The organism is Aeromonas sp. MR16 (assembly GCF_022549315.1).
GTDB classification, from domain to species: domain Bacteria; phylum Pseudomonadota; class Gammaproteobacteria; order Enterobacterales; family Aeromonadaceae; genus Aeromonas; species Aeromonas aquatica.
On sequence record NZ_JAKZFK010000012.1, the window covers coordinates 1 to 113,813 of the forward strand.

Here is a 113,813-nt window from a genome sequence, read left to right on the forward strand (position 1 = left end):
TTGATGGCCTTGTCCCGCTCGTCCTTGTAGTTCATGCCGACGATGGGAATGCCCTGCCCCGCCAGCTGCTTGAGGTAGGTGTGCTCGCCGTAGCAGGTCGGGCACCAGGTGGCCCAGACGTTGAGCAACATGGGACGCCCCTTGAGGATGCTCCTGTCGTGCTGTTTGTTCAGGTCATGGAGGTCCTGCAGGGTGAACACCGGCACCTCCTTGCCCACCATCACGGATTCGAGCTTGGTCGGGTCGGAGTAGAGCCCCTTGAACAGGAACACGGCGCCCCCCAGAAACACCATCAACGGCAGCAGAAATAACCAGGTTTTACGGCTCATGCGTTGGATCCCTCTGCACGGCAACCATGAAGGCAGCGCTTGTCATCAAAAAAGGTCAGAAACAAACACGTTTTACGATGATTCATGGCTTGGATTCCTCTTCACGACGGCCGAAGCGATAGCGTTTGTCCAGCATCGCCAGCACGCCGCCGATGGCCATGAAGACGCCGCCGAACCAGATCCAGCGAATGAACGGCTTGTAGTAGATCCGCACCGCCCAGGCGCCGTTGTCGAGCTGTTCGCCGAGGGCCGCGTAGAGATCCCGGGTGATACCGGCATCGATGGCGGCTTCCGTCATCGGCATACGGCTCACCTTGTACATCCGCTTCTCGGGCTTGAGCAGGGCGACCTGTTGGCCGTTCTTGTGCACCTCCAGCACGCCCTTGAAGCCGTCGTAGTTGGGGCCGTTCTTCTCCTTGATGCCGGCGAAGACGAACTCGTAGTCGGCGAACTGCGCCCGATCGCCGACCTGCATGCGCAGGTCCTTCTCGATGCTGTAGTTCTGGGTGCAGGCGATACCGATGATGCTGACCGCCAGTCCCACATGACCCAGGATCATGGCCCAGTGGCTGTTGCCGAGGCGGCGCACTCCGGTCGCGAAGCCGTGCTTGTGGGTGGCGCGCACCCAGGTCTCCTGCACGCTGGTGACGATGATCCAGGCGCCGAGGCCGATGCCGAGCGCGGCCCAGGGCTTGAACTCCCCGGCAAACAGCTGCGGCAGCCCGAAGGCGGCGACCAGGCTCAGCCACAGCGCCAGCACCACCTTGCCCTTGAGCTCACCGAGCTCCTGACGGCGCCAGCGGAACAGGGGCCCCAGCCCCAGCAGCAAGGCGAACGGAATGATGAGCCAGCTGTAGATGTGGTTGAAGAAGGGAGTACCGATGGAGATGCTACCGAGCCCCAGCTCCTTGTGTACCAGGGGCAGCAGGGTGCCGAGCAGTACGGTCAGCAGACCCGCCACCAGCAGGATATTGTTGCCAAGCAGCAGGGTTTCCCGGCTCCACAGCTCGTGCTTGCCGTGGCTCTTGACCTGGGAGCCTTTGACTGCAAACAGCAGCAGGGAGCTGCCGATCACCGCCAGCAGGAAGCCCAGGATGAACAGGCCGCGGGTCGGGTCGGAGGCGAACGCATGGACCGACACCAAAATACCGGAGCGCACCAGGAAGGTGCCGAGCAGGCTCAGAGAGAAGGCGGAGAGCGCCAGCAGCACAGTCCAGGCCTTGAAGCTGGCGCGCTTCTCGCTCACCGCCAGCGAATGCAGCAGGGCCGTGCCCGCCAGCCAGGGCATGAAGGAGGCGTTTTCCACCGGATCCCAGAACCACCAACCGCCCCAGCCAAGCTCGTAATAGGCCCACCAGGAGCCGAGCACTATGCCGAGCGTCAGGAAGACCCAGGCCGCCATGGTCCAGGGACGGGACCAGCGCGCCCAGGTGGCGTCGAGCCGCCCGGTCATCAGGGAGGCGATGGCGAAGGCGAAGGCCACCGAGAAGCCCACGTAGCCCATGTAGAGCATGGGTGGATGGAAGATGAGGCCGGGATCCTGCAGCAGCGGGTTGAGGTCACGCCCATCCACCGGGAAGTACGGCAGGGTGCGAGTGAAGGGATCCGAGGTGAACAGCACGAAGGCGGTGATGCCGATCGAGATGAGGCCGAGCACCCCCAGCACCCGCGCCACCGCATCGAGCGGCAGGCGGCGGCTGAACAGCGCCACGGCGGCGGTCCAGCCGCCGAGCGTCAACGCCCACAGCAGCAAGGATCCCTCATGGGCACCCCACACCGCCGAGATGCGATAGGCGAGCGGCAACAGGCTGTTGGAGTTGGTGGCCACATACTGCACTGTGAAGTCGTTGTCGACGAAGGCCCAGGTCAGGCAGAGGAACGACAGCAGCAGCAGCAGGAACTGGGTATAGGCCAGCGGCCTGGCCGCCGACATCATGCCGAGGCGACCCAGTTTGGCACCGAGCAGCGGGTAACTTCCCAGCAGCAAGGCGGTGGCGAAGGCCAGGATCAGTGCAAATTGCCCCAGTTCAGGGATCATGGCTGACTTCCTTTCAATTGCGCCGCGACCAGAACCGGTGCACAGGCATGAGACGGTGAGCATTGCGCCAACACATCAGGGATCATGAACGACTTCCTTTTGATGGCGCGGCAAGGCTGGATAAACAGGACGGCAGGACGAACGACCTCATTGCTGAACGCTCTTCAACTGCGCCTCTGTGTATTGCGGCTTGAAGTGCAGGCCGTTGGTGGCATCGGCCACTTCCGGCGGCATGTAGTTCTCGTCGTGCTTGGCCAACACCTCGAAGGCGGCCACCGTGGTGGCATCCTTGAGGGCGCCCTGGGCGACGATGCCCTGCCCCTCGCGGAACAGATCCGGCAAGATGCCGTCATATTCAACCGCAACCATTTTGCCGCCGTTGTCGATCAGCTTGAAAGTCACCCTGAGGCTCTGGGGATCCCGTACCACTGTGCCGGGCACCACCAGGCCACCGATCCGCAGACGCTGCCCCGCCTCGGGTTTGATCTTGTCCGGCCCCTTGCCCTCCACCAATTCGCTCGGGGTATAGAAGAGATCGATGTTCTGGCTGAGGGCATAGAGCACCAGACCGGTCACGCTGGCGAGGCCGAGGCTGATGGCCAGGATGATGGTGAGCCGTTTCTTGCGTCTCGGGTTCATAGGGTGTTCTCCATCTGCTGGGCCGCCTGGCGGCGGGTCTCGCGCGCCTGCTTGCTGCGCAACTCATTGAGCAGGCTGCGGGTCTTCAACCGGGTGGTAATAATGACGCCGATGAGGCCGAGCGCGACGAAGCCATAGGAGAGCCAGACGTAGAAGGCGTAACCGCCCATGGCCATGAAGTCACTGAATGAGGCAAAGTGCATGCTTACTTCTCCAGCCTGGCGATGTCGGCGACCCAGGGGCGATGCCACTCCCGCATCAGCAGCTCATTCCTGAAACGCATCAGGGTCAGGGCGCCGAGGAAGGTCGCGAACGCCAGCATCATGATGAGCAGCGGCCACAGCATCTCGGGGGACATAGAGGGTTTATCCAGCTTGCTGATGGTGGCGCCCTGGTGCAGGGTGTTCCACCACTCCACCGAGTAGTGAATGATGGGCAGGTTGATCACCCCCACCAGCGCCAGTATGCCGGCGGCGCGTCCCGCCACTACCTTGTCGCTGAAGGTGTTGTAGAGCGCGATGACGCCGAGATAGAGGAACAGCAGGATGAGCTCGGAGGTGAGGCGGGCATCCCAGACCCACCAGGTACCCCACATGGGCTTGCCCCAGGCAGAGCCTGTCAACAGGGCCAGGGCGGTGAACAGGGCCCCCACCGGCGCCATGGCGGCCACCGTCATGTCGGCCATGCGCAGTTGCCACACCAACCCGATGAAGGCCGCCACCGCCATGGTCGCGTAAGCCCCCATGGAGAGCGCGGCGGCAGGCACATGGATATAGATGATCCGAAAGGAATCCCCTTGCTGGTAGTCAGGGGGCGCGAAGGCCAGACCCCAGACGGTGCCGACGACGAAGGCAAGCAGGCTGGTCACGGCAAACCAGGGCAGCAGGGTCCCGGCCAGCCGGTAGGCTCGCTCGGGTTTGGCATAGGGGTGCAACCATTTCCACATAGCTCACAGAACCTTTCAGTTATTAATTATTAGTGGCGGGCCTACCATACCCACTGCCGGAAAACATCACATCCTCTGCGAACGATAATCCACCATCCCCTTGATCTATCTCAACAAAGCGCCCTGAAACCAGCTTCATAAGGGCCTTGTTGTGTCAGTCGCCTCTTGATGCAGATCCGTAGCGCAAGCGGACCAACCCCCTGCGGACTGGCGGAAGCAGCGAGGATGATAGTGCGAGCTGAACAGTGGATATCAGGGTCCGGCTAACCAACCGATGGCCGCTGGTTCATCCGGTGATTGATGTCATAGGACTCAAGCGCCCTGGCGAAGGGGAATGGAAGCGGTGCAGACACGGCAAGCAGAGGTGGGGCTGGGAGGGGCGATCGATGAGAGCCCAGATATGGGCAGCGAGCCCCAGATCGCAGTCTATGGCAAGCGGGGGCGCGTTGATCCAGAGGAGAATACGGGCAGAGCAGGGCAAGCCAGAGCTACACAATGCCTTCGCAAGAGGAAGGGGGGCCTAATCGTTGCCGCGTTGATTGTTGCTTGGACACATGATGGAGCCACCCGGCGGATCCAGGGAGAAATCACGCAAAGACTATAAACAAACGAAAAAACCCAATGAAGTTCATTGGGTTTTTTCACTTTCAATTTGGCGGTGAGGGAGGGATTCGAACCCTCGATACGTTGCCGTATACACACTTTCCAGGCGTGCTCCTTCAGCCACTCGGACACCTCACCAAATTTTCGACTGCGCTTTAACGTGTCCAATCACCACGTCGTTCTCGTCGCTGTTGCGCTGGAACGGGGCGTAAGATAAGGGATAGGTGCAGACCGGTCAATCTCATTTTTACTTTTTGCAATCAATTGCTCAATTACCGAACCAACTGACCAAAAAGATGCCATTCCCTATCCCTTTCAGTCAATTTTCAGCCACTTCGTGCAAGTGTTCTCCTCTGATGGCCTCCTCCAGCGAGCCGTAGAACTCCAACTCACCCGGGACGGGACGCACCCTGGCGCGGGCCAGGGTCTTGAGGGGCTGGAACTGCAACTCGGCCACCTTCAGCGGCACGCCCGCCTTGGCCATCCGCCTCGCAAACTGCTGGAAGGCAGACAAGCCGCCCGCATCGAGAATGGAGACAGCCTCCATCTGCAGGATCAGCGCCTTGTGATCCTTGACCTGGGCCAGCAACTCGTCGAACACCCGCTCCGCCGCCGCAAAGAACAGGGGGCCGTTGATCTTGTAGATCAGCGTCTGTGCCGGCACCTCGCTGGCGTAACGCTTGTGCTCGGCCAGGTTGTGCAGTCGGGTCATCTTGGCGATCTCGCGCACAAACAGCAGGGATGCCAGGATCACCCCGAAGGTGATGGCGATGACCATGTCGAAGATGACGGTCAGGGAGAGGCAGACCAGCAGCACCAGCACGTCCGAGCGCGGCGCCCGGCGGATCAGATCCACCACCTTGTGGGCTTCACTCATGTTCCAGGCCACCAACAGCAGCAGCGCGGCCATGGCGGAGAGCGGCAACCAGGAGAGCCAGGGGGCCAGCACCAGGATGGCGGCCAGCACCACCAGCGCGTGCACTATGCCGGAGATGGGAGAGGTTGCACCGGCGCGCACGTTGGCGGCGGAGCGCGCAATGGCGGCCGTCGCCGTGATGCCACCGAAGAAAGGGGCCAGTATGTTGCCAAGCCCCTGCCCCACCAGCTCACCGTTGGAGCTGTGCTTGCGCCCCGTCATGCCATCCAGCACCACGGCGCAGAGCAGGGATTCGATGGCGCCCAGCATGGCCATGGAGAAGGCGGCAGGCAGCAGCCGCTGGATGGCCGCCAGATCCCAGACCACGGGCGCACCGTCCGGCCCGGGCAGGGACCAGGGCATCATCAGGGTCGGCGCTATGGGCGGGATCCCCATGCCCTGGGTGCCATCGGCCAGGGTGTAGCTGAACTTGCTGCCGATGGTGGCCACGTCCACACCCACACTGTGCAGGCCTACCCCGAGCCCGACCCCTACCAGCACGGCCGGCAGATGGCCCGGCACCGGCAGCCGCAATCTGGGCCAGAGCAGCAGCACGGCCAGGGTAGCCACCCCCACCAGGGTATCCCCCCACTGCCAGCTTGGCAGGGCCAGGGCCAGCGCCTCGACTTTGCCGACATAGGTTTCCGGCATCTCGGCCACGGTGAGGCCGAAGAAGTCCTTGATCTGCAAGGTGGCGATCACGATGGCGATGCCGCCGGTGAAGCCCAGGGTGACCGAGGGCGGGATGTATTCGATCAGGCGGCCGAGCCGGGCCATACCCATGGCCACCAGGAAGAAGCCGGAGAGCAAGGTCGCCATCAAGAGGCCACCGACCCCGAACTGCTGGGCCACCGGATAGAGGATCACCACGAAGGCGGCGGTCGGCCCCGAGATGGAGAAGCGCGATCCCCCCGTCACGGAGATGACAATGCCGGCGATGATGGCGGTGTAGAGGCCATGCTGGGGCGGCACGCCGCTGGCGATGGCCAGCGCCATGGCCAGCGGAATGGCAATGATGCCGACCGTGATGCCGGCGATGAGATCGCGGCCGAAGCGCGCAACGCTATAGGGTTCGTCGAAACAGGATTGGCGCAATGCGATAGCCAGCTTCACGCCTTGTAAGGAAGCTTGATTGTGCATGTCTAGGGTAATACCAGAAGAGGGAGACAAAGGCCGGAGTGAACCGGCACCCGATCATCATCAAGGGCCGGCAGAGCTGTCGACGCGGCGATGGTATCGAGGGCAACCATACCCGAGCCGGCAAGATAATTCGATGGGCAGGATCAAGAAATGGCCATTACCCCACAGTATTGCCGTGGATGAGCGGTATATCGCCGATGTTTATCGTCATTTGAGTTATCCGCGATCATCTAACGACTCGGGGCTGCGCAAGCTGGCTGCCGCTGCCCGGCCCTCAGGCAGCGGCGCCTTGAGCGGCTAGATGTAGCCTGTACCTGCCCATCAACGCCGCAGCGGATGCCTCTCCCCCGCACCTTTGAGCCGCGCTCGCCCAGCCAAGCCCTACCAGACAAGACAGAGCCGCCTGACCGGTGCCAGATAGCTATCCCAAGCTGCTGATTGTGCTGAAAATAGTCCACAACGACCAAGTTTTGGGCAAACGGACCGAAAAGCCATTTTTTGCGCAAGGTTACGGGTTGACACTCGTCCGGGGGATCATTAATATCCGCACCGTCTCGACGAGACAGGCAATTCCTCCTTAGTTCAGTCGGTAGAACGGCGGACTGTTAATCCGTATGTCACTGGTTCAAGTCCAGTAGGAGGAGCCAATTCCCTCGTAGTTCAGTCGGTAGAACGGCGGACTGTTAATCCGTATGTCACAGGTTCAAGTCCTGTCGAGGGAGCCATCTTCGAAAGCCCGCTTAGGAAACTGAGCGGGCTTTTTTGTTATTCTGCCCCCCCCAGATAGGCTCTGCGCACCTCCTGGTTACCCAGCAACTCCTCACCAGTGCCGCTTAACCGGATCTTCCCGTTGACCATCACATAGCCACGATCGGACAGCTTCAGCGCGTGATGGGCGTTTTGCTCGACCAGGAAGATCGTCATGCCGCTTTGCGCCAGCTCCCGCAGCGTATGCAGGATCTGTTTCACTACGATGGGGGCAAGCCCGAGGCTGGGTTCATCCAGCAACAACAACTTGGGGCGACTCATCAGCGCACGGGCGATGGCCAGCATCTGCTGCTCCCCCCCTGACATCGTCATCGCCCGTTGCTTGCGGCGCTCTTTCAAACGCGGAAACAGATCGAACATGGTCTGCATATCCTGCGTCGCATGGCGATCGCCTATCGGGATGGTGCCCATCAGCAGATTCTCTTCGACCGTCATGTCGGGGAAGATCCGCCGTCCCTCCGGGGCCTGGGCAATGCCCGCCGAGGCGACGAAGTGTGTCGAGCGATGGCTGATCTCTTCGCCGCAAAACAGGATCTGACCGCTGCGGATCCGTGGCTGACCAAAGATCGACATCAACAACGTGGATTTCCCGGCCCCATTGGCGCCGATCAACGCCACTGTTTCCCCTTGATGCACCTGCAGGCTGACCTGTTGCAGCGCCTGAATGGCGCCATAGAACACATCGACGTCACGAAACTCCAGCATAGCCTCGCTCATGCGCAGACCTCGTCTTCGTCGGTGCCAAGATAGGCGGCAATCACCTTATCATCATGTTGAATTTGTTCAGGTTTACCCTCTGCAATCACATCGCCGTGATCCAGCACTATGATGTGGTCCGAGATCTCCATCACCATGCCCATGTCGTGCTCAATCAACAGCACTGTGATGCCGTGATGATCGCGCAGAAACCGGATGATCTTGCTGAGGGTGCGCGTCTCCACCGGGTTGAGTCCGGCGGCGGGTTCATCGAGGCAAATCAGCTCCGGGGCCGTGCACATGGCGCGGGCAATCTCCAGCCGTCGTTGCTGGCCATAGGACATCTCCCCCGCCAACCGGTTGGCACAGTCCACCAGATCCACCACCTCGAGCCAGTAAAACGCGCGATCCAGCGCGCGGCTCTCGGCCCGCCGGTACGCCGGGGTGTTGAGCACACCGGCCAGCAAGTTGCGGTTGACCTGCATGTGCTGGGCGACCAGCAGATTTTCCACTACCGACATCTCCCTAAACAGGCGGATATTCTGGAAAGTACGCGCAAGCCCGGCACGGTTCACCAGGTGGGTGCCACCAAACATCTTGTAGAAGATGCGCTGCCCCAGCTGCGCCGGGTTGACCCAGTCACCCGGCTGGAATTTCTGACCGAGGACCTGGATCACATTGGTCGTTTCATTGCGTGCGTTGAAAAAAATATTGCCGCCGGTCGCCCGGTAGAAACCGGTCAGGCAGTTGAACACCGTGGTCTTCCCCGCGCCGTTGGGGCCTATGAGTGCGGTGATGGAGCCACGCCGCACCTCGAGACTCACGTCGTTGAGCGCCTTGATGCCGCCGAAGGAGATCATCAGATGCTCGACGCTCAGGATCATGTCGTTCAATGGATGAGTTGTCATGGTGCCACCCCTTTTCGCACCGCGAAGCCGCTGCGGTTAATGCGGATAAGGCCCCGCGGCCGCCAGATCATCATCGCCACCATCAACATACCAAACAGCAACACCCGGTACTCGGCGAAGCCGCGCAGCAGCTCCGGCGTGACCGTCAGCACAAAGGCCGCCAGCACGACACCAATGGTCGAGCCCATGCCGCCCAGCACTACTATGGCGAGGATCAGGGCCGATTCGAAGAAGGTGAATGAGGTCGGGTTGACGAATCCTTGATAGGTGGCAAAAAACACCCCGGCAATCCCTGCGGTGGATGCCCCGAGCGTGAAGGCGGAGAGTTTGACCAAGACGTGGTTCAGCCCCATGGAGCGGCAGGCGACTTCATCTTCCCGCAGCGCCTCCCAGGCGCGCCCGATCGGCATGCGGGTCAGGCGATGTTTGACATAGAGCACCCACACCACCACCAGCACCAGAATGGTATAGATGAAGATGAATTTAAGATTGGGGTTATAGGTGAGCTCAAAGAATTCATGAAAGGGCACACCGCCCTGCTCTTTCGCCCGTCGCCCAAACTCCAGACCAAAGAGCGTGGGTGGCGGGGCAGAAATCCCGTTTGGACCGCCGGTAAAGGTCAGCCAGTTATTCAAGATCAGGCGAATGATCTCCCCGAAACCGAGCGTCACAATCGCCAGGTAATCCCCATGCATGCGCAACACCGGAAACCCCAGCAAGGCCCCGGCCGCCGCCGAGATCAGCGCCGCCAGCGGCAACATGGACCAGAACCCAAGGCCGAGATATTGATAGCCAAGCGCAAGGCCATAGGCACCAATGGCATAGAAGGCGACGTACCCCAGATCCAGCAAACCGGCCAGGCCCACCACAATGTTCAATCCCAAGCCGAGCAGCACATAAATCAGGCCGAGGATCGCCACCGTCAGCACATATTTGGTGGCAACGAAGGGGAAACAGATGGCCAGCGCGAGCACCAGCGGAATAATCCAGCGCAGGGGATTCTTGTAGTCGGGAGCCCGCACATAGACGCCCGAGTTGTCCGTTTCAAAAAAAGCGAGCAGGCGGGTCCCCACGGCCGTGGTCAAGAAGGCGCTCATCAGAAAACGCCCAGCCATGACGGCCAGGATGATCCACAGCAATCGTTGTCCTGCGAAATTAAAGCTGTAGCCATCCAGCACCACGCCGACGATGGGGCCAAAAATAATCAGCGCCACCAAGCCGGCAAAAATCGCATCCAGCAGGCAGCGCTTGAGGGATAATCCGTCCTGTAACCTCGTTTGTGATGTCATGTCGGGGCCTCACACCTTGGTAATGACGGGGCGACCGAGCAGCCCCTGCGGACGGAAGATGAGGATCATCACCAACAACCCGAACGAAAACACATCCTTGTAATCGGAGTTCACCATCCCCGAGAATTGCGCCTCCGCAATGCCCAGGACCAGCCCCCCCAGCATGGCGCCTGGCAGGGAACCAATGCCCCCCAGCACGGCGGCGGTGAAGGCCTTGATGCCGATGATGAAGCCGACATAGAAATCGAAGGTGCCGTAGTTGAAGGTGATCAAGACGCCGGCCAGCCCCGCCATGGCGGCCCCAATCACAAACACCAGCGAGATGATGCGATCGGTATTGATGCCAATGATCGAGGCCATTTTTCGATCCTGCTGCACCGCCCGGCACATGCGCCCCAATTTGGTATTACTGATGATCCAGGTGAGCAATAACATGCCCGCAAAGGAGGCAATCAAAATAAACACCTTGGTGTAGGTTATCTGGACAAAACCGTCGTCGATATGAAAACGGAATACCCCGTCAAGCAAGGTAGGCACCCCTTGCTGGCGCGGCCCCTGGCTGATTTGTGCGTAATTTTGCAAAATTAATGACATGCCGATGGCGGAAATTAGCGGTGCCAGGCGAGTTGAGTTACGCAGCGGTTTATAAGCGATGCGCTCTATGGTCCAGCCATATACGCCCGTCACCACTATGGTGAATACCAGGGTGCCGAGTATCAGCAATGGAAAAGAGTGCAACCCGAAGAACGACAATAACGCCAGACCAATGGCGCTGAGATAAGCAGAGATCATATACACCTCGCCATGAGCGAAGTTGATCATGCCGATAATGCCGTAGACCATGGTGTAACCGATGGCAATCAAACCGTAGACGGAACCCAGCGTTAATCCATTGATCAACTGCTGCAGGAAAAATACATCCATCCTAGTACGCTCTCGTTATGGGTCGCGAAGACTTGGTGTTTATAGAGCGCCGACTCCCGTCGGCGCTGAGCGTTTTCCACTGTGCCGTTATTGGGCCGTTACTGGACTTCTTTATATTTCCCCTGGTCATCCCACTCATAAACCACGTAGTCGGAAACTTTCAGATCGCCTTTGCTGTCCCAGGACTTTTTACCCATTACCGTCTCAACCGTGTTCGCCTTCAGCCAGGCACTGGCCTTTGCGGAGTCCGTGCCACCGGCGGCCTTGAATGCCGCGGCAATGGTTTGCACCGAGGCGTAGGCATAGAGGGTGTAGCCTTCCGGCTCAAATTTATTGGCGCGGAATTTCTCGATGACCGCTTTGCCGTCCGGGATCAGACGCGGGTCCTGGCCGAAGGTCATATAGATACCCTTGGTGTATTGCGGGCCACCGGCTGCCGTGACCATCTCGGCGTTGACAATGCAATCCCCCGAGAAGAATTTGGCGGACACGCCCTGCTCACGCATCTGGCGAACCAGCGGGCCGCCTTCCGGGTGACAGCCACCGAAGAACACCACATCGGGTTTTTGCGCACCTATCTTGGTCACCAAGGCGTTGAAGTCTTTTTCGCCGCGCGACAAGCCCTCGTACATCACGTCTTTAACGCCGCGCTTGGCCAGCGCCGCCTTGGTCGCATCGGCAAGCCCCTGCCCGTAGGTATCTTTATCGTGAATGATCACCACCCGTTTAGCCTTGAGCTTGTCGATGATGAAGTCACTGGCAACCTGCCCTTGCTGGTCATCGCGTCCGCACATGCGGAACATGTCGCTCATGCCGCGCTCGGTGACCAGCGGGTTGGTCGACCCCGGGGTGATGGCGATGATCCCGGCGTCGTTGTACACCTCGGAGGCGGGCATGGTCGAAGATGAGCAGAAGTGGCCGACCACCGCATTCACTTTGTCCTGATCAACCAGGCGGTTGGCCACGGCGACTGCCTGTTTGGGTTCACAGGCGTCATCCCCCTGCACCAGCTTGATTTTTTCGCCATTGATCCCGCCTGCGGCGTTGATGTCATTCGCGGCCTGAGTCGCCCCGTGCCAATACTGATCGCCATAGGTAGCGTTCGGCCCGGTGAAGGGGCCTGCCACACCAATCACAATATCCGCCTGGGCGGAAAACGCCGTGACCAGACAACCCGTCAACACAAGGGAAATAGGACTTCTGATGAGCTTTATCGACATTATGCTGTTCCTTAGCAAAGAGGTTTATGTATGTGAAGTTGAACGTTTCGATGGCTCGACCAACCCAACAGCAAACACGAGAACTAAATGCACGAAGCGAACTTAATCCAGACATTATCCTGTGAAGTGGAGGTGGGGTTCTTACACTCGCTGCGAGCTGAAAAAAGCTAAGCAAATGATTGCCATAGTTGCAAATCGATAAGAAAAATTTTGACCTGCCACAGTATAGGGCGCCGTTTTGGGCGACCCGGCGCGACAAGGTGGAATTACGGCGGGGATCACATCCGCTTAAAAATAACGAAAATGAATCATACGGTGGCCAGAATATTTGCTACCTTGCGCCATCTGCCGTAATAGCTCATACAGCCATCTCATTTTATATCCGGCTCATGACCCCCCTCCCTATGCCAAGTTACCCGCGGCAGGGTATGGGCAAGGGGGTAGCCGTTGGCAAAGTGCAGTACTAAAGTAGACAGGTGAATATCCCGACAGCAGAAGCGAGCAGCATGATGCATAAAACCCTTATAACGGCGGTGGCCCTGACCCTGCTGACTCAATCCCCCACCCACGCCATCAGCGCCAAATATCGGCAGCAACTCGAACACTCCGGCTGCACCCAGGCTTCCGAGCTGCAAGGGTGCGATATCACCAAGAGCAAGGCCGAGAACGCCAAGGCCGGCTTTGGCAACACGACCACGCCTCCAAGTGCGGATGCCACGCCCTATGCAGGACAGTGGGTTGCCAAAAACGACGAAGGCACCACAGTCGCCACCATCCGGATCGATGACAAGGAACAGGTCTGGGTCAATGGCCAACCGGTCAAGGCGAAACGCTCTGATGGCGCCTTGGTGTTCAAGCAAGGCAGCATCTCCTTCACCCTTCAGGGTGATCGCCGTCTGCAGGGGGAAGATGTGTGGCTCGATAGCGATGCCGGCACTAAGGGCCTCATCAATCTCGAATAACACCCAGCGTGCCCGGCTCACGGCCGGGCCAGCTATCCCTATACCCCTTCCCCCGGGTCCATCGTCTTAACACATGCATTGGCCCCCTGATCCGGGTCATAATCAGCGCCAAACCCCCTGTACAGGATTTCCCATGCGTCGTTTCAACTTCATGCTCAATGGCAGCCGGTTGATGATGTTCCCCTTTTATGTCTGCATCCTGGTCTGCGTCGCCCTGCTGATGGTGAAGTTTGCCATGCAGCTCTATGTGTTGTGCCGCGACATCATCGAGATCCACTACATGGACCTCATCACCGGGGTACTGACTCTGGTGGACTTCGTGCTGGTGGCACAGATGCTGATCCTGGTGGCCATCTGCGGCTATGTGCAATTTATCCAGACCCAAGAGCAGCGCGAGGCGCTCGGCAACAACTGGCTCAGCAAGATCAACTTCGCCTCCCTGAAACTCATCGTCATCAACTCCCTGGTGACCATCGCCGGCATCGAGGTGCTCAAGGCCTTCCTGGATGACGGGGTCGGCAACGAGGTGGAGATGAAGTGGTCGGTGATCGTGTTCCTCGCCTTCTCGCTGGCGGCGCTCATCTATGCGATCACCGAACGGCTGGCGGATCACAAATAGCGCCCCCTTTTGTTCAGGGCCTATTCATCGGCAGCGGAATTGATAACTCTTTTCATTGCGGTTACCCCATTGTAAACTTGCTCCCCCGGACGGAATGCCCGGGCGTTGGAGCCTGTATGACAAGCCTTTCTCTCTCAGCACGACACTTCTGGCGATGGCTGGCCTACCACCATCAAGCCGCCGAAGGCAGCCTCTACCTGATGTTCTTCTCCGGTCTGCTGCTGTGGGAGCCGCTGACCCCGTTCTGGTCCCTGGCACGCTGGAACCTGTTCCTTCACGTCATGCTGTCGCTGTCCCTGTTCCCACTGCTGTTTGGCGCCTTCTGGCTCTCTCATCGCCGCCTGCTGCGCCACAGCCACAAGCCGTTCTTGCGCACCACGGGCCAGATCATCGAGGCCCTGTTGCTGGTCTGCCTCGGCAGCGGCCTAGTGCTCGTCCTGCACGGCACCCCCGGCGACAGGCTAGGCGCGCTGGCGAGCTGGGCACACTGGCTCAGCTCCTTGGCGCTCACCCCTCTGGTACTGCGCCATGCCTGGCGCTGGACCATTCTCAAATGGTCTTCCTGATCCCATGTTGAAGTTGCTCTTATCCTGCCTGCTCATCGCTCTCTCGCTGCTGGGATCGGCCCAGGCCCAGCAGATGAGCTCGGCCCTGATCCCCTATGAGGATGCCAAGGCTCCGCGTCTCGTCACCGCCAACCAGAGCGCAGGCTCGGTAACCCTGCTTGAGCGCGGCAGCGGCAAACGGCTCAAGGAGGTGGCCTTCGGCGGCGATCTGCGCCAGCTAGCCCGCAGCGACGATGGCACCCTGCTGGTGACCGACTACAGCAGCGATCGCCTGCTGCTGCTGGATGACGATCTCGATGTGAAGAAAGCCATTCCCACCGGCCACAGACCCTATGGCGTCATCTTTGATCCCAAGCGGGGCTGGTTCTGGGTCAGCCTGTTCGAAGCGGCGCGGCTGCAGGCCTATGACGTGGATGGTCGCCTCAAGCTGGATCTGCCCACCTGCGAGACCCCGCGCGGACTGGCCCTCACCGACGACGATCGCCTGCTGCTGACCCACGCCATGACGGGTCAGCTGGCCATCTACGACCTCGGCACACTCAAGGACACGGCAGATCAGGCGACCCTGGCCAACCCCAAGCTGATCACCCTGGCCGAGACTCACAGCGACACCCCGAGCGACTCCCAAGGACTGCCGCGCCAGCTCGATGGCATCAGCCTCTCCCCCGACGGCAGCGAGGCTTGGCTGCCTCATGTGCTCTGGAGCTTCGACCATCCCTTCCAGTTCCAGAGCACCGTCTTCCCGGCGGTCTCCATCATCGATCTCGACAGCGAGACGGAGCGGGTGGATGAGCGCAAGCAGCTGTTCTTGCAAATAAACCTGCCGAACGTCGGCAACCGCAGCCAGATCGTCTCCAACCCCTTCGCCGCCCGCTTCGCCGCCGACGGCAAACGGGTCTATCTGACCCTGGCGGGATCCGAAGATCTGCTGGTGTTCGACCTGTCCCGCAGCGGCAAACAGAACAACAACCGCCACAGGCGCAAGAAGTTCCAGGGCGGTGCCAAGGCGACTCAGTTGCTGCGTCACCTGCCGGGCCAGAACCCACGCGACCTGCTCATCGATGGCGACCACATACTGGTGCACAACGTCATGGGCCAGGATCTGACTCGCCTCGCCAGCGGCGGCTCCGGCCCCTTCGCCCGGGTGACTGTGGATGTCCCTCACTTCGCCAAGCTGGTGCAGGCCGATCCTCGTCCCGAGGCACTCAAGCGCGGTGAGCGGCTGTTCCATCTCGGCAATACCCTCGGCAACACCAGCGCCAATGGCCGCTTCCCCATGGCGGGGGACAACTGGATGAGCTGCAACTCCTGCCACCTTGACGGTTTCAACTTCACCAACCGCTTCCTGATGCAGGCTCATCGTCAGGCCAGCAAAGACAACGCCATCAATGGCCATGCCAACCTCACCAACATGGTGGCGGGGGATTTTGTCGGCGAATACCTGCGCATGACACAGCAGACCCAGGGCGGCATGGGCCATGACACCCGCGATGGCGCCGAGGCGGTTGACCCCGCCAAGCCCAAGCCCGAGGTCAAGGCTATGATGGAGGACTTGCACGCCTTCGTGACGGCCGATGGCAACCTGCCCTATCTCGCCAACTGGCTGCGGCTCGATGCCCCGCGCACGGATCCCGCCAAGGCCCCCACCAGCCATCCGAAGGAGTGGCTCAGCTCAGCCTCCTGCCAGAACTGCCACCAACAGGCCTTCAAGGACTGGAGCGACAGCAACCATCGGCTGATGGGCAACTCCCACCCCTACTACAAGGCGGTGCAGGCGCTGGCCAGACAGACCGAAGGGGAAGCCTTCGGCCAGTGGTGCCAGGGCTGCCACATGCCCCAGCAGGTGATGACGGGCCAGACCGACTTGCCCAAGGGCTCCCATATGCTGGAGCGGGGTGGCGCCTCCCTCATCAAAGCCCATCAGGCGGGTGAGCCCGTGGTCGAGGAAGGCACCAGCTGCCTGCTGTGCCATCGCATCACCCGGCTCGAAGACGCCGGCGGCAACAGCGCCTTCACCGTCAACCTCAAGGACAGGGAGAGCTACGTGTTCGAGGATGCCCCCGGCGGCAGCGCTCGCCACTGGCTGGCGGAGCGGCAGATCAACGCGCGCCCCGCCATGCACAAGGCCTCCTACCAGCAGGACTTCTATCAAGACGCGGCCCTGTGCAAGTCCTGCCACAACGAGTTTGCCCCAGGCACCGGCGCCAATATCGTCAACACCTGGGATGAGTGGCAGAACTCCAGTTTTGCCACGGCAGAGGATCCCGCCAAGCGCCGCGGCTGCATCGACTGCCATATGAACCCGGAGCCCGGCAACGGCGGCGCCCCGGTCGCGGGCCAGTCCACCGAGAACGGCCCCGTGAAGGAGCGCCTCTATCGCCACAATTTTACCGGCGCCCAGCACCAGCTGGTGGGGCTGCGCAACCCAGAACTCGAGCAAGAGAGTCTGGCGCTGCTGCGCTCCAGCGCCGCCCTGTCCGCCCGTATCAAAGAAAATGCGGGGCAACCGAACCTGGTGGTGCGCGTCACCAACGTCGGCGCCGGCCATGCCCTGCCCACCGGGGTCGCGGATTTTCGTGAGCTCTGGCTGGAGCTGGCACTCACCGATGCCGAGGGCAAAATAGTGCTGCGCAGCGGCCAGCCGGTGAATGGTGCCGTGCCGGAGGATGCCCGGCTGTTCCGCAAGGTGTTTGGCGATGCCGAGGGCAAGCCGCTGGGGCTCAAATTCTGGCGCTACGAGAAGCTCCTGGAAGACACCCGCATCCCGGCCGATGGCTGGCGTGACGAGGCCTGGCCGCTGCCCGCCGATGCCAAGGGGCCCTTTAGCGCCGACATCAAACTCAATTTCCGTACCTATCCCAAGTGGGTCAACGACATAGTGCGTGCCAGCGAGCCGCAACTGCCGGAGCCCCCCATAGTGCTACTCAACCGGCTACAGCTGTCCCTGCTGCAGCCGACCCCACCCGCCCCTGACACGGAGCATGAACGCTGATGTTTGCAAGTTTTCTCATTACCCTGCGCGAGGGGCTGGAAGCCTTTCTGCTGGTGGGCATCTGCCTCTCCTACCTCGCCAAGCTGGGGGCAAGCCGCTACAACAAGTTCATCTACCTGGGGGTGGGGCTGGGGCTGATTGCCTCCCTGGCGGTGGCCTTCCTGTTCCAGGTGGTGGTCAGCCAGTTCGAGAGCGAGCGCTACAACCACCTGCTGATGGCGGGGATCCTGATCTTCGCCACCCTGGTGCTCACCTACATGGCGGTCTGGATGCAGAAGCAGGCCAAGTCCCAGGTGGGGGCCATGACGGCGCGCATCGATGCGGCCATCGACGGGGGCAACCTCTTTGGTCTGGTGCTGCTCGCCTTCCTGGCGGTGATGCGCGAGGGCTTCGAGACGGTGCTGTTCTTCTCGGCCCTGGTCTACTCCGGGCAAGGGGTGGATCTGCACGAGGGGCTGATGGGGGCGCTGGCGGGGCTGCTGGTCTCTGTTGTGCTGGTGTGGGGGCTGCTGCGCTCCACCCGCAAGGTGGCGCTGGCCCCCTTCTTCCGCTGGACCGGCCTGCTGATCATCATCATAGCCGCCGGCCTGTTGTCGTCCGCCGTCAACATGCTGCAGGCGGCCGGGGTCATCACCCTCTGGACCACGCCGGTGTTCAACATCAGCCATATCCTCGACGACAGGGGCGTATTCGGCACCTTCCTGCGGGCGCTGTTCGGCTACAATGCCTCCCCGGCCGGCCTGCAACTCGCTACCTGGCTGGCCTACCTGGCGGTCTTCGTGACCATCTGGTATCGCAACTACAAGCCCAAGCAGGTCGAAGCCAACAAGGCGTGAGCCACCTTTTTCAGTAGCGGGGCCTGCGGGCCCCTTTTCTCCTTTTTCGTGAACAGCGGTGGATAGAGAGTGACAGGCGATAACAACAATAAAAAAATTGCGGTGCTTGGGGCCGGCCCCGCCGGTCTGATGGCGGCCTGGCGCCTGCGCCAGGCGGGCTTTGCGGTCACCCTGTTCGAGCAGGAGAGCGTGGTGGGGGGCATGTGCGCCACCCAGCGCTTCACGGGCAAGGATGGGGACTACCGCTTCGACTACGGTGGCCACCGCTTCATCACCAAGAACCCGGAGCTGCTCGCCTTCATCGATGAGCTGATGGGGGAGGATCTGCTGCACGCTGAGCGCAAGAGCGTCATTCGCTTCGCGGGGCGCACCTACGACTACCCCCTCAATCTGCCGAACCTGCTCAAGACGGCGCCGCTCTCCCTGATGGCGGGGGCACTCAAGGACTTGCTGCTGCTCCCCTTCGCGAGCAAGCCCACCGATTTCGCCAAGGCGAGCTTCGCCGAGTGGATCCAGAGCCACTTCGGCCGCACCCTCTATCGCCAGTTCTTCGAGGGCTACACCGGCAAGCTGTGGGGTATCAACCCGGACCGGCTCTCCGCCGACTGGGCGGGTCAGCGCATCAGCCTCATCGATCTCAAGGACGTGGCCCGTCGCCTGCTGCCAAGGCGCAAGGGCAACACCTCGGTGCGCACCTATGCCCGCAAGTATCGTTATCCAAAGTATGGCTTCGGCCAGATCTTCACCACGCTGGGGGAGCGGCTGGTGGCGGAAGGTGTCGAACTCAGAACAGGGGCCACCATCAGCCGGTTGACTCAAGCCGATGGCCGCATCGAGCGGGTCGAGTGGCAGCAAGAGGGCGTGGTGCAGAGTGAGGCCTTCGATCAGGTGATCTCCACCCTGCCCCTGCCGCTCACCTGCCAGCATCTGGGGCTGCCCTGCGACCTGTACTATCGCGCCCTGCGCTTTATCAACATGCCGCTCAATCAGGAGAACCTGTCGGACAACACCTGGCAGTACCTCTCGGATCCGCACATCCTCGCCACCCGGTTGCAGGAGCCGCGCCGCCGCAGCCCCTTTATGGCGCCTGAGGGGAAAACTTCGGTGATGCTGGAAGTCCCCTGCAATCCCGGGGATGAGACCTGGCAGGCGCCGCTGGCCACCCTGCGCGAGCGAGTCAGCCAGGATCTGGCGAGCCTGGGGGTCGATACCTGCAAGCTCGGGGAGGAAACCTTCGAGGCGCGCAGCGAGCATGCCTATCCGCTGATGGATCTCGGTTATCAAGGGCGACGGGACGCGGCTATCCAGCTGCTGATGCCCATTGACAACCTCATCATGAGCGGGCGTCAGGGCACCTTCCGTTACATCTTCACCGACACCGCCATGGAGATGGGGCTGATGGCCGCCGACATGGTGATCGACGGGGTAGACAGACGGCACGCCATCTATAACCATCGCAATGAAAACACCGTGATCGAAACCCAGAGCGTGGCCTGAGGGCCGCCTTATGGGCATAACAAGGAGAACAGGATGACCATACGCCACGGCTTGATCGCCCTCGCCCTGCTGACGGGCCCGCTGCTGACCCTCAGCGGACAGGCGCAGGCTTACTCCTACGCCGCTGCAGGCAAGGAGCCGTTGATCGACGCCCGCGAGGCGCTGCTCGGCGCCGCCAGCGAAGGCCAAGATGCCAGCGCCACCTTGAGCGAGATTGCGGACGAACTGACCTATCTGGAAGAGCACCACAAGGTGACACTGCAAGCGCCCCTGGCTGCCGCCATCAAGGGAAAAGATGCTGCCGCGACCGCGGCCCTGCTCAACCGCGCCTACAAGGCCGAGATCGAGCGCCGCCTCGAGGGGGCCGGGCAGAACCTCGGGGACTACCAAACCGCCAAGGTGCTGGTGGTCAAGAGCAAGCGCTTCCTCGATCTGATCCTCCCCTCCCTCGGCGAAGGGGATCGCAAGGCGGCCGAACAGGCGCTGGCCAAGGTGCTGGATGCTATCGGCAACCCCGGCGTGTTCGGGGTGGGTGCCAAGGTCGCCGACGAGCAGGCGTTCAAGGCCGCCGAGCAGGATCTGATGGCCGTGCTGGCCCCGCTCTGATCGCCTCAGCCGAGTGATGCCCCCCCTCATCCCCAGCCCTTCTCCCACCAGGGGAGAAGGGAGCTACTCTCGACAACCGGCTAGAGCCTGCCTGCCCATCTGGCTGCTGCTTCTGCTGCAAGGGGTCTGGATGGGCTGGCTCTTCGCCTTCCCCGTGGCACTCGATTCCGACGATGCCCTGAACTTCGCTCACGGGGTCGCGCGCTTCAGCGTGCTCGAATTCTCCCCCCACTTCCCCGGCTATCCCGCCTTTATCTGGTTCGCTCGCCTGATCCATCTGGTGGCCCCGGATCCCGCCAGCGCGGTGCAGTGGGCCAGCCTGCTCGGCAGCAGCCTGTTGCCCCCCTTGAGTGCCTTGCTGGCGGTGCGACTGTGGCAGCGATCCGAGCTGCTGGCGCCGGTCTGGCTAGGGACGATAGCGCTGCCGCTCACCCCCACCCTGGCACTCTCCGGCCTCTCGGACGGGCCGGCGCTGGCCGCCTGGCTCGGCGCCCTGCTGGCCCTGCACTCTTCGTCATCGGCGGCATCCGCCTCTTCGCCACGCTCTTCACGCCGGCTGGCCCTGGCGGGTCTGCTGCTGGGTCTCCTGCTGGCCCTGCGCCCCTCCTACTTCGTGCTGGCCCTGCTGCCGCTCTGGCAAGGCTGGCAGCACAAAGGGCAGAGGCTGCACTTCGCCGCCCCCATCGCCCTGGTGGGGCTCGCCTGCCTGCTGTTCGTCTGGCAGGCGGATGGCTGGGCCTATTTTGCCGAGGGGCGGCGCTTCACCGACGGCCACTTCCACCTCTGGGGCAACACGGCGGCGGCCCATGGCTCTCGGCTGCTGAGTTGGGGCCAGACCCTGAATGCCCAGCTCAGCCCACTGTGGCCCTTGCTGCTATGGCCCCTCTGGCGAGGTGCGCGGCGGCTGGCTATAGGGGGTGACAGGAGCTGGGGGATCGGCTGGCTGGCCCTGCTGCTCTGGACCCTGCTCGGCCAGAACCCGGACAATCCCCGCCACCTGGCCCCGCTGGTGTATCTGGGCTTGATCCTGCTGGCCGGTTGGCTGCCTGCGGCAAGGTCCGTCGTGATGGCTGCCATGCTGGGGGCCCTGGCGCTACTGGGCAGCACCCTGATCCCCCCCGGCTTACCGGCCATGAGCCAGGCCAGAGAGGTGGCCGAACAACGCTGTCCGGCGCTGGTGACTCAGTGGGGCGTGCGCCTGCTGCGCGAATCCAGCCCGCTGCCCGTCACCGATGGCTGGTATCAGGGTGACGCGCGGCTGGCGCTCACCCAGGGAGCCTGCCGCCTCAGCCGCCGCCCCCTCGATGCCGGCGACTTGCCAGGCCCCTATCAGGCGGTCTGGTTTGCGCCCCGTTTTCGCGCCGAGCCCGGCCTCTGGCTCGCCCTACCCCGTTGATATTCTGGCCTTAGTTCGCCATATGGTTTCCATTGGCACCAGATATACTCGCTGACTCGACTACACTCACTGCGCACAGAGGCTGCAGGGGATAGGAGATGAAGGGAGGCAAGGCGGGGTATCTCGCGCCGCTGGTACTGACCATGGCCTGCGCGCTGCTGTTGTTGCCAGCCTGGCTGCAAGGCGGGACCCAGGGACACGATCTGTTCCACCATCTGCTCTCCGGCCACTACTTTGCCCAGCAGCTGTGGCAGGGGGATCTCTACCCGCGCTGGCTGATGGGGATGAACGGTGGCTTTGGCAGCCCCACCTTCTTCTTCTATCCCCCGCTGCCCTACTATGTCAGCGCCCTCTTCGCCGGTCCCGGCGCCCTCCCTCAGCAGGCCGTCTATCCCCTGCTCGCCAGCGCCAGCCTGGGGTTGTGGCTCTCCGGCCTGCTCGCCTATCTCTGGCTGCGCGGCTTCTCCCCCCCAGGACGGGCCCTGACCGTCAGCCTGCTCTACCTCGCCCTGCCCTATCACCTGGCCATGGATTTCTACGCCCGCTTCGCGCTGGCCGAATTCTGGGCCTTCGCCTGGGCACCGCTGATCCTGCTGGCCCAGGATCTCGCCACTCGCCGCCAGCGTCATGGCCTGCCCCTGCTGGCCTTGAGCGTGGCGCTGCTGGCCTACTCCCACCTGCCCAGCCTGTTGCTGATGCTGGGCCTCATCAGCCTGCGCGCCCTGTGGCAAGCTAAACGCGCGCGCACCTGGCGTCCCTGCTGGCTCACCCTGGGGGCCCAGGGGCTGGGGCTCTGCATGGCGGCCGCCCTGCTGCTGCCCGCCCTGAGCGATCAGAACGCCATCTCCATGGAGCTGATGCGCGGCGGCATGTTCGACTATCGGCGCAATTTCCTCGACCGCCTGCCCGGCGGCTGGGGCGACTGGCGCTTTCGCGCCCATCTGACCTGGCAGAGCCTGTTGACCCTGGCCCTGCTGTTGACCGCCTGGGCCGCCAGCCGCGAGCCGCGCCACCCCGAACTGCTGTGCTGGGGGACCATCGGCGTGCTCGCCTTCCTGATGATGCTGCCCCTGAGCCAGCCGCTCTGGAGCCTGCTGCCCCCGCTGCAGCGAGTGCAATTCCCCTGGCGACTCAACCTCATCCTCGCCCTGGCCACGGTCGCGGTGGTGGCGCTCGGCACCCCGGTCCATAAACCCTGGCAGTGGCTCTGGTGGGGGCTCTTGCTGCTGACCCTGATCTCCTCCCTCGCCTACATCCACTCCTCCCCCCTCACCCAGGCGCCGACCAGAGCGGCCATCGCCAGCGAATTCGACAGCAAGCGCAGCGCCCGGGAATACCGACCCAGACAGGTGCCAAGTGGCATGTTCGCCCCGACCCTGCTCGCCTGGAAAGAGGAGTTCCAGCCCCCCGTCAGCGCCGATCCCCCGATCGCAAGCTGGACGGTGCAAGGCTGGCAACCCCGACAACTGATGCTCGAGGTGACGGCCAGCGCCCCCACCCGGCTGGTCCTGCACCAGTACGATTACCCCGGCTGGCAGGCCTGGCTCGATGAGAGCCTGCTGCTGACGGTGAGCGCCAATCGGCAGGGGCTGCTGCAGGTCTGGGTGCCGGCCGGCAGCCACAGCCTCAGCGTGCGGCTAATGGCCCGCTGGCCCGAGCGGGTGGGCAACGGGCTGACACTGCTGGGCTGGCTGATCTGGCTCGGGCTCGCATGCTGTCGCCAACGATCACCGCTAGAACGCTGATTTACCAGCAGATCAGACCTCCTGGCACCGTGCGTGATAGTCCAGCCGGCGCGGCACAAAGCTGATAAACTTCAACACTATTGCGCACTCCCCATTCGCTCACGATCGGATACTCTATGCCTCAGTCCATAGCCCTCTCCCCTCGCTTCCTGTTTATTCTGCTCGGTGCCCTGGCGGGTCTGACACCGCTGGCGGTCGACATGTACCTGCCCGCCATCCCGGCCATCGCCCGGGACTTGGCCACCAGCATCGACGGCGCTCAGCTCACCATCAGCGCCTTCCTCGGCGGCTTCGCCATCGGTCAGCTGTTCTACGGTCCCCTGGCCGACAGCTACGGCCGCAAGCCGGTGATCCTGGCGGGTCTCTCCATGTTTGCCATCGCCTCGGTCGGCTGCGCCATGGCGGAGTCGCTACCGGAGCTGCTGGCCTGGCGCATGGTGCAAGCCGCTGGGGGAGCTGCCGGCTCAGTGGTGGTCAATGCCCTGCTGCGAGACATGTTCGAGAAGGATGCGTTCTCCCGCGCCATGTCCTTCGTCATCCTGGTGATGACACTGGCGCCGCTGGTGGCCCCGGTGGTGGGCGGCTACATCAGCGCCCACAGCAACTGGCGAGTGATCTTCTGGCTGCTGGTGGGCATCAGCCTGCTCATCTGCGTGGTGATGCAGTGGAAGATCCAGGAGACACTCAAACCCGAACACCGGCAACCCCTCAAGCTCGGCCAGGTGCTGCGCAACTATTGGGGCGTGCTCTCCCACCGTGGCGCCATGGGCTATGTGCTGTGCGGTGCCCTGTCCAGCTCCGGCATGTTCGCCTTCCTGAGCGCCTCCCCCTACGTCTACATCGAGTATTTCAAGGTGCCGACCGAGCACTACGGTTGGCTGTTTGGCCTCAACATACTGCTGATGATGGTGGTCACCTTCGTCAACAGCCGGCTGGTGAAGGGAGTGGGCGCCGAGCGCATGCTGCAATACGGCCTGACTGTGCTGCCGCTGGCCGGCGCCCTGCTCATCTACAACGCCTGGAGCCAGACTGGCGGCCTCTGGGGCATCGTCATCCCGGTGGTGCTCTTCGTCGGTCACATCAGCCTGGTGGGGGCCAACGCCATGACGGGTCTGATGGGCCACTTCCCCCAGTCGGCGGGCACCGCCGCGGCCCTGGCGGGTACATTGCGCTTTGGCGTCGGCGCCCTGGTCGGCATCCTGGTCAACCTCAATCCGCCCCAGTCCCCGCTGCCCATGGCCATCGCCATCGCCAGCTGCGGCTTTGGCTCGGCGCTGAGCTACTGGCTGCTGACCAGCAAGCGCGCCGCGACGGCCTGATGACCGGGTTCGGCCTTCCTGAAACGAAAAAGCCCTGTCCACCGGACAGGGCTTTTTACATCGTACGGCATCGGCGAGGGTGCTATTGATCGGCCTCCAGGCCGCTGCGTACCAGGATCTCGCTCTCGAATCCATCCAGGCTCAGCTGGTTCTTCTTGCGCCAGTAGGCCTCGATGCCCTCCTGGCCCTGGCGCGTCGACCAGTTGGCGAGATCCTCTCTGTCCCCCTGATAGTCGTACAGGGGCACCGCCATGCCGCAGGAGGTCTGCACCCGCTCTATGTCGAGCAGGAAGATCTGGCGGGCCGCTACGCTGGCCGGGAAGCGCGCCATGGCCGCCTCCCAGCCCGGGTCGCCGCGGTGCAACACCCGTGCCTGGCCATAGGCCCGCAGTATCATGGGCGCCCCCTCGAAGGCGCAGAACATCACCGTCATGCGCGAGTTCAGCAACACATGGGCCGCCGACTCGTTGCCACTGCCGGTCAGGTTGAGCCAGGCCAGGGTATGGGCATCGAGAATGCGCAACGAATCCCCGCCCTTGGGGGAGAGGTTGACCGTGCCCTCGCCCGCCGCCGTGCCGACGAAATAGATCTGCTGTGCCTCGATAAAGGCGATATGAGGTGGCGAGAGCGCCTCGAATAACTGTCCCATCTTCCTTCCCCTTTTCCTCTCCATGCGCCTCAGAGCAGTGCGCTATTGAGCCACAGATGTGCCCCTATGCTGACCATATAACCAAGCAGAATGGCGGGCAACCACTTGAGGTGGCCGAAGAAGGTGTACATGCCGCGGGCCTGCCCCATCAGGGCCACCCCGGCGGCGGAGCCGATGGAGAGCAGGCTGCCCCCCACTCCAGCGGTCAGGGTCACCAGCAGCCACTGCCCCGTCGCCATCGCCGGATCCATCGACAGCACGGCGAACATCACCGGGATGTTGTCGATGACGGAGGAGAGCAGGCCGATGGCGACGTTGGCCCGGGTCGGGTCACCCCCCGCGTAGAGGAATTGGGAGGCCAGCTCGAGATAGCCCATGAAGCCGAGCCCGCCGACGCACATCACCACCCCGTAGAAGAACAGCAGGGTGTCCCACTCGGCCCTGGCGATCTGGCTGAACACGTCGAACGGCACTGCGCTATCCAGCCGCTGCAGCCGCACCTTGTCGCCGCTGCGCTCATAGAGGGCGCGCTTGCGGGCCAGGGAGCGAGCCAGGGTCTTGCGCAGGTAGAAGCCGAAAAATTGCAGATAGCCCAGCCCCAGCATCATGCCGAGCACCGGGGGCAGCTGCAGAAAGTGCTGGCAGGCGACCGCGGTCACTATGGTGAGGATGAACAGCAGCACTATGACACCGGCGCCGCGCTTGAGCTCCACCTCTTCCTCCTGCACCTGGGGGGCGTGACGCGGCACCATCAGGCTCATCAGCAGGGCCGGCACCAGGAAGTTGAGCAGGGAGGGGATGAAGAGCGCGAAGAACTGGCCAAACTGCACCTTGCCCGCCTGCCACACCATTAGGGTGGTGATGTCGCCAAAGGGGCTGAAGGCGCCGCCGGCATTGGCCGCCACTGTGATGTTGATGCAGGAGAGGTTGACGAAGCGGCGATCCCCCCCCGCCACCTTGAGCACCACGCTGCACATCAAGAGCGCCGTGGTCATGTTGTCCGCCACCGGCGAGATGAAGAAGGCCAAGATACCCGTGAGCCAGAACAGGGTGCGCAGGCTATAACCCGAGCGCACCAGGGCGGCGCGCAGGGCATCGAACAGCCGCCGCTCCTCCATGGCGTTGATATAGGTCATGGCCACCAGCAGGAACAGCAGCAGCTCGGCATATTCCAGCAGGTTGTGACGAAATCCGTCGTGAGCCAGGGTGCCGAGCCCCTGCTCGGCATAGACGATGCCAATCACTATCCAGATGATGCCGGCCGCGATCAGCACCGGCTTGGACTTGCGCAGCTGCAGGGACTCCTCGGCCATCACCAGGCCATAGGCGAACACGAAGAGGACGAGGGCGAACCCGCCCGCCCCGCTGTGGGTCAGGGGAATGGCGCCGCCCTCGGCCAGGACGGGGCCGCAAAACAGGCAGAGCCCGGACAAGGGGGCAAGGCGTGAGGATCCAGACATGAGTGCGCGTCTCTTGAGAACTGTCTGGCATTGAGGCTAGCAGCGGACAGGGAAGTCACCCTCATCCCTATCCGCAGGATCGAGCCGCCCGCCTCGACCGGGCGGCGTGGCTCACTCAAGGGGTGTCAGGGGGATTTTTTGCCAAAACCGGACTGCTTGAGGGTGTAGCCGGCGCTGTTTTGCCAGGCGTCCAGACCGCTTCTGTTGTTGCCCGCCACCAGACTGGCGGCGAGGCTAGGGCTGTTGAACAACTGATCGGCGATGAACACGAAGCCCCCCTCGGCACGGGGGCCGATTACCCCCTTGCTCAACAGTTCCTGGCGCAGCTCGATCACCGCCTCGCGCAGGGAGGCTGCATCCTCACCGTTGGCGGTGGATCCCGCCTGCACCATGAAGCCGGGGTTTTGCCGTTTGCCGACCGGATAGCCATGGGCCTCGGCGCCCTTGCCGTTGAAGTGGTAGAGCTCGCGCTCCCCCGGCTTGTTGTCGGAGAGCGCCTTTTGCAGGGTCATCAGCTCGTTGTAGATGTCGATGGGAACCACGGCAGCCTGCTTGGTGCCCTTGCTGTCGATGATAAAACTGACTTGCTTGTGTAACATCCTTGCTCATCCTGCGACCCATGGAAGCCTCTATTCTAACCACCTCTAGCGAGCGGGATCCAGCAAGGATCCTCATCCCTTTTGCAGCCGTGATCACTAACTGGCATAGTGAAAGCCATTGACCATCAACCGGTTATCCCATGCTGACCCTGCGCAATCTCAGTAAAGGCTTCCACAATGGCGGCGAGACGAGCCCCCTGTTCGAGGGGCTGGATCTCAGTCTCGGCGCGGGGGAAACCTGCTTATTGCTGGGGCAGAGCGGCTGTGGCAAGTCCACCCTGCTCAACCTGATCGCCGGGCTGATAGCGCCGGACAGTGGCGAGATCTGGCTCGGGGAGACCCGGCTCGACAGGCAATCCCAGGACGAGCTGGCCCGGCTGCGCGGCCGCCACTTTGGCATCGTCTATCAGGACTTCAACCTGCTGCCGACCCTGACCGTGGAAGAAAATCTCTGCCTGCCGCTGGAGATCAACGGCTTGCCCCGCGATCAGGCGACCCTGGATGCCCTGCTCGAGCGTTTGGGGATAGCGGACAAGCGCCACGCCTGGCCGGAGCAGCTCTCCGGCGGCCAGCGCCAGCGGGTCGCTCTGGCCCGGGCCCTCATTCACCGGCCCCAGTGGCTGCTCGCCGACGAGCCCACCGGCAGCCTCGACGAGCACAATGCAGCGCAAGTGATGGCGCTGATGATGGCGGCGGTCAGGGAGACGGGGGCGGGCCTGTTGCTGGTGAGCCACAACCCTAGCTATAGCGCCCTGGCGGACAGGGTGCTGCGCCTCGAAGGGGGGCAACTGGTCACGCTCAAGGGCCCTGCCCATGGCTGATCAGGCGGCAAATAGAGCGGCTGATCCCGCGCAAGGAGCCGTGCCTTGCTGCCGCTAAAGGCGCTGCTGCGTCTCTATCGCGCCCACCCCTGGCTGCTGTTGATGAGCCTGACCGGGCTGATGCTGGGGGTCTCCCTGGTGGTCGCCATCGATCTGCTCAACCACAGCGCCCAGACCAACTTCGTCGCCGCCCGCAGCCAGCTGGCAGGGGAGGCGAACTACCGGCTGGCGCCGAGCGGCGGCCTGGATGAGCGGCTCTACGTCAAGCTGGTGCGTAGCCAGCGCGCCCTCACCGCCCTGCCCCAGGTGCACGCCTGGCTCAAAGACGAGCAGGGCCGCAGCTTCCAGCTGCTCGGCATCGATCTCTTCAACCCCGGCCCCCTCGGGCCCCTGCTCGGCGAGATGAAGACAGGGGGTGACACCCACCTCGATCTGAGCCGGGCCGACGGCGTCTGGCTGGCCATCCCCGAGGCCGAGCGGCTCGGCTGGTCCGTCGGCCAGCACCGCGCCTTTATGCTGGGTGAGCGGTCACTCGCCCTGACGCTCGCGGGCACCTTCGAGCCCGGCGCCGTCCCCATGGAGCGGCTGCTGCTCACCGACTTGGGCATAGCCCAGCCCCTGCTCGGCAAGGACGGGCGGCTGGATCGCATCCTGTTCAAGCTGAGCGACGCCGAGGCCGCCGCGCTGCAGGCCACCCTGCAAGCCTATCTCCCCAATAAGCCCCTGTGGCTCGAACCCATCAGCCCGGCGCTCGATGCCAGCCTGCTCGGCGATGCCCTGGCCTTGAACCTCAGCGCCCTCTCCCTGCTCGCCATGGCGGTAGGGCTGTTTCTGGTATTCAACGCCCAGCGCTTCGTGCAGAGCGTGCGCCGTCCCCAGCTCGCCCAGCTCATCATCCTGGGCATGCCGCCGCGCCGGGTACTGAGCTGGCTGGGGCTGGAGCTGACGATCCTGGCCTCTGTCGGTACCCTGCTCGGCCTGCTGCTCGGGGTGCTGCTCGCCGCCGGGCTGATGGGGCAGCTGACCCAGGCGCTGGCGGATCTCTACGGCCCCAACCCCCTCGATCTGCTGCGCCTCTCCCCCGCAGGCCTGCTCAAGGCCGCCGCCATCGGCCTGCTCGGGACCCTGGCCGCCAACCTGCCCGGCTGGTGGCAGTTGCTGCGCCAGTCGCCGCTGCAACTGCGCGAGGGTGGCACCCGCCCCGACTCTCATCCGGGGCGCCGACGCCTGCTGGCCCTGGCCATACTGCTGCTGTGCGCCATTTGCCTGTGGCTGCCCCAGACCGGCCTGCCTGGCGCCCTGCTCATCGCCGGTGGCTGGCTGCTCGCCATGGCGCTCGCCCTGCCCGATGCCCTGCGCGCCCTGCTGGGGCGGCTGCGCGGGCACGGCCCCCTCAGCGTCCGACTCGGGGTGGCCGAAACCCAATACCATCTGGATCGCACCGCCATCGCCGTGATGGCGTTGCAGCTTGCCATAGCCGCGGCCATCGGCATCGGGGTCATGGTGTCGAGCTTTCGCTCGAGCGTGGAGATCTGGCTCGGCCAGCGGCTCGCCGCCGACCTCTATGTCAGCGCCCCCAAGGGGGTGGCAGGCAGCAGAGGCCAGCTGAGCGAGCAGACCCTGACCGCCATACTCGCCGAGCCGGACGTGCGTGCCGCCTCGCGCCGCGCCGTGCATCCCGCCCGCTGGCAGGGGCAGCCCATAGAGTGGGCGCAGATGGACTTTATCCCCGAGCTCAAGGCCGCCTACCCCTTGCTCGCCGGGCGCTGGCCCGCCACCCCCGACGAGGTGCTGGCGAGCGAGCCGCTCACTGTGCGCCTCGGAGTCAAAGTGGGTCAGACCCTCGAAGTAACGAGCGAAGGGGGGCCAAGGGCCCTCACCGTCACCGGCGTCTATCAGGATTACGGCAGCGACAAGGGGCAGATACTGCACGCCTTCGAAGGGGGCGCGGTGCAATCCCTCGCCCTCTTCAGCACGGACCCCGAGGGCCTAAGCGATCGGCTGCGCGCCCGTTTTGGCGAGCGGGTGAACCTGCTGCCCGCCCCCGCCATCCACGCCGCGGCGCTTAAGGTGTTCGATCAGACCTTCGTGGTGACCGAGCTGCTGAAACTGCTGATCCTCGGCATCGCCTTTGTCGGCATCGGCTCCGCCTTTATGGTGCTGGGGCTGGCCAGACGCGGGGAGTTGCAGACACTGCAGAGCCTTGGGATTGGCCCCCGCCACTGCCGCCGCCTGCTGGTGTGGCAAGGGGCGGGATTGGGGCTGCTCACGGCGCTCCTGGCCCTGCCGGTGGGCTATGGCCTCGCCTGGGTGCTGATTGAGGTGGTCAACCCCCGCGCCTTTGGCTGGCGCCTCGCCTTCGAGGCCGCCCCCTTGCACGCCGTCACGGCGCTCTTGCTCGCCCCCCTGTGCGGAGCGCTCGCCTCCTGGTATGCCGCAAGGAGAGTGGTATGAAATTGAGTTGGAAGTGGCCTCTGATGATTGCCTGTATCCTCCATGGCGCTGCGGTCGGTGCCAGCGATCTGGGCACCCTGCTCGGGGGCGGCAGCGATCAGTTCAAGAAGGCCTTGCCGGGCCAGCCCATCCGCTTGCCCGCCGATCACGGCTCCCACCCGGACTACAGATCCGAGTGGTGGTATCTCACCGGCAACCTGAAAGACGAGCAGGGGCGCGATTACGGCATCCAGTGGACCCTGTTTCGGCAAGGTATCGAGCAGCAGATAACATCGGACAACCCCTGGCTCAGCCCCCAGCTCTGGCTGGCCCAGTTCGCCATCACGGATCTCGCCCGTGGCAGCCACCACCAGGATGAGCGCACCAGCCGCCAGGGGCCGGGGCTCGCCGGCGCCAGCGGCGGCGAATATTGGCTAAGAGAGTGGCGGCTTGCCTCTGAAGGGGAATCGCTCTTTCCCGCCACCTTGAAGGTGCAGAGCAAGATGGGTGAGCTGAACCTCAAGGTGAGCGCCGCCAAGCCTGTGGTGCTGCAAGGCAAAGCGGGTTACAGCGAGAAGAGCCCGGGCAACGCCTCCTTCTACTACTCCTACCCGCGCCTGACACTTAGCGGCACTTTGACCCTGGAGGGGGAGACCCGCACCGTCACGGGCCAGGGGTGGTTTGATCACGAGTGGAGCAGCTCGGTATTGGCCCAGTGGCAATCGGGCTGGGACTGGTTCTCCCTGCAACTTGCCGATGGCCGCGAGCTGATGCTGTTTCGCCTGCGCACCAAGGAAGGTCGTCCCGAACCGGAGAACCGCTACGGCATACTGATCGAGCGCGATGGCAGCAGCCGAGTGCTGCCCCCGGAATCCATTGTCCTCACCCCCGGTAAAACCTGGCGAGGCCCCAAGGGGCAAGACTACCCCGTCGAGTGGCAGCTTAAGGCTGGAGATCTGAACCTTACCATCCGTGCCCGCCAACCCAATCAGGCCATGACGGGGCGTTTTGACTATTGGGAGGGAGCCGTGACTGTGGAGGGAGATGCCCAAGGGCTGGGCTATCTGGAGATGACGGGGTATTAAGCCCCCAGTTTATGGCCGCGTCCCCTGCTACCACTTTCTTGTTCACCAGCCCCAACTATCTTGGTAGACCTCCGTCAAAATCTGACCGACATCAAGATTTCATTCAAATCCCACGAGTTAGCTGCGCTTTCACTCAACAAGGCTGGCCTGCATTTGATACCATGCTCGTCTGGCACTCATAGCCGCCAAAGCGGCCCAGGAACACCTATGATAACCTCTCTTCAATCTGGTTAGACGCAGTACTCAGGGAGTTGAAACCCCATGCGGTAGCTATACCGAGAATGTGAGGTGAAATCAGCCAACTAGATAAATATCACCCTCTTCCCGAAGAAAGCACTTTAAAATTACTAATTACCAACCTCTTTTATCATCATGCAAGTACTCATGTGAGGATATTGTGGAACTAAGATTAATTCCAGCAGCCGTAATATTCACAGGCTCATATTTACCTTTGAGCATGATACTTTTATCCCAAGATTTTAAATATGAAATGATGGGACTTGATTTTTGTTCAGAACCCTTTGGTCAGTTAGAAAAATGCGCAATCCCTTTTGCAAATCCTGCATTATCTATTGGCTTCTTTCTCCTATGCTTAGCATGCTTTATTGTTACAATAATCACCCTTAGAATAAAAACCCCCTCGCAGAGAATACTGATAAAGGAAGTTAAGCATATACCAACCGATCTAATGAACTATGTATTACCCTACGTTGTATCCTTTATGAGCATTCAGTATTCAGAAATTAGTAAATTTATTGGGTTTATTGTTTTTCTTTTCTGGTTGTTTTGGCTGTCATATAAGTCAGGGCAAATTATACTTAACCCAATACTCATTGCTCTTGGGTGGAAACTATACGAAATAAAGTACAGTTTTGTCGGTAGCCCTAACGACTTAGTAGCTAAGTCATTAGGACGAACAGAATTTGAACCAAATAAGTTTTATGAGATAGAAACAATTCAAGATATAATTATCAAAAAGGAATAGATTGTGGCAAACATTGAAGATTTACATAATTTTGACATTCAAAACTCTCAAGTTAATTTATGGGTTTTTAAAAAATCAACCTCTGGAAATCCACCACAGTATAAAGTCAGCAGTTATTGGGTTAGCTTAAGTAATGATGTAATTCAGAAACTAAAAGACACAGCAGTACAGTGTCGCGCAGCTATGACTGAAACCATAGAATATAGTTTGCTAGCTCAAAATAATGAAGGTAGTGCATTATTAATTCCAGCCATTGAAACACACGCAGATAAGATCATATCGGAGTCATTAGATCAGACACCGGCAAAACAGGTTAAAAAAATAACTCGAATGCAAAATGCGGCTTTTTATGCAGTTAAAATTTCCTGTGCCACAGGAAATTTGTATTGTGTAAAAAAATCTGATGACTCTTGGAAAACAAAGAAACGCACTGGGAGCATTAACACTCTTTTTAAAGCTAACATCCTAGAAATTGATGACTCGCCAACTTTCAATCTAGCCAAAAACTTTGATTTTTTTATTTTAGATGACCATATATTCATTTCCAACAAACGTTTTTTTGAATCCATTCTTAATTACAAAGAAGCTCATACTACAGATTTCTCAGAGTTATTTTTAGAACCTGACTTTAAAAAAATCTTCACCGAATTAGAAGTAATGAAAACGTACATTGGAAATAATGCAATCCAGCTTCGCAGAACCTCCTCTATTCGCCAAAAAGGAAATTATCTAGATCCAGTTTTCATGCAGAATCTAAGAGCTGAGCATGCTAATTTTGGATTAAAAATAATCTTCGACAAGGATGGAAAAATATCACCTACTATTGAAACATGCCCAGATATATTCAAAGCATTGTTAGACCATAGATTGAAGTCACATTTTTCAGGGAGAATTTACGATGTCCAAAGCACGGAAAATATTATTCCAACTCCCTAGGGTCGTAGGTGGAATTATTGTACTTCGCTTTGCTCTGCCCAACCGACCCAATTAAATGAGCTACGCCACTACAGTTTGACTGGATATAAACGCCAGCGACTGCCGATTGAAATGCTCCGGCTGCTCCACATTGCAGACGTGGCCGCAGTTTTCGATGATCTCGAGCTGGCTGTAGGGGTCGCGGGCCACCTGCTCGCGCACCGGGGCGAGGAACATATGATCCTCCTCCCCCATCACATAGAGGGTCGGGATCGGCAAGGCGCGCTCCTTGAAGTAGCGCATCAGGGGGTTGACCTCGGTGGCGAGGCGGAACCAGCGTTTGAACTCCTTCTGGCACAATTTCCGGGCCTCGCGCACGAAGAGGTTGCGGGACTCCTGATGGTGCTGGCGCGGCATGATGATGAAGGCGAACAAGCGGTAGAGCCACATGTAGGGCAGTATGTGCTGGCCGACCCGGCCAAGCTGCACCAGCACCCGGGAGCGGATGTCGAGGCGCAGTATGGCGCCGCCGAGCACCATGCTCTTGACCCGCTCCGGGCAGAGTTCCGCCAGGCTGCGAATGAGGATGGTACCCAGCGAGATGCCGACAAAATGCGCGCGGGGAATGCGCAGATGATCCATCAGCCGCACTATGTCCTCGGTCACGGCCCTGAAACTGTAGTGACCCTTGACCACCTGTTGCAGCTGGTTGGACTGGCCGTGGCCGCGCAGGTCCAGCAGCAGCACGTTGAAGTGCTCCCGATAGGCGCGCAGCTGCTTGAACCAGATGGAGGAGCTGCCGCCGGCGCCATGCACGAACACCACCCAATCCCGCTCGGGGCCAAGCTCAAAGGTCTTGTGGTACAACATCTTATGGGCTCTCTGGGGGTTGGGGGATATACTCGGCAGGCATATTAACAGAAGGGGCGCCCCGCTGAATATGCTGCCACCCATCATCGGACCAGCATGGAGTCCTGTATGAGCCTTGCATCGTTACGTGAATTTCTGCTAAGCCAGCCCGGCGCCACCGAAGATACGCCCTTTGGCCCCGAGTTCCTGGTCTATCGCATCGCCGGCAAGATGTTCGCGCTGGTGAACTGGCAGGCAGCGCCGCTGACCATCAACCTCAAATGCGAGCCGGAACTGGCGCTGCTGCTGCGGGAGATCCACCCCGAAGTGAAACCCGGCTGGCACATGAACAAGCAGCACTGGAATACGGTCACGCTAGGCGAGAGCCTCGACGCCGAGCTCTGGCAGGGCTGGATTGAGCATTCCTATCAGCGGGTGGTGGCGGGTTTGCCCAAAGCCAAGCGGCCCCAGGCACCGACCTCATGAATCAGGGCAGTATGAACAAGATGCCAACCCCGCTCAATCCAGCGTTTGTCCGCATAGTGGCGCTCAATGAGCAGCATATCCCGCTGCTGTGCGCCCTGTTCGAACAATCGGTGCGCCGCCTCGGCCCCGAACACTACAGCCCGGAGCAGGTCGAGCAGTGGGCGCTGGGCGCCCGCCATCCCGGCCTTGCCAGCCAACTGCGGGAACACCACGGCTGGGTGATTGAACTGGCGGAGGAAAAAGACGAAGTACAGATGACGGGACTGGATGCGGAGCAAGCCAGACCCCTTGGCTTTGTCACCTTAAGTGATAACGGCCACCTCAGCCTGCTCTATGTGAGCCCGGACTATCAGCGCCAGGGGCTCGGCAGCCGCCTGCTCGAGACCGCGCTGCAGGCTGCCCGTCGACTCGGCCTGCGCACCCTCACCACGGAAGCCAGCGCCTTTAGCCATCCGCTGTTTCTGCGCCACGGCTTCGAGCTGGCCGGATTGGAAACCGTGGAGCGCGGCGGGGTCAGTTTTATCCGCCACCGCCTCCACTGCCGCTTGCCAAGCTAGGGCCAGCCACTAAAATACCCCCAGTTTTCCCATAGCAATCAATGAAGGCAGCCATCATGGTGGTAGAGAGCGAAGGTTATATCGCGCTGGTAGAGTATCTGGTCGAGAGTCTGGGACTGTTCGAGAGCCAGCAGCAGGGCACGGGCAACCAGACCATCGAGGATCTGGTGAGCGGTCGGGTGGCCGACAACCTGATGGCCATCTGCGAGCAGAACCCCCAGCTCGATCCCAAGGTACGCTTCATGATCATGCAGGAAGCCGACGCCGTGGTGGCCGATCTGGAAGAGGTGCTCTCCGCCGTCTGGCTGCGCGCGCCGACCCCGCCACAGCAGGACTTCCTCAATGAATTCATCGATCTCATCAAGAACCTGTTCGACAGCACCATCGGCTAGGCCGCGCGCTTAAGACGCCCTCTCCCGCACATTCCCACCCTGGCACCACGCCAAATGAAAAGGGCCGCCTCATCGGGCAGCCCTGCTTGCTATCATTTTCAATTCATCGCGCTTGTCTAAGTTGAATGAATATCGAGGCAAGAAATGTGTCTGGTCTTGGCTACCATCCATGGTAGCTACCGGGTTAGTCAACCGAAGTTCTGTTAAGTTCCCGGCCATGACAGATTTTTTAAAGATTTTTTTCAATCTGATGAAAAGAGCGTCATTCAACGCTCTTTTTTGCCACCCTCAGCGATTCAGGCTGGGTGGCAGACAGACCCCGATCCCGCCCAGGCCGCAGTAACCTTCCGGGTTCTTCTCCAGATATTGCTGATGGTAATCCTCGGCGTAATAGAAAGGCGCCAGCGGCAGGATGCGGGTGCTGATGGTGCGAGCGTCACCGCTCGCCATCATCGCCTGCTGGTAGGCGGCCTGGCTCTGCTGGGCGATGGCCTCCTGGCTGTCGTCCCCATAGAAGATCACCGAGCGGTACTGAGTGCCGATGTCACCGCCCTGGCGCATGCCCTGGGCCGGATCGTGCTGCTCCCAGAACAGCTTGAGCAGATCCCCGTAGCTGATGACCTTGGGATCGAACACCACCTGCACCGTCTCCGCATGACCGGTCAGGCCGCTGCACACCTCCTTGTAGGTGGGGTTGGGGGTCAGGCCACCCTGATAGCCGGCGGCGGTGGAATAGACGCCGGGCTGTTGCCAGAACAGGCGCTCCACGCCCCAGAAGCAGCCCATGCCAAACCAGGCAAGCTCCATTCCCTCGGGCCAGGGGCCCTGGGTCGGGTGACCATTCACCGCATGTTGCTGGCCTATCACCAGCGCCTCCCGACGACCCGGCAGCGCCTCTGCCGGTGAAATAATCTGCTCCATCTGCCCTGTCCTTGTATAAAAACGCGCGTATCGCCGCGACTGACGAAAAGGAATATCGAAGATAACAGGTTATCGGGGCGGATCAACCGGGAGCGCGGCCACACGAGGGTTAAGCCGATCCCCGCTGGACTTGGCCCCTTCGCAAGGACTCCTCGGCGCCCCGGCCGGATAAAAAGGAGGCAACAAATCCGAGAAACCAATATTTAGTCTTGATTTGTGAATTTATTTTCATATATTGAGCGAATTGCTGTTTTTTATGGAAGAAATCTCAAGTGCGTGAACGCGAACCCAGCCTGGTCTATGCCTTTCGGCAGTCTACCCCCTATGTCAACGTGCATCGGGGGGCCACCTTCGTGCTGATGATGGGCGGGGAAGCCATCTGCCACCCCAATTTTGCCAACATCGTCAGCGACATCGCCCTGCTGCAGACCCTCGGCATTCGTCTGGTGCTGGTGTTCGGCTCGCGCCCGCAAAATGACGAAGCGCTGGCCCGCGCCGGTATTGAGGCGCAATACCACAGGCGGATCAGAGTCACCGATGACGAGAGCTTCGCCCTCATCAAACAGGTGTGTGGCGGCCTGCAGTACGACATCACTGCCCAGCTCTCCATGGGGCTGGCCAACACCCCCATGCAAGGGGCGCGCATCAGCGTGGTGAGCGGCAACTTCGTCACCGCCCAGCCCCTCGGGGTGGAAGATGGCATCGACTACTGCCACAGCGGCCGGGTGCGCCGCATCGACGTGGAGGGGATAGGCCGCCAGCTGGATCAGCAGGGGCTGGTGCTCATCTCCCCCATCGGCTGCTCGGTCACCGGCGAGAGCTTCAACCTGAGCTCGGAAGAGGTGGCACGGCGGGTGGCGGTGGATCTCAAAGCCGACAAGCTCATCTGTTTCAGCAGCACCCAGGGGGTCATGGACAGCCACGGTGAGGCCATCTCCGAGCTTTTCCCCGAGCAGGCCGAAGAACTCCTGGTGGAGCTGGAGCAGGCTGGCGAGGAGATGTCCGGCACCGCCCGCTACCTGCGCGCCGCCATCGCCTCCTGCCGCGGTGGCGTGCCCCGCTCCCACCTGGTGAGCTACCAGGATGACGGCGCCATGCTGCAGGAGCTGTTCAGCCGCGATGGCCTCGGCACCCAGATAGTGCGCGAAAGCGCCGAGCGGGCGCGGGCCGCCACCATCGAAGACATCGGCGGCATCCTGGATCTCATCCGCCCTCTGGAGGAGGAAGGCATACTGGTGCGTCGCTCCCGCGAGCAGCTGGAGATGGAGATCGACAAGTTCACCATCATAGAGCGCGACGGCCTCATCATCGGCTGTGCCGCCCTCTACTGCTTCATGGAGGAGGCGATGGCGGAGATGGCCTGCGTCGCCATCCATCCCGAGTACCGCAACTCCAACCGGGGGGATCAGCTGGTCGCCAAGGTAGCCGAGCGGGCCAAACGGCTCGGGATCCGCCGCTTGTTCGTGCTTACCACCCGCTCCATTCACTGGTTCCGGGAGCGGGGCTTCGAGCCACTGGAGGTGGAGGACTTGCCGGTCGAGCGGCAGCGGCTCTACAACTGGCAGCGCCGCTCCAAGGTACTGTCCAGGACTATCCTGTAACACTTTGTACAAGCCTCGCTTGTAACTGATTGATCTTGTGCCGGGTTCTGACCAATTGTTGATTTTTTTATTAACTCGGTTGACAGTGCAATCCAGTGCAGGGTATTTCTACATGCATGCCACCTTCCAAGGTGGCACCAGAAGAGGAGCGCTGCCCAGGCAGCCCAAGGGAGGACGCCAGAGTCCGATGAGCTTGGGTCAGGGGGAGCAGCGCCGAGACGAGGCAGGTCACTGGACACCGCCACGTCGGCTGCGGGGGCTGAATCCCCCGGGTTGTCATCGGTCGTGTGCATCCCACAGGTATCCAGTTGGATTCTTGTGGGATGGGCACCGCGGGTGGAGTGCTTCTGGCCGGGATCCTCGCGCTTTCCTGCCATTTCAGCCTCCTCCTCTCTTTTGCCTGATAAAACTGGCTTTTCACCTTAAGACTGGAGTATGCAATGAGCCCGATCAACGTCGCCAAATTTGGCGGAACCAGTGTCGCCGATGCCGCGGCCATGAACCATTGCGCCGACGTGGTGCTGGCCAATCCGGCGACCCGGGTGGTGGTGCTGAGCGCCAGCGCCGGTGTCACCAACCTGTTGGTGAGCCTGGCCCAGGGTGAACTCGACGAGGCGGGCCAGGACGCCCAGCTCGCCAAGCTGGCCGAGATCCAGCAGGCCATCCTGACTGCCCTCGGCAACCCAGGCGAGGTCAGCGCCCTCATCCACGCCCAGCTCGGCGAGATCCGCACCATGGCCCGCCAGGCCAGCCAGCACACGGATGCGGAGCTGGCGGACAGGCTCATCGCCTGTGGCGAGCTGATGTCCACTCGCCTGTTCACCGAGCTCCTGCACCAGCGCGGGATCAAGGCCCATTGGCAGGATGTGCGCCAACTGATGCGCACCGACAGCCGCTTTGGCAAGGCGAGCGTTGACTTGGCCGCCACCCGCACGCTCTGTCAGAGCAAGATAGGCCCGGTGCTCGGCGACAGCCTCATCATCACCCAGGGTTTCATCGGCGCCGATGCCGATGGCCGCACCACCACCCTGGGGCGCGGTGGCTCCGACTACAGCGCGGCCCTGCTGGCCGAGGCGCTGGATGCGGCCAGCATCGAGATCTGGACCGACGTGCCCGGTATCTACACCACGGATCCCCGGCTGGTGACCCGGGCCCGCCCCATCCCCGAAATCAGCTTTGTGGAGGCGGCCGAGATGGCCACCTTCGGCGCCAAGGTGCTGCACCCGGCCACCCTGCAACCGGCCCTGCGCCAGGACATCCCGGTGTTCGTCGGCTCCGCCAAGGATCCGGCCGCCGGTGGCACCTGGATCCGCGCCAGCACCAGCACCAACCCGCTGTTCCGGGCCGTGGCCCTGCGCCGCCAGCAGGTGCTGGTGACGTTGCACAGCCTCAACATGTTCCACGCCTACGGCTTCCTGGCCGAGGTGTTCGGCATCCTGGCCCGCCACCGCATCTCGGTGGATCTCATCACCACCTCCGAGGTAAGCGTGTCGCTGACCCTGGATCACACCGGCAGCCAGAGCAACGGCGAGCCCATCCTCAGCGACAAGGTGCTGGCGGAGCTCGGCCAGCTGTGCAAGGTGGAAGTGGAGACCGGCTTCGCGCTGGTGGCGCTCATCGGCAACCGGATGAGCGAGGCCGTCGGGGTCGGCAGCCAGGTGTTCGATGCCATCCGCGAGCACAACATCCGCATGATCTGCTATGGCGCCAGCGCCCACAACCTCTGCTTCCTGGTGAAAGAGGGCGAGGCTGGTCACATCGTCAACCGCCTCCATCAGGAGTTGCTCGACTAGCCACGGCTGGCGAGCCGTCATGAGAAAGAGGGGCCTTGGCCCCTCTTTTTTTGACTCCGCAAATTTTGACACCGCAAGCCCGGCTAGGCGGTGGCGTGACCCGCCCCCGAGGCGACCCGGGTGGATGGCGGCAACTGGTAGGCGCGGATCTGCTCGCGCAGGCCGGCGAGCTTTTGCAAGAGCCCGGTCTGGCCGAGCCCGGCATCGTCGGGTCCCAGATTGTCGACCAGGGCGGGGAAGTGTTCCCCCACCGCCATCTCCAGCCAGTCGAGGCGACGCAGGGTGAGCGGGCCGCAGCTCTTGCCGCTGAGATCGTCCAGGATGTCGAGCCGATGGCTGCGATACATGTCGCGCCACCAGTTGGCGGCGAGCGCCTCGCCGCTCGCCAGCGCCGCGCTCCACTCTCCCACCAGCCCTTGCAGCCGCGCCAGCACGGCGGCGCTGGCCCCCTCCCGATTCAGGTATTGCAGCTCGGATTTGGCCCAGGCCAGGCACAGCTCGCGCCAGTGGCGAAACTGTGGCATGGGATCGACTTCATCCAGCCAGAGACCGGACAGGGTGCGGGTCTCCAGCCGCTCAGGCACGTGAAATTCCGGATCGGACAGGCCGTTGGAGTTGAATTCGTGGCGGGGATCGAAGGGCCACATGTAACCAAAGTCGAACACCGAGATCTGCTGACCGTCGTCGAGCAGGTTGCCCGGGCTCGGATCCCAGTCAAACCAGCCCCAGTGGGCAAGCTCGGCCTCGATGGCCAGCATCTGCGCCAGGTTGCGCTCATTGAGGCTGTGTACCGGGTCTCCTCTGAGCCAGGGGGAAACCAGCACCCCGGCCCGGGCCGAGCCGAAGCTGGTACAGACCACGTTGGAGAGGATGGTGGGGTGCAGTTCACGCAGGCTCTCGATCTCACGGCGCCGCTCCAGCTCGGTGAGGAAGGCGGTCTGGCCATCGACATTGGCTACCAGGGACTCCTGCCGACGCCGCTTCAGGCACCAGTGATGGTCTTCCACCTTGAGGTGGAACACCTCGGCGGTGAGCCCGTGACCATAGACCTTGATCACATCCGGGTGCCCCTCGGCCAGCCTGAGCAATTGCGCAAGCGGCAGGGGGCAATCGCGCTCGCGCCCGATCCGGATCTCCTCTTTGTTCTCCAGCATCTGGAGCAACCTTGCCTGACGTGCCGCAACCTTGGGATTCATACATGTACCTCCGTCCATATTGAGAGACTAAGCAGCAAGGTGGCGGCAGACCAGCGGCAAAGCGTCATGATGCCGCTTTCATCACAGAATGAATCTGCCCGCAGGATCGGGATCACAATTTGCACGTCGCGGCCGTCACACAATATTCATCCCGTCGTCATTGAATTGACATCGAGGAACAAGCCCAGCACCATCGGGTCAAAATAGATACAGTCGCCCGCGCGATCCCACCCGCTCCAAGGATGAGCTTTTTATGAATGCCCCCCTCTTGGCTCGCAGCTCTCCCCCCTCATCGCCTCTGGCCAGGTTGCTGTTTGGCCTGCTGGCCGCCCTGCTGCTGCTGACCCTGGCCCTGCCGGTGCTCAACCCCGGCAGCTGGCTCGGGCGTGCAGAGCCGCTGATCCTGGGGCCCGCCGATCAGCCGCTCGCCACCCTCAAGCGTCACAGTCTGCTCTACAAGAGTGACAGTCGTGGTCTCTATCTGGTGGTGCGCAGCCAGTGGCAGCTGCTCAAGCCATTGCAGGCGGGGGACAAGGTGCGGGTCGAGCTGCTCAACGACAAGGGCGTTCGCATCGATCAGCTGAGCCAGGCGGTGGAGAAGCGGCAAAAATGCCGCAAGGAGCGCTGCACCCTGGATCTCAACAGCACGCTCAGGGCGCCGGATGATGCCCTGGACAGCCGCTACCAGCTGCGCATCGGCCTGCTGCTCAAAGACAGACCGGAGAGCGCCGAGTACAGCCAGATCCTGCAGACCCTGCCGGAGCGCGGCTTCAATCTGACCTATCTGATGGTCAGCCTGCTGCTGGTGCTGCTGGCGAGCGCCGCCGCGCTCAGGGTACTGATGCCCAGGCTGCGCCAGAGCTATGGCGCCCGGGTCCTTGGCAGCCTGCTGCTCGGCAACCTCACCTTCGTGCTGCTGCACGGCTTCGTGGTGTTCAAACTGGGGGAGTTTCTGCTCTGGTCCGATTTTCGTACCGAGCACTATTACCTGGCCTGGGGCAGCATGGTGCTAGGCTGGAGCCTGTGCGCCCTGGCGGGCTTCAACCTCTACATGGGGCTGGTATTCACTGCCCTGTCCGGCATAGGCCTGCTCGCCAACTTCATGAAGATCGCCATCTACGGGGTGCCCCTTGGGGGCGACGATCTCGGCAACCTGCTGGCGCTGGTACATATACTGCTCGATCAGCACCCGGTGTTGCCGGTGCTCGCCGTGCTGGGGCTGCTGTTTGTGTGCTGGCGCTTCGCCCTGTCCCGCTGGGTACTGCGCACTGCCGCCGCCACCGCCGCCTTCTTCGCGCTCTGCGTGTTCGCCACCCAGACCGGCAACAAGCTGCTGGGGGCCAACGTGCGCTATGTGGACAGGGCGGTGAATTATCACCGCGACATCATCCGTTCCGGCCCCGGCCTCTACCTGTTCAGCCTGGTGGACGAGATGCTGCAAAGCGGCAACGTCTTCCGCTATCCCTTGCAGATCAACGAGCGCACCCCTGAGCTCGGCCACCGAGATCCCGTCCAGTCGGCCCAGCGCCCGTCTCCCCGTTTCGATCTGGTGATCGTGCTGCAATACGAGTCGCTCTGGCTCGACTGGCAAGGCAAGATCTGCGCCCCCGCTCCCACCCTGAACCTGCCCGTCGGGGTGCAGCATTGGCAAAAGACCATCCACTCCCCCACCACCGGCGGCATGACGGTGCTGGCGGAGTTCGAGATGAACACCGGCCTGCCGGTGGGCCTGCTCAAGCAGGGGGTGGTGCCCTACTACTACCTGTCGGACAAGGTACCGGGGCTCGCGAACAGCGCGAAGCAGAGCGGCTACAAGACCCTGTTCGCTCACCCCTATGTGGAGAAGTTCTGGGGCCGTGCCAAGGCCATACCGGCGCTGGGGTATGAGGAGCGCTGGTTCGATACCCGCTTCACCAGCCTCGAGCACAAGGGGCTCTACATCTCGGACGATGCCCTGATCTCTCACCTGCTCAAGCGCAGCGAGCAAGACAGCCAGCCGCTCTTTGCCTACGCGGTCACCATGCAGGGCCACGGCCCCTTCGACGGGGATCGCTATCAGGCCCAGCAGATGGACAAGGCCTGCCCGGATCAGAGTGAGGCCGACCGGCAGTTGCTCAACACCTACTACACCGGGGTGGTGGATGCCATGGCCTCCCTGGAGCGGCTGCTCAGGAGCCTCGATGCCTCCGATAAACGCTACCTGGTGGTGGCCTTCGGCGATCACCAGCCCTTCCTGATGTCGGCGGGCAAGGACATTCACGGCGCCAAGCCGCCCCGCGATGCCGCCTACCAGATCCCCATGATGGCCTTCACCCGCAACGATGGCGGGATCGACCTCGAGCGCCAGTTCGCTCCGGTGCGCCAGCTCTACCAGATGGGTCAGGCCACCCGAGCGCTGCTGGCCGGGGATCTCGCCCCCATCCCGGATCTGGCCCTGCTCCACCCGGTGCTGGGAGAGGAGAAAGGCTTCGATCCCTCGCCCCTGGTGCCGCAGATCCGGGCCAGTTTCCGAGCCGATGCATTGCCCTGAGTTCGATTGAGAGACGAGGTCCGCAGATCCTCGCAACACCTTCAGGGCCGATGCCCTGCCCTGATCATGCCCGGGGTGAAAGCAAAGAGGCCGCATTCGCGGCCTCTTTTTGTTTCTGGCAAGTCCTCGTTAGCGCCACCAGGGCTCGCACAGGCTCAGGCGCTGGGCATCCAGATCCAGCTCGGCTTCGATGCCGAGCGGCACCGTCAGCATGGGGTGAGTGTGGGCGCAGTCGAACTCCGCCAGTATGGGGAAGCCGGGCTCCCCCACCACCTCCAGCAGGATGTCGAGCGGCCGCTTGCCGCTGCCCTGATCATTGAACAGCTCGTGCTTGCCGAGAATGAGGCCACCGACGCGCTCGAATACCCCGCACAGCTTGAGGTGGGCGAAGGAGCGCTCCACCGTCTCCGCCGACATGAGGCTATCTTCCAGCAACAGAATGTCCCCCGTTTCGATCGCCGGCATATAGGGGGAGCCCCAGATCCCCGCCAGGGTGTTGAGGTTGCCGCCGATCAGCCTGCCCCGCACCCGGCCGCTGCCCACCGAGACAAGCCGGTTCCGTTGGCACAGCTTGGCGCGGGTCTGCTGCTCCCAATCCAGCCGCTCCTCGGTCCATTGCGTCGGGGTTGGCACGCAATGGGGCAAGGTTCGCTCCCCGGCGAGGCAGATCTCGGTGAAAGTGGCCAGAGTCTGATCCACCAGCGGTGGCAACTCGCCAAAGGAGGCCACCAGCGCCGGACCGTAGAAGGTTACCAGGCCGGTCTGGGCATGGATGCCGAGCAGCAAGGCGGTCACATCCGAGTAGCCGATGAGGATCTTGGGGTCTCTTCTAAGCGCCTCGTAGTCGAGATAGGGCAGCAGGGAGTTGGAGTTGCTGCCGCCGATGATCGACATGATGCAACGCACATCTGGATCCCGGATGAGGGCATTGAGCTCGGCGGCCCGCCCCGCGATGGAGCCGGAGCGCCAGTGATCCCGCTCACCGGTCAGGCTGCCCGCCTTGAGTTCGAAGCCCTGCGCCGCCAGATACGCCTTGGCGCGGGCGAAGCGGTTCGGCGCCCAGGCGGTGGCCGCGCTGGAGGGAGAGAAGAAACCTATGGTATCGCCGGGTTTGAGCCCGGCGGGCTTGAGCAGCGTCATGGATAAGGCCCCTGTGCTAACACCTTGCTACCGAGCCTGAGGGCCCGATGTCGAGTCTCATCCTAAGCCATCCGCTGGCGCCCCAACAAGGGGCCAGACAGGGCCGATGATGCTAATTTTTGTTTAGAAAAATAGAACGATGAATGGCACTTGTTCATTGGAAATGAACAGAAAATCGGTGCGGGAGCGGTGGATAAGCGCCTCCCCAGGCCCCGGGAGAGCCGTGGGGCCCTCTTCTTGAGGCTCGGCCGTCGATGTCCAAGCCCCTCATCGCGCGGTCCAGAATCCAACGTCATGAAAAAGCCGATCCTGGGATCGGCTTTCGGGACTGCGCTTTGCCGCTTGCTGGCGGCGAGGCGGTCAGATCACCACGGCGGTGCCGCTGATGCTGACCATCAGCATGCTGCCATTTTGCCCCACCACCTCGTAGTCGATGTCGATGCCGACCACGGCGTTGGCACCCAGTGCCTGCGCGCGCTCTTTGAGCTCATCGAAGGCGATCTCGCGGGCCCGGGCCAGCTCTTTCTCGTAGGCACCGGAGCGGCCACCTATGATGTCGCGGATGCCGGCGAACAGATCCTTGAAGATGTTGGCGCCGAGGATGGCTTCGCCCACCACTATGCCGCGGTATTCACGAATGGCCTTGCCTTCCAGGGTGGGGGTCGTTGAGAGGATCATCATAAACTCCAGCTGAGATAATGGGTTCCAGACTACCCCAAAGCCGCGGCCGGCAACATACCCCCACCGCTAATAGCCAGTCGCTCGATAAGGCCTCTCGGCGCCTCTCGGGCTCCAGATCGCGGCCATAAAAAAGGAGAGGCTAGGCCTCTCCTTCTGTCACCTGGCTATCAGACGCCGGCTTAGTGCAGCTTCATGCTCGGGCGCAGCACCCGGTTGATGCGGCCCACCAGCATGATGAGGCCGGTCTTGATGTAGCCGTGCAGGGCGACCTGGTGCATCCGGTAGAGGGAGATGTAGACCATGCGCGCGAGGTAGCCTTCCACCATCATGGAGCCACGCATCAGGTTGCCCATCAGGCTGCCCACGGTGGAGAAGCGGCTCAGGGAGACCAGGGAGCCGTGATCGTGATAGAGGTAGGGCTTGAGCTCGCCACCGTTCATCTTGGCCAGGATGTTCTTGAACGCCTGGCTCGCCATCTGGTGGGCTGACTGGGCGCGGGGCGGCACGAACTTGCCATCCGGCTGCGGGCAGGCGGCGCAGTCGCCGATGACGAAGATGTTCTCGTCACGGGTGGTCTGCAGTGTCTCTTTCACCACCAGCTGGTTGATGCGGTTGGTCTCGAGCCCCGCAATTTCCTTCATGAAGTCCGGCGCCTTGATGCCGGCGGCCCACACCATCAGGTCCGCTTCGATAAGCTCCCCATCCTTGGTGTGCAGCCCCTCGCTGGTGGCTTCGGTGATCATGGTGGCGGTACGCACGTCCACCCCGAGCTTGACCAGCTCCTGGTGAGCGGCGCCGCTGATGCGCTCCGGCAACGCCGGCAGGATGCGGGGACCCGCTTCCACCAGTGTCACCTTGAGGCTGTCGGTGGTGAGGTTCTTGAAGCCGTAGGCATAGAGCTGCTCCACCGCGTTGTAGAGCTCGGCGGAGAGCTCGACCCCGGTGGCGCCGCCGCCGACGATGGCGATCTTCACCTTGTCACCCGGCTGATACTCGGTGGCGAACTGCAGGAAGCGGTTCATCATGCTGTTGTAGAAGCGGTGCGCCTGGGACGGGCTGTCCAGGAAGATGCAGTGATCCTTGATGCCCTTGGTGTTGAAGTCGTTGGAGACGGAGCCGATGGCCATCACCAGCACGTCGTAGGCCACTTCCCGCTCATGCACCACCAGCTCGCCGTTGTCGTCGTGGATCGGCGCCAGCACGATGCGTTTCTCGTCGCGCTTGATGTCGGTCAGGCTGCCCAGCTGGAAGTCGAAGCCGTGGTTCTTGGCATGGGACTGGTAGCTCAGGGCATCGATGCCCGCATCCATGGAGCCGGTGGCCACTTCGTGCAGCAGGGGTTTCCACAGGTGGGTACGGTTGCGATCCACCAGGGTGACCTTGGCCTTGTTCTTCTTGCCAAGCTTGCGGCCCAGGCTGGTCGCCAGCTCCAGACCGCCGGCGCCACCACCGACAACGACAATATTCATCATGATAATTTCCCTTGGTTCCTCAAAACGAAAGGGAGCCACCGGCTCCCTGAAACGAAAACGGTCGACGTGATGGCTCAGGCTTCCTTGAAGGCCTTCATCCGCTGCAGGTGATGCGAGATGTTCTTGAATTTATGGGTCTCGCGATCGTCCCACACGATGTCGTAATAATTTTTCAGCTCACGTTCAGTCTCACGATTATCGCGGATTTCATCCTGGACGGAAAGGATGCACAGGCAGTTCCCTGAATTTTTATTACGAAACTCGGTTACACACTTGGTGCCGATGTCGTCGTACTCTTCCGGCCTGTCTATCCGCCCCTGCATGTTGATCGCCGGGTCGAGATTGGGATTGAAGATCACCTGCTTGATGCCACACAGGAAGCCGATCCGCTCGCTCCAGTAGCCGCCGAGCCCCACGCCGCAGATCAGCGGCTTGGGATCCGTGCTCATGTCGAGCTGCTTCTTCACTTCCTTGAGCAGGTGGCTCATGTCATGGCGGGGGTGAACCGTGCTGTAGTGTACGAAACGCACATCATCATCGATAAACTGCAACTGCAGCACTTTTTCATGGTTGCCGGGGCTGGTGGCATCGAAGCCATGCAGATAGATGATCATGGATAAGACCTCAGAAACTGTGACGGTTCCCTCGAACCTACTCCAGCGGCGGGCCCACGCGCCACCAAAACATCCCACTTTCTTGCTTTGGATCACGCCCCCAGGTACCAGAAAATCCTTTTCCCTTGCCGTTTTGGGCAGATATGACACAGATTCGTCGCTAAGAGATGAAAAACCTCGCCGCCGCAAGCAACGCCAGTCCCGCCATCCTGTCGCGGGACTGGCGTTCTCTTAGACCTGCTCGAAGCGATCCACCGCCGCGGCCACCAGCGCCAGGCTGCCCTGCCAGAAGGCCGCCTCACGGATGTCCTGCCCCAGGTGCTTGGCCACCAGATCCTCGGCGCTCATGCGGCCGGTGTCGCGCAACAGGGCGCGGTACGCCTGGGCCACGTTCGCCTCCCCCTGCGCCTGGCGGCTCATCAGCTGGTGGTAGACCCCGAGGCTGAACAGGTAGCCAAACAGGTAGGGGTAGTTGTAGAAGCCGAAGCCGGCGATGGAAAAGTGCGCCTTGGCGGCCCAGAACATGGGGTGATAGCGCGCCAGGCTCCCTTCGTACCAGCGGCCCCAGGCCTCATCCGTCAGGCTCTTGAGCCGCGCCGCCGGGACATAGCCCTGCTCGCGCTCGGCCACCAGCGCCAGCTCGAACTCGAAGCGGGCCGGGATGTTAACCAGGAAGGTAGCGGCGCCGTCCGCCTCGGCCCAGGCGATGGCCTGGCGCTGCTCCGGGTTCTGGGCCTGTTCGAACAGGGCGCTGCGCACCAGGGTCTCGGCGAAGATGGAGGCGGTCTCCGCCAGGGTCATGGGGTAGCCGCGCTGGCTCATGGGCAGATCGCGGATCAGCCAGTTGTGCCAGGCGTGGCCCAGCTCGTGGGCGAGGGTGATGACGTTGTCCATGGTGCCGGCATAGGTGATGAAGACCCGCGGCTCCACCGGCTCGGCAAACTTGGTGCAGTAGGCACCGGTGCGCCGGTTCGGGGTCGGCGCCGCGTCTATCCAGCCGCGCTCGGCCATCATGCGGGCGAACTCCCCCATCTCGGGATCGAAGCGGGTGAAGGCCGCGGCGATGATGTCGATGGCCTCCTCGAACGCTATGGTCCGGCTGACCGAGGCCGGGGGCGGCGCGAACAGGTCCTCCGGCCCCAGCTCGTCGATGCCGAGCTTGCCGGCCATCAGTGCCAGGGCGCGCTGGCCCAGGCCCCGGGCCCGATAGGTCTCGGCCATCATGGTGTCCAGGGTGGCGCGCTCGATGTGGCTCTGGTGGCAGGAGAGATCCAGCGCATCGAGGCGGCGCACCTTGCCACGCTGGCGGGCCAGCTCCAGGCGCCAGCCGTTGAGGGCATTGAGGATGGCGGCCACCGTCTCCTGCTCCCCTTCCCAGCCGGCGCTGATGGCATCGAAGGCCTCCCGGCGCAGGGCTCTCTCCGGACTGGAGAGCAGGTTGCTCGCCTCGGCCAGCCCCCTCTCCCGCCCATCGATCTGCAGGCGGATCTTGCCCACCAGATCGTTGTAGAGGTTGCCCCAGGCGTGCAGGCCATCGGTACCGAGGCCGATCACCAGCTGCTCGGCCTCCACCGGCAGGCGCTGATCCTGCAGCCGGCGCTCGTGGCGCAGGCGGTAATCCTCCTCCCCCAGCAGCGGATCCTGCATCAGCCGCTCGAATTCGGATTCAGGCAGCCCCAGCATCAGATCCTCCACCGGCGCCAGGGCCTTGAACAGGTCCGCATTGAGGGCGCGGGCACGGGAGGCCAGCTGCTTGGCCAGCGGATCCCGGGCATCCTGACTGCCCTGCGAGGCCGCCAGCACGGCGATGTTCCAGCCGATGTTGCGGATGCGCTGGGCGCGCAGGCGCACCTCGCGCAGGAAATCCTGCAGGGCATCGGCCTGTTCGCGCACCGCCCCTAGCCCATTGATGAAGCCGGTCAGCTCCTCGAGGCTGGCGCGGGCCAGGCTCATGTCCGCCTCCAGCATGGCGCTGTCGAGGGAGGGATAGATATGCTGATTTTGCCACTGCTGTGGGTAGAGAGGTTGTTGCATCGAACGCTCGTTATCAGAAGGGCCTGGCCCGGATGAAATGGGGGGTGGCGCCGGGGCCACGGATAAGGGGTATCAGGGGATGGCTGCGCCTCGATACCCGCAGGATAGTACGAAGGGGGCCGGCGCTTGCCTAGCCCCCATGCGGCTCAACAGACAGATCCGGCGAGGAGCAACGACGACCCCTGTCGGCGGGCCGCCGCTACTTGGCGGGCTTGAGCTTGCTCACCAGGGTCATGGCCAGCACCAACAGCAGGCCCGCCACCACGCCCGCCACCGCGTTGAGCAGGGTCGGCGTCACGGCGGCCAGCACGGCGCCCACGCCAGCCAGGGGGGCAAGGCTGGCAGCAACCTCTTCAATAAGGTGATGCAGGAAGGGCCAGCCATGGACCAGAATGCCGCCACCGACCATGAACATGGCGATGGTGCCGACCAGCGCCAGCAGGTGCATCAGGCGGGGGGCCGTCACCAGCAGGCCGCGCCCCAGCAGGCGGCGCAGGACGCCGGCGTCCGGCTTCTTCAGCAGGTGCAGGCCGATATCGTCCAGCTTGACGATGAGCCCCACCAGGCCATAGACCCCCACCGTCATCAGCAGGGCGATGCCCGCCACCACCGAGATCTGCAGGGAGAGACTGGTGCCCTGTACGGTGCCAAGCGCGATGACGATGATCTCGGCGGAGAGGATGAAGTCGGTGCGAATGGCCCCCTTGATCTTCTGCTGCTCATAGGCCAGCAGATCGTCCGGCACGGGCTCCGCCCCCTGCCCCGACGCTTCGTCGCCGTGGGGCAGAAACTTGTGGGCCAGCTTCTCCGCCCCCTCGAAGCAGAGGTAGGCGCCCCCCAGCATCAGCAGGGGGGTGATGAGCCAGGGCACCAGCACACTGATGGCGATGGCGGCCGGCACCAGGATCAGCTTGTTGCGAAAGGACCCCTTGGCCACCGCCCACACCACCGGCAGCTCCCGCTCGGCGCGCACCCCGGAGACCTGCTCAGCGTTGAGGGCTAGATCGTCCCCCAGCACCCCGGCGGTCTTCTTGGCCGCCGTCTTGGTCATCAGCGCCACGTCATCAAGCACGCTGGCAATATCATCGAGCAGGGCCAACAGACTGGTTCCGGCCATATCAAGCATTCCTCATATCAGTGGTGAGAGCCCCTCGGGCAGATGGCCTGGCGACGACCTTGCGCATCAGGGGTTCCGCATTGCGGGCAAATGATGGCACAGTGTAACGAGAAGCCGCCGTTTCGGCAGCACCCATAGCAGGGTCAATTGACCTTGTTGTTCCCTCCAGCCCCTGGCCAAAGGAATTCCCATGCAACCCTGGCAACCTCTGCTCGATTTCTGGTTTGGCGACGACGCCGATGACGCCCCCCGCGCCGCACGACAGGCCCCGCTCTGGTGGGGGAAAAGTGACGAGACCGACGCCCTGCTCGACACCCGCTTCGGCGAGCTGGCCGAGGCGGCGGCCGCCGGCAAGCTGGACGCCTGGGCCGAAGTGCCCACCGGGCGCCTCGCGCTGATCCTGCTGCTGGACCAACTGCCGCGCAACATCCATCGCGGCACGCCGGCCGCCTTCGCCCAGGACGCCAAGGCGCGCGATCTCTGCCTCAAGGGGCTGTCACTCGGGGCAGACAAGTCCCTCTCCCCGCTGGCACGGGTCTTCTTCTATCTGCCGCTGGAGCATGGGGAATCCCGCGAGCAGCAGGCCAGGAGTGTGGCGCTGTTCGAGGGGCTGGCGGCCGAGCAGGAGGGCAGCCCCGCCGGGGTCACCTTCGCGGGCTTCGCCGACTACGCCCGCCGCCATCAGGTGATCGTCGAGCGCTTCGGCCGCTTCCCCCATCGCAACGCCATCCTGAGCCGCACCGACACGCCGGAGGAGGCGGCCTTCTTGCTGCAACCCGGCTCGGGCTTCTAGGCCCCACCTCAAACCGCAGAGATAAAAAAACGGGCCAGCTGGCCCGTTTTTCATTGTGACATCTCATTGCGATATTAAAGAGGCGTCAGGCCGCCTCGGCCAGGGTCTCTTCCTCTTTCTTCTGATAGGCCTGGGGTGAGAGACCCAGCAGCTCCTGCACCGTGGAGGCGACCGTGATGGAAGATAACGTCCCCACCAGGATGCCGGCGAACAGGGTGAAGGAGAAGCCGTAGAGCGCCTCACCACCGAACAGCAGCAGGGCGCCCACGGTGAACAGGGTGGTGCCCGAGGTGATCATGGTGCGGCTGAAGGTGGCCTTGATCGCCACGTCGGAGCACTCGTGGATCCCCATCTTGGTGCGCGAGCTCAGCAAGTCCCGCAGCCGGTCCGAGATGACGATGCTGTCGTTCAATGAATACCCGATCACCGCCATCAGGCCCGCGATCACGTTGAGATCGAACTCGATGTTGAACAGCGCCAGCAGCCCAAGCGCCACCAGGCCGTCGTGCAGCACCGACACCAGAATGCCGATGGCCTGGCGCCACTCGAAGCGTACCGCCAGGTAGACGGAGATGGCCAGGGAGGCCACCAGCACCGCCAGCATCCCCTGCTGGAACAGCTCGGCGCCCACCTGGGGCCCGACTATAGTGGTGCGCAGCAGCTCCACCGGCAGGTTGAGCTGCTGGCCGAGCATCACCGCCAGCTCTTCGGCCGGCCAGGGCAGCTCGTGGGGGGGCAGTTTGATCAGCCACTCGCCGGGTACGCCGGCGCCACTCAGCTCCACCGCCCCGGCAAGGGGGGCACTGAGCAGGGCGTTGAGCTCATGGGCCTCCTTCAGGGTCTGGATGCGAAACTCCAGCAGGATGCCGCCGGTGAAGTCGAGACCGAGCGACAGCCCGTTGATGGCCAGCACGGCGATGCTGGCGACGGTCAGCAGCACGGAAATCCACAAACCAATGTAACGCCAGCGGGTCAGGCCCATGGAAACGATCATTCTCAGCATTGTTCTACCCTCGGCAACAGGTGACGCAGGATCTCCTGCGGGAGGCAATCGGCGCGGTGCGCGGCGTGATGACACCATGTTCTGGTCATGGTCATACCCTCAGCAGCTTGGCGCTGCTCTTGCCCCACAGGGGGTTGATGATGGCGCGCGTGCCCCAGATGCCGGTCACCATGCTGGAGATGAGCCCCAGGATCAGGGTGATGGAGAAGCCCTGCAGCGGGCCGGAGCCGATGGAGTAGAGCACCACGGCGCAGATCAGGGTGGTGATGTTGGCATCGAAGATGGTGCTGAACGCGGAGCGGTAGCCAAAATCGATGGCATTGGCCAGACTCCCCCCCTCCCGCAGCCTGTCCTTGATCCGCTCGAAGATGAGCACATGGGTATCCACCGCCATGCCGACGGTGAGCACCAGCCCGGCGATCCCCGGCAGGGTCAGCACGGCCCCCGGCAGCACCGCCAGCATGCCCACCTGCATCAGCAGGTTGCCGATGAGCGCGGTGATGGCGACCCAGCCGAACTTGCGGTACCAGGCCATCATGAACAGCATCATGCCGGCCATACCGAACGCCAGGGCGGTGAAGCCCGCCTCGATATTCTGCAAGCCCAGGGTCGGGCCTATGCTGCGCTCTTCCAGGATCTTCAGCGGCGCGGTGAGGGCGCCGGCCCGCAGCAACATGGCGAGCTCCTGGGCCTCGGGCACGCTGGCGAGGCCGGTGATGCGGAACTGGTTACCAAGCGCGGTCTGTATGGTGGCGACGTTGATCACCTCGCTCTGGGCGCGCAGCTTGCCCTGGGCATTGGTCTTGTACTCGGTGAAGACGGTGGCCATGGCGTTGCCCACGTGCTGGCGGCTGAACTGGTTCATCTTGCTGCCCCCCAGGCTGTCGAGCACTATGCTCACCTGGGGCTGACCCATCTCCCCCATGCCCGCCCGGGCATCGACGATGTGCTCGCCGGTCAGCACCGGCTTGCGCACCATGCCCACCGACTGGCCGTTGCGATCCGCCATGACGAAGTTGCTGTCCGGCTTGGCCTGGTAGAAGGCCAGGGACGCGGTGGCACCTATCACCTCTTTCGCCTGCTTGGGGTTGTGCACCCCCGGCAGCTCGATGCGGATGCCGTCCTGACCCTGGCGCTGGACCGAGGCCTCGACGATGCCGAGCTCGTTGATCCGTTTCTTCAGGATCGACAGGTTCTGGGTCACGGCGCTGTTGGCAAGCAGGGTGCGCTCGGCCTCGCTCATCACCAGCCGCAGCTCGTTGCCGCTGCGCTTCTGGGTCCACTGATCCTGACGGGTACCGGCGGCATCCCGGATGATGTTGAGCCAGGGGGTCTCGTCGGCCGCCTCGGGCAGGACGATGCGTACCTCCCCTTCGGCGACCCGGGCCACGTTGGCGCCCCGCAGGCGCGCCTCGCGGAACTGGGTGCGCAGGGTGTCCACCAGGTTCTTGGTCTGGTTGTCGATCACGAAACTGAGATCGACCCCGATCAGCAACTGGGAGCCGCCGCGCAGGTCCAGCCCGAGCTTGATGGGGGCGGCGCCGAGCTGGCTTATCCAGGTCGGGGCATTGGAGTAGAACTCCAGGGTCAGGGCCGCGCTCTCGAAGCCCTGCAGCTCCAGCAGTTGCTTGGCACGCTGCTGATCAGCCTGACTGTCGAACACCAGCTCGACCCGCTCCGGCTGTTGCACCTCTTTGAGCAGGCTGATCTGATGGTCGGCAAACAGGGTGCGCTGCGCCTCGGTCAGGCTGCGCTGACCGTGCAGGCCGAGGGACGGCTGCTCACCGAAGAAGGTGGGCAGGGAATAAAACGCGAAGGTCACCAGCATGAGCAGCAGCAGGGCGTACTGCCACACACTCATGCGGTTCAAGATGGTACGACTCTTATTTCTCATGGCAAAAGCCTCTGTCAGGCGAAGGCGGCGGCGAACACGTCGTTCGCAGCGCGCAAAAAAATGAAACGAGACAGCCTAAGCGTTCACAAAAAGTGAACAGCTAACGAGAGAGGATGAGGCAACAGTTGGCAGTCTGACCCCATCGGAGTCAGGCGAGGAAACTCTGGGAGAAGCGGTACTGCAGGTGTCGGCGCTGCAAGCGCCGGCTATGGATGCTGGCGAAGTGATCGCCAAAGCTGTTTCCGGGGTAGAACAGGGCGGCGTAGAGCAGCATGCCGCACAGCAGCAACAGGATGGCCTGCTGGGACCAGCTCTGCACCAGCTCGTAGACGACCTTATTGGGGGCATTGTCGCTGCGCAGTGAGTGCTCGAGGCGCAGCAGATGATTCTGGTGGGAGCCGACAAATTTGACCACGCCGTCATCGCCGCTGCTGGCGTCGTGGACCACCAGAGCCTGCTCGGATGCGGGCTGATTGCCAGATGCCTTGAGCCCCTCCACCGACAGGGTAGAGAACAAGAGTGCGAGGGTGATGAGCAGGGTCATCGCCGCCAGTTTCACTTTGTCCAGCAGGCTCAAAAAGTTAATTCCCGAATAATAGAAAGGGCAAACTACCATAGCCCTCCAGCAAGGACAAGGGCGGCAGACCCTTCAGCCTGCCGCCCTTGTCCTGGTTGGCGGTTCGGTTTGCGAGCCGGCTCACCCCTTCTGGACCATCTCCTCGAAGTCCTCGGCATAGTCCTTGAGCAGGCTATAGAGGTGGGCGCGCTGAGAGAGATCCATCGACTGGCTGAGGTCGCTCAGCCACTGGATGGTGCGCTGGCGGGACTGATCGGTATAGCCGGTGAAGCGCCCGTCCATCAGGCCATCCCCCTGCTGCAGCAAGCGGGTCAGCTCCTTGCCAAAGTCCGGGCTCTGGCGCTGCTTCATCAGCCGCTCCAGCTCCTTGGTCCAGGCCCCCTGAAACTCGAGCCAGGGGCCCATCATCTCGTATTGCCACTCGGCCCATTGGGCGATGAGCGGCTCCTGGGCCGGCTTGACCTTGCCAATCCAGAACACCAGCCGCTCGTTCATCTTCTCCCGAAAACCCTTGAGCATCTCGGTCTTGGACTCGGTGGCAAAGTCGTGCTGGCGCTCCTGCTGGCGTTTCACCCTGTCCCCCATGAAGTGCGCCACCTGGGCATCGGTCAGGGTACGGGCGAGGCGCACGGTACGGGGAATGGCGTTCTCCAGGGTGCGGGTCAGGCTCGCCTGCGTTTTATCCAGATGCACGGCGACCTGCGCCGGGGTCATGGGGCTCGCCACCGCCTTGGCCAGGGCGTCCAGATCCCTGGCATAGATGGGCAACTCGTGCTGGCGATGCCAGGCCATCAACCCCTTCACCTCCCCATCGAGCAGCGTCTTCTGGCTGCGATCCAGCGAAAAGTAGTCGTCCAGTTGCCAGACGATGGCGGAATCGAGCCAGTAGTAGATAACCCGGGTGGCACAGCCCGTCAGCAGCAGGCAGAGCAGCAACAGGCTCCAGCTGCGCGGTTGACGCCATGAGAAGGTGGTCAGCATGCATGACTCCTGTCAGTGAAGAACCGGGCCTGTGCCCAGCGGAGAATGTTGAAAATAGTTAATATTTTTAGATGGTTATCGAATCACGCTAGCCATAACGCAGATGACCCTCGCGGCGTGGGGTCCACCCTGTCTCACTCCAGTCGTCGACGATTGGTGTCGATCAATGACTGATATTCGGGCCCCGGTTGTTGCTCGCTCATCAACAGGGCCCACAACAGGCCGATGTAGTCGACCCAGGGCAGGAAGGCCTCGGCCTGAAATCCTTTGGCATTGAGCAGCTTATGAGTGCCTCCCCTGCCTTCAAGATAGCAGCTCTCCAACTGGCACTGCTGTTCTTCGCTCCAGCCATGGGTACGCACTATGCTGGCGAGCTCGAAGCCCGGGTGACCGGCGGCACCATACTCCCAGTCGATGACCCAGGGCCTGCTTCCCAACAAATTTGCCGGATTGAGATCGTGGTGGCAAGGGAGCCAGCAATCGTCCGGCTCCCGGCTCGCGAGCAGGCCCCGCTCCAGCGCCGGCAACCAGGCGGGCACTCGGGCCAACCGCGCCCGATAACCGGCGGCGTGGGCGCGCACCGCCATCACCACGTTGGGCAACGCCAAACGGTGCATGCGGCCGAGCACCTCTGCCAGCAGACGGGGTTGTTCCGCCGGCGGGGGCGGCGCATCGGCCCAGTTCGGCTCGTCGCACCAGTCCAGCAGCATCAGACCACAGGCGGGTTCGCTGTGATGGCAAGGCAGGGCCAGCCCCTGCCCCACGGCGCCCTGGTAGAGCTGCCACTCGGTGGCGCGGTCTATGCCGAGGCGCAGGGGATCCGGGTGCCCGCACCGCAAAAAATAGCTGCGCCCCGAGGGGAGGCGCAGCCGGTAGTTGCAGTTGGTCAGGCCAAGACTCAGGGGCTCGAGTCGCCCCTGGCACCAGGGGGCGGGCAGGCTGGCCAGCAGGCTCAGCTCTGCCAGATCCCCGGACTGCCTGTCCGGACGACCTGAAGTCGTGTTCCCCTTACCAGCCAAAGGTCGACTTCTTCGCCTGCTTGCGGATCTCTTTCTGATCGGCCCACAACAGCTCGCCGTTCTCCAGATCCATCAGGTTCATGGTCATCTGGTAGTAGACGTCCTTCACCTTGCCGTTGTCCTTGACGATGCTGGCCAGGTTGCCATAGACCATGTAGCGGGCCCCGGTCTGCTTGCCGAGGCGCACCATGGAGGCGGGATCCACCATGCCGCTGCCCTGCTGGTATTCGAGCTGTTGCTTGACCGCGCTCACCTTGCTCATGTCGACGAAGCGGAACTTGCCCGCCCGCAGCAGCTTGGTGCGGAGGGTGTCGGTGATGGCCTCGGTGTCGATGTGCTCCGAGGTCTTGTTGCGGATGGAGTCCATGAACATCACCGGGCGGCCGCCTGCGGTGATCTCGGCCGTCGCCGGGGAGCTCAGCATGGAGTCCGCCATCTTGTCGGCGATGGCCTGCAGGTCGGAGGAGCCGTAATCCACGGTCACCGTCTCGGTTTCGGTCGCGTCGCCATAGCTGACGGTGGTGCTGGAGCAGCCGCCGAGCAGCAGGGCACCGCTCAGGATCAGCAGGGCATGGTTCATTTTCATCAGTTCGATTCCTCAATCACTTCGCGTACATAGACCCTGTACCCCTGGGCACTCGCGTTCGGCGCCAGGGCAGTCAGGGTGCGGCTCTGGTGGCCGTGGAGCTTGATGGGGGTCCAGCCGCGGCCATCGCTGGCCACCTCCTGACCGCTGCCATCATACCAATAGAACAGGTACTGCAGAGGGTTGTCCCCCGACTGGGTGTTGGTCAGGATCACGTTGACCTGCAGCAGGCCGTTTTGCTCGCGCCGGCTCTGTTCGGTCAGGGTAACGTCGATATTCTGGTGCAGCTCGAGCTGGGCCGCGCCCCCCGCTGGGGCATAGAGTGCCACCCCCGAGGTGTTGGTGGCACAGGCGGACAACAGCAGCATCAGGCCAAAGGCTGCATAACAGGCTTTCATCATCGTCTCCTTGGGATCGTCCCGGTCGGGGGCGATCGATAGGGTGAAAACAGACCGGGCCGGCCGCTAGAGCGGCATTACCCGGGTGGTCAGTCCGGCGCCGAGCCGCTGCACCCACACCAGGGTGGTGCGCCCCTCGTGGATGGTCAGCGGCAGCTGGCGCGCGGCGCTGCCGGCGCCGAGGCTGAGCCGCACCTCGCCGGCAGGCAGCATGCCCTGCCAGCTCGCGGCCTGGGCCGGCAGCGTCACCCAGCTGCGGGTGTCGGCGCGCTCGGACAGGGTGTTGAAGATGCCGACCAGAATATTGCCCACATCGCCCCCCTCCTTGGCGGCGCTGCGCCGCACCTGCTCCTTGGTGAGCAGCCGCAGCGCCTGGCGAGTCAGCATGGCCGGCAGCCGCTCCTGCAGATCCTTGGCGGCCAGCGCCTCGAGGCGCACCAGCGGGCTGGTCTGCCCGCTGCGATTGCCCACGCTCACCGCCAGGGGGCCGGTGTCGCTGGCCCTGTTGTCGTAATAGGGCACAGCCACGGTAAAGGTACGAAAATCCCCGTTTGAGGTGGAGATGGGCAGCGGCAGGAAGAGTTCCCGCCGCGCCGGGATCAAGCCATCTTCAAACAGCACCACCAGCTGGCCCTGATGCTTGGCCAGTGGCGGCGCCTTGCGGCCCAGCTTCTGCTCGGTCGCCTTGAGCTCGTCTTGGGATCCGCGCAGCACCGCGAGGCGCAGCAGGGCATCCTGCAGGCTCTGGTTGTCCGGCGCAATCTGGTAGCCGCGCTGATAGTCGACCCAGGCATCGTTGAGATCCCCGCTCGCCTCGTAGAGCACCCCGGAGAAGTAGAAGGTGTAGGCGTTCTGGAAACCGTTCTTCACCTGGCCGATCAGCCGATCGAGATCCGGCGCCCCGCGCGACATGAGCTGGCGCATCTGCCCCTCGGGGCTGGTGTCCTCCCCCTCCTGTCTGACCGCTTGCACCTCGCCGGCCCGCGCCTTGAGGGCCTGCTCCTGCACCTGGTTGGCGCGGCGCACCTCCACCAGGGCGCCCTCGGCATCTCCCCGCTGCAGGTAATTGAGGGCCTGATAGTGGTGCAGCATGGTGCGCTCGTAATCGGGCACCCGATAGGCCATGGTCTGATCGTTGGTGAGCAGGCTGCCCGCCTGGGCCAGGCCATGGCTCACGCGGTATTCGGCCTGGTTGTCTTCCCAGGCGAGACGGTTGTCGGCGGCGGCGAAGGCCTGCTTGCTGCCCCCGTCCTGGCCGGCGAGCCAGGCGATGCGTCCCTGCTCGAGGCGGTCGAGCACATAGGTGTCGTCCCCCAGTTGGGAGTCGCGCACCTCGGGCAGCGCCTCGGCGCTCTTGCCCTGCAGCAACAAGTTGCGCAGGGGCACCATCTGATCCGAATAGGAGACGAAGATGTCCTGCCAGTGGGAGGCGCAGCCCCCCAGCAGCAGACCGGCCAACAGCAGACCGGTCAAAGAGGCGGGACGCATCACAGGCTGAGCAGCGGCCCCAGCGGCTGACCGCCGACCAGATGCATATGGATGTGGTAGACCTCCTGCCCGCCGTGGCGGTTGCAGTTCATGATGAGGCGATAACCGTTCTCGGCGATCCCGGCCTCGCTCGCCAGCTTGCGGGCCACGGTGAACATCCGGCCCAGCGCCAGCTCGTGATCCGGCTCGACGTCGTTGACGGTGGGGATCAGCACGTTCGGCACGATCAGGATGTGGGTCTTGGCCTTGGGCTGGATGTCGCGAAACGCGGTCACCAGATCGTCTTGATAAAGGATGTCGGCGGGGATCTCTTTGCGGATGATTTTGCTGAAAATGGTTTCTTGCGCCATGGGTAACTCCTTTATATGAAAAAGAAAATTCAAAATAAACCTCAAGCGACTCCCAAAAACGCCGCCAGGGGTCGTCAAGTGTGACACAAGCCGATATTTGGCACAGCCGTTGTCCCAATCCCTTCAGTTATTGTGAAGAATACCGATAGTGAGAATGACGTCCTCCGTACCGCAGGTATCGCCTACCGGCCATGCAGGGTATCAAAGGGACGGGGTACTCAGGCAAGGGACTTTTGCACAGAAAGCGGGACAATAATGAAACAAACCATGTCAGACCTCTCGATCTTACAGAGAGTCTATTTAGGCTTTGCCATCCTGGTCGCCGTGATGGTGGCCAGCTCGGTGCTGACGTTCAAGAGCCAGAGCGAGCTCAATGAGGCGCTGGATCAGGTAACGCAGCAATCCATGCCGCTGGTGCTCGCCAGCAGCCAGACCCAGATAAGCCTGCTCAGCGCCAACAAGTGGCTCACCGACGTGCTGACCGAACAGGATCCCAAGCTGCTGCCGGGAGAAGTGGCCGAGCTGCAGCAGGCCAAGGCCCAGGTCGACAAGATGCTGGCGAGCCTCAAGCTGCAGGTGGCATCACATCCCGAGCTGCAAGGGGAGATGGCCGCCCTCGACAAGCTGGTCGGCGACTACCTGCAGCTGACCCAGACCCTGCCCACCGAGCACGAAGCCCTGCTCACCCGGCTGCACAAGGTCAATCAGGCCAAGGGCCAGTTCCAGGTCAGCCTGCCCCAGTTCAAGAAGAACCTCGGCGACATGATGGTTGCCATCGACGACAGCTTCATCAAGATGCTGTCCGAGACCCTGACCACCAAGCTCTCCGCCATCGAACTCTCCACCATGGATGCCCTCAACCAGAGCATCCCCACCCCCATCGAAGGGGCGCTCAAGCGCAACAAGATGCAGATCGAGAGCTTCAACAGCACCATCAAGGATCTGCAGGGGGAGCTCAAGGATTTTGACAACAACATGGGCCACTACGTCCATGGCTTCGTGCGCGATACCACGGCCAATGAAGGGGTGCTCGCCCAGTACCTGGCGCTGATGAAGCAACAGCAGAGCATGCGTGAGCAGAGCAAGCAGGCGAGCCAGCTCATCGTCGGCATCCAGAACAAGCTGGAGGGGATCACCGCCCAGAGCCAGCAGTTGATGAACAACAGCATCCGCGCCTCCGATCAGGTGCAGACCCGGAGCACCCTCACCCAGGCCATCAGCATCGCCATCGCCATCTTCGTCGCCATCCTGGTCGCCTGCACCCTGGGCAAGGCCATCCGTCGCCCGCTGAAAGAATTGCTGCGGGTGCTGACCGAGGTGACCCAGGGGGACATGACCCAGCGTGTCGGCTTCAAGAGCCAGAACGAATTCGGCCAGCTCGGCAGCCAGCTCAACCTGCTGATCCAGCAGATGGGCGACGTGCTCAGGCAGCTCTCCCTTGCCTCCAACCAGCTCAACAGCGCCGCCCATGACAACCGCCACACCACAGAATCGGTGCGCGCCGATCTGGAGAAACAGCGCCAGGAGACCGCCTCGGTCGCCGCCGCCATGACCCAGATGGAAGCCTCGGTACGGGAGGTGGCCCAGGCCGCCAACCAGACCCTGGAGCGGGTGCAGGATGTGGAGAAGGCGTCACAGATGGGCCGCAAGGTGATGGCCGGCAACATCACCACCACCCATCAACTGGCGGGCAAGCTGCAGCAGACCGGCAAGGTGATCGGTGACGTGAGCGCCATGAGCGGCCAGATTGGCAACATCCTCGACGTCATCCGCGGCATCGCCGAGCAGACCAACTTGCTGGCGCTCAATGCCGCCATCGAGGCGGCCCGTGCCGGTGAGCAGGGTCGCGGCTTCGCGGTGGTGGCGGACGAGGTGCGCAGCCTGGCCGGGCGCACCGCCCAGTCCACCAGCGAGATCCAGACCATGATAGAGAACCTGCAGCAGGGGGTCGCCCGGGCGGTCAACGTCATGCAGGAGTGCTCCCGCGAGATGGACAGCTGCATGGATCAGAGCTCCCAGGCCAACAACGCCATGGAGGAGGTGCAGGGAATAGTGGTGCTGATCAGCGACATGTCGAGCCAGATAGCCTCCGCCGCCGAGCAGCAGCAGGCCACCAGCGCCGACATCGCCACCAACCTCAACCGCATCTCCGACATCTCGGATCTCAACTATCAGGGGATCGAGAAAGTGGCCGAGACCAGCCAGCAACTCGACTCCCTGGCCGAGCAGCAGGAGGGGCTGGTGCAGCGCTTCCGGCTCAGCGCCTGAGCCCTGTCACGAGGCGGTTAGTTAACATCCAGACAGCAAGAAGGCTCCCGAGGGAGCCTTCTTTATCGATGGCGGGCGGATGCCGCTATCAGGCGTAGGCGATGGCGCCTTTGCCGACCCCTTCATAGGCCACGATCTTCACGAACTTGTCCCCCACCAGCTTCTTCACCTCGCGGGCGATATGGTGCGCCAGCAGCTCTATGGTGGTGTCGGTGTCGATCATCTCCACCTCGCTCGCCGGCATGGCGAGCTGGAACAGCCCCTGGGGCGCCACGTACTTGAAGCCCAGGTGATGCTCAGCCAGCTGGGTCTTGGCCAGATCGCTCAGCTCCAGCTCGGACAGGGCCACCTGGTCTTCCAGGGTGCCGAGGTAGATGTCGTTCCAACGCTCGGCCCAGTTCAGCTCCAGCTCTTCGTCCCGCTCCCCATCCACCAGGATTTCGATGGGAGAACGGTGACCGTGGGCGATGCGCTGACAGTTGCCGTCGTGCTTCTTGAGGCCATGGCTGTAGTGGTAGAAGGCGCCTTCGATCTTCTCCTGGCGCAGGGTCAGGGAGAGATCCTTGATGTTGCCAGGCAAGCGCTTGGCCAGCACCCCCAGCAGGTAGCGGGTCACCGACTCCTTGTCCACCTGGGGAGCTGGAATGAAGGCGAACGCCTGGGACGGGCTGCGCAGATGGATGGAGCGAGCCGGGCGCAGCAGATCTACCGTGCACTCGTCGTTGTCCAGCGCGTCTATGTGCACCAGCCCACAGCCGGTAGGCACCAGCAGCTTGTGATCCACCTCTTCATCGATGATCGACTTGATCAGTTTCTTCACCCGGCCGAAGTCCAGCAGCATGCTCATCTCATTGAGCTCGCCGCTCATTTCGACATCGACCAGCCAGCTCTCCCCCACCATGCCACGGCGTTCACACAGATAGCTGGAGTCGATAACGGTCAAATCTCTTACAAATAACTTCATCACTCAGGCCTTGCTACAGAGAAAGTGCGGTTTGGGATATTATGACCCCGGATTATCGGCAAAGGAACTGGAACCCCCCATGAACAAATTGCTTATCAAGAACGCCACCCTGGTCAACGAAGGTCGCATCTATGCCTCCGACGTGCTGATCGAGGGGGAAAGGATCGCCCGTATCGCCCCCCACATCGAGGCAGAGGATGCGGTGGTGATCGATGCCGCTGGCCGTCACCTCATCCCCGGGATGATCGATGATCAGGTCCACTTCCGGGAACCAGGCCTGACCCACAAGGGCACCATCGCCAGTGAATCCCGGGCCGCCGTGGCCGGGGGCACCACCAGCTTCATGGAGATGCCCAACGTCAATCCCCAGACCACCACCATCGACGCCCTCGAAGCGAAATACGAGATAGCCGCCAGGGGCGCCGCCGCCAACTACAGCTTCTATCTGGGTGCCACCAACGACAACCTGGAAGAGATCAAGAAGCTCGATCCCAAGCAGTCCTGCGGCATCAAGATCTTCATGGGTGCCTCCACCGGCAACATGCTGGTGGACAACCAGGAGACCCTGGCCGCCATCTTCCGCGAGAGCCCGGTGATGATAGTCACCCACTGCGAGGACACCCCCTCCATCAAGGTGCTGGAAGACGAGGCCCGCGCCAAGTGGGGCGAGGACGTGCCGATGCGCGAACACGGCCGCATCCGCAGCGCCGATGCCTGCTACAAATCCTCCAGCATGGCGGTCGGCCTCGCGAAAAAATACGGTGCCAAGCTGCACGTGCTGCACCTGACCACGGCCAAGGAGCTATCGCTCTTTACCGCCACCCCGGATCTGAAGGATCTCAAAGACAAGAACATCACCGCCGAGGTGTGCGTCCATCACCTGTTCTTCAACGAGGCGGACTACGACACCCTGGGCAGCCAGATCAAGTGCAACCCGGCAGTGAAGAGCGCGGCGGATCAGCATGCGCTGCTGGATGCGGTGCGCAACGACGTGCTGGACATCATCGCCACCGACCACGCGCCTCACACCTGGGAAGAGAAGCAGAACAGCTATTTCAAGGCGCCGTCCGGCGTGCCCCTGGTGCAGCACTCCCTGCAGGCGCTGCTGGAGCTCTACCACAACGGTGTCTTCTCGCTGGAGACTATCGTCAAGAAGACCTCCCACGCGGTGGCCGAGCGCTTCCAGGTGCAGGATCGCGGCTACATCCGCGAGGGTTATTTCGCCGACCTGGTGCTGCTGGATCTCGGCAAGCCCTATGTGGTCAACGACAGCAACCTGCTCTACCTGTGCGGCTGGTCGCCGTTCAACGGCTATCGCTTCCAGAGCACCGTCGAGATGACCCTGGTCAACGGCCAGATAGCCTGGCAGAACGGCCAGGTTACCGATCAGGTGCTGGGCAAGCGACTGACCTTTAACCGCTGATATGAGCTGTTACCCGCCAGGGTGACAGCTTCCAGAGCGCCATCATTGAGATGACCCTGGTCAACGGCCAGATCGCCTGGCAGAACGGCCAGGTCACCGATCAGGTGCTGGGCAAGCGGCTGACCTTTAACCGCTGATATGAGCTGTTACCCGCCAGGGTGACAGCTTCCAGAGCGCCATCATTGAGATGACCCTGGTCAATGGTCAGATAGCCTGGCAGAACGGTCAGGTCACCGATCAGGTGCTGGGCAAGCGACTGACTTTCAACCGCTGATCCGATACCCGCCGATACCAACGGGCCGCCACCAAGGCGGCCTGTTTTTTTGGCGAATGGCGCTGCTTTAAGCACAGATTGCTCGCAAAGCAGGCAAACGATCTCGGCGCGGGATTTCCCCTGTTGACAGGGCAGGGTCATCTCCATAAACTCAGCCCCCGTCAGCCGAGCTGACTCCGTCGGTGTGTAGCGCAGCCAGGTAGCGCATCTGCATGGGGTGTAGAGGGTCGGAGGTTCGAATCCTCTCACACCGACCAAATTCCCCGCGAAAGGCCTTGTCAAACGACAAGGCCTTTTGTTTTTGTACGGCCAGAAGAACGCAGCCCTCATCGGGTCAGGGAAGGGCGAACAGAGCAGTGCGGCCCCTCATCGACCCAGAGCGATTGTCTCGGCGATCCCGTTGTGCTGTAGTAAAGCCGTGTCTACCCACCGGCCAGCAAGATGTCGCGCCCCTGCCCTCTCTTCCCCTGCCTCGCCCTGTTCGCCAGCCTGCTGCTGAGCCAGCTCGGCGGCTGCGCCACCGCCTATGACAGCGAGAAATCCTTCTGGAACGGCCAGACCGGTTTCTCCCAGACCCGGCTCGGCCCCGATCAATGGCAGCTGGAGTTTGTCGGCAACGATCTGGTGGACAGGGAGACGGCCCGCAAGTACGTGCTCAAGCGGGCGGGGGAGATGGCGCTGGCACAGGGCTATGAATGGGTGCAAGTGCACGAGCTGACCCTGTCACGGGATGCGGTCAGGGTCACCCCCGCCCGCCCCCGGTTCGGGTTCGATGAGTACGAACCTGACACCTTTATGGACGAGATGCACGTGCAGTACCGCACCTCGGCACTGCTGACCTTTTCCCTCGGCCACCGCCCACTGGACGACCAGAGCCTGGAAGCTGTTTATATTGCAAACTAAAAAATAAGCAGTGATTAATATAAGTTAAATGCAAGATCCATATCACATACAACTAATAACAACATAAAGTTCTGCCATAAGCCGCTGGATTTCCATTCTGTGATTAGGCATGCTGCCAGCACACCGGCTGTCAGGATTCCATGGCCCGGATCACAAAAACGGACTGAGGTGGCACCCTGCCCACCTGCACAGGCACTGCACATATCGAGACTGTCCCCCCATGAAAATGAACAAATTGACCGTTGCCATCCTCATTGCGATGTTGCTTGGCATTTTTACCGGGCAAGGCTATCGCCTGTTTGCCCCGGCCCAGGCCGCCACCTTTGCCAGTGACATCACCATACTGACCGACATCTTCCTGCGCCTCATCAAGATGATCATCGCCCCCCTGGTGTTCACTACCTTGGTGGTCGGCATCGCCAAGATGGGCGACACCCGCACCGTGGGCCGCATCGGCGCCAAGACCCTGGGCTGGTTCATGCTGGCCTCCCTGATGTCCCTGACTCTGGGCCTGATCATGGTGCACCTGATGCAGCCAGGGGTCGGCCTCTCCCTCTCCCTGCCCGATGACGGCGCGAGCTCAGGGGTGGCCGCCACCGCCATCTCCCTCAAGGACTTCGTGACCCACGCCATCCCGAAAAGCGTGATCGAGGCCATGGCCACCAACGAGATCCTGCAGATAGTGGTGTTCTCCCTCTTCTTCGGGCTGGCCGCCGCCGCCCTGGGGGATGCCGCCAAACCCGTGGTCAAGCTGATGGCAAGCAGCGCCGAGATCATGCTGAAGGTGACCGGCTACGTGATGAACTTCGCCCCCTTCGCGGTGTTCGGCGCCATCGCCGCCATGGTCGCCAAGGAAGGGCTCGGCATCCTCGCCACCTATGGCACCTTCATGGCCCAGTTCTACCTGGCCCTGGCCTGCCTCTGGCTGCTGCTCATCGCCATGGGTAGCCTGTTCATCCGTCGCCGCATCCTGACCCTGCTGGCCATGATCCGCGAGCCCATCCTGCTCGCCTTCTCCACCGCCAGCTCCGAGGCCGCCTACCCCAAGACCCTGGACAGGCTGGAGAAGTTCGGCTGTGACAAGCGCATCGCCAGCTTCGTGCTGCCCATGGGCTACTCCTTCAACCTGGACGGCTCCATGATGTACTGCACCTTCGCGGTGATGTTCATCGCCCAGGCCTATGGCATAGAGCTCAGCATGGCCCAGCAGATCACCATGCTGCTGCTGCTGATGGTCACCTCCAAGGGGATGGCCGGGGTGCCGCGCGCCTCCCTGGTGGTGATCGCCGCCACCCTGAACCAGTTCCAGATCCCGGAGGCCGGCATACTGCTGCTGCTCGGCATAGACCACTTCCTCGACATGGGCCGCTCCGCCACCAACGTGTTGGGCAACGCCATCGCCGCCAGCGTGGTGGCCAAGACGGAAGACAGCCTGGGAGAGACCCAGCCCGAGGGCGAACTCGCCAAGGCTTGAGTCAAGGACACCCAGCAAAAGGCCCGCAACTGCGGGCCTTTTTTCGTTTGGCGGTCAGCACCAGCGCCTCACCCGCCGGCAGTACTGCACATAGGGGATGCCGAAGCGGGCGCGCAGGGCACGCTCTTCCGGCAAGATCTGAAAGCGGGTGAGCCAGGCCACCAGCAGCAAGGGGCCAAGCCAGACAGCGATACCGCCCAAATAACAAGCCAGCGCCATCAGCCAGCACAGCAGCCCCAGATACATGGGATTGCGGCTGATGCGATAGACCCCGCCCGTCACCAGCACCCGGCTCTGTTGCAGGCGAATGGGATTGACCGTGGTGCGTTGCCTTCGAAAGTGCATGAGTGCCCCTCCCCCCAGCACAGCTCCCACCAACCACAGGCCCGCGGCCAGTACCCACAAGACGCCCGCCTCTCTGGCCTCGCCACTCCCCAGCCACATGGCGAGCGCGATGACGACAAACAGCAACAAAGGCGGGATCCGCAGCTCGAAACGCATATTTTCTTCCTTCAAAAGTGCCACAAATGACGCCATTGCGATACACTCGCTGCGCCGGTAGCTTGGCGAAAAAAATGAAATATATCATTAGCATAGCAACATACAGCCCCAATGCTACCGCCTCTCGCATCCAAGCCGAGACCATCCTCAACAGGAAAATAAGAAGGAATCATTCCATGCACAAGAAAACCCTGCTCGCCACCCTTGTCTTCGGCCTGCTGGCCGGCCAGGCGGTCGCCGCCCCCTACCTGCCGCTCGCCAGCGACACCCGCAACGGCCAGGAGCAGACCGCCGCCAACGCCTGGCTGGAAGTGGATCTGGGCGCGTTCGAACACAATATCCAGACCCTCAAGGATCGCCTCGGTGACAAGGGCCCGCAGATCTGCGCCATCATGAAGGCGGATGCCTACGGTCACGGCATCGATCTGCTGGTGCCCTCGGTGGTCAAGGCCAATATCCCCTGCATCGGCATCGCCAGCAACGAAGAGGCCCGGGTGGCCCGCGAGAAGGGCTTCGAGGGCCGCCTGATGCGGGTCCGTGCAGCCACCCCGACCGAGGTGGAGCAGGCGCTGCCCTACAAGCTGGAAGAGCTCATCGGCAGCCTCGAGAGTGCCAAGGGCATCTCCGACATCGCCCTGCGCCACCATACCAAGGTGCCGGTGCACCTTGGCCTGAACTCCGCCGGCATGAGCCGCAACGGCATCGACCTGCGCCAGTCCGGCGCCAAGGACGAGGCCCTGGCCATGCTCAAGCTGCCGGGCATCACCCCGGTCGGCATCATGACCCACTTCCCGGTAGAGGAGAAAGAGGACGTCAAGCTGGGGCTGGCCCAGTTCAAGCTGGACAGCCAGTGGCTGCTGGAAGCGGGCAAGCTGGATCGCAGCAAGATCACCATCCATGCCGCCAACTCCTTTGCCACCCTGGAAGTGCCGGATGCCTACTTTGACATGGTGCGCCCGGGCGGCCTGCTCTACGGCGACTCCATCCCCTCCTACACCGAATACAAGCGGGTGATGGCGTTCAAGACCCAGGTCGCCTCGGTCAACCACTACCCGGCCGGCAACACCGTCGGTTATGACCGCACCTTCACCCTCAAGCGCGACTCCCTGCTCGCCAACCTGCCGCTCGGTTACTCCGACGGCTATCGCCGCGCGCTGAGCAACAAGGCCTATGTGCTGATCCAGGGCCAGAAGGTGCCCGTGGTGGGCAAGACCTCCATGAATACCATCATGGTGGACGTGACCGATCTCAAAGGGGTGAAACCCGGTGACGAGGTGGTGCTGTTCGGCCGCCAGGGGGATGCCGAGGTGAAGCAGGCGGATCTGGAGGAGTACAACGGTGCCCTGCTGGCCGACATGTACACCATCTGGGGCTACACCAACCCCAAGAAGATCAAGCGCTAAGCACAGATCTGAAATGAAGAAGGGCTCCCGAGGGAGCCCTTCTTGCGGGTGCTTACACCGTCTTCTGGTCGGTCACTTTCTTGCGGGTCACCCAGAGGCTCAATCCCATAGAAGTCAGCAGGATCAGGGCCACGACGCCCAGCGCGATGTCACTCAGGGGGATCTTGAACAGACCCCGCTGAGCTTATTCACGCCGCCTTCACGCCTCCTTTTTACGGGTCACCCAGAGGCTGAGCCCCATGGAGGCCAGCAGGATCAGCGCCACGATACCGAGCGCGATGCCGGTCGGGATCTTGAACACCTCCAGCAGCAGCATCTTGACCCCGATGAACATTAGGATCAGCGCCAGGCCGTATTTCAGCAGGGCGAAACGCTCGGCCACCCCCGCCAGCAGGAAGTACATGGCGCGCAGGCCCATGATGGCGAAGATGTTGGAGGTCAGCACGATGAAGGGATCCGTGGTCACCGCGAAGATGGCCGGGATGCTGTCCACCGCGAAGATGAGATCGCTCACCTCCACCAGCACCAGGATCAGCAGCAGCGGCGTGGCATAGCGCACACCGTCACGCCAGACGAAGAAGTTCTCCCCTTCCAGATGCTCCGTCACCTTGAAGCGGCGGCGCATCCAGCCCAGCAGCGGGTTGTTGGCCAAATCCGGCTCCTTGTCGGCGGCCCACAGCATCTTGACCCCGGTCAGCAGCAGGAAGGCGCCGAACAGGTAGAGGATCCAGTGGAACTGCTCGATGAGCCAGCTGCCCGCGAACACCATGCCAGCCCGCATCACGATGGCACCCAGCACCCCGTACAGCAGCACCCGGCGCTGCAGCTCGGCCGGGATGGCAAAGTAGCCGAACAGCATCAGCCAGACGAAGACGTTGTCCACCGCCAGCGCCTTCTCGATGAGGTAGCCGGTGAGGAACTCCAGCCCCTTCTGATTGGCTATTTCACGGCCGGCGCTGTGATCCAGCCAGAGCCAGATGGCCAGGTTGAACAGCAGGGCCACGCTCACCCAGACCAGGGACCAGATGCCCGCTTCCTTGAGCGACACCTTGTGCGCCTTGCCACCGCCGACGAAGCGGATATCAATCCATAACAGGACCAGCACTATGCTGAAGAAGCCTGTCCACATCCACCATTCACCCATTTTCACTTCTCCCAAAAACGAAAAACCCACGACCGAGAGGCGTGGGTTCGCTTTGGGAGCAGATACACCTTGCCTCTCGGCAAGGTCTCACTTACAGCAAGATGATTGCTGCCCGGCTGCCGGGTGCACTGCAGGATATGGGTGCACCGTAATGACGACAAACCGACGAGAAGTTACTCCCCTTGTTGGGCGGATGATAGCAACCCTGAAAGATAACGCCAAGAGGCATCTTATCCGCCATGCAAAAAAGAAGGGCGCCAGCAGGCGCCCTTATCGAGTTGTCAGCCTCAGAGTGGATCCACCTTGAGGCAGGAGACCGCATGGTCGAAGTTCCCCTCCAGCATGGGCCTGGTCTTGGCACATTCCGGGCCCGCCACCGGGCAGCGGGTGCGGAACACGCAGCCGGACGGCGGGTTCATCGGCGAGGGCAGATCCCCTTCCAGGATCTGGATGACCTTGCTGCGCTCCAGATCCGGATCCGGAATGGGTACCGCCGACATCAGCGCCTTGGTGTAAGGATGCAAGGGGTTGGCGAAGATCTCCTGGCGGGTGCCGAGCTCCACCGCGTTGCCCAGATACATCACCAGCACCCGATCCGAGATGTGTTTGACCACCGACAGATCGTGGGCGATGAAGATGAGGGACAGCCCCATCTCCTTTTGCAGGGATTTGAGCAGGTTCACCACCTGAGCCTGGATAGAGACATCCAGCGCCGAGACAGGCTCGTCACAGATGATCATCTTGGGCTCCAGGATCAGCGCCCGGGCGATGCCGATGCGCTGGCACTGACCGCCGGAAAACTCGTGCGGATAGCGGTTCACCAGGTTGGGCAGCAGCCCCACCTTGGTCATCATGGTGCGTACCTTGTCTCTCACCTGCTCTTTGGAGAGCTGGGGATAGAAGGTGATGAGCGGCTCGGCGATGATGTCGCCTATGGTCATGCGCGGGTTCAGGGAAGCCAGCGGATCCTGGAAGATCATCTGGATCTCCTTGCGCTTCTCCCGCAGCGCCTGATGATCGAGCTGGGTCAGATCCTGGCCGAGCCAGACGACCTTGCCGTCGGTGGCCGGCACCAGGCCGATCAGCGCCCGGGCGAAGGTGGACTTGCCACAGCCGGACTCCCCGACCACTCCGAGGGTCTCCCCCTCGTACAGGCGCAGGGTCACCCCGTCCACCGCCTTCAGCGCCGAGGGTTTGGCCCAGGGCCAGGCCTTGTCACTCTTGATGCTGAAGTGGACCTTGAGGTCGGACACTTCCAGCAGCAGTTTCTTGTCGGTACCCATTTAGTTGGCCCCCTTGACGATCACACCCGCATTCATGACATCCGATTCCCAGTGGCAGGCGCGTGCCCGGCCATCGCCGAAGGGCGTCAGGATCGGGGACTGCTTGCCACAGATCTCGTGTACCCGGTGGCAACGCTCCTGGAAGGGGCAGCCGGTGGGCAGACGCAGCAGGTTGGGCGGGTTGCCCGGGATGGTGGGCAGCTCTTCCCCTTCGGTATCGAGACGGGGAATGGCGCGCAGCAGCCCCTCGGTGTAGGGGTGGCTCGGGCGGTAGAAGATGTCGTTGACCCGGCCGTACTCCATGGTGCGACCGGCATACATCACCAGCACCTTGTCACAGATACCGGCCACCACGCCCAAGTCGTGGGTGATCATGATGATGGAGGTATTGAACTCCCGCTTGAGCTCGTTCATCAGGGTCATGATCTGGGCCTGCACCGTCACGTCCAGCGCCGTGGTCGGCTCATCGGCGATGAGCAGCTGCGGGCGGCAGAGCAGCGCCATGGCGATCATCACCCGTTGGCGCATGCCACCGGAGAACTCGTGCGGGTACATGTTCATCCGCTTGCGCGACTCGGGGATCTTGACCGCGTCCAGCATGCGTACCGACTCCTCGAACGCCGCCGCCTTGCTCATCCCCTTGTGCAGCATCAGCACTTCCATCAGCTGATCCTTCACCTTCATATAGGGGTTCAGGGAGGTCATGGGGTCCTGGAAGATCATGGCGATCTTCTCGGAGCGGATCTTGTTGAGCTTGTGCTCCGGCAGATTCAGGATCTCGTCACCCTGGAACTTGGCGGAGCCGGTGATGACGCCGTTCTTGGCGAGCAGGCCCATGATGGCAAACGCGGTCTGGGACTTGCCAGAGCCGGACTCGCCGACGATCCCCAGGGTCTCACCGGCGGCCAGAGAAAAGTTGAGGTCGTTTACGGCGACCACATTGCCGTCCGGGGTCTTGAATTCGACCCGCAGATCTTTTACATCCAGTAACTTCATAAAAAACTCCTTATCGATCTTTCGTGGCGCTTGGCTGGCAATCCTTTGGACGCTATGCGCGTTCCATGGCTGCTTTCTTATCGATCCTTTGGATCGAGCGCATCACGCAGACCATCCCCGAGGAAGTTGAAGCAAAACAGGGTCACCACCATGAAACCGGCGGGGAACAGGAGTTGCCAGATGGCCACTTCCATCGACTTGGAGCCTTCATCCAGCAGGGCGCCCCAGCTGGTCATGGGCTCCTGCACACCGAGCCCCAGGAAGCTCAGGAAGGATTCGAACATGATCATGCCCGGCACCAGCAAGGTGGCGTACACAGCCACGATGCCGAGCACGTTCGGCACTATGTGACGGGTGATGATCTTCCACTTGGAGACGCCACAGACGTGGGCCGCCTCGATGAACTCCTTGCTCTTGAGGCTCAGAGTCTGGCCTCGCACTATCCGCGCCATGTCCAGCCAGCTCACCGCGCCGATGGCGAGGAAGATGAGGGCCAGGTTGCGACCGAAGAAGGTCACCAGCATGATCACGAAGAACATGAAGGGGAAGGCGTTGAGGATCTCCAGAATGCGCATCATCAGGCTGTCGACGCGACCGCCGATGAAGCCGGAGGCCGCGCCATACAAGGTGCCGATGATCACCGCCACCATGGCGCCCATGATGCCGACCATCAGCGAGATACGGCCGCCCAGCAGGGTGCGCACGAACAGATCGCGCCCCAGGCTGTCGGTGCCGAAGTAGTGGCCCGCGGCCAGGTCCGGCGCGGTCTGCATGGCATCCCAGTCCGGATCATCGAAGGTGAATTGAGACAGGTGCGGCCCGACGATCACCGCCAGCCCTATGATGCTCAATATGATGAGGCTGGTCAGCGCCGCCTTGTTGCGCAGGAATCGGCGACGGGCATCCTTCCACAGGGAACGCCCTTCCACCACGTCCACTTTCTGGGCGAACGCCTCGACGGCTTCGCGCTTTTCAGTTGTAACAACCATGATGTACTCCCGACTTAGTAACGGATCTTGGGATCGATGACGGCATAGAGAATATCGACCACGGCGTTAAAGGTAATGGTGAGGGCGCCGACCAGAATGGTCAGACCGAGCACCATGGAGTAATCACGGTTGAGGGCACCGTTGACGAACAGCTGACCGATTCCCGGCAGGCCGAAGATGGTCTCGATCACCACGGAGCCCGTGATGATGCCGACGAAGGCCGGGCCCAGGTAGGACACCACCGGCAACATGGCCGGGCGCAGCGCATGTTTCAGGATGATGTGGCGCAGTGGCAGGCCCTTGGCGCGGGCGGTGCGGATGAAGTTGGAATTCATGGTCTCGATCATGCTGCCACGCATGATGCGCGAGATGGCGGAGACGTAGTACATCATCATGCCGAACACCGGCAACACCATGTATTGTGCTCCCCCGCCCTGCCAGCCCCCGGCTGGCAGCCAGCCCAGATAAATACTGAAGAAGAGCACCAGCAAGGGCGCCAGCACGAAGCCCGGGATCACTACCCCGGTCATGGCCGACGACATCAATAAGTAGTCGATGAAGGTGTTTTGCTTGAGCGCAGCTATGGTGCCGAAGGTCACCCCCAAGGTCACCGCCAGCAGGAAGGCTACCGAGCCTATCTTGGCGGACACCGGCAGCGCCTGGCTCACCAGATCGTTGACGCTGAAGTCTTTGTATTTGAACGAGGGACCCAGATCACCCTGGACCAGATTGCCAAGATAGCTGAGGTATTGCACGCCGATGGGCTTGTCCAGGCCGTACTTGGCCTCGATGTTGGCCAGCACTTCCGGCGGCAGGGCGCGTTCGCTGGTGAAGGGGTTGCCCGGGGCAAAACGCATCATGAAGAAGGAGACGGTGATCAAGACCAGCAGAGTCGGGATCGCCTCCAGTAGACGTTTAAAGATAAATTTCAACATTGACAGTTCCTGTCCTGTACTGCTTCCAAAGGGTCGCGGTTGTAATATAAGGCCCGCCATCTGGCGGGCCTGCTTTGTTATGCGACTTGTTTCTTTACTCAGTGAGCAACGATGTACATATCTTTGCTGTAGAGGTTATCCAGCGGGTTGGCCGGGTAGCCGCCCACGAAAGGTTTCACCATACGGGCAGTCACGTACTGATAGATGGGCGCGATCGGCATGTCTTTGGCCAGGATCTCTTCGGCCTGGACATAGAGCTTGTTGCGGGAGGCATCATCCACCTGATCGCGAGACTCGCTCATCAGCTTGTCAAAGGTGGCGTTGGAGTACTTGCCATCGTTGTTGCCGTGGGTGGTCTGCATCAGATCCAGCATGGAGGAGGCTTCGTTGTAGTCCGCGATCCAGCCGGCGCGGCCCACGTCAAACTGACCCTGCGCCTTGGTTTGCAGGTAGGTCTTCCACTCCTGGTTCACCAGGCTCACTTCGACACCCAGCTTCTTCCACATGGAGGCGACCGCAACGGCGACCTTCTTGTGGTTGTCGTCGGTGTTGTAGAGCAGTTCGAACTTGAGCGGGTGACCCGGACCGAAACCGGCTTCGGTCAGCAGCTCTTTGGCTTTGGTGTTACGCTCGGCCTGGGTCAGTTTGGACCAGTCCGGTGCCACCGGTTTGAAGCCGTCGACAAAATCAGGAACGAGCGTGTAGCCCGGGGTCTGGCCCTGGCCCATCACCTTGTCGGCGATCACGTTGCGATCGATGGCGTAGGAGAGCGCGGTACGCACTCGCACATCGTCAAACGGCTTCTTCTTGAAGTTGTACTGGTAGTAGTAGGTACCGACGTAACCGGTCACCTTCAGCTCATCGGGCTTCTCTTTCTTCATCTGCTTGAAGCGCTCGATGGGCATCTGGTAGGTCATGTCCACTTCACCGGCCAGGTAGCGGTTCAGATCCGCGGTGTTCTGGAGCGGCAGGTAGGTCACCTTGTTGACCACTGTCTTGGCGTTGTTCCAGTAGTTGGGGTTGCGCTCGACGTCGACGCGCTCGTTGACCACCCAATCTTTCAACTGGTAAGCACCGTTGGACACCATATGACCAGGCTGGGTCCACTTCTCACCATACTGCTCGATCACCTTCTTCGGCACCGGGTAGGTGGTGGTGTGGGAGAGCATGCTGACGAAATAGGGCACTGCCTTTTCCAGCTGCACTTCGAAGGTGTAGTCGTCCACCGCCTTCACACCCAGGCTATCGGCTGGCTGCTTGCCTGCGATGATGGCACTGGCATTGATGATGGTCGGGATTTCCAGATACCAGGAATAAGGAGAAGCGGTTTTGGGATCGACGGCCCGCTTGAAGGCGAATTCGAAATCGTGGGCGGTCACGGGATCCCCGTTGGACCACTTGGCATCTTTGCGCAGGTGGAACACGAAGTGTTTGTTGTCCTTGGTTTCCCAGGACTCGGCCACGCCGGGCAGCACTTCACCCTTGGGACCGGAAGAGACGAGACCTTCGAACAGGTCGCGCAGAATATTGGATTCTACCGTTCCCTCGACCTTGTGCGGGTCCAGGGTTGCAGGCTCGGATCCATTGCCTTTCACCAGGGTCTGAACGTCTGCCAACTTGGTGCCGGCAGGCACATCGGCGGCCTGTGCCGCGCTGATACCGCCAAACAATGCTGCCACCAAGAGGGTATTAATAATTGTTTTTTTATGAGTCATTTCCATACTCCAACAAGAACATTCCATGCGTTTGTCCATCAACGAGATAAATACCTCGCCGTCAGCATAATTCCCTGTCAATTCTGATAATGCAATAGATATTGTCAGAGGAACCCATGCTTACTGGTTAAAGAAACAGCTTCCAGCCATTTCTTCAGCATTTAAATACCGTCTGACGGACGCTTTTCATACAAAGCCGCTCGATTCTAGAAAATGGCTAACAAAAAAGAAACAATAAAAAAGCCGGTCACAGGGACCGGCTCCGACAAAACAGACCTGAATCACATCAATCCGGGGAAAACTCCCTTGATACCCGCCACCATGATCTCGATACCGAGGGACATCATGATGAGGCCCATGATCCGGGTCACCACGTTGATGCCGGTGTTGCCCATCAGCTTGAACAGCAGGGGGGCGGCGCGGAAGATGAGCCAGGAGCAATACGCAAAGGCCATCACCACCAGGAACATGCCGAACAGCTGGGGCAGGGTCTTCTGACTGGCGTAGACAATAGAAGAGGAGATAGCCCCGGGGCCAGCCATCAGCGGCAGTGCCAGCGGCACGACGGCGATGGATTCACGCGCGGCTAACTCCCCCTTCTCCTGCTTGTTGTGCTTCACCTCACCGAGTTTGCCCTGCAACATGGACCAGGCGATCAGGGTGATGAGCGCGCCGCCGGCGATACGAAACGACGCCAGTGAAATCCCGAAGCCATCGAGGATCAGCTGCCCCATGCACATGGAGACGATCAGGATGATCATCACCGCGATGTGGGCCGTAGTGTTGGTTTTCCTTCGCTCGTCCGGCTGCATGTGGCCGGTCAGGCTGACGAACACCGGCAACAGACCCAGCGGGTTGATGATCGCAAACAGGCCGACGAAAAATTTCAGGTATAAAGAGAAGTCAATTGCTGCCATAAGCGCCATCCAGAACCAAATCGAGCCACAGGGACCCCCCATCAAACTGTGCGTAAATTTACACCATGACTTTTCCCTTCACCAATCAAATAATCTCACCCTTTCCGTGGCTTTTCAGTTAGTTCCTCTAATGGAACGAGAAATTGCAACATATTGAATTGTTAATACTAAGCAGCCAAATGTAACGTACTGGTGTATATTATCAGAACCTTACTCTGCCACTCAATAAACAGACGGTGATTTATTCGATACAACCGTACTTATACGGATTTATATTGGCAGAAGGTCACTCTGTCCCATGTTCGGCGCCCAGGACAGGCCCCACTCGCAGCCCAAGGCGGCCACACCTCCCTCCCCCATGACTCTCAACCCCCATCCCACCCATGGCAGCCCCCTTTCATTAGGGCCCTGTCCCTGTGCGTGACAGCCGCGATGTCGCCGCCACATGATCTGCCTGCCGTGGTGCGCGAGTGCCGTGCGTGGATTAAAACAACAACCACTTTTCCAACATAAATTAAACGCCGGTGAGTATCTGTTGCTAGCTGATCAGCGCCTCCGCTCGGGTGCCACAGCGCTCTTAATCCCTCTGCCAGCGCAGGGAACCTCGAGGTGTATGGTGCTAACTGGTTGAAATATGACGGATGTGTCGTCATTCACTTGCCATTCATCCCGCTTCCGCTCTACTCTACAAATCCGCAACATCTGGCATCCCTGCATTGTGAAACAAAATTTCTTTTGTTCTTTTGTTACATATGATCCAGATCAAGTTTTTCTGAGTCGACCCGGCCCTATAATCGACTCAGAAAGCGATTTAGTAAGGCATGTAAATACCCCGTTATGGTGATTCTCTCCTTGACAGGGCGACTATAATTGCCGGGCATTGCCAAGGTCTTACTAAACAGTTTTCAAATCATCAGGAGATAAACATGGCAGTAACCAATTTGGCTGAACTGGATGCACTGGTTGCCCGCGTCAAAGAAGCACAGCGTGAATTCGCCAGCTTCTCGCAAGAGCAGGTAGACAAGGTTTTCCGTGCCGCCGCCCTGGCCGCCAGCAACGCCCGTATCCCCTTGGCCCAAATGGCCGTGGCAGAGTCCGGTATGGGTATCATCGAAGACAAGGTTATCAAGAACCACTTCGCCTCCGAATACATCTATAACGCTTACAAAGACGAGAAGACCTGCGGCATCCTGAGCCAGGATGACGAGATGGGCACCATGATCATCGCCGAGCCGGTAGGCATCATCTGCGGTATCGTTCCGACCACCAACCCGACCGCTACCGCGATCTTCAAAGCCCTGATCTCCCTGAAGACCCGTAACGCCATCATCTTCTCCCCGCACCCCCGCGCCAAGAACTCCACCAATACCGCTGCCAAGCTGGTACTGGATGCTGCCATCTCCGCCGGTGCACCGAAAGACATCATCGGCTGGATCGATCAACCGTCCGTTGAGCTGTCCAACGCGCTGATGAAGCACAACGACATCAACCTGATCCTGGCCACCGGTGGCCCGGGCATGGTGAAGGCCGCTTACTCCTCAGGCAAACCCGCCATCGGTGTGGGTGCCGGTAACGTGCCCATCGTCATCGACGAAACCGCCGATATCAAGCGTGCCGTCGCCTCCATCCTGATGTCCAAGACCTTCGACAACGGTGTGGTCTGTGCGTCCGAGCAAGCGGTCATCGTGGTTGACTCCATCTACAACCAGGTGAAAGAGCGTTTCTCCAGCCACGATGGCTACATCCTGTCCAAAGATGAAGCTGACAAGGTACGTAAGGTGCTGCTGATTAACGGCGCGCTGAACGCCGACATCGTGGGCCAGCCGGCCACCAAGATCGCGGCAATGGCTGGCGTGACTGTGCCTGCCACCACCAAGATCCTGATCGGTGAAGGTCTGGAACTGTGCGCTGAAGACGAGTTCGCTCACGAGAAGCTCTCCCCGACCCTGGGCATGTTCCGCGCCAAGAACTTCGAAGAAGCCGTCGAGATGGCCTGTGACATGGTCAACATCGGTGGCATCGGCCACACCTCAGGTCTGTATACCGACCAGGATCGCAACGCCGACCGCATCAGATACTTCGGCGACAAGATGAAGACCGCCCGTATCCTGATCAACACCCCGTCGACTCAGGGTGGTATCGGTGACCTGTACAACTTCGCTCTTGCTCCTTCCCTGACCCTGGGTTGCGGCTCCTGGAGTGGTAACTCCATCTCCGAGAACGTCGGTCCCAAGCACCTGATCAACAAGAAGACAGTCGCAAAACGGGCAGAAAATATGCTGTGGCACAAACTTCCGAAATCCATCTATTTCCGTCGTGGCTCCCTGCCGATCGCCCTGGGTGATCTGGAAGGCAAGAAGCGTGCAATGGTGGTGACCGACCGTTTCCTGTTCAACAACGGCTATGCCGACGACGTGGTTCGTCTGCTCAAGAAGCTGAACATGGAAGTGGAAGTATTCTACGAAGTGGAAGCCGACCCGACCCTGTCCATCGTCCGCAAGGGCGCCGAGATGGCCAACTCCTTCAAGCCGGACGTTATCCTGGCGCTGGGGGGGGGTTCACCCATGGATGCGGCCAAGATCATGTGGGTCATGTACGAGCACCCGGACACCGCGTTCGAAGACCTGGCCATGCGCTTCATGGACATCCGCAAGCGTATCTACAAGTTCCCGAAAATGGGCGTGAAGGCCGAACTGGTCTGTATCACCACCACGTCCGGTACCGGCTCTGAAGTCACTCCGTTTGCGGTCGTGACCGACGACGCCACCGGCATGAAGTACCCGCTGGCCGATTACGAGCTGACCCCGAACATGGCCATCGTCGACGCCAACCTGGTCATGGGCATGCCCAAGTCCCTGTGCGCCTTCGGTGGTATCGATGCGGTCACTCACGCCATGGAAGCCTATGTTTCCGTACTGGCCAACGAGTACTCCGACGGTCAGGCTCTGCAAGCGCTGAAACTGCTGAAGGAATACCTGCCGTCCAGCTACCAGAACGGTGCCAACGACCCGGTAGCCCGCGAGAAGGTGCACAATGCTGCCACCATCGCCGGCATCGCGTTTGCCAACGCCTTCCTGGGTGTCTGCCACTCCATGGCGCACAAGCTGGGTGCCGAGTTCCACATCCCGCACGGTCTGGCCAACGCCCTGCTGATCAGCAACGTCATCCGCTACAACGCGAACGACAACCCGACCAAGCAGACCGCGTTCTCCCAGTACGACCGTCCGCAGGCTCGTCGTCGCTACGCTGAAGTCGCTGACCACCTGGGTCTGACCGCCGCCAGTGACCGTACCGCCGCCAAGATCGAGAAGTTGCTGGTCTGGCTGGATGGGCTCAAAGCCACCTTGGGTATCCCGGCCTCCATCCGTGAAGCTGGCGTGAACGAGGCTGACTTCCTGGCCAAGGTTGATCAACTGGCGCTGGAAGCCTTCGATGACCAGTGCACCGGCGCCAACCCGCGCTACCCGCTGATCACCGAGCTCAAAGCCATCCTGATGGACACCTACTACGGCCGTCCCTTCACCGAGGAAGCTCAGGTAGCGGCTCCGGTTGCCGCCAAGGTAGAAGCCAAGGTTGATAGCAAGAAGAAATCCAAGGCCTGATAACCGGTCCTGACATACAAGCCCGCGCACCCGCGCGGGCTTTTTTATTTGTCTATCTGCTTAATTTTGCTAGCTTGTTGGTAGGTAACTACGACACAAGAGCACGTTATGGCGTTGATCCAAGCCTCCATCGAGCAGTTGAGAGTCGGCCACTACATCCACCTTCCCACCGGCTGGACCAGCCACCCTTTCCTGTTCAATACCTTCAAGATCCGCGACCAACAACAGCTCGACATCCTCCGCCTCCTCGAACTCACTCTGCTGATGGTGGATCCCGACAAGAGTGATCTGCCCGTCGAACCCCTGCTGCACGCCGAACCCGCTCCTTTGAGCCTGAGTCCGCCTGCGCAAGACGAGCTGCAAAGCCCCGAGCTCCCCATATTCGATGAGAAGGCCTTTCGCCGCTCCCTGCGCGCCGCTGACAAGGCGTTTGGCCAATCCCTGTCCGAGCTGCGAGATGCCCTCGGGGCCCTCAATCTCAAGCCTGACGAGGGGCTCGCCAACACGGCGCAGATTGTGCGTAGCGCCGCCGCTCAGCTAGGGGCACATGAAGGACCGCTCGGGTTGCACCTGATCCGCAGCCAACACACCGACATCCTGCTGCAGCACAGCCTGAACGTGGCCTTCATCGCCATGCTGATGGCTCGCGAGCTCGGCATGAGCCCCATCGAGATCGAGGAGGCTGGTCTGGCCGGGCTGGTACACGACATCGGCGAGCTTCGGATCCCGAGCCAGATCACCCAGAAGCGGGGGGAGCTCAGCCGCGCCGAGCAGAATTTTCTCAATATGCATCCCCAATATGGGCTGGAGATGCTCACCCAGTTGAAGGCATTTGAACCCAGGATCCGCGAGGTGTCCCATCTACATCATGAGCGGCTCGATGGCACCGGCTTCCCACTCGGCATCAAGGGTGGGGAGATCCCTCCCCTCGCCCGCCTCATCGGCCTGGTGGATTACTATGACGAGCTGCTGCACCCGCGCAGCAGCAGTAACCCTGCAGCGCCGAGCCAGGCCATCGGCCAGCTCTACAAGTTGTCCCAGAAGAAATTCGATCAAGATCTGGTCAGATTGCTGATAAAGGTGCTGGGAGTCTATCCGCCTGGCTCGCTGGTTCGCCTCGACGACGGGTCGGTGGCACTGGTGCTCTCGACCGAGCCCAGCATGCCCCTCAAGCCCAAGCTGCTGCCCTATGTCAGGGGACAGCGCCCGGAAGCCGTGCCAATGATCGATCTGCGGGAAGATGAGCGAAGCATCACCGCCTGCATCAGGCAGGAGGAGCTGGACGAGGGACAACGGCTGTTTTTCAACCTGACCCGGCGTTTCTGTTACTATTTTGCCTTCTGAGTTATCCCCAGAAGCTGGGGATAACTCATTGGACAAACCTGAATAATTACCAAATCCCCCTCTAAATAGTCTGCTATCGGGGCTGGATGAAAAACGCCCAGCCGAGGGCTGGGCGGAGCATGCCACCTCCGTGTGGCGTATCCGGTGGACACATTCATGCTCCCTCCAGCAATACCAAGCTCGTCACATTTACACAAATATCAATTTAACGTACTGATTTTATATGGTTTTAATTTTCTATTCTGGCAAACTGCCCGGCGACACGGCCACGGGGTACGGAAAAACGCGATCCGGCTCACAGAACGAACGAATGAGGCCCAGGCCTGGCTCGAGATTGGAGGAATGTTTTTTATGCAGTTAGTCCTCTCCCTGCTCCAGCAGATGAGCGTCAGCCTGGTCATCGCCTATCTCTTCTCCAAGAGCCCCTTGCTACGCCCGCTGGCCAACTATTCGGTCAGACTCCCCCACAAAGTCTTGATATACGTTATTTTTTCCTGCTTTTGCATCCTCGGCACCTACGTCGGGCTGGACATCGATGACGCCATCGCCAACACCCGCGCCGTCGGTGCCGTGCTGGGCGGGCTGCTAGGGGGTCCGCTGGTGGGCTTTCTGGTGGGGCTGACCGGGGGACTGCACCGCTATACCCTCGGCGGATTTACCGATCTCGCCTGCGCCATCTCCACCACCTGCGAGGGGTTGCTGGGGGGGCTGGTGCACTGGCGGCTGATGCGGGCAAACCGGGTGGATGCCCTGTTCAAGCCCAGAATCGCCTTCTTCACCACCCTCTACGCCGAGATCTTGCAGATGGTCATCATACTGCTGGTCGCCACGCCCTTTGAGCAGGCCCTGCAGCTGGTGCGCACCATCGCCACCCCCATGATCCTGGCCAACTCCTGCGGGGCGGCGCTCTTCATCAGCATGATCCGCGACCAACAACGGATGTACGAGAAATTCTCCCGGGTCTTCTCCGCCAAGGCACTCACCATCGCCAACCGCACCGTCGGCATTATGACTCAGGGCTTTACCCGCGATGCCAGCCAGAAAATCGCCCACATAGTGCAAGAGGAGACAGGGGTCGGCGCCGTCGCCATCACGGATACCGACAAGATCCTCGCCTTCATCGGCATCGGCGAGGAACACCACAAGCCGGGCACCCCCATCACCTCCACCATCACTCTGCAAGCCATAGCCCAGAACAAGGTGCTGTTTGCCGATGGCAACCGCCAGCCCTATCGCTGCAGCATCTCCCCCTCCTGTCAGCTCGGCTCCGTACTGGTGATCCCGCTGCAAGGGGACAAGGGGGTAATAGGCACCATCAAGCTCTACGAGCCCAAGAAGCGGCTGTTTCTCAAGATCAACCACACCCTGGGGGAAGGGATCGCCAACCTGCTGTCACAACAACTGCTGAGCGGGCGGCTGGAGCAACAGCAGCGGCTGCTGGTGCAATCCGAGCTCAAACTCATCCAGGCCCAGATCAACCCCCATTTCCTGTTCAACACCCTCAACACCATCAGCGCCATTACCCGGCGCGATCCCGAGCGCGCCCGCCAGCTGCTGCTGCATCTGTCCCGCTTCTTTCGCAAGAACCTCAAGCGCCAGAGCGATCTGGCCACCCTGCAGGAGGAGCAGGAGCACTGCCAATCCTACCTGGAGATCGAGCTGGCCCGCTTTGGTGAGCGATTGACTGTGCAAAACGAGATCCCGCTGCAGCTGGCCCAGCTGCAGTTGCCGAGCTTCACCCTGCAGCCCCTCATCGAGAATGCCATCAAGCACGGCATATCCACCCTGCTGGAACAAGGCCGCATCCGCCTCTACGCGGAGGAGACCCCCGAGCTGGTCAGGCTCTGCGTGGAGGACAACGCCGGCGCCTGGCAGGGGGATCTGACGGGGGGAGATGGGCTGGGCATGAACATAGTGGACCGCCGCCTCAAGAGTGCCTTCGGCGATCGCTTCGGCCTTGACGTCCAGTCCGAGCCGGAGCAATGGACCCGGGTCTCCTTCAGCATCCCCAAGGCGCCTCGCCCCCTTCCAAGGAGACAACATGATCCGCATCCTGATCGTCGATGACGAGCCCTATGCCCGCGAAGAGCTGGCCGAGCTGCTCGGCCCCGAAGCCGACATTGCTATTCTGGGGGCCGCCGCCAATGCCATCGAGGCGTTGCCCCTAATTCAACGGCTGAAGCCCGACGTGGTGTTTCTCGACATCCAGATGCCCAAGCTCAGCGGTATGGAGCTGGTCGCCATGCTCGATCCCCTGCCCCGCATCGTCTTCGTCACCGCCTTCGACGACTACGCCATCCAGGCCTTCGAGGAGAACGCCTTCGACTACCTGCTCAAACCGGTGGAGCCCGCCCGGCTGGCCAAGACGCTGGCACGTCTGCGTCAGGATCTCAGCCCGCAGCCCGTGGCCGCGCTGGCGCCCGCCATTCGCCATATCCCCGGCTACCTTCACAACCGGGTACGGCTGCTGCCCATAGAGCAGGTGGAGTACGCCTTCTCGGATCTCGGCGGGGTGCACGTCGCCTGCCAGGGTGAGCTGTTTCACACCCAACTCACGCTCAAGTCGCTGGAGGAGAAGACCCCGCTGCTGCGCTGCCACCGCCAATATCTGGTGGCCCCACACGCTATCTTCGAGATCCAGTTGCTGGAGAATCAGCTGGCCCAGATCGTCACCCAAAGCGGGGCCAAGGTGCCGGTCAGCCGTCGCTACCTCAAGGAGCTGAAGGATGAGTTAGGCCTGGAGTGACCTGGCCTGAGTGTGCGCCGGCTCACAGTCGGCAACCGCTCGGGTCGCCATGCCGCCGCTTACCACCTTTACCTGCCGTTAACAGAAGAGCCCACTTAGACTGACCGCGCACACCATAAAATAACAATGCTGGAGCGTAACAATGATCTGGTTCTTCCTCTGCGTCGGCCTGCTAGTGGCTGGCTATTTCTTCTATGGCAAGTTCATCGAGCGGATATTTGGCCCGCAACCCGAGCTCGCCACCCCCGCCATCACCATGGCCGACGGCGTGGACTATGTGCCCATGTCGGACAAGAAGGTCTACCTGGTTCAACTGCTCAACATCGCCGGGGTCGGCCCCATCTTCGGCCCCATCCTGGGTGCCCTGTACGGCCCGGTCGCCATGCTCTGGATAGTGTTTGGCTGCATCTTCGCCGGCGCGGTCCACGACTACTTCTCCGGCATGCTGTCGGTGCGCGCCAAGGGCGCCTCGGTACCGACAGTGGTCGGTGAGCACCTGGGCACCGCCGCCAAGCACTTCATGAACCTGTTTGCCGTGGTGCTGCTGATGCTGGTGGGCGTGGTGTTCGTGCTGAGCCCGGCGGGCCTGCTCGCCAACCTTACCTCCACCGATCTGGTCTACTGGATAGTGGCGATCTTTGCCTACTACATCCTCGCCACCATAGTCCCCATCGACAAGATCATCGGTCGCTTCTACCCCATCTTCGGCGCCCTGCTGGTGTTCATGTCGGTCGGTCTCATCATCGGCCTCATCGTCTCCGGCAAAGGCTTCTACAACACCGGGATGGACTTCTCCAACCTGCACCCGACCGAGCTGCCGCTGTGGCCGCTGCTGTTCATCACCATCGCCTGTGGCGCCGTCTCCGGCTTCCATGCCACCCAGTCCCCGCTGATGGCGCGCTGCATGCAGAATGAGAAGTCCGGCCGCTTCATCTTCTACGGCGCCATGATAGGTGAAGGGATCATCGCCCTCATCTGGTGCACTCTGGGTCTCTCCTTCTACGACAGCACCGAAGCGCTCAACGCCACCCTGGCGAGCGGCGGCCCGGCGGCCGTGGTGCACGAAGTCTCCACCAGCCTGCTCGGCACGGTCGGCGGCATCCTGGCCATCCTCGGCGTGGTGATCCTGCCCATCACCTCCGGTGACACCGCGTTTCGCAGTGCCCGCCTCATAGTGGCGGACTTCCTGAAGCTGACCCAGAAACCCATGGCCAAGCGACTGCTGATCGCCGTGCCCATGTTCATCCTCGGTTTCATCATCTCCAAGGCCGACTTCGACGTGATATGGCGCTACTTCGGCTGGGCCAACCAGACCACCGCCGTCATCATGCTGTGGGCCGCCGCCGCCTACCTCATCAAGGAAGGCAAGCTGCACTGGGTCTGCACCATCCCCGCCATGTTCATGACCGCCGTGGTGTTTACCTACCTGGCCAACGCGCCCATCGGCTTTGGTCTGGCGATGGACATCTCCACCATCATCGGCCTGGTGTGTACCGCCGTCATCACCCTGGCCTTCCTGATCAGGTTCAGGCCATCCCGGCTGAGCGCGGTGAAGGAGAACTAACCCGCGTATCGCACCCAAATAAGAAGGCCCGGCATCGCTGCCGGGCCTTCTCGTTTTCTCGCTCCATTCACCCCTGTCTGGCCGCCGGACGCTCCTCCGCGGGCGCCTCGGCCGGGGCCTGATACCAGTGCTCTCTGGCCACCAGCACCGCCTGCTCCGGCTGGGCGATGAAGTTGGGGGACATGATCTGCACCCCGAACTCGTTGAACACGTCCTGGATGTGGCCATGCAGCTCCGTCTTGACCACCGCGGGCAACAAGCCGTCCTTCATGCGCACCTGCAGCTCGTACTCCACATACCAGTCCTGCAGGTTGAGCTGACGCACCAGCGGTGGCTCGGCCTGGTTGAGCTGCTGGCAGCGCCGCGCCGCCAGCTCCAGCATGGCGTGCACCTGGCGCCAGGGGGTGTCGTAGCCGATGGTCACCTTGGTCAGCAGGGCGACCCCCTTGTCCCCCGCCAGCCGCGTGAGATTGGTTACCCTGCCGCCGACCACCACGGCATTGGGCAGGGTTACCTCGTGATCCTGACGCGTCACCAGCTTGGTCGAGAGGGCGTTGAGCTCGGTCACCATCCCCTCCACCTCGCCGATCTGCACCAGATCGCCGGGTCGCAGGGCGCGGGAGTAGATGAGCACCAGGCCGCTCATGGCATGGTTCATGATCCCGGCCGAGCCCAGGGTCACCATCAGCCCGAAGAAGACGCTGATCCCCTTGAAGGCGTCGGAGTTGGCGCCGGGCAGGTAGGGATAGGCCACCGTCAGGGCGAACAGCCAGATCACCACCGAGAGCAGCCGCCGGGTGGCGCCTATGGTCTCGGCGTGCAGGCCCTGCACCCGGAACTGACCGCGCTCGATGCGATCGAACACTATGGCCAGCATCCGGATGAAGAAACGGGTGATGACGATGATCAGCAGCACCGTCACCAGCCCCGGCATGGCCGAGATCATTCCCTCCAGCATGTCGCCGCACAGGGTGAACAGGGAGTCCCCCAGCCGCTCGCTCCAGGCCCGCGTTTGTGGGAAGAGCCCCAGTACATAGGTGAGCCAGCCATAGGTGAGCGCGAAGATCAGCAACAGGGTCAGCAGGCCGAGCAGGCGAGCCTCGACATTGCCCGCCACCTGGCGCCACTGATGGGGGATCAATCCCCTCTGCAACAGCAGGCGGTTGGCGAGCCACTTCTTGACCAGCCGCAGCCCCTTTTGCAGCAGCCAGACCAGACCAAAGAAGACGACACTGGCCAGCAGGGTCTTGCCGACGGCCTTGAGCAGATAGGGGGCGGAATGCAGCTCAAGATACTTGATGCGGACCTCATCCAGGCGCAGCCGGACCCGCTCGGCCGCCTGATCCAGCGTCAACTCATCGAATTCGTCCAGATCGCCGGCCAGCAGCACCAGAATGCGCTTGCCGTTCACCATGAACTCCCGGCTATCCTGGCCGACCCGAGTCCCCTTGGCCAGGGTGACGGGCGAGTTCAAGTCGCCGGGCGCCATGGCCTGGAGCCGTTCATGGACCAGCCGCACCCGGGCCGCCCCATCCAGGCTGCCATACTTGGTCTGCAACATGACGATGGGCTCATGGAGCAGGATCAGGGTCTGTGACCTCTCCTGCTCGGTGGGCGCCATCCTGGGCTCTGCCGCCCAGCCGATCCTTGCCGACGACAGGCTGACCAGCAGCAGCCCTCCCCATAACAGACTCATCCAGCACGGTCTTTTCATCGCTAACTCATCTCCTTGAGCTGTGACACCCGAATCCCTTTTCCTCTTTGATTTTACAGAAATAAATTCATCGTGCGCGATTTATGACCAGCCAATGAACCGAGGCTGTACCGGAATGTCAACACTCTGATTGCAGTCTTGCGCTGACGTAATATGCTGTCATCATGCACCAGAAACTATGGGTGCAAGTCTCTGTGTAGCCTTGCAGTCTCGATTGGAGATATTAATGATACCTGATTACATACTTACCTACGTTGCCCTCGGGATATTGGTGTTTGTCGTCTTGGTCATGTTCTACGGCGTCATCGTCATTCACGATATTCCGTATGAAATTGCCAAGCATCGCAATCACCCCCATCAGGACGCCATTCACGTAGCAGGCTGGGTGAGTCTGTTCACCTTGCACGTGCTCTGGCCTTTCCTCTGGATCTGGGCCACGATTTATCGCCCCGATCGGGGTTGGGGTTTCAATCAACGCCTACAGAAGGACGAAGATGAGATCTCGACACTCAAGCAAGAACTTGCCGCACTGCAAGCCCGTATGGCCACGCTCGAACAGACCGACAAATAGGTAATCTTTCATGGACTTGCTACTTATCCTCACCTACACGGCCATCTGTGTAGGCATTTTCAAGATCTTCAAGATCCCGCTCAACAAGTGGACGGTGCCGACGGCCGTGCTTGGTGGCATCTTCATCATAGGCGCGCTCATCGTACTGATGAACTACAACCACCCCTATTCGGAGCTGGCGCGCAATTACTATGTCTCCACCCCCATAGTCCCACTGGTCAAGGGCCGCGTTAGCGAGGTGCCTATCCAACCCAACCAAAAGGTCAAGAAGGGTGATGTGCTGTTCCGTATCGAAGCAGAGCCCTTCGAGCAGAAGGTCGCCAGCCTGACCGCACGACTTGCCTCCAGTCGTGACTTCCTCAGAGCCTTGGATGCCCGGCTGCGCTCCGCCAGCCTGGACCGGGATCGCGCCCTGGAGCTGGTGCGTCGCGGCATCGGCAAACAGCGGGATCTGGACGTGACCCAGGCCAATGTGGATGACATCGTCGCCCAGATGGACCAACAGAAGGCCTCGCTGAATGATCTGAGCGCCCAGATCGATATCGCCAAGTACGATCTGGAGCAGACCGTCGTCTATGCTCCCACCGACGGCCACGTGGTGCAGTTGGCTCTTCGCCCCGGCATGATCGCCGGTCCCTTCCTGTTCCGTCCGGTGATGACATTCATTCATGATGATGCCAACTCCTACGTCGGCTGGTTCTGGCAGAACAGCATGCAGCGACTGGCGGTGGGTGATGAAGCCGAGGTGGTGCTCGACGGCATCCCAGGCAAGATCTTCAAGGGCAAGGTACTGTCCGTGATCCCCGCCATGGCGCCGGGTAACATTCAGGCCAACGCCAACCTGATCGACCAGAGCTCGGCCCAGATACCGGGTCGCCTGCCCATCGTCATTGAGATCACCGACCCCGAGTGGGCCAAATATCAGGTGATCGCAGGCTCCAGCGGCCAGGCCGCCATCTACACCGAACATTTCCACCATGTGGCCATCATGCGTAAAATTTTGCTGCGCATGGGTAGCTGGCTCAACTACCTGTTCCCCTTCCACTAAGCAGCGATGCAGTGAATCAATGGGCCGGAATCATTCCGGCCCGTTTTTTTGACGCCAAGACCTGCTCCTCTCTCAGCGTCCCACTGCCGCACGCTGCATTTTGGCGGCAAGATCCCTATAATGGCGCCATCTTGCATCAGCCAGTGTCTCCATGTTCGTTCTCAGACCCTACCAGACCGACGCGGTCAACGCCGTCATCCAGCACTTTCGCAAACACCCGGATCCCGCCGTGGTGGTCTTGCCCACCGGCGCCGGCAAGAGCCTGGTGATCGCCGAACTCGCCCGCAAGGCGCGCGGCCGTGTGCTGGTGCTGGCCCACGTCAAGGAGCTGGTGGAGCAGAACCACGCCAAGTACGAGGCCTGGGGGCTCAAGGCTGACATCTTCGCCGCCGGGCTGGATCGCAAGGAGGCCAGCGCCCAGGTGGTGTTCGGCTCGGTGCAGTCGGTGGCGCGCAATCTGGACGCCTTTGATGGCGCCTTTTCGCTGCTTATCATCGACGAGTGTCATCGGGTCTCCCTCGAGGATGACAGCCAGTACCATCAGGTGATCGCCCATCTCAAGGCGGCCAATCCGGCGCTCAAGATCCTCGGCCTCACTGCCACACCTTATCGGCTGGGGCTTGGCTGGATTTATCGGCGCCACTATCACGGCATGGTCAAGAGCCACGGGGAGCGGCTGTTTGGCGACTGCGTGTTCGAGCTGCCCCTGCGCTTCATGGTGAAAAATGGCTATTTGACGCCGCCGCGCCTGGTCGATGCCCCCATCGTTCACTACGACTTCAGCAGGCTGATCCCCCGTGAGAACGGTCTGTTCAGCGAAGCGGATCTCAACGGCGAACTCAAGCGCCAGCAGCGGGTCACCCCCCATATCATCAGCCAGGTGCTGGAGTACGCCCGGGAGCGGCAGGGGGTGATGATCTTCGCCGCCACCGTCGAGCACGCCCGGGAAATTCACGGGCTGCTCGGGAGCAAAGGGGAAAAGGCCGCCCTTATCACGGGCGAGACCCCGGGGCCGGAGCGCGATGCCCTGATCCAGGCCTTCAAGGGGCGGGAGCTCAAGTTTCTGGTCAACGTGGCGGTGCTCACCACCGGCTTCGACGCCCCCCACGTCGATCTCATCGTCATGCTGCGCCCCACCGAGTCGGTGTCGCTCTATCAGCAGATCGTCGGCCGGGGCCTGCGACTGTCGCCGGGCAAGGAGGATTGCCTGGTGCTCGACTATGCCGGCAACAACTTCAACCTGTTCGCCCCCGAAGTGGGGGAGCCCAGGCCCCACGCCGGTACCGAGCCGGTGCAGGTGCCCTGCCCCGCCTGTGGCTTTGCCAACACCTTCTGGGGCAAGACCGACGAGGATGGCAAGGTTGTCGAACACTATGGCCGCCGCTGTCAGGGGCTATTTGAAGATGACGAGGGCCATCGCGAGGAGTGCGACTACCGCTTTCGCGCCAAGATCTGTCCCGCCTGCGGGGCGGAGAACGACATCGCCGCCCGCCGCTGCCAGAGCTGCGATCAGCTGCTGGTGGATCCGGACGACAAGCTCAAAGCAGCGCTTAATCTCAAGGACTGCATGGTGATCCGCTGCGCCGGCCTGACCCTCGCCAGTGGCCGTGGCAAACAGGGGGAGCGGCTGGAGGTGACCTACCACGATGAGGATGGCTTGACCCTGGTGGAGTACTTCGGCTTTCACTCGAGCGGTGCGCGGCGCTTGTTTCAACAGCGCTTTGTGCGTCATCATTGGCCCGCCCCGGGCCTCGAGCCCGAATTCACCACCCTGGAGAGCGTGCTGGCCGAAGGCCCCAAGTTCCGCCACCCGGACTTCGTCATCGCCCGCAAGGCGGGGCGCTTCTGGCAGGTGAAGGAAAAAATTTTTGACTATCAGGGTCGTTACCGTACAGCCGAAACCCTTGGCTGACGGCGCTCTGGCAGGTGAATATATCCATGTTGAGTATAAAGGCTGGCAGACGATGTCAGTCTCTTCGTCAAGTTTGAGGATCTTATGCAGCGGCTGTTGATTGGTGTTTGTGCTCTGTTTTCCACCCTGTTTTCCACCCTGGTCCATGCCGCCCCGCTGATCCCCCCAAAGGGAGGCCAGTACGCCGTCATAGTGCAGGGCAGCGGCGGGGTGGAATTTGCCCGTCACGCCGATGACATGATAGCGCCCGCCTCCACCATGAAGGTGCTGACCGCGCTCGCCGCCCGTCTCGAGCTCGGCGCCGACTTTCGCTTCGCTACCGACATCCAAGCCCAGCCGGGGGCCAAGCAGGGGGATGTCATCAACGGCGACCTCTGGATCAACTTCGTGGGCGACCCCACCTTGTCGCGCATGGATCTGGTCGCCCTGTTCAAACAGCTCGGCGTGACCCGCATCAAGGGCAACGTCTATGTCAACACCGGCGCCTACAACGGCTACGAGCGCGGCAACGGCTGGTCCTGGGGAGATCAGACCCTCTGCTTCGCGGCCCCGGTCTCCTCCGTCATCATCGACAAGAACTGCGCCTACGGCACCGTCACCGCCACCCAGATAGGTAAACCGGCGGTGGGCAACGTGGCCACCGGCGTGCCCATCGGCATCGGCGCCGACAACGTGGAGGTGATGAGCTACGCCGACATGGCGCGCCAGTTCTGCGCCCTCGAAGTGGACATGGCCAAGGGCAACTTCTATGAGCTCAAGGGCTGCATCACCCCGAACAAGGAGCCACAAGGTCTGCGCTTCGCCATCCACGACGTGGAAGCCTGGGGCTGGGACAACATTCGCTGGGCCATGAACCGTGCCGGCATCAGCCACGACGGCCTGCTGCGGGTCACTCACCGCGCACCGGTGGGCGCCGAGACCCTGGCCACCCACTACTCCGTCTCCCTGCCGGTGATGCTCTCCAAGATGTTGAAGAAATCGGACAACCTCTACGCCGATACCTTCTTGAAGACCGTCGGCCGTCACTACTACAACAAGCCGGGCAGCTACCGCAGCGGCACCATGGCGGTGCGCGCCATCCTGACCAAGAACGGCATCGATCTCGGCAACGCCACCCTGGCCGACGGCTCCGGCCTCTCCGCCCACAACCTCATCAGCGCCCGCCAGATGCTGTCGGTGCTGGCCTTCATCCAGAAGAACGATGCCCAGCTCGATTTCATCAAGCTGCTGCCCAGCTCCCAGGTGGACGGCACCCTGGCCTGGCGCCGCAGCGTCACCGCCCCCATGATGAAGAACAAGGTGCATGCCAAGACAGGGACCATCACCGGCACCTCCAACCTCGCCGGCTTCATCGACACCGCCGGCGGCCAGCGCAAGGCCTTCGTGATGTTCCAACGTGGCCTCTCCCAGGATCCGGCCACCCACGAACGCTACCGTGCCAGCAAGGCACCCTGGCCCTGGACCGGATTTGAGAAGGGGGTGCTGGAGAGCATCTACCAGCAGCAGCCGATCCAGATCGTCGAACAATGATGAGCAGGGGTCTTGCCAGCAAGGCGGCCTCCATACCCAGGACAGTGTTCGAGAAAGGCGTGATGGAGAGCCTCTATCGGCAGCAGCCGATCCAGATCGCCGAGCAGTAAACACGGGCCATGGTGCCCGCCATTTTCCACTTTAACGAACCCTGAGGCGGGGCTATGCTGTCGCCAGCCTCATTGCAGCGGCTTCATATAACGGCTTCATTTAACGGAGAGAAACGATGTTTGTAGAAATTTTTGGTCGCCCGGGTTGCCCTTACTGTGTCCGTGCCAAGCAGATCGCCGAGCAGTTGACCGAGGAGCGCGATGACTTCGAATTCCGCTACGTGGACATCAACGCCGAAGGGCTGACCAAGGACGATCTGGCCGTCAAGGCGGGCAAGCCGGTCACCACGGTGCCGCAGATCTTCCTGGACGAGCAGCACATCGGCGGCTGCACCGACTTCGAAGCCTATGCCAGGGCTAATCTGGGTCTGTGATCCCCATTCGTATCGTAAAAAGGCGCCTGATGGCGCCTTTTTTCATGGTGAGAACCGCAGCCAGACTCAGTCTGCCACCGGCGTGAAACGGCTCACCACGGCGCCCTGATGCTCGATCCACTCCATGAACATGGTGACGGGCCTGGCATAGACGATGTCGTCCTGCTCGGACTGGTAGATGACCAGCCGCTCCTGGGTCTCGGTGTGCAGGGCCAGGGTGAGCACCCGATAGTGCCCTCCCTTGAAGTGGCGATAGCGGCCGGGTGTGGGTGCATGCATGACAAAGCCTCGAAACAGGATGAAAGACCACCGGACGCAAAGCTGACCGGGCTGATAATGGGGGCGGGCGGGTGTTTATCAGCCCAGCCAATCGTGCCAGATGGGGGGAGTATTTCAATACACTCCTGCGGCTTTATGAAGCTGACCCTCATCTTTCACTGGTTTCTTGCGAAACAGGCAAACGATCCTGCTGAATTTAACAGATTGGCAACCCTGTTTAGGGGGTTAATATCAGGGATTTATTCCATAAATTAGATTGTTCTAGCATTCAATTCTGTGAAGAATAGGGGTAGAGAAATTTGATACTAAAAAACGCTTTTTGCCAACGCGTCCCCAGGGGAAGGAATCACGCTCACCATGTTCACTATCGACAAGTCGCACAAGCTCGACGATGTCTGCTATGACATTCGCGGCCCGGTGCATAAAGAGGCCCGCCGTCTCGAAGACGAAGGCCATCGCATTCTCAAGCTCAACATTGGCAATCTGGCGCCATTCGGTTTCGATGCCCCCGAGGAACTGATCAAGGATGTGATCCTCAACATGCCCCAGAGCCAGGGCTACTGCGACTCCAAGGGACTGTTCTCCGCCCGCAAGGCGGTGATGCAGTATTACCAGCAGAAGGGGATGCGCAAGGTCGATATCGATGACATCTACATCGGCAACGGCGCGAGCGAGCTCATCGTCATGGCCATGCAGGCGCTGCTCAACAACGGCGACGAGATGCTGGTGCCCTCCCCCGACTACCCGCTGTGGACCGCGGCCATCACCCTCTCCGGCGGTCATGCGGTGCATTATCGCTGCGACGAAGGGGCCGACTGGTATCCGGATCTGGATGACATCCGCGCCCGCATCACCCCGCGCACCCGCGGTCTGGTGCTGATCAACCCGAACAACCCGACCGGCGCCGTCTACGGCAGCGAATTCCAGCTGGAGCTGATCGAGATCGCCCGTCAGCACAACCTCATCATCTTCGCCGACGAGATCTACGACAAGATCCTCTACGACGACATCGCCCACACCAGCGTCTGCACCCAGTGCGACGACGTGATGGTGGTGACCTTCAACGGCCTCTCCAAGGCGTATCGTGCCTGTGGCTTCCGTCAGGGCTGGATGGTCATCACCGGGCCCAAGGGTCGGGCCAAGGGCTATATAGAAGGGCTGGAGATGCTGGCCTCCATGCGACTCTGCTCCAACGTGCCCATGCAGCACGCCATTCAGGCGGCGCTCGGTGGCTACCAGAGCATCAACGAGCTGATCCTGCCGGGCGGCCGCCTGCGGCGCCAGCGGGACAAGGCCTGGGAGCTGATCAACGCCATCCCCGGCGTCTCCTGCGTCAAGCCCAAGGGGGCGCTCTACCTGTTCCCGCGCCTGGATCCCAAGGTGTACGACATTCGCGACGATCAGAAGATGGTGTTCGACCTGCTGCAGCAGGAGAAACTGCTGCTGGTACAGGGCACTGGCTTCAACTGGCCCGCGCCGGACCACTTCCGCCTGGCATTCCTACCAAGGGAAGAGGAGCTGGAAGATGCCATCGGTCGCCTCGCCCGCTTCCTCAAGAACTACAAGCAGTAAGCGCTGTCGATGTCATGAAAAAGGCTCCCGCGGGAGCCTTTTTGCTGTCTGTCGTTTTATCTCTGGCCATCAGCCGTGCAGCAGGGCACCGACCACCAGCACCCCCATGGTGATGAGCGCCACCCCGATGATGAAAGGCAGCACCCAGCGCACGAAGCGCTCGTAGGGGATCTTGGCCAACGCCAGCCCGGCCACCAGGTGGGCGGCGGTGGGAGCGAACAGGTTGATCCAGCCGGAGGCGGACTGATAGGCGGTGATCACCAGATCCCGGGAGATGCCGGAGAAGTCCGCCAGCGGCCCCATCAGCGGCATGGAGACGGTCGCCAGCCCCGAGGTCGAGGGGATGAAGAAGCTCAGAATAATGTGCACCAGGTAGGCCATCAGGATAAACACCGAGGAGGAGAGCCCGGTCACCAAGCCCTCGGCCCAGTGCAGTATGCTGTCGATGATGACGCCCTGCTCCATCACCACGTAGATACCGCGCGCCACCGCCACCACCAGCGCCACCCCGATGAGATCCCGTGCCCCTTCCAGGAAGGTGGCCACGTAGTTGGACTCCGGCATCCGGTTGATGAGGGCGATCAGGATGGAGGCGCTGAAGAACAGGGTGGAGAGCTCATCGAACCACCAGCCCAGGGTCGGCAGAAAGTCGATCCCCAGATCCGACCAGGGCACCACCGCATAGATCATCAGCAGGAAGGTGCCGAAAAACACCAGCATGGTGAGCTTCTGCTTGCCGCTGAAGGCCGAGTCGCTGCGCTTCATCTGGGAGAATTCGTCGTCATACTGGATGTCGGCCAGCACCGAGCTCCCCTTGTCCTGCTGCACCTGCTTGGCATAGCGCATCACGAACCAGGAGGCGAAGATCACCAGCAGCAGCCACTGGATGACCCGCAGGCCGATCCCCTCACCGATGGGGATGCCGGCAAAACCGGAGGCGATGCCGGTAGCGAAAGGGTTGACGGTGGAGGCGAGCACCCCGACCCCGGAGCCGAGCAGTATGATCCCCGCCGCCACCATGCGATCGAAGCCCGCCGCCATCATGACAGGCACTATCAGCGCCCAGAAGGCCACCGTCTCCTCCGCCATGCCGAAGGTGGAGCCACCGAGGGCAAAGAGCGCGATCAGCACCGGGATCAACAGCCGCTCACGGCCGGCGAAGGCGCGCACTATGGCCCCTACCCCGGCATCCAGCGCGCCGCTGTGCATGGTCACCGCCAGGAAGCCGCCGATGATGAGCACGAACAGCGCCACGTCGGCCGCCTTGTGGAAGCCCTGAATGGGGGCCTTGAGCACATCGAACAGCCCCTGCGGGTGAGAGGGGAGCTTGGTGTAGCTGCCGGGCACCGGCAACAGCCGCTCATCGCCGCTGTAGTCGGCCACGGCCGCCGCCGCAATCGGCTGTTGGCTCTTGGCGGTGACATAGTTGTACTTGCCCGCCGGCAGCACCCAGGTGAGGGTGGCCATCAGGGCGATGATGATAAACAGCAGGGTGTATACGGTGGGGAGCTGGCGCTTCTTGGGCGCCTCATGTGGGCTGGTCATAGTGTCCGTTCCTCGGCAAGGCCGTCATGTGATCCGATCAGCGCAAGACTAGCGGTTTTGATATCGGAAAAAGGTGATCGCGGATAATAAAATTTCTTGATAAGGCAGGATTTTTGATAAAAAAACAGGGCCCCGCAGGGCCCTTTTTCATTTGAGTGTCCCGTCCTGAATATGGTTTACACCTTTCCCCCCAATAAATGGAGACCCCGATGGGACAAGGTGTGAAACGGACACAGCGCGATTACTCGCTGACTTTTAAACTGGCGCTGGTCGAGCAGATTGAAAAAGGCGAGCTCACCTACAAACAGGCTCAGGCCCGTTATGGCATTCAGGGCCGCTCCACCGTTCTGGTATGGTTGCGTCAACATGGTCGGCAGGATTGGAGCCAGGGGGCTTCTGTGCGCGCCGGCAGGAGCATCACCATGCCTGACCCCGACAACCAGACGCCCGAACAACGTATCAAGGAGCTCGAACAGCAGCTGGCGCTGATGAGCCAGAAGGCCCAGTTCTTTGAGGCCGTCGTCGATGTACTGAAGAACGACTACGGTGTCTCCATCGTAAAAAAGCGACCCGGCAAGTCCTCTCGCAGCGGCAAGTCCAGAGGCTGACCATCGTCAGGGCTTGCCTGTTTCTGGGAATAAGCCGTCAGGCTTACTACAAGCGCAATCGAGTTGCCGACCTGCGCCACGCACAGGGGCTGCAGGTGGTGCGCTTCGTGCGTCAGGTACGGTTACGCCAGCCACGGGTCGGCACCCGCAAGCTGCATTATCTGCTGCAGGGACAGGATGATGGCTGGCTCAAGGTCGGGCGGGACAGGCTGTTTCAGATATTGGCCGAGCATCGTCTGCTGGTGCAGCCCAGGCGGGCGTATCACAAGACCACCCACAGTTTTCACCGCTTCTACCGTCACCCCAACTTGCTCAAGGCAGGGTCAGAGCAGGTCACGCCGGTGGCACCGGAGCAAGTCTGGGTCGCCGACATCACCTATCTGCCAGCCAGGAGCGGGCCGCTGTACCTGAGCCTGGTGACGGATGCTTACTCACGCAAGATAGTGGGTCATCACGTGCACGAAGGGATGCACGCCGAGTCGGTGGCGATGGCGTTCAGACAGGCGCTGAAGCAACGGTGTGGCAGCGGGGAGCTTATCCATCACTCGGACCGCGGCGTGCAGTATTGCTTGGGCCTGTATCAGTCATTGCATGCCCGGCACGGGGTGAAATGCTCGATGACAGATGGTTATGACTGTTACCAGAATGCACTGGCGGAGCGGGTAAACGGGATTTTGAAAGGTGAGTTGCTGTTGCAAAGCCCGCAGGACCTGGCGCAAGCGCGGGAGATGGTGCGTGAGGCGGTGGATATTTACAACCTGGAGCGACCGCATCATGCGTTGAAATACAGAACCCCCGATGCGGTGCATCGGGGGTTCTGAGTCACGTGAAGCTAGACGAAAATGTGTAAACCTATTTCAGGACTAGACAGCTCATCAGGTCGGTGACCGCCTCGCTGGGGGAGTCACTGCCGCGGCATCAATAGTAGGAGTGATCGCCACGCTGGTGCTCGGTGGCATCTTTCACGCCGTTGAGCTCGCCCGGGAATTTCTCCAACAGCTGCTTCTCGATCCCCTCTTTCAGGGTGTAATCCACCTGTGAACAGCCGTTGCAACCACCACCAAACTGCAAAATCGCCAGCTTGTCGTCGGTGATGTCAATCAAGGTCACCTTGCCACCGTGACCGGCCAGCATGGGGTTCACCTCGGACATCAGCACGTATTCGATGCGATCGGCCAGGGGGGCATCGTCGGCGACCTTGCGCATCTTGGCGTTCGGTGCCTTCAGGGTGAGCTGGGAGCCCATCTGATCGGTGACGAAGTCGATGGTGGCATCCACCAGATAAGGGGAGCTCAGGGGATCGACCAGACAGTCGAAGCCGCTGAAGGGCAGGTGTTGATCTTCCGGATCGACCGCGTCGGGTGGGCAATAGGATACGCCGCACTCGGCATTCTGGGTTCCCGGATTGACCACAAACACCCGGATGTTGGTGCCATCAGGCTGCTTCTCCAGCAACTTGCGGAAGTGGGCCTGGGCGGTGTCGGAAATGCTGATCATCACTATCCTCATAAACCTGAGTGTACGACTAGGGTATTCATGATAACTCGCTTGGCCTGGCTTGGGTAGCGTGTCGATGGCTACCCGATGTGACCCTGAGCGCAACAAGCTCATGACAAGACGCCAGACCGCTTTTTCCTCCTCTCCATACCGTCCCAGCTATTTGATGTGCCTCTGCGTGCGGCAAAGTGCCCACACTTCCACCTTCTCAATGCCACTTTTGTGGAGTAAACGGCTGAGCTGGCCGGCGGTGGCGCCTGTGGTGACCACGTCGTCGAGCAGGGCGACATGGCGATAGCTGTGGGGCCGGATCTGAAAGGCGCCGCGCAGGTTGCGTCTGCGTTGCCCCGCACTCAGGCTGGTCTGCTGAGGGGTCGCCCTGATCCTGCGCAACAGCCGGGTGTCGCAGGGAATACCGGTGATCGCGCCAAGGGCCAGTCCAATCTCTTCCGCCTGATTGAAGCCGCGCCACCACTGTCGCCACCAATGCAAGGGAACTGGGATGATGGCCTCGGGCGGATCGTCGGTATCCAGATGATCGACCAGCAGGCGGGCAAGTAGTGGTGCCAACAGGATCTGACCCGAGTATTTCAGCCGGGGAATGAGCAGGGAGTAGGGGAGCTGATAGTCGCCTATCACCTGCAGCCGCTCCCAGGGCGGCGGCCTGCGCTGGCAGCGGCCGCAGACCTGCTCCGCTGCCTTTATATGTTCCGGCAGCGGCGCCGCACACAGCCGGCACCTGAGACAGGGTTGCTGCAGGGCGTGCCGGCACCAGCTGCACAGCAGCGGCTGGGTGTCGCAAGGCTGGCGACAGAGCAGACAGAGGCCCAGCCAGTCGGCCCGGTTGCCGAGGATCGGACTTGCTTTGGCGAGCAGCCGCTTTAACATGCAGACTCCAAGCAGATAAACAGGATCTTGAGTCTAGATGAGCGTATCGGTTGAGCGGTTTGGCCAGGGCCAGGACCTGGTGTTGTTGCATGGTTGGGGCATGAACGGGGCTGTCTGGCACGGCATCGTCCCCGAGCTGGCAGCCCATTATCGGCTGCACCTGGTCGATCTGCCGGGGTTTGGCAACAGCCCCTTGGCGAGCGGTGTCGAATACGGCCTGCCCTGGCTGGCGGAGCAGATCACAGCCGTCTTGCCGGAAAGATGCCATCTGCTCGGCTGGTCCCTCGGCGGCCTGGTGGCGAGCCAGCTGGCGTTGACTCATCCCGAGCGTTGCCAGAGCCTGATCACGGTGGCGAGTTCCCCCTGTTTCATGGCGCGGGACGAATGGCCCGGTATCGCCCCCAAGGTGCTCGCCGGTTTCAACCAGATGCTGGCCGGTGATTTCAAGCAGACCATAGAGCGTTTCCTGGCGATCCAGGCCATGGGCAGCGAACACGCCCGGGACGACATCCGTCAGTTGCGCCACTGGCTGGCGGAGCGACCAGCGCCCCAGCTTGCCGCCCTGGAGGCGGGCCTCGGCCTGCTGGCCGACGTCGATCAGCGCGACGAGCTGACGGCGCTCAGCCAGCCCTGGCTGCGGATCTATGGCAGGCTGGATTCCCTGGTGCCCAAGGCGGCCATTCCGCTGCTGGACGAACGCTATCCCCATAGCCAGAGTCGGGTGCTGGACAAGGCCTCTCACGCCCCCTTCATCTCCCATCCGGCCCAGTTCATCGCCATGGTACGGGAGTTTATCGGCTGAAAAGTGAGCGGCAGGCTTCAATAATGCCTCCGGGTGGTGAATAATCAGCCAACAGCCAGAGGAGCAAGATGATGCGTATCGATTCTGCCATGACCACGGGCGTGCAGGGATTCCAGCGGGCGGAGCAACTGGCCGGTCAGGCATCGGGCCAGATAGCCCGCCTCAATACCCCGGCCGGTGAGCGGGTGGAACTGCCCGAGGAGCTGGTCAACCTCAAGGTGGCCGAGCTGCAGGCCGGCGCCTCCGCCAAGGTGATCCAGACCGCCAGCGACATGATGGGTACCCTGATCGACATCAGGGTGTGAGATGAATATCAACGTCAGCCTGCCACCCCTTATTCCCAATCAGCTGCGCTCGCAGACGGTATTGATGGGTACCCTGATCGACATCCGGGTGTGAGATGTACATCAACGTCAGCCTGCTACCCCACATACCCAATCAGCTGTACCCGCAGACGGCATTGATGGGTACCCTGATCGACATCCGGGTGTGAGATGAACATCAACGTCAGCCTGCTACCCCACATACCCAATCAGCTGCGCCCGCAGACGGCATTGATGGGTACCCTGATCGACATCCGGGTGTGAGATGAACATCAACGTCAGCCTGCCACCCCACATTCCCAATCAGCTGCAACCGCAGACGGAAGCGGCGTACACTGACAATCGCCGTGCCGAGCTCGTCCCCCAGCTGCGCCAGAGCGAGGCCTCCGGTGCCGAGTCCGGCGTCGCCTCCCAGAAAGACAAATCCAAAGCGGCCCAGGCCAACCAGAATTCCCAACCGAGCCGGGAGGGCTCGTCCACCGGCCAGGCGACGCTGCCACAGCGTTTTGTCGAGGCCACGGATGAAGAGGGCAAGCGCAGGCAGCAGGAGTCCGGCCAGCAGGAGCAACAGAAACAGCAGCGCCAGGTCGAGGTGCTGGTCGAGCGGGATCTCGAGGTGCGCAAGCACGAGCAGGCCCATCAGGCGGCGGGTGGGGAACATGCGGGCAGCCCGGCCTATGAGTATGCCTATGGGCCGGACGGCAAGCGCTACGCCAGTGGCGGCGAGGTGGCCATCGATATCGCGGCCGTTCATGGGGATCCGGCGGCGACCCTCGCCAAGATGCAACAGGTGCGCGCCGCGGCGCTGGCGCTGGTCGAGCCTTCTTCCCAGGACTTGAGTGTGGCCCGCAGCGCCACTGTCAAGGAGGCGCAGGCCCGCAAGGAGCTGATGGCGGCAGGGTCAGAGGGACAGTCGAACAGTCCGCTCGGCATCTATATGGACAAACGCAATCAGGTCATCGCCCACCACTATCAGCAGGCGGCCAAGCCTGCCCCCCGCCAGAGCTTCAGCCTGGATATCTGAGCGGGCGGACTCCACATCCGCCGTACTGCGATAACCGGCGCCAGCCTCCTAACAAAAAGCCCCTTGCGGGGCTTTTTGTATTTTCAGGCGGCTTACTTCCTGGTCTTGGAGAGGGCGGCGGCGAAGGCGTTGCCCATGGCGCCCCCCAGGGGGTTGGCTGGGGCTGGCTTGCTGCCAGACGCACTCTTGGGCCTGGTGTTGCCCGCCGCTGGTTGACGCGGCTCGGCCGGCTTGCGGGCTGGCTGCCCCGGCTTCTCGTCGAGGCGCATGGTGAGGCTGATACGCTTGCGCGGTGCATCCACCTCCAGCACCTTGACCCTGACTATGTCGCCGGCCTTCACTACCTCGCGGGGATCCTTGACGAAGCGGTCGGTCAGGGAGGAGATGTGCACCAGCCCGTCCTGATGAACACCGATGTCGACGAAGGCACCGAAGTTGGTGACGTTGGTGACCACCCCTTCCAGTACCATCTCGGGCACCAGGTCGCTTATCTTCTCCACCCCTTCCCTGAAGGTGGCGGTCTTGAACTCGGGGCGCGGGTCGCGGCCCGGCTTGTCCAGTTCACCTATGATGTCGGTGACCGTGGGCACCCCAAAGCGCTCATCCGTGTAGTCGGCAGGCTTGAGGCTCTTGAGCAGGCTGCCGTTGCCGAGCAGGCTCTCTACCTGCTGCTGGAGTTGCGCCAGGATCCGCTCCACCACGGGATAGGACTCCGGGTGCACCGCCGAGCCGTCCAGCGGGTTGCTGCCGCCGCGAATGCGCAGGAAGCCGGCACACTGCTCGAACGCCTTGGGCCCGAGTCGGCTCACCTTGAGCAGTTGCTGGCGGTTGTGGAAGGCGCCGTTGTCGTCTCTGTAGGCGACTATGTTCTGGGCCAGGGTCTGGGAGAGGCCGGAAACCCGGTTCAGCAAGGCCACCGAGGCAGTGTTCACATCCACCCCCACCGCGTTCACGCAATCCTCGACCACGGCATCCAGCCGGCGGGCCAGCTGGCTCTGACCCACGTCGTACTGATATTGGCCCACGCCGATGCTCTTGGGATCGATCTTGACCAGTTCTGCCAGGGGATCCTGTAGGCGGCGGGCAATGGAGACTGCGCCACGGATGGAGACGTCGAGATCCGGGAACTCCTGGGAGGCGAGCTCGGAGGCGGAGTAGACCGAGGCCCCCGCTTCGCTCACAACGATTTTCTGCGCCTTGGCGGCGGGGTAGCGCTCGAACAGATCGCTCACCAGCCGGTCGGTCTCCCGGGAGGCGGTGCCGTTGCCGATGCTGATGAGCTCGACCTTGTGCTTCTGGCACAGCTCGCTCAGGGTCCTGAGGCTCTGATCGACCTGCTTCTTGGGTTCGAACGGGTAGATGGTCGCGTGATCGACCAGCTTGCCGGTGGCATCGACCACCGCCACCTTGACCCCGGTGCGGATGCCCGGATCCAGCCCCATGGTGCAACGCATGCCAGCCGGCGCCGCCATCAGCAGATCCTTGAGGTTCATGGCGAACACCTTGATCGCCTCGTCCTCTGCCGACTCGCGGATGCGGCCGATCAGCTCGGTCTCCATCTGCAGCGACAGCTTGATCTTCCAGGTCCAGCTCACCACCCCTTGCAGCCACTTGTCGGCCGGGCGGCTCTGCAGATTGAGCTTGAGGTGATGGGCGATGATCCCCTCGCAGGGGCTGGCACTCTCGTCGTCGCCGGTGACCAGCGCCAGGTTGAGGATCCCCTCGTTGCGGCCGCGCAGCATGGCGAGCACCCGGTGGGAGGGGGCCTTGTGCAGGGGCTCGTCGTGCTCGAAGTAGTCCTTGAACTTGGCCCCTTCCTGCTCCTTTCCCGCCACTACCCGGGCACGCAGGGTGGCGTTGTGCCACAGGTAGTCCCGCAGCTTCTCCAGCAGGTCGGCCTGCTCGGCGAAGCGCTCCATCAGGATGTAGCGGGCGCCGTCGAGGGCGGCCTTGGGCTCGGTGATGCCCTGCTCTGCATTGAGAAAGGCCAGCGCCTCCTGCTCCGGATCCTTCATGGGATCGCGGAGCAGCATCTCGGCCAGCGGCTCGAGCCCGGCCTCGATGGCCATCTGCCCCTTGGTGCGGCGTTTGGGCTTGTAGGGCAGGTAGAGATCTTCGAGCCGGGTCTTGCTGTCGGCCTCGCGCAACTCGCGGGCGAGCTCTGGGGTGAGCTTGCCCTGCTCCTCGATGGAGCGAATGATCACCTGGCGGCGATCGGCCAGCTCACGCAAGTAGCCTAGGCGGCTCTCCAGGGTACGTAGCTGGCTGTCGTCCAGGCCACCGGTCACCTCCTTGCGGTAACGGGCGATGAAGGGCACGGTCGAGCCCTCATCCAGCAGGCGTACGGCGGCCTGAATCTGTTCTGGGCGAGCGTTGAGCTCGGTGGCGATCTGCTTCTCTATGACATGGCTGTGCATCGGGAGTCTCTGTGGTCGGGTCTGTCCAACTGGCCTGCCGTGGCGTCGAATTGCCATGGCTGGGATTCAGCGGCCTCTTTGCTGCATCTAGCGTCGCTGTGGCCGGTTTGCGCCTTGAGGCGCCGAGTGTGAGCACTATATGGGGTCGGGGCAGGGGATGCCACCCCGGCCAGGGGAACCCGTGATGGGCTCAGCGGCAGGGGATGGTCGTAAGGTGCCCCTGCCGGGATCACCTGGGATAGGTTATCTCGTTCACATACCAGCAGGCGTCACCCACTGGGGTGCGCACTATGGCCTCGTCACCGACTTCTTTCTTGAGCAGCGCCCGTGCCATGGGGGAGTCGATAGAGATGTAATCCTTGCGGCCGAAGATCTCGTCATAGCCGACGATGCGAAAGCGCTTGGTCTCTCCCTCTTCGCTCTCCACCTCGACCCAGGCGCCGAAGAACACCTTGCCCTCCTGAGACGGGGCATAATCGACGATGGTCAGCTCCTCCAGGCACTTGCGCAGGTAGCGCACCCGCCGGTCTATCTCCCGCAACCGCTTCTTGTTGTACTGGTAGTCGGCGTTCTCGCTGCGATCCCCGAGGCTGGCCGCCCAGGCCACCTTCTTGGTGACCTCCGGCCGCTCCTCTCGCCACAGGGTGTCGTGTTCCTGCCGCAGCCTGTTGTAGCCTTCACGAGTAATGAGTTTGGTTTTCATGGGGTTATCAATCCCTGGCGCCAGCTTGGCGGGTTAGGTTGTACTGCAAGGGATAGTAGAGTCTGTCGATGCCCCGACACAAGCCGCGTCGCTGTGTCAGCAGACCTTGAACCCGCCACCTGACGGTCGGACACCTCCGTGGCACTGGCGGCTCCTTGCCCGGTGGCTGGCAGGATCCATGGCCCGCGGTTGACCGGCTGGGGGTAATAACCGGTAACATATTTATGCTTTGCCGTTGCAGGGGGGCGCCCTAGTATTGGGGACAGAGAAAGAGGAGTGGCAAGCATGAGTCAGCAATACAAGGTCCTGGTGGTCGACGATGACCTGAAATTACGTTCCCTGCTGGAGCGTTACCTCACCGAGCAGGGTTTCATGGTACGGGGCGTTGCCAACGGGGAGCAGGCCGATCGCCTGCTGACTCGCGAGAACTTCAGCCTGATGGTGCTGGATCTGATGCTGCCGGGGGAGGATGGCCTCTCCATCTGTCGTCGCCTGCGCGAGGCGGGCAACCAGATCCCGGTGCTGATGCTCACCGCGAAGGGGGATGAGGTGGATCGCATCGTCGGGCTCGAGATGGGAGCCGACGACTATCTGCCCAAGCCGTTCAACCCCCGCGAACTGTTGGCCCGGATCCGTGCCGTGCTGCGTCGTCATACCGTCGAGCTGCCCGGCGCGCCCTCCGTCGCCGAGAAGATGGTGAGCTTTGGCGCCTATCAGCTCAATCTGGCGACCCGGGAACTCAGTCGTGATGGCGAGCCGGTGGCCCTGACCAGCGGCGAGTTCGCCGTGCTCAAGGTGCTGGTGAGCCATCCCCGTGAGCCGCTCTCCCGCGACAAGCTGATGAATCTGGCTCGGGGGCGCGAATACACCGCCACCGAGCGCAGCATCGATGTGCAGGTCTCCCGCTTGCGCCGGCTGCTGGAGCAGGACCCGGCCCAGCCCCGTTACCTGCAGACCGTCTGGGGTCTCGGTTATGTCTTCGTGCCGGACGGTGACGGCGAATGAAGAAAGTGAGCAGCATGTTCTCCCGCATGCTCTGGTTTCTGGCCGCCGTGCTGGTGGTCTATCAGTTTGTCTCCTATGCCACTTTCTATAACTACCTGCTGGCTCCCACCGTCAAGCAGATAAGCCACCTGCTGGCCAATCAGGTCAAGCTGATCTTCCCCATCGACAGCAAGCAACTGGCGCTCAGTGAAGATGCCGAGGCGCTGGTCTATGTGGCGACCGGCAGTGACATCTATACCCAGGCCGAGGCGGAGCAGCATGGTCTCAAGGAGTCCAAGCCTTACACCTACCTGGAAGAAAGCATCAGCCGCGAGTTGAAGGGGAAGGCCAAGGTCAGGGTCGAGATCCAGGATCACTACATCATCTGGATCCAGCCGCCCCAGGCCAAGAAGATGTGGGTGCGGATCCCCTTGACCGAGATCGAGGACGACGACATCGAGCCGTTGATCCTCTACATGAGTGTGTTGCTGGTGGTGACCCTGTTTGCCGCCTGGCGCTTCGCGCGCCAGCTGGTGCGCCCGCTGGAGGATCTGGAGGCGGGGGCCGTGGCGGTGGCCCGTGGCAACTTCCCCGATGCGCTGGGGGAGCAGGGCTCCCGGGAGGTGCGCCGGCTGACGCGCACTTTCAACCACATGTCGAGCTCCATCAAGCGGCTGATCGAGGAGCGCAACATGATGATGGCCGGGGTCTCCCACGATCTGCGTACACCGCTGACCCGCATCCGCCTGGCGACCGAGATGATGTCGTCCGGGGATGAATACCTCAAGGAGAGTATCAATGCCGATATCGACGAGTCCAACGGCATCATCGATCAGTTCATCGACTATATCCGGCCGGACGAAGGGCTGGATACCCAGCAGATCGATCTGACCCAGCTGATCCACGATGCCTTGCTGATGCAGACCGATCAGGGTCTGGAGGTGGAGCTGCTGTTGCCGGAGCAGGCGGTGCGGGTCGCCTGCAACCCCATCAGCCTGCGGCGCATCCTCAACAATCTGTCGGGCAACTCCCTGCGCTACGGGGCAACCCGGCTGCAGGCGGAGCTCAAGGACGACGGTCACTGGGTGCGGCTGAGGCTGTCGGACAACGGGCCCGGCATCCCGGAACAGGACTACACCCGGGTGCTCAAACCCTTTACTCAGGGCAATGTGGCGCGCACCGGGGGGGGCAGCGGGCTGGGGCTGGCCATCGTTGCCAAGATAGTGTCCCAGCACCACGGCACCATACGGCTGGGCCGTTCCGAGCTGGGAGGGCTGCTGGTGGAGATCCGGCTACCCAAGCACCAACCACTGGAGTGGGTGGATTGAACAGAGGGCGCATCGATGGATGCGCCCTCTGTGTTATCAGGCCTGCGGTTCGGCCTTCTTGCGGTAGCGTTTGCCGTATTTGAGTTGCTGAATGAGCAGGGCGGCCACGATCAGCGCCAGCCCTATGGGGGTGGCCGGATGTATGGCTTCGCCGATCAGCAGGTTGAGCAGCACCAGGGAGGCAAAGGGCGAGATGAAGATGAGGTTGCTGATGGGAGCCGTGTTGGTGGCGTGGCGCAGGGCCATCAGCCAGAGCACGAAGCCAAAGCCCATCTCGAACAGCCCCACATAGATGGCGCCGGCCCAGCCTTGCCAGGCGGTCATGTGGAAGTCGGCGAGCAGCCAGGTCGCCACGACGATGAAGGGCAGGCTGATGATGAAGCCCAGCAGCAGACTGACGATGGGATCCCCCTGATTACGGGTGTTGAGGATCCAGTAGCTGGCCCAGATGAAGGTAGAGACCAGCGCCAGGGTGACCCCGAGCGGGCTGTCGAAGTGTAGACCGAACACATCTCCCTTGGTGGCGATGACCAGGGCGCCGAAGTAACCCAGTACGATGGCAACTCCATCGCGGCGGCGCAGCTTCTGGCCGAGGAAGGGCACGGCCAGCAGGCTGAGGGTGATGGCCCAGGTGTAGTTGAGGGTCTGCGCCTGCTGGGCAGGCAGCAGATCATAGGCCTTGAACAGCAGCAGGTAATAGAGGAAGGGGTTCAATACGCCCAGCGCCAGATAGTAGTAGGGGCGCGCCTTGATGTAGCTCAGCAGCAGGGGAAGCTTGCCCTGCCTGGCGACGATGAGCCCCAACGTCAGGGTCGAGGTGAAAGCCGCCACGAGCAGTAGCTGCACCGGCTCGAAGTAGGTGAGGGAGATCTTGAAGGCGGTGGCCACCGTCGACCAGAGGGCGACGGCGCAGAGTCCATATTGATAGGCTTTCTTCTGATCTTTGATCATCTGGGGTCGTTCCGCTGACAGAGGCAAGGGCGCAGTCTAGCAGCCCGCTCGGGGCCTTGTCGTCACCACCGCATGGGGGACAATCCGGTCGGCGGCTGCGAGATCCATCCGTCCCACACCATTGCGCACAATCTGTCCGCCCTCTCTTGCGCGAATTGAAAAAATCCGTATAATCCCCTCCGCTTACCCATGAGGTAGCCAGACGATATGTCTGCTTGCTGAGCTTCCCGTTTACGAGTCGCCAGCCTTACAGTCCTCCCGATATGGGAGGAAACGTGAAAAATCGCACCTCTGGCGGGAATATTCTCGGTCGGGCGGTGTTGATTTATGTTCTTTTATCTATTGGAGCTCTGTCAATGCAGAACCAAAGAATCCGTATTCGCCTGAAGGCTTTTGATCATCGCCTGATTGATCAATCCACAGCGGAAATCGTTGAAACTGCAAAGCGCACCGGCGCGCAGGTTCGCGGTCCTATCCCGCTGCCGACTCGCAAAGAGCGCTTCACCGTCCTGATCTCCCCGCACGTCAACAAAGATGCGCGTGATCAGTACGAGATCCGCACTCACAAGCGTCTGGTAGACATCGTTGAACCGACTGACAAGACCGTTGACGCTCTGATGCGTCTGGATCTGGCAGCTGGTGTAGACGTCCAGATCAGCCTGGGTTAATTACGGAAAGAGGTTGATAACAATGACAATCGGTCTTGTAGGTCGCAAAGTGGGTATGACTCGCATCTTCACTGAAGATGGCGTTTCTATCCCGGTGACTGTTATCGAAGTTGAAGCTAACCGTGTAACTCAGGTCAAATCTGTAGAAACCGACGGCTACAACGCTATTCAGGTTACCACTGGCGCCAAAAAAGCCAGCCGTGTAACCAAGCCGGAAGCTGGCCACTTTGCCAAAGCTGGTGTAGAAGCCGGTCGCGGTCTGTGGGAATTCCGCTTGAACAACGGTGAAACTTTCACTGTTGGTAGCGAGCTGAAAGTAGATCTTCTCGCTGACGTTAAGATGGTAGACGTTACCGGCACATCCAAGGGTAAAGGTTTTGCGGGCACTGTTAAGCGCCACAACTTCCGTACCCAGGATATGACCCACGGTAACTCCTTGTCTCACCGCGCTCCGGGTTCTATCGGTCAGAACCAGACTCCGGGTCGTGTATTCAAGGGCAAAAAGATGGCTGGTCACATGGGTGCTGAGCGTGTAACGACTCAGAACCTGGAACTGGTTCGTGTTGACGCTGAACGTAACCTGCTGCTCATCAAAGGTGCAGTACCGGGTGCAACCAACGGCAACGTGATCGTCAAACCTGCCGTCAAAGCGTAACGTCTGAGGAGATAGTAATGGAATTGGTAATGAAAGACGCCAAGAGCGCTCTTGAAGTTTCCGAGACTACCTTCGGGCGCGAATTCAACGAAGCTCTGGTTCACCAGGTCGTCGTTGCATATGCCGCTGGTGCCCGTCAGGGTACTCGTGCGCAGCTGACTCGCTCTGAAGTGTCTGGTGGCGGCAAAAAGCCGTGGCGTCAGAAGGGTACTGGTCGTGCCCGTGCTGGCTCCATCCGTTCGCCCATTTGGCGTTCCGGTGGTGTGACCTTTGCTGCTAAGCCGCAAGATCACAGCCAAAAAGTAAACAAGAAGATGTACCGCGGCGCTATCCGTAGCATCCTGTCCGAGCTGGTACGTCAAGAGCGCCTGATCGTTGTTGAGAAATTCGGCATCGAAGCGCCGAAGACTAAAGAACTGATCGCCAAGCTGAAAGAGATGGAACTGACTGACGTTCTGATCGTGACTGCTGAAGTCGATGAGAACCTGTTCCTGGCTGCTCGCAACCTGTACAAAGTTGACGTGCGTGACGTTGCCGGTATCGACCCGGTCAGCCTGATCGCTTTCGACAAGATTCTGATGACTGCTGACGCAGTTAAGCAAATCGAGGAGATGCTGGCATGATCCGCGAAGAGCGTTTGTTGAAAGTTCTGAAGGCTCCGCATATCTCTGAAAAGAGCACCATGGTCGCAGAAAAGCAGAACACTATCGTGTTCAAGATTGCTGTTGATGCCACCAAGGCGGAAGTCAAAGCTGCAGTTGCGAAACTGTTCGAGGTCGAAGTTGAGACCGTCCGTACCCTGAACATGAAGGGTAAAACCAAGCGCTCAGGTGCGCGTGTAGGCCGTCGTTCCGATTGGAAAAAGGCTTATGTGACCCTGAAAGCTGGTCAGGACATCGACTTCATGGGCGCAGCCGAGTAAGAGGAGTTCTGAAAAATGGCAATCGTTAAGTGCAAGCCTACTTCTCCGGGCCGCCGCCACGTCGTTAAGATCGTCAACCAAGAGCTGTACAAGGGTAAGCCCTTCGCCGCTCTGCTGGACAGCAAAAGCAAGTCCGGTGGTCGTAACAACAACGGCCGTATCACCACCCGTCATATCGGTGGTGGTCACAAGCAACACTACCGTCTGGTCGACTTCAAGCGCGACAAAGACGGCATTCCGGCCAAAGTAGAGCGTCTGGAATACGATCCTAACCGTACCGCTAACATCGCCCTGGTGTTGTATGCAGACGGTGAGCGTCGTTACATCCTGGCCCCGAAAGGCCTGAAAGCTGGTGATGCAATCGCTTCTGGTGCTGATGCTGCGATCAAGGTAGGTAACACCCTGCCGATGCGCAACATCCCGGTTGGTTCTACCGTTCACGCCGTTGAGATGAAACCTGGTAAAGGCGCCCAGCTGGCTCGTTCCGCTGGTACCTTCATCCAGATCCTGGCTCGTGATGGTAACTATGTAACTCTGCGTCTGCGTTCCGGCGAAGTACGTAAAGTTCTGGCCGAGTGCCGCGCCACCATCGGTGAAGTGGGTAACTCCGAGCACATGCTGCGTCAACTGGGTAAAGCCGGTGCAAACCGCTGGCGTGGTATTCGTCCGACCGTTCGCGGTATGGCGATGAACCCGGTTGATCACCCGCACGGTGGTGGTGAGGGTCGTAACAAGGGCATGCAGCCTGTGTCCCCATGGGGCCAGAAGGCTAAGGGCTTCAAGACCCGTAAGAACAAGCGTACCGACAAGTACATCGTACGTCGTCGTAACAAGTAATTGTTAACATAGAGGAATCACCATGCCACGTTCTCTCAAGAAGGGTCCATTTATTGACCTGCACTTGCTGAAGAAGGTAGAGAAAGCGGTGGAAAGCGGGGATAAAAAGCCGGTTAAGACCTGGTCCCGTCGTTCAATGATCATCCCGAACATGATCGGTTTGACCATCGCTGTCCATAATGGTCGTCAGCACGTTCCGGTTTTCGTTACCGAAGAAATGATCGGTCACAAACTGGGTGAATTCGCACCGACTCGTACTTATCGCGGCCATGCTGCTGATAAGAAGGCTAAGAAGCGCTAAGGGATAAATGATGGAAGCTATCGCTAAACACCGTTATGCCCGTACTTCTGCCCAGAAAGCTCGTCTGGTAGCCGATCAAGTACGTGGTCTGTCCGTAGACAAGGCTCTGAACCTCCTGACCTTCAGCCCGAAAAAGGCTGCAGTTCTGGTGAAGAAGGTGCTGGAATCTGCCATTGCAAACGCTGAGCACAACGAAGGCGCCGACATCGACGCCCTGCGTGTTGCCACCATCATGGTAGACGAAGGTCCCTCCATGAAGCGCATCCGCCCGCGTGCCAAAGGTCGCGCGGATCGTATCCTCAAGCGTACCGCTCACATCACTGTAGTGGTATCCGACGCTAAGGCTGGGAGATAAGCAATGGGTCAGAAAGTACATCCTAATGGCATTCGCCTGGGTATTACCAAGCCTTGGAATTCTACCTGGTTCGCGAACACCAAAGACTTCGCTGACAACCTGTACAGCGATTTCCAAGTACGCCAGTTCCTGACCAAGGAGCTGAAAAACGCCTCCTTGTCCAAGATCACCATCGAGCGTCCGGCCAAGAGCATCCGTGTGACCATTCACACCGCTCGTCCGGGTGTCGTGATCGGCAAGAAAGGCGAAGACGTTGAGAAACTGCGCAAAGCCGTCGCCGTCATTGCTGGCGTGCCTGCTCAGATCAACATTTCCGAAGTCCGCAAGCCGGAGCTGGATGGCAAACTCGTTGCCGACAGCATCACTTCCCAGCTGGAACGTCGCGTTATGTTCCGTCGTGCTATGAAGCGCGCCGTACAGAACGCCATGCGCCTGGGTGCCAAGGGCATCAAAGTGGAAGTGTCCGGTCGTCTGGGCGGCGCTGAAATCGCGCGTACCGAATGGTACCGTGAAGGTCGTGTGCCGTTGCACACCCTGCGTGCCGACATCGACTACGCAACTTCTGAAGCCCACACCACTTACGGTGTGATCGGCGTCAAAGTTTGGATCTTCAAGGGCGAAGTTCTGGGCGGTCTGGCTGCAGTCAATGCTGCCGCTGCTCAAGAGCAAGCTCCTGCAAAGCCCAAGCGTGACAACAAGCGCCGCGCTGCTAAGTAAGGAGATTCGGTAAATGTTGCAACCTAAGCGTACTAAATTCCGCAAGACCCATAAGGGTCGTAACCGCGGTCTGGCCAACTCTGGTAACGAAGTATCCTTCGGTACCTTTGGCCTGAAGGCGACTACCCGTGGTCAACTGACTGCTCGTCAAATCGAAGCAGCCCGTCGTGCCATGACCCGTCACGTTAAGCGTCAGGGTAAGATCTGGATCCGTGTGTTCCCGGACAAGCCGATTACCGAAAAGCCCCTCGAAGTTCGTATGGGTAAAGGTAAGGGTAACGTCGAATACTGGGTATGCCCGATCCAACCTGGCAAGGTTCTGTACGAGATGGATGGTGTTCCTGAGGCTTTGGCTCGTGA

Annotated in this window: 103 protein-coding genes, 4 tRNA genes and 1 riboswitch (1 of these 108 running past the window's edge); of the genes, 56 read left to right on the plus strand and 51 right to left on the minus strand. The window is 61.4% G+C overall.

Annotated features, from left to right (window positions below):
- The 7 genes from MM194_RS10795 to dauA form a co-directional block, all read right to left on the minus strand.
- On the minus strand, positions 1–329 hold a 329-nt coding region (locus tag MM194_RS10795; RefSeq protein WP_241343574.1), incomplete at its 3' end, for a redoxin family protein.
- 82 nt (positions 330–411) lie between these two features.
- Positions 412–2,367, minus strand: a complete 1,956-nt coding sequence (locus tag MM194_RS10800) for a heme lyase CcmF/NrfE family subunit (protein ID WP_241343575.1) — start codon at positions 2,365–2,367, stop codon at positions 412–414.
- Positions 2,368–2,514: 147 nt separating this feature from the next.
- Positions 2,515–3,006 carry a cytochrome c maturation protein CcmE gene (gene ccmE, locus MM194_RS10805; protein WP_033130778.1) on the minus strand — a complete coding sequence of 164 codons (492 nt, stop codon included), beginning with the start codon at positions 3,004–3,006 and terminating at the stop codon, positions 2,515–2,517.
- On the minus strand, positions 3,003–3,209 hold the full coding sequence (gene ccmD / locus MM194_RS10810; protein ID WP_033130777.1) for a heme exporter protein CcmD: 207 nt from the start codon (positions 3,207–3,209) through the stop codon (positions 3,003–3,005). Before ccmD ends, ccmE begins: the two co-directional genes overlap by 4 nt.
- Before the next feature lie 2 nt (positions 3,210–3,211).
- A complete protein-coding gene (locus MM194_RS10815) occupies positions 3,212–3,952 on the minus strand; it encodes a heme ABC transporter permease (RefSeq protein ID WP_241343576.1) in 741 nt (246 codons plus the stop codon).
- A gap of 653 nt (positions 3,953–4,605) precedes the next feature.
- Positions 4,606–4,693 (minus strand) — tRNA-Ser (locus MM194_RS10820).
- A gap of 181 nt (positions 4,694–4,874) precedes the next feature.
- Positions 4,875–6,611, minus strand: coding sequence for a C4-dicarboxylic acid transporter DauA (gene dauA, locus MM194_RS10825; RefSeq protein WP_241343577.1), 1,737 nt, complete (start codon positions 6,609–6,611; stop codon positions 4,875–4,877).
- A gap of 571 nt (positions 6,612–7,182) precedes the next feature.
- Here dauA and MM194_RS10830 point away from each other — a divergent pair.
- Together MM194_RS10830 and MM194_RS10835 are read left to right on the plus strand one after the other, a co-directional pair.
- A tRNA-Asn gene (locus tag MM194_RS10830) sits at positions 7,183–7,258 on the plus strand.
- Between the two features lie 2 nt (positions 7,259–7,260).
- Positions 7,261–7,336: transfer RNA gene (locus MM194_RS10835), tRNA-Asn, on the plus strand.
- Between the two features lie 40 nt (positions 7,337–7,376).
- Here the strand turns inward: MM194_RS10835 and MM194_RS10840 are convergent.
- From MM194_RS10840 to MM194_RS10860, 5 genes are all read right to left on the minus strand, one after another.
- Positions 7,377–8,084, minus strand: a complete 708-nt coding sequence (locus MM194_RS10840) for an ABC transporter ATP-binding protein (RefSeq protein WP_347006503.1) — start codon at positions 8,082–8,084, stop codon at positions 7,377–7,379.
- Positions 8,085–8,092: 8 nt separating this feature from the next.
- Entirely contained in the window at positions 8,093–8,968 is an 876-nt protein-coding gene (locus MM194_RS10845) for an ATP-binding cassette domain-containing protein (protein WP_193354269.1), read from the minus strand.
- Between the two features lie 11 nt (positions 8,969–8,979).
- Complete coding sequence (gene livM / locus MM194_RS10850; protein ID WP_241343579.1) at positions 8,980–10,272, minus strand: high-affinity branched-chain amino acid ABC transporter permease LivM; 1,293 nt, start codon at positions 10,270–10,272, stop codon at positions 8,980–8,982.
- 9 nt (positions 10,273–10,281) lie between these two features.
- Positions 10,282–11,196, minus strand: coding sequence for a branched-chain amino acid ABC transporter permease (locus tag MM194_RS10855; RefSeq protein WP_033130771.1), 915 nt, complete (start codon positions 11,194–11,196; stop codon positions 10,282–10,284).
- A gap of 98 nt (positions 11,197–11,294) precedes the next feature.
- The gene (locus MM194_RS10860; RefSeq protein WP_033130770.1) at positions 11,295–12,416 is read right to left on the minus strand and encodes a branched-chain amino acid ABC transporter substrate-binding protein; all 1,122 of its coding nucleotides are present in this window, start codon (positions 12,414–12,416) and stop codon (positions 11,295–11,297) included.
- Between the two features lie 506 nt (positions 12,417–12,922).
- On the opposite strand from MM194_RS10860, the gene MM194_RS10865 reads away from it, so the two are divergent.
- From MM194_RS10865 to MM194_RS10910, 10 genes are all read left to right on the plus strand, one after another.
- On the plus strand, positions 12,923–13,378 hold the full coding sequence (locus MM194_RS10865; RefSeq protein ID WP_347006502.1) for a hypothetical protein: 456 nt from the start codon (positions 12,923–12,925) through the stop codon (positions 13,376–13,378).
- Between the two features lie 133 nt (positions 13,379–13,511).
- Positions 13,512–13,997 carry a YqhA family protein gene (locus MM194_RS10870; protein WP_033130768.1) on the plus strand — a complete coding sequence of 162 codons (486 nt, stop codon included), beginning with the start codon at positions 13,512–13,514 and terminating at the stop codon, positions 13,995–13,997.
- Between the two features lie 116 nt (positions 13,998–14,113).
- A complete protein-coding gene (locus MM194_RS10875) occupies positions 14,114–14,563 on the plus strand; it encodes a hypothetical protein (protein WP_033130767.1) in 450 nt (149 codons plus the stop codon).
- Positions 14,564–14,567: 4 nt separating this feature from the next.
- A complete protein-coding gene (locus tag MM194_RS10880) occupies positions 14,568–17,555 on the plus strand; it encodes a hypothetical protein (RefSeq protein WP_241343581.1) in 2,988 nt (995 codons plus the stop codon).
- The gene (locus tag MM194_RS10885) at positions 17,555–18,391 is read left to right on the plus strand and encodes an FTR1 family protein (RefSeq protein ID WP_033130765.1); all 837 of its coding nucleotides are present in this window, start codon (positions 17,555–17,557) and stop codon (positions 18,389–18,391) included. The genes MM194_RS10880 and MM194_RS10885 overlap by 1 nt, the downstream gene beginning before the upstream one ends.
- A 69-nt stretch (positions 18,392–18,460) precedes the next feature.
- The gene (locus tag MM194_RS10890; RefSeq protein ID WP_033130764.1) at positions 18,461–19,888 is read left to right on the plus strand and encodes an FAD-dependent oxidoreductase; all 1,428 of its coding nucleotides are present in this window, start codon (positions 18,461–18,463) and stop codon (positions 19,886–19,888) included.
- A gap of 33 nt (positions 19,889–19,921) precedes the next feature.
- Complete coding sequence (locus MM194_RS10895) at positions 19,922–20,494, plus strand: hypothetical protein (RefSeq protein ID WP_033130763.1); 573 nt, start codon at positions 19,922–19,924, stop codon at positions 20,492–20,494.
- A gap of 103 nt (positions 20,495–20,597) precedes the next feature.
- Complete coding sequence (locus tag MM194_RS10900; RefSeq protein WP_033130780.1) at positions 20,598–21,890, plus strand: hypothetical protein; 1,293 nt, start codon at positions 20,598–20,600, stop codon at positions 21,888–21,890.
- 98 nt (positions 21,891–21,988) lie between these two features.
- A complete protein-coding gene (locus tag MM194_RS10905) occupies positions 21,989–23,635 on the plus strand; it encodes a hypothetical protein (RefSeq protein ID WP_241343582.1) in 1,647 nt (548 codons plus the stop codon).
- A gap of 116 nt (positions 23,636–23,751) precedes the next feature.
- Positions 23,752–24,954 carry a Bcr/CflA family multidrug efflux MFS transporter gene (locus MM194_RS10910; protein ID WP_241343583.1) on the plus strand — a complete coding sequence of 401 codons (1,203 nt, stop codon included), beginning with the start codon at positions 23,752–23,754 and terminating at the stop codon, positions 24,952–24,954.
- Between the two features lie 82 nt (positions 24,955–25,036).
- On the opposite strand, the gene MM194_RS10915 is transcribed toward MM194_RS10910, so the two are convergent.
- The 3 genes from MM194_RS10915 to MM194_RS10925 form a co-directional block, all read right to left on the minus strand.
- On the minus strand, positions 25,037–25,603 hold the full coding sequence (locus MM194_RS10915) for a pyridoxamine 5'-phosphate oxidase family protein (protein ID WP_241343584.1): 567 nt from the start codon (positions 25,601–25,603) through the stop codon (positions 25,037–25,039).
- Between the two features lie 29 nt (positions 25,604–25,632).
- The gene (gene nhaD / locus MM194_RS10920) at positions 25,633–27,063 is read right to left on the minus strand and encodes a sodium:proton antiporter NhaD (protein WP_241343585.1); all 1,431 of its coding nucleotides are present in this window, start codon (positions 27,061–27,063) and stop codon (positions 25,633–25,635) included.
- Between the two features lie 125 nt (positions 27,064–27,188).
- Positions 27,189–27,662, minus strand: a complete 474-nt coding sequence (locus MM194_RS10925; RefSeq protein WP_033130758.1) for a DUF4357 domain-containing protein — start codon at positions 27,660–27,662, stop codon at positions 27,189–27,191.
- A 140-nt stretch (positions 27,663–27,802) separates the two neighbouring features.
- Here MM194_RS10925 and MM194_RS10930 point away from each other — a divergent pair, with 140 nt between their 5' ends.
- The 5 genes from MM194_RS10930 (at position 27,803) to MM194_RS22035 (ending at position 33,922) form a co-directional block, all read left to right on the plus strand.
- A complete protein-coding gene (locus tag MM194_RS10930) occupies positions 27,803–28,483 on the plus strand; it encodes an ABC transporter ATP-binding protein (RefSeq protein ID WP_241343586.1) in 681 nt (226 codons plus the stop codon).
- Positions 28,484–28,528: 45 nt separating this feature from the next.
- On the plus strand, positions 28,529–30,937 hold the full coding sequence (locus tag MM194_RS10935) for an FtsX-like permease family protein (protein WP_241343587.1): 2,409 nt from the start codon (positions 28,529–28,531) through the stop codon (positions 30,935–30,937).
- 23 nt (positions 30,938–30,960) lie between these two features.
- Entirely contained in the window at positions 30,961–32,001 is a 1,041-nt protein-coding gene (locus MM194_RS10940; protein WP_241343624.1) for a lipocalin-like domain-containing protein, read from the plus strand.
- A gap of 397 nt (positions 32,002–32,398) precedes the next feature.
- Positions 32,399–32,986 carry a hypothetical protein gene (locus tag MM194_RS10945; RefSeq protein WP_241343588.1) on the plus strand — a complete coding sequence of 196 codons (588 nt, stop codon included), beginning with the start codon at positions 32,399–32,401 and terminating at the stop codon, positions 32,984–32,986.
- A gap of 3 nt (positions 32,987–32,989) precedes the next feature.
- On the plus strand, positions 32,990–33,922 hold the full coding sequence (locus tag MM194_RS22035; RefSeq protein WP_241343589.1) for a Kiwa anti-phage protein KwaB-like domain-containing protein: 933 nt from the start codon (positions 32,990–32,992) through the stop codon (positions 33,920–33,922).
- 60 nt (positions 33,923–33,982) lie between these two features.
- On the opposite strand, the gene MM194_RS10955 is transcribed toward MM194_RS22035, so the two are convergent.
- Positions 33,983–34,771 carry an alpha/beta hydrolase gene (locus MM194_RS10955; RefSeq protein ID WP_241343590.1) on the minus strand — a complete coding sequence of 263 codons (789 nt, stop codon included), beginning with the start codon at positions 34,769–34,771 and terminating at the stop codon, positions 33,983–33,985.
- Positions 34,772–34,879: 108 nt separating this feature from the next.
- On the opposite strand from MM194_RS10955, the gene MM194_RS10960 reads away from it, so the two are divergent.
- Genes MM194_RS10960 through MM194_RS10970 form a run of 3 tightly spaced genes read left to right on the plus strand, consistent with a single transcriptional unit; the run spans position 34,880 to position 36,185 of the window.
- Positions 34,880–35,236 carry an MmcQ/YjbR family DNA-binding protein gene (locus MM194_RS10960; RefSeq protein WP_241343591.1) on the plus strand — a complete coding sequence of 119 codons (357 nt, stop codon included), beginning with the start codon at positions 34,880–34,882 and terminating at the stop codon, positions 35,234–35,236.
- 20 nt (positions 35,237–35,256) lie between these two features.
- On the plus strand, positions 35,257–35,793 hold the full coding sequence (locus MM194_RS10965) for a GNAT family N-acetyltransferase (protein ID WP_241343625.1): 537 nt from the start codon (positions 35,257–35,259) through the stop codon (positions 35,791–35,793).
- 56 nt (positions 35,794–35,849) lie between these two features.
- Positions 35,850–36,185: a DUF3802 family protein gene (locus MM194_RS10970; protein WP_033129826.1), complete on the plus strand. Its 336-nt coding sequence runs from the start codon at positions 35,850–35,852 to the stop codon at positions 36,183–36,185.
- A 288-nt stretch (positions 36,186–36,473) separates the two neighbouring features.
- Here the strand turns inward: MM194_RS10970 and msrA are convergent, their stop codons facing one another.
- Positions 36,474–37,106, minus strand: coding sequence for a peptide-methionine (S)-S-oxide reductase MsrA (gene msrA, locus MM194_RS10975; RefSeq protein ID WP_033129825.1), 633 nt, complete (start codon positions 37,104–37,106; stop codon positions 36,474–36,476).
- 272 nt (positions 37,107–37,378) lie between these two features.
- Between msrA and argA the strand changes: the two genes are divergently transcribed.
- Together argA and lysC are read left to right on the plus strand one after the other, a co-directional pair.
- Entirely contained in the window at positions 37,379–38,707 is a 1,329-nt protein-coding gene (gene argA, locus MM194_RS10980) for an amino-acid N-acetyltransferase (RefSeq protein WP_033129824.1), read from the plus strand.
- A gap of 133 nt (positions 38,708–38,840) precedes the next feature.
- Positions 38,841–39,062: riboswitch (Lysine riboswitch) on the plus strand.
- Between the two features lie 85 nt (positions 39,063–39,147).
- Entirely contained in the window at positions 39,148–40,500 is a 1,353-nt protein-coding gene (gene lysC, locus MM194_RS10985; protein WP_241343592.1) for a lysine-sensitive aspartokinase 3, read from the plus strand.
- 83 nt (positions 40,501–40,583) lie between these two features.
- Here lysC and MM194_RS10990 read toward each other — a convergent pair whose 3' ends face one another.
- A complete protein-coding gene (locus MM194_RS10990; protein WP_241343593.1) occupies positions 40,584–41,696 on the minus strand; it encodes a hypothetical protein in 1,113 nt (370 codons plus the stop codon).
- A 253-nt stretch (positions 41,697–41,949) separates the two neighbouring features.
- Here MM194_RS10990 and MM194_RS10995 point away from each other — a divergent pair, with 253 nt between their 5' ends.
- Positions 41,950–44,226 carry an LTA synthase family protein gene (locus MM194_RS10995; RefSeq protein ID WP_033129821.1) on the plus strand — a complete coding sequence of 759 codons (2,277 nt, stop codon included), beginning with the start codon at positions 41,950–41,952 and terminating at the stop codon, positions 44,224–44,226.
- A 129-nt stretch (positions 44,227–44,355) separates the two neighbouring features.
- Here the strand turns inward: MM194_RS10995 and MM194_RS11000 are convergent, their stop codons facing one another.
- The 6 genes from MM194_RS11000 to MM194_RS11025 form a co-directional block, all read right to left on the minus strand.
- Positions 44,356–45,366, minus strand: a complete 1,011-nt coding sequence (locus tag MM194_RS11000; RefSeq protein WP_241343594.1) for a S66 peptidase family protein — start codon at positions 45,364–45,366, stop codon at positions 44,356–44,358.
- A 360-nt stretch (positions 45,367–45,726) separates the two neighbouring features.
- Positions 45,727–46,044 carry a heavy metal-binding domain-containing protein gene (locus MM194_RS11005; RefSeq protein ID WP_033129819.1) on the minus strand — a complete coding sequence of 106 codons (318 nt, stop codon included), beginning with the start codon at positions 46,042–46,044 and terminating at the stop codon, positions 45,727–45,729.
- Positions 46,045–46,226: 182 nt separating this feature from the next.
- The gene (locus MM194_RS11010) at positions 46,227–47,519 is read right to left on the minus strand and encodes an NAD(P)/FAD-dependent oxidoreductase (protein WP_241343595.1); all 1,293 of its coding nucleotides are present in this window, start codon (positions 47,517–47,519) and stop codon (positions 46,227–46,229) included.
- A gap of 74 nt (positions 47,520–47,593) precedes the next feature.
- Positions 47,594–48,133 carry an alpha/beta hydrolase YcfP gene (ycfP, locus tag MM194_RS11015; protein WP_033129817.1) on the minus strand — a complete coding sequence of 180 codons (540 nt, stop codon included), beginning with the start codon at positions 48,131–48,133 and terminating at the stop codon, positions 47,594–47,596.
- A 231-nt stretch (positions 48,134–48,364) separates the two neighbouring features.
- Positions 48,365–50,167, minus strand: a complete 1,803-nt coding sequence (locus tag MM194_RS11020; protein ID WP_241343596.1) for a M3 family oligoendopeptidase — start codon at positions 50,165–50,167, stop codon at positions 48,365–48,367.
- Between the two features lie 199 nt (positions 50,168–50,366).
- The gene (locus tag MM194_RS11025; protein WP_241343597.1) at positions 50,367–51,284 is read right to left on the minus strand and encodes a DUF808 domain-containing protein; all 918 of its coding nucleotides are present in this window, start codon (positions 51,282–51,284) and stop codon (positions 50,367–50,369) included.
- Between the two features lie 190 nt (positions 51,285–51,474).
- On the opposite strand from MM194_RS11025, the gene MM194_RS11030 reads away from it, so the two are divergent.
- Positions 51,475–52,077, plus strand: coding sequence for a DUF924 family protein (locus tag MM194_RS11030; protein ID WP_241343598.1), 603 nt, complete (start codon positions 51,475–51,477; stop codon positions 52,075–52,077).
- 85 nt (positions 52,078–52,162) lie between these two features.
- On the opposite strand, the gene secF is transcribed toward MM194_RS11030, so the two are convergent.
- The 9 genes from secF to hinT form a co-directional block, all read right to left on the minus strand.
- Entirely contained in the window at positions 52,163–53,080 is a 918-nt protein-coding gene (gene secF, locus MM194_RS11035; protein WP_241343599.1) for a protein translocase subunit SecF, read from the minus strand.
- 91 nt (positions 53,081–53,171) lie between these two features.
- Positions 53,172–54,974 carry a protein translocase subunit SecD gene (gene secD, locus MM194_RS11040; protein WP_241343600.1) on the minus strand — a complete coding sequence of 601 codons (1,803 nt, stop codon included), beginning with the start codon at positions 54,972–54,974 and terminating at the stop codon, positions 53,172–53,174.
- Positions 54,975–55,122: 148 nt separating this feature from the next.
- Positions 55,123–55,590 (minus strand): hypothetical protein, encoded by a 468-nt coding sequence (locus tag MM194_RS11045; protein ID WP_241343601.1) that lies wholly within the window; start codon positions 55,588–55,590, stop codon positions 55,123–55,125.
- An 81-nt stretch (positions 55,591–55,671) separates the two neighbouring features.
- Entirely contained in the window at positions 55,672–56,532 is an 861-nt protein-coding gene (locus tag MM194_RS11050; protein WP_033129811.1) for a DUF6279 family lipoprotein, read from the minus strand.
- A gap of 134 nt (positions 56,533–56,666) precedes the next feature.
- Positions 56,667–57,497, minus strand: coding sequence for a phosphotransferase (locus MM194_RS11055; protein WP_241343626.1), 831 nt, complete (start codon positions 57,495–57,497; stop codon positions 56,667–56,669).
- 43 nt (positions 57,498–57,540) lie between these two features.
- Complete coding sequence (lpoB, locus tag MM194_RS11060; RefSeq protein WP_033129810.1) at positions 57,541–58,137, minus strand: penicillin-binding protein activator LpoB; 597 nt, start codon at positions 58,135–58,137, stop codon at positions 57,541–57,543.
- A complete protein-coding gene (locus tag MM194_RS11065; protein ID WP_241343602.1) occupies positions 58,137–58,535 on the minus strand; it encodes a YcfL family protein in 399 nt (132 codons plus the stop codon). The genes lpoB and MM194_RS11065 overlap by 1 nt, the downstream gene beginning before the upstream one ends.
- Positions 58,536–58,601: 66 nt before the next feature.
- Positions 58,602–60,023, minus strand: a complete 1,422-nt coding sequence (locus MM194_RS11070; protein WP_241343603.1) for a hypothetical protein — start codon at positions 60,021–60,023, stop codon at positions 58,602–58,604.
- The gene (hinT, locus tag MM194_RS11075; RefSeq protein WP_033129807.1) at positions 60,023–60,373 is read right to left on the minus strand and encodes a purine nucleoside phosphoramidase; all 351 of its coding nucleotides are present in this window, start codon (positions 60,371–60,373) and stop codon (positions 60,023–60,025) included. The genes MM194_RS11070 and hinT overlap by 1 nt, the downstream gene beginning before the upstream one ends.
- A gap of 255 nt (positions 60,374–60,628) precedes the next feature.
- On the opposite strand from hinT, the gene MM194_RS11080 reads away from it, so the two are divergent.
- Entirely contained in the window at positions 60,629–62,641 is a 2,013-nt protein-coding gene (locus MM194_RS11080; RefSeq protein WP_241343604.1) for a methyl-accepting chemotaxis protein, read from the plus strand.
- Between the two features lie 88 nt (positions 62,642–62,729).
- Here MM194_RS11080 and MM194_RS11085 read toward each other — a convergent pair whose 3' ends face one another.
- Complete coding sequence (locus MM194_RS11085; RefSeq protein ID WP_241343605.1) at positions 62,730–63,605, minus strand: 6-carboxytetrahydropterin synthase; 876 nt, start codon at positions 63,603–63,605, stop codon at positions 62,730–62,732.
- 79 nt (positions 63,606–63,684) lie between these two features.
- Here MM194_RS11085 and MM194_RS11090 point away from each other — a divergent pair, with 79 nt between their 5' ends.
- Positions 63,685–65,028, plus strand: coding sequence for a dihydroorotase (locus tag MM194_RS11090; RefSeq protein WP_241343606.1), 1,344 nt, complete (start codon positions 63,685–63,687; stop codon positions 65,026–65,028).
- A gap of 100 nt (positions 65,029–65,128) precedes the next feature.
- Here MM194_RS11090 and MM194_RS11095 read toward each other — a convergent pair whose 3' ends face one another.
- Positions 65,129–65,449, minus strand: a complete 321-nt coding sequence (locus MM194_RS11095) for a hypothetical protein (RefSeq protein WP_241343607.1) — start codon at positions 65,447–65,449, stop codon at positions 65,129–65,131.
- A 33-nt stretch (positions 65,450–65,482) separates the two neighbouring features.
- Between MM194_RS11095 and MM194_RS11100 the strand changes: the two genes are divergently transcribed.
- The 3 genes from MM194_RS11100 to MM194_RS11110 all read left to right on the plus strand — a co-directional run bounded on the left by MM194_RS11100 (position 65,483) and on the right by MM194_RS11110 (position 67,679).
- Positions 65,483–65,559 (plus strand) — tRNA-Pro (locus MM194_RS11100).
- Between the two features lie 184 nt (positions 65,560–65,743).
- Positions 65,744–66,205, plus strand: a complete 462-nt coding sequence (locus MM194_RS11105) for a hypothetical protein (protein ID WP_241343608.1) — start codon at positions 65,744–65,746, stop codon at positions 66,203–66,205.
- 220 nt (positions 66,206–66,425) lie between these two features.
- Positions 66,426–67,679 carry a dicarboxylate/amino acid:cation symporter gene (locus tag MM194_RS11110; protein ID WP_033131316.1) on the plus strand — a complete coding sequence of 418 codons (1,254 nt, stop codon included), beginning with the start codon at positions 66,426–66,428 and terminating at the stop codon, positions 67,677–67,679.
- Positions 67,680–67,733: 54 nt separating this feature from the next.
- Here MM194_RS11110 and MM194_RS11115 read toward each other — a convergent pair whose 3' ends face one another.
- Complete coding sequence (locus MM194_RS11115; RefSeq protein WP_033131317.1) at positions 67,734–68,180, minus strand: isoprenylcysteine carboxylmethyltransferase family protein; 447 nt, start codon at positions 68,178–68,180, stop codon at positions 67,734–67,736.
- A gap of 176 nt (positions 68,181–68,356) precedes the next feature.
- Here MM194_RS11115 and alr point away from each other — a divergent pair, with 176 nt between their 5' ends.
- Positions 68,357–69,583: an alanine racemase gene (alr, locus tag MM194_RS11120; protein WP_033131318.1), complete on the plus strand. Its 1,227-nt coding sequence runs from the start codon at positions 68,357–68,359 to the stop codon at positions 69,581–69,583.
- Between the two features lie 199 nt (positions 69,584–69,782).
- On the opposite strand, the gene MM194_RS11125 is transcribed toward alr, so the two are convergent.
- The 7 genes from MM194_RS11125 to MM194_RS11155 form a co-directional block, all read right to left on the minus strand.
- Entirely contained in the window at positions 69,783–70,727 is a 945-nt protein-coding gene (locus MM194_RS11125; RefSeq protein ID WP_033131319.1) for a TerC family protein, read from the minus strand.
- A 287-nt stretch (positions 70,728–71,014) separates the two neighbouring features.
- Entirely contained in the window at positions 71,015–72,010 is a 996-nt protein-coding gene (gene oppF / locus MM194_RS11130; RefSeq protein ID WP_033131320.1) for a murein tripeptide/oligopeptide ABC transporter ATP binding protein OppF, read from the minus strand.
- Entirely contained in the window at positions 72,011–73,006 is a 996-nt protein-coding gene (locus MM194_RS11135) for an ABC transporter ATP-binding protein (RefSeq protein ID WP_241343609.1), read from the minus strand.
- Positions 73,007–73,083: 77 nt separating this feature from the next.
- A complete protein-coding gene (oppC, locus tag MM194_RS11140) occupies positions 73,084–73,995 on the minus strand; it encodes an oligopeptide ABC transporter permease OppC (protein ID WP_033131322.1) in 912 nt (303 codons plus the stop codon).
- Positions 73,996–74,009: 14 nt separating this feature from the next.
- Positions 74,010–74,930, minus strand: a complete 921-nt coding sequence (oppB, locus tag MM194_RS11145) for an oligopeptide ABC transporter permease OppB (RefSeq protein ID WP_033131323.1) — start codon at positions 74,928–74,930, stop codon at positions 74,010–74,012.
- 98 nt (positions 74,931–75,028) lie between these two features.
- Positions 75,029–76,645, minus strand: a complete 1,617-nt coding sequence (locus MM194_RS11150) for an ABC transporter substrate-binding protein (protein ID WP_033131325.1) — start codon at positions 76,643–76,645, stop codon at positions 75,029–75,031.
- A gap of 281 nt (positions 76,646–76,926) precedes the next feature.
- Positions 76,927–77,562 (minus strand): YchE family NAAT transporter, encoded by a 636-nt coding sequence (locus tag MM194_RS11155; RefSeq protein WP_241343610.1) that lies wholly within the window; start codon positions 77,560–77,562, stop codon positions 76,927–76,929.
- Between the two features lie 926 nt (positions 77,563–78,488).
- Here MM194_RS11155 and adhE point away from each other — a divergent pair.
- From adhE to MM194_RS11180, 5 genes are all read left to right on the plus strand, one after another.
- Positions 78,489–81,164 (plus strand): bifunctional acetaldehyde-CoA/alcohol dehydrogenase, encoded by a 2,676-nt coding sequence (gene adhE / locus MM194_RS11160; protein ID WP_033130086.1) that lies wholly within the window; start codon positions 78,489–78,491, stop codon positions 81,162–81,164.
- Positions 81,165–81,272: 108 nt separating this feature from the next.
- Positions 81,273–82,508, plus strand: a complete 1,236-nt coding sequence (locus MM194_RS11165) for an HD-GYP domain-containing protein (RefSeq protein WP_033130087.1) — start codon at positions 81,273–81,275, stop codon at positions 82,506–82,508.
- Between the two features lie 351 nt (positions 82,509–82,859).
- A complete protein-coding gene (locus MM194_RS11170) occupies positions 82,860–84,575 on the plus strand; it encodes a sensor histidine kinase (RefSeq protein ID WP_052101224.1) in 1,716 nt (571 codons plus the stop codon).
- Positions 84,550–85,254, plus strand: a complete 705-nt coding sequence (gene btsR / locus MM194_RS11175) for a two-component system response regulator BtsR (RefSeq protein WP_033132432.1) — start codon at positions 84,550–84,552, stop codon at positions 85,252–85,254. The genes MM194_RS11170 and btsR overlap by 26 nt, the downstream gene beginning before the upstream one ends.
- Before the next feature lie 142 nt (positions 85,255–85,396).
- Complete coding sequence (locus MM194_RS11180) at positions 85,397–86,818, plus strand: carbon starvation protein A (RefSeq protein WP_033132431.1); 1,422 nt, start codon at positions 85,397–85,399, stop codon at positions 86,816–86,818.
- Positions 86,819–86,885: 67 nt separating this feature from the next.
- Here MM194_RS11180 and MM194_RS11185 read toward each other — a convergent pair whose 3' ends face one another.
- Positions 86,886–88,514: a mechanosensitive ion channel domain-containing protein gene (locus MM194_RS11185; protein WP_033131587.1), complete on the minus strand. Its 1,629-nt coding sequence runs from the start codon at positions 88,512–88,514 to the stop codon at positions 86,886–86,888.
- Positions 88,515–88,758: 244 nt separating this feature from the next.
- On the opposite strand from MM194_RS11185, the gene MM194_RS11190 reads away from it, so the two are divergent.
- The 5 genes from MM194_RS11190 to MM194_RS11210 all read left to right on the plus strand — a co-directional run bounded on the left by MM194_RS11190 (position 88,759) and on the right by MM194_RS11210 (position 94,077).
- The gene (locus MM194_RS11190; RefSeq protein WP_241343611.1) at positions 88,759–89,103 is read left to right on the plus strand and encodes a DUF3302 domain-containing protein; all 345 of its coding nucleotides are present in this window, start codon (positions 88,759–88,761) and stop codon (positions 89,101–89,103) included.
- Positions 89,104–89,113: 10 nt separating this feature from the next.
- Entirely contained in the window at positions 89,114–90,151 is a 1,038-nt protein-coding gene (locus MM194_RS11195) for an HlyD family secretion protein (protein ID WP_033131586.1), read from the plus strand.
- 151 nt (positions 90,152–90,302) lie between these two features.
- Complete coding sequence (locus MM194_RS11200) at positions 90,303–92,063, plus strand: DEAD/DEAH box helicase (RefSeq protein WP_241343612.1); 1,761 nt, start codon at positions 90,303–90,305, stop codon at positions 92,061–92,063.
- An 84-nt stretch (positions 92,064–92,147) separates the two neighbouring features.
- Complete coding sequence (dacB, locus tag MM194_RS11205; RefSeq protein WP_241343613.1) at positions 92,148–93,593, plus strand: D-alanyl-D-alanine carboxypeptidase/D-alanyl-D-alanine-endopeptidase; 1,446 nt, start codon at positions 92,148–92,150, stop codon at positions 93,591–93,593.
- A gap of 226 nt (positions 93,594–93,819) precedes the next feature.
- Entirely contained in the window at positions 93,820–94,077 is a 258-nt protein-coding gene (locus MM194_RS11210) for a GrxA family glutaredoxin (protein ID WP_033131583.1), read from the plus strand.
- Between the two features lie 66 nt (positions 94,078–94,143).
- On the opposite strand, the gene MM194_RS11215 is transcribed toward MM194_RS11210, so the two are convergent.
- Entirely contained in the window at positions 94,144–94,356 is a 213-nt protein-coding gene (locus MM194_RS11215) for a DUF1653 domain-containing protein (RefSeq protein ID WP_033131582.1), read from the minus strand.
- A 357-nt stretch (positions 94,357–94,713) separates the two neighbouring features.
- Between MM194_RS11215 and MM194_RS11220 the strand changes: the two genes are divergently transcribed.
- A complete protein-coding gene (locus tag MM194_RS11220; RefSeq protein WP_042641637.1) occupies positions 94,714–95,928 on the plus strand; it encodes a pyridoxal phosphate-dependent aminotransferase in 1,215 nt (404 codons plus the stop codon).
- Between the two features lie 69 nt (positions 95,929–95,997).
- Here MM194_RS11220 and MM194_RS11225 read toward each other — a convergent pair whose 3' ends face one another.
- Positions 95,998–97,473, minus strand: coding sequence for a YfcC family protein (locus MM194_RS11225; protein ID WP_241343614.1), 1,476 nt, complete (start codon positions 97,471–97,473; stop codon positions 95,998–96,000).
- A gap of 209 nt (positions 97,474–97,682) precedes the next feature.
- On the opposite strand from MM194_RS11225, the gene MM194_RS11230 reads away from it, so the two are divergent.
- Positions 97,683–98,902, plus strand: a protein-coding gene (locus MM194_RS11230) for an IS3 family transposase (protein WP_241343615.1) whose coding sequence is annotated in 2 segments (ribosomal slippage) — positions 97,683–98,031 and positions 98,031–98,902 — 1,221 coding nt in all. Because the reading frame shifts where the segments join, the coding sequence is not laid out codon by codon here.
- Positions 98,903–98,999: 97 nt separating this feature from the next.
- On the opposite strand, the gene nfuA is transcribed toward MM194_RS11230, so the two are convergent.
- Positions 99,000–99,578: a Fe-S biogenesis protein NfuA gene (gene nfuA / locus MM194_RS11235; protein ID WP_241343616.1), complete on the minus strand. Its 579-nt coding sequence runs from the start codon at positions 99,576–99,578 to the stop codon at positions 99,000–99,002.
- Positions 99,579–99,737: 159 nt separating this feature from the next.
- Complete coding sequence (locus MM194_RS11240) at positions 99,738–100,466, minus strand: ComF family protein (RefSeq protein ID WP_241343617.1); 729 nt, start codon at positions 100,464–100,466, stop codon at positions 99,738–99,740.
- Between the two features lie 37 nt (positions 100,467–100,503).
- On the opposite strand from MM194_RS11240, the gene bioH reads away from it, so the two are divergent.
- The 3 genes from bioH (at position 100,504) to MM194_RS11255 (ending at position 102,615) form a co-directional block, all read left to right on the plus strand.
- Positions 100,504–101,268, plus strand: a complete 765-nt coding sequence (gene bioH, locus MM194_RS11245; RefSeq protein ID WP_241343618.1) for a pimeloyl-ACP methyl ester esterase BioH — start codon at positions 100,504–100,506, stop codon at positions 101,266–101,268.
- Between the two features lie 71 nt (positions 101,269–101,339).
- Positions 101,340–101,573, plus strand: coding sequence for a flagellar biosynthesis protein FlgE (locus tag MM194_RS11250; RefSeq protein ID WP_241343619.1), 234 nt, complete (start codon positions 101,340–101,342; stop codon positions 101,571–101,573).
- Positions 101,574–101,856: 283 nt separating this feature from the next.
- Entirely contained in the window at positions 101,857–102,615 is a 759-nt protein-coding gene (locus tag MM194_RS11255) for a putative metalloprotease CJM1_0395 family protein (protein ID WP_241343620.1), read from the plus strand.
- A gap of 92 nt (positions 102,616–102,707) precedes the next feature.
- On the opposite strand, the gene MM194_RS11260 is transcribed toward MM194_RS11255, so the two are convergent.
- Positions 102,708–105,032 carry a Tex family protein gene (locus MM194_RS11260; RefSeq protein ID WP_241343621.1) on the minus strand — a complete coding sequence of 775 codons (2,325 nt, stop codon included), beginning with the start codon at positions 105,030–105,032 and terminating at the stop codon, positions 102,708–102,710.
- A gap of 229 nt (positions 105,033–105,261) precedes the next feature.
- Positions 105,262–105,735 carry a transcription elongation factor GreB gene (gene greB, locus MM194_RS11265; protein WP_033130002.1) on the minus strand — a complete coding sequence of 158 codons (474 nt, stop codon included), beginning with the start codon at positions 105,733–105,735 and terminating at the stop codon, positions 105,262–105,264.
- A gap of 285 nt (positions 105,736–106,020) precedes the next feature.
- On the opposite strand from greB, the gene ompR reads away from it, so the two are divergent.
- Complete coding sequence (ompR, locus tag MM194_RS11270; RefSeq protein ID WP_042639181.1) at positions 106,021–106,740, plus strand: two-component system response regulator OmpR; 720 nt, start codon at positions 106,021–106,023, stop codon at positions 106,738–106,740.
- Positions 106,737–108,047, plus strand: a complete 1,311-nt coding sequence (gene envZ / locus MM194_RS11275) for a two-component system sensor histidine kinase EnvZ (protein WP_033130004.1) — start codon at positions 106,737–106,739, stop codon at positions 108,045–108,047. The genes ompR and envZ overlap by 4 nt, the downstream gene beginning before the upstream one ends.
- A 36-nt stretch (positions 108,048–108,083) precedes the next feature.
- On the opposite strand, the gene MM194_RS11280 is transcribed toward envZ, so the two are convergent.
- Positions 108,084–108,998, minus strand: a complete 915-nt coding sequence (locus MM194_RS11280; RefSeq protein ID WP_241343622.1) for a DMT family transporter — start codon at positions 108,996–108,998, stop codon at positions 108,084–108,086.
- A gap of 356 nt (positions 108,999–109,354) precedes the next feature.
- On the opposite strand from MM194_RS11280, the gene rpsJ reads away from it, so the two are divergent.
- The 9 genes in view from rpsJ to rplP are tightly spaced (at most 22 nt apart) and all read left to right on the plus strand, a layout consistent with a single transcriptional unit that may run on beyond the window.
- Positions 109,355–109,666: a 30S ribosomal protein S10 gene (gene rpsJ, locus MM194_RS11285; protein ID WP_005307944.1), complete on the plus strand. Its 312-nt coding sequence runs from the start codon at positions 109,355–109,357 to the stop codon at positions 109,664–109,666.
- 22 nt (positions 109,667–109,688) lie between these two features.
- The gene (gene rplC, locus MM194_RS11290) at positions 109,689–110,321 is read left to right on the plus strand and encodes a 50S ribosomal protein L3 (protein WP_005319753.1); all 633 of its coding nucleotides are present in this window, start codon (positions 109,689–109,691) and stop codon (positions 110,319–110,321) included.
- A 17-nt stretch (positions 110,322–110,338) separates the two neighbouring features.
- A complete protein-coding gene (gene rplD, locus MM194_RS11295; RefSeq protein WP_025325386.1) occupies positions 110,339–110,944 on the plus strand; it encodes a 50S ribosomal protein L4 in 606 nt (201 codons plus the stop codon).
- The gene (rplW, locus tag MM194_RS11300; RefSeq protein ID WP_343212775.1) at positions 110,944–111,243 is read left to right on the plus strand and encodes a 50S ribosomal protein L23; all 300 of its coding nucleotides are present in this window, start codon (positions 110,944–110,946) and stop codon (positions 111,241–111,243) included. Before rplD ends, rplW begins: the two co-directional genes overlap by 1 nt.
- Positions 111,244–111,258: 15 nt before the next feature.
- A complete protein-coding gene (gene rplB, locus MM194_RS11305; RefSeq protein ID WP_033130006.1) occupies positions 111,259–112,080 on the plus strand; it encodes a 50S ribosomal protein L2 in 822 nt (273 codons plus the stop codon).
- Between the two features lie 22 nt (positions 112,081–112,102).
- Entirely contained in the window at positions 112,103–112,381 is a 279-nt protein-coding gene (rpsS, locus tag MM194_RS11310) for a 30S ribosomal protein S19 (protein ID WP_005307960.1), read from the plus strand.
- Positions 112,382–112,391: 10 nt separating this feature from the next.
- Positions 112,392–112,736 (plus strand): 50S ribosomal protein L22, encoded by a 345-nt coding sequence (gene rplV, locus MM194_RS11315; protein WP_033130007.1) that lies wholly within the window; start codon positions 112,392–112,394, stop codon positions 112,734–112,736.
- A gap of 3 nt (positions 112,737–112,739) precedes the next feature.
- On the plus strand, positions 112,740–113,453 hold the full coding sequence (gene rpsC / locus MM194_RS11320; protein WP_033130008.1) for a 30S ribosomal protein S3: 714 nt from the start codon (positions 112,740–112,742) through the stop codon (positions 113,451–113,453).
- Positions 113,454–113,466: 13 nt separating this feature from the next.
- Positions 113,467–113,813, plus strand: the 5' portion of a protein-coding gene (gene rplP / locus MM194_RS11325) for a 50S ribosomal protein L16 (protein WP_033130009.1). It continues 67 nt past the right edge of the window; only the first 347 of its 414 coding nucleotides appear in the window; it begins with the start codon at positions 113,467–113,469; its stop codon lies beyond the right edge, outside the window.

What these genes read in the sequence shown, in the direction of transcription:
- MM194_RS10800 (WP_241343575.1), bottom strand. Translation starts at nt 2,367, where the DNA reads ATGATCCCTGAACTGGGGCAATTTGCACTGATCCTGGCCTTCGCCACC.
- ccmE (WP_033130778.1), bottom strand. Translation starts at nt 3,006, where the DNA reads ATGAACCCGAGACGCAAGAAACGGCTCACCATCATCCTGGCCATCAGC.
- ccmD (WP_033130777.1), bottom strand. Translation starts at nt 3,209, where the DNA reads ATGCACTTTGCCTCATTCAGTGACTTCATGGCCATGGGCGGTTACGCC.
- MM194_RS10815 (WP_241343576.1), bottom strand. Translation starts at nt 3,952, where the DNA reads ATGTGGAAATGGTTGCACCCCTATGCCAAACCCGAGCGAGCCTACCGG.
- dauA (WP_241343577.1), bottom strand. Translation starts at nt 6,611, where the DNA reads ATGCACAATCAAGCTTCCTTACAAGGCGTGAAGCTGGCTATCGCATTG.
- MM194_RS10840 (WP_347006503.1), bottom strand. Translation starts at nt 8,084, where the DNA reads ATGCTGGAGTTTCGTGACGTCGATGTGTTCTATGGCGCCATTCAGGCG.
- livM (WP_241343579.1), bottom strand. Translation starts at nt 10,272, where the DNA reads ATGACATCACAAACGAGGTTACAGGACGGATTATCCCTCAAGCGCTGC.
- MM194_RS10855 (WP_033130771.1), bottom strand. Translation starts at nt 11,196, where the DNA reads ATGGATGTATTTTTCCTGCAGCAGTTGATCAATGGATTAACGCTGGGT.
- MM194_RS10860 (WP_033130770.1), bottom strand. Translation starts at nt 12,416, where the DNA reads ATGTCGATAAAGCTCATCAGAAGTCCTATTTCCCTTGTGTTGACGGGT.
- MM194_RS10865 (WP_347006502.1), top strand. Translation starts at nt 12,923, where the DNA reads ATGATGCATAAAACCCTTATAACGGCGGTGGCCCTGACCCTGCTGACT.
- MM194_RS10870 (WP_033130768.1), top strand. Translation starts at nt 13,512, where the DNA reads ATGCGTCGTTTCAACTTCATGCTCAATGGCAGCCGGTTGATGATGTTC.
- MM194_RS10875 (WP_033130767.1), top strand. Translation starts at nt 14,114, where the DNA reads ATGACAAGCCTTTCTCTCTCAGCACGACACTTCTGGCGATGGCTGGCC.
- MM194_RS10880 (WP_241343581.1), top strand. Translation starts at nt 14,568, where the DNA reads ATGTTGAAGTTGCTCTTATCCTGCCTGCTCATCGCTCTCTCGCTGCTG.
- MM194_RS10885 (WP_033130765.1), top strand. Translation starts at nt 17,555, where the DNA reads ATGTTTGCAAGTTTTCTCATTACCCTGCGCGAGGGGCTGGAAGCCTTT.
- MM194_RS10895 (WP_033130763.1), top strand. Translation starts at nt 19,922, where the DNA reads ATGACCATACGCCACGGCTTGATCGCCCTCGCCCTGCTGACGGGCCCG.
- MM194_RS10905 (WP_241343582.1), top strand. Translation starts at nt 21,989, where the DNA reads ATGAAGGGAGGCAAGGCGGGGTATCTCGCGCCGCTGGTACTGACCATG.
- MM194_RS10910 (WP_241343583.1), top strand. Translation starts at nt 23,752, where the DNA reads ATGCCTCAGTCCATAGCCCTCTCCCCTCGCTTCCTGTTTATTCTGCTC.
- MM194_RS10915 (WP_241343584.1), bottom strand. Translation starts at nt 25,603, where the DNA reads ATGGGACAGTTATTCGAGGCGCTCTCGCCACCTCATATCGCCTTTATC.
- nhaD (WP_241343585.1), bottom strand. Translation starts at nt 27,063, where the DNA reads ATGTCTGGATCCTCACGCCTTGCCCCCTTGTCCGGGCTCTGCCTGTTT.
- MM194_RS10925 (WP_033130758.1), bottom strand. Translation starts at nt 27,662, where the DNA reads ATGTTACACAAGCAAGTCAGTTTTATCATCGACAGCAAGGGCACCAAG.
- MM194_RS10930 (WP_241343586.1), top strand. Translation starts at nt 27,803, where the DNA reads ATGCTGACCCTGCGCAATCTCAGTAAAGGCTTCCACAATGGCGGCGAG.
- MM194_RS10940 (WP_241343624.1), top strand. Translation starts at nt 30,961, where the DNA reads ATGATTGCCTGTATCCTCCATGGCGCTGCGGTCGGTGCCAGCGATCTG.
- MM194_RS10955 (WP_241343590.1), bottom strand. Translation starts at nt 34,771, where the DNA reads ATGTTGTACCACAAGACCTTTGAGCTTGGCCCCGAGCGGGATTGGGTG.
- MM194_RS10960 (WP_241343591.1), top strand. Translation starts at nt 34,880, where the DNA reads ATGAGCCTTGCATCGTTACGTGAATTTCTGCTAAGCCAGCCCGGCGCC.
- MM194_RS10965 (WP_241343625.1), top strand. Translation starts at nt 35,257, where the DNA reads ATGCCAACCCCGCTCAATCCAGCGTTTGTCCGCATAGTGGCGCTCAAT.
- MM194_RS10970 (WP_033129826.1), top strand. Translation starts at nt 35,850, where the DNA reads ATGGTGGTAGAGAGCGAAGGTTATATCGCGCTGGTAGAGTATCTGGTC.
- msrA (WP_033129825.1), bottom strand. Translation starts at nt 37,106, where the DNA reads ATGGAGCAGATTATTTCACCGGCAGAGGCGCTGCCGGGTCGTCGGGAG.
- lysC (WP_241343592.1), top strand. Translation starts at nt 39,148, where the DNA reads ATGAGCCCGATCAACGTCGCCAAATTTGGCGGAACCAGTGTCGCCGAT.
- MM194_RS10990 (WP_241343593.1), bottom strand. Translation starts at nt 41,696, where the DNA reads ATGAATCCCAAGGTTGCGGCACGTCAGGCAAGGTTGCTCCAGATGCTG.
- MM194_RS10995 (WP_033129821.1), top strand. Translation starts at nt 41,950, where the DNA reads ATGAATGCCCCCCTCTTGGCTCGCAGCTCTCCCCCCTCATCGCCTCTG.
- MM194_RS11000 (WP_241343594.1), bottom strand. Translation starts at nt 45,366, where the DNA reads ATGACGCTGCTCAAGCCCGCCGGGCTCAAACCCGGCGATACCATAGGT.
- MM194_RS11005 (WP_033129819.1), bottom strand. Translation starts at nt 46,044, where the DNA reads ATGATCCTCTCAACGACCCCCACCCTGGAAGGCAAGGCCATTCGTGAA.
- MM194_RS11010 (WP_241343595.1), bottom strand. Translation starts at nt 47,519, where the DNA reads ATGATGAATATTGTCGTTGTCGGTGGTGGCGCCGGCGGTCTGGAGCTG.
- ycfP (WP_033129817.1), bottom strand. Translation starts at nt 48,133, where the DNA reads ATGATCATCTATCTGCATGGCTTCGATGCCACCAGCCCCGGCAACCAT.
- MM194_RS11020 (WP_241343596.1), bottom strand. Translation starts at nt 50,167, where the DNA reads ATGCAACAACCTCTCTACCCACAGCAGTGGCAAAATCAGCATATCTAT.
- MM194_RS11025 (WP_241343597.1), bottom strand. Translation starts at nt 51,284, where the DNA reads ATGGCCGGAACCAGTCTGTTGGCCCTGCTCGATGATATTGCCAGCGTG.
- MM194_RS11030 (WP_241343598.1), top strand. Translation starts at nt 51,475, where the DNA reads ATGCAACCCTGGCAACCTCTGCTCGATTTCTGGTTTGGCGACGACGCC.
- secF (WP_241343599.1), bottom strand. Translation starts at nt 53,080, where the DNA reads ATGCTGAGAATGATCGTTTCCATGGGCCTGACCCGCTGGCGTTACATT.
- secD (WP_241343600.1), bottom strand. Translation starts at nt 54,974, where the DNA reads ATGAGAAATAAGAGTCGTACCATCTTGAACCGCATGAGTGTGTGGCAG.
- MM194_RS11045 (WP_241343601.1), bottom strand. Translation starts at nt 55,590, where the DNA reads ATGGTAGTTTGCCCTTTCTATTATTCGGGAATTAACTTTTTGAGCCTG.
- MM194_RS11050 (WP_033129811.1), bottom strand. Translation starts at nt 56,532, where the DNA reads ATGCTGACCACCTTCTCATGGCGTCAACCGCGCAGCTGGAGCCTGTTG.
- lpoB (WP_033129810.1), bottom strand. Translation starts at nt 58,137, where the DNA reads ATGAAAATGAACCATGCCCTGCTGATCCTGAGCGGTGCCCTGCTGCTC.
- MM194_RS11065 (WP_241343602.1), bottom strand. Translation starts at nt 58,535, where the DNA reads ATGAAAGCCTGTTATGCAGCCTTTGGCCTGATGCTGCTGTTGTCCGCC.
- MM194_RS11070 (WP_241343603.1), bottom strand. Translation starts at nt 60,023, where the DNA reads ATGCGTCCCGCCTCTTTGACCGGTCTGCTGTTGGCCGGTCTGCTGCTG.
- hinT (WP_033129807.1), bottom strand. Translation starts at nt 60,373, where the DNA reads ATGGCGCAAGAAACCATTTTCAGCAAAATCATCCGCAAAGAGATCCCC.
- MM194_RS11080 (WP_241343604.1), top strand. Translation starts at nt 60,629, where the DNA reads ATGAAACAAACCATGTCAGACCTCTCGATCTTACAGAGAGTCTATTTA.
- MM194_RS11085 (WP_241343605.1), bottom strand. Translation starts at nt 63,605, where the DNA reads ATGAAGTTATTTGTAAGAGATTTGACCGTTATCGACTCCAGCTATCTG.
- MM194_RS11090 (WP_241343606.1), top strand. Translation starts at nt 63,685, where the DNA reads ATGAACAAATTGCTTATCAAGAACGCCACCCTGGTCAACGAAGGTCGC.
- MM194_RS11095 (WP_241343607.1), bottom strand. Translation starts at nt 65,449, where the DNA reads ATGGAGATGACCCTGCCCTGTCAACAGGGGAAATCCCGCGCCGAGATC.
- MM194_RS11105 (WP_241343608.1), top strand. Translation starts at nt 65,744, where the DNA reads ATGTCGCGCCCCTGCCCTCTCTTCCCCTGCCTCGCCCTGTTCGCCAGC.
- MM194_RS11110 (WP_033131316.1), top strand. Translation starts at nt 66,426, where the DNA reads ATGAAAATGAACAAATTGACCGTTGCCATCCTCATTGCGATGTTGCTT.
- MM194_RS11115 (WP_033131317.1), bottom strand. Translation starts at nt 68,180, where the DNA reads ATGCGTTTCGAGCTGCGGATCCCGCCTTTGTTGCTGTTTGTCGTCATC.
- alr (WP_033131318.1), top strand. Translation starts at nt 68,357, where the DNA reads ATGCACAAGAAAACCCTGCTCGCCACCCTTGTCTTCGGCCTGCTGGCC.
- MM194_RS11125 (WP_033131319.1), bottom strand. Translation starts at nt 70,727, where the DNA reads ATGGGTGAATGGTGGATGTGGACAGGCTTCTTCAGCATAGTGCTGGTC.
- oppF (WP_033131320.1), bottom strand. Translation starts at nt 72,010, where the DNA reads ATGGGTACCGACAAGAAACTGCTGCTGGAAGTGTCCGACCTCAAGGTC.
- MM194_RS11135 (WP_241343609.1), bottom strand. Translation starts at nt 73,006, where the DNA reads ATGAAGTTACTGGATGTAAAAGATCTGCGGGTCGAATTCAAGACCCCG.
- oppC (WP_033131322.1), bottom strand. Translation starts at nt 73,995, where the DNA reads ATGGTTGTTACAACTGAAAAGCGCGAAGCCGTCGAGGCGTTCGCCCAG.
- oppB (WP_033131323.1), bottom strand. Translation starts at nt 74,930, where the DNA reads ATGTTGAAATTTATCTTTAAACGTCTACTGGAGGCGATCCCGACTCTG.
- MM194_RS11150 (WP_033131325.1), bottom strand. Translation starts at nt 76,645, where the DNA reads ATGACTCATAAAAAAACAATTATTAATACCCTCTTGGTGGCAGCATTG.
- MM194_RS11155 (WP_241343610.1), bottom strand. Translation starts at nt 77,562, where the DNA reads ATGGCAGCAATTGACTTCTCTTTATACCTGAAATTTTTCGTCGGCCTG.
- adhE (WP_033130086.1), top strand. Translation starts at nt 78,489, where the DNA reads ATGGCAGTAACCAATTTGGCTGAACTGGATGCACTGGTTGCCCGCGTC.
- MM194_RS11165 (WP_033130087.1), top strand. Translation starts at nt 81,273, where the DNA reads ATGGCGTTGATCCAAGCCTCCATCGAGCAGTTGAGAGTCGGCCACTAC.
- MM194_RS11170 (WP_052101224.1), top strand. Translation starts at nt 82,860, where the DNA reads ATGCAGTTAGTCCTCTCCCTGCTCCAGCAGATGAGCGTCAGCCTGGTC.
- btsR (WP_033132432.1), top strand. Translation starts at nt 84,550, where the DNA reads ATGATCCGCATCCTGATCGTCGATGACGAGCCCTATGCCCGCGAAGAG.
- MM194_RS11180 (WP_033132431.1), top strand. Translation starts at nt 85,397, where the DNA reads ATGATCTGGTTCTTCCTCTGCGTCGGCCTGCTAGTGGCTGGCTATTTC.
- MM194_RS11185 (WP_033131587.1), bottom strand. Translation starts at nt 88,514, where the DNA reads ATGAGTCTGTTATGGGGAGGGCTGCTGCTGGTCAGCCTGTCGTCGGCA.
- MM194_RS11190 (WP_241343611.1), top strand. Translation starts at nt 88,759, where the DNA reads ATGATACCTGATTACATACTTACCTACGTTGCCCTCGGGATATTGGTG.
- MM194_RS11195 (WP_033131586.1), top strand. Translation starts at nt 89,114, where the DNA reads ATGGACTTGCTACTTATCCTCACCTACACGGCCATCTGTGTAGGCATT.
- MM194_RS11200 (WP_241343612.1), top strand. Translation starts at nt 90,303, where the DNA reads ATGTTCGTTCTCAGACCCTACCAGACCGACGCGGTCAACGCCGTCATC.
- dacB (WP_241343613.1), top strand. Translation starts at nt 92,148, where the DNA reads ATGCAGCGGCTGTTGATTGGTGTTTGTGCTCTGTTTTCCACCCTGTTT.
- MM194_RS11210 (WP_033131583.1), top strand. Translation starts at nt 93,820, where the DNA reads ATGTTTGTAGAAATTTTTGGTCGCCCGGGTTGCCCTTACTGTGTCCGT.
- MM194_RS11215 (WP_033131582.1), bottom strand. Translation starts at nt 94,356, where the DNA reads ATGCATGCACCCACACCCGGCCGCTATCGCCACTTCAAGGGAGGGCAC.
- MM194_RS11220 (WP_042641637.1), top strand. Translation starts at nt 94,714, where the DNA reads ATGTTCACTATCGACAAGTCGCACAAGCTCGACGATGTCTGCTATGAC.
- MM194_RS11225 (WP_241343614.1), bottom strand. Translation starts at nt 97,473, where the DNA reads ATGACCAGCCCACATGAGGCGCCCAAGAAGCGCCAGCTCCCCACCGTA.
- nfuA (WP_241343616.1), bottom strand. Translation starts at nt 99,578, where the DNA reads ATGATCAGCATTTCCGACACCGCCCAGGCCCACTTCCGCAAGTTGCTG.
- MM194_RS11240 (WP_241343617.1), bottom strand. Translation starts at nt 100,466, where the DNA reads ATGTTAAAGCGGCTGCTCGCCAAAGCAAGTCCGATCCTCGGCAACCGG.
- bioH (WP_241343618.1), top strand. Translation starts at nt 100,504, where the DNA reads ATGAGCGTATCGGTTGAGCGGTTTGGCCAGGGCCAGGACCTGGTGTTG.
- MM194_RS11250 (WP_241343619.1), top strand. Translation starts at nt 101,340, where the DNA reads ATGCGTATCGATTCTGCCATGACCACGGGCGTGCAGGGATTCCAGCGG.
- MM194_RS11255 (WP_241343620.1), top strand. Translation starts at nt 101,857, where the DNA reads ATGAACATCAACGTCAGCCTGCCACCCCACATTCCCAATCAGCTGCAA.
- MM194_RS11260 (WP_241343621.1), bottom strand. Translation starts at nt 105,032, where the DNA reads ATGCACAGCCATGTCATAGAGAAGCAGATCGCCACCGAGCTCAACGCT.
- greB (WP_033130002.1), bottom strand. Translation starts at nt 105,735, where the DNA reads ATGAAAACCAAACTCATTACTCGTGAAGGCTACAACAGGCTGCGGCAG.
- ompR (WP_042639181.1), top strand. Translation starts at nt 106,021, where the DNA reads ATGAGTCAGCAATACAAGGTCCTGGTGGTCGACGATGACCTGAAATTA.
- envZ (WP_033130004.1), top strand. Translation starts at nt 106,737, where the DNA reads ATGAAGAAAGTGAGCAGCATGTTCTCCCGCATGCTCTGGTTTCTGGCC.
- MM194_RS11280 (WP_241343622.1), bottom strand. Translation starts at nt 108,998, where the DNA reads ATGATCAAAGATCAGAAGAAAGCCTATCAATATGGACTCTGCGCCGTC.
- rpsJ (WP_005307944.1), top strand. Translation starts at nt 109,355, where the DNA reads ATGCAGAACCAAAGAATCCGTATTCGCCTGAAGGCTTTTGATCATCGC.
- rplC (WP_005319753.1), top strand. Translation starts at nt 109,689, where the DNA reads ATGACAATCGGTCTTGTAGGTCGCAAAGTGGGTATGACTCGCATCTTC.
- rplD (WP_025325386.1), top strand. Translation starts at nt 110,339, where the DNA reads ATGGAATTGGTAATGAAAGACGCCAAGAGCGCTCTTGAAGTTTCCGAG.
- rplB (WP_033130006.1), top strand. Translation starts at nt 111,259, where the DNA reads ATGGCAATCGTTAAGTGCAAGCCTACTTCTCCGGGCCGCCGCCACGTC.
- rpsS (WP_005307960.1), top strand. Translation starts at nt 112,103, where the DNA reads ATGCCACGTTCTCTCAAGAAGGGTCCATTTATTGACCTGCACTTGCTG.
- rplV (WP_033130007.1), top strand. Translation starts at nt 112,392, where the DNA reads ATGGAAGCTATCGCTAAACACCGTTATGCCCGTACTTCTGCCCAGAAA.
- rpsC (WP_033130008.1), top strand. Translation starts at nt 112,740, where the DNA reads ATGGGTCAGAAAGTACATCCTAATGGCATTCGCCTGGGTATTACCAAG.